At 32.6% G+C, this 115343-nt stretch carries 92 protein-coding genes and 6 tRNA genes (2 of these 98 running past the window's edge); 53 read left to right on the plus strand and 45 right to left on the minus strand.

Annotation, left to right across the window (positions count from 1 at the left end):
• From H277_RS0105865 to H277_RS0105890, 6 genes are all read left to right on the plus strand, one after another.
• Positions 1 to 202, plus strand: the 3' end of a protein-coding gene (locus tag H277_RS0105865) for a glutamine--tRNA ligase/YqeY domain fusion protein (protein ID WP_019974659.1). The gene continues 1481 nt to the left of window position 1, outside the view; the window shows 202 of its 1683 coding nt (coding positions 1482–1683); its start codon lies off the left edge, out of view; it ends in the stop codon at positions 200 to 202.
• Positions 203 to 281: 79 nt separating this feature from the next.
• Positions 282 to 746, plus strand: a complete 465-nt coding sequence (locus H277_RS0105870; RefSeq protein ID WP_019974660.1) for a hypothetical protein — start codon at positions 282 to 284, stop codon at positions 744 to 746.
• Positions 724 to 1425, plus strand: a complete 702-nt coding sequence (radC, locus tag H277_RS0105875) for a RadC family protein (RefSeq protein ID WP_019974661.1) — start codon at positions 724 to 726, stop codon at positions 1423 to 1425. The genes H277_RS0105870 and radC overlap by 23 nt, the downstream gene beginning before the upstream one ends.
• A 141-nt stretch (positions 1426 to 1566) precedes the next feature.
• Positions 1567 to 2697 carry a polysaccharide deacetylase family protein gene (locus tag H277_RS18705; RefSeq protein WP_146810360.1) on the plus strand — a complete coding sequence of 377 codons (1131 nt, stop codon included), beginning with the start codon at positions 1567 to 1569 and terminating at the stop codon, positions 2695 to 2697.
• Entirely contained in the window at positions 2694 to 3569 is an 876-nt protein-coding gene (locus H277_RS0105885) for a hypothetical protein (protein WP_019974663.1), read from the plus strand. The genes H277_RS18705 and H277_RS0105885 overlap by 4 nt, the downstream gene beginning before the upstream one ends.
• 125 nt (positions 3570 to 3694) lie before the next feature.
• On the plus strand, positions 3695 to 4918 hold the full coding sequence (locus tag H277_RS0105890) for a zinc metalloprotease (protein ID WP_019974664.1): 1224 nt from the start codon (positions 3695 to 3697) through the stop codon (positions 4916 to 4918).
• On the opposite strand, the gene H277_RS0105895 is transcribed toward H277_RS0105890, so the two are convergent.
• From H277_RS0105895 to H277_RS0105910, 4 genes are read right to left on the minus strand one after another with little or no spacing between them, the layout of a single operon-like run.
• Positions 4898 to 6151 (minus strand): oligosaccharide flippase family protein, encoded by a 1254-nt coding sequence (locus H277_RS0105895; RefSeq protein WP_146810358.1) that lies wholly within the window; start codon positions 6149 to 6151, stop codon positions 4898 to 4900. The genes H277_RS0105890 and H277_RS0105895 overlap by 21 nt on opposite strands.
• Complete coding sequence (locus H277_RS0105900) at positions 6144 to 7781, minus strand: asparagine synthase-related protein (protein ID WP_019974666.1); 1638 nt, start codon at positions 7779 to 7781, stop codon at positions 6144 to 6146. The genes H277_RS0105895 and H277_RS0105900 overlap by 8 nt, the downstream gene beginning before the upstream one ends.
• The gene (locus H277_RS0105905) at positions 7778 to 8917 is read right to left on the minus strand and encodes a glycosyltransferase family 4 protein (protein ID WP_019974667.1); all 1140 of its coding nucleotides are present in this window, start codon (positions 8915 to 8917) and stop codon (positions 7778 to 7780) included. Before H277_RS0105905 ends, H277_RS0105900 begins: the two co-directional genes overlap by 4 nt.
• A 1-nt stretch (position 8918) precedes the next feature.
• Complete coding sequence (locus H277_RS0105910) at positions 8919 to 10169, minus strand: lipopolysaccharide biosynthesis protein (protein ID WP_019974668.1); 1251 nt, start codon at positions 10167 to 10169, stop codon at positions 8919 to 8921.
• A gap of 51 nt (positions 10170 to 10220) precedes the next feature.
• On the opposite strand from H277_RS0105910, the gene H277_RS0105915 reads away from it, so the two are divergent.
• The 3 genes from H277_RS0105915 to H277_RS0105925 all read left to right on the plus strand — a co-directional run bounded on the left by H277_RS0105915 (position 10221) and on the right by H277_RS0105925 (position 11697).
• A complete protein-coding gene (locus H277_RS0105915) occupies positions 10221 to 10916 on the plus strand; it encodes a YjjG family noncanonical pyrimidine nucleotidase (RefSeq protein WP_019974669.1) in 696 nt (231 codons plus the stop codon).
• Positions 10917 to 10941: 25 nt separating this feature from the next.
• Positions 10942 to 11538: an LURP-one-related family protein gene (locus tag H277_RS0105920; protein ID WP_019974670.1), complete on the plus strand. Its 597-nt coding sequence runs from the start codon at positions 10942 to 10944 to the stop codon at positions 11536 to 11538.
• 85 nt (positions 11539 to 11623) lie between these two features.
• Positions 11624 to 11697 (plus strand) — tRNA-Arg (locus tag H277_RS0105925).
• 41 nt (positions 11698 to 11738) lie between these two features.
• On the opposite strand, the gene H277_RS0105930 is transcribed toward H277_RS0105925, so the two are convergent.
• The 4 genes from H277_RS0105930 to hisS form a co-directional block, all read right to left on the minus strand.
• Complete coding sequence (locus tag H277_RS0105930) at positions 11739 to 12188, minus strand: hypothetical protein (protein ID WP_026357436.1); 450 nt, start codon at positions 12186 to 12188, stop codon at positions 11739 to 11741.
• A 1-nt stretch (position 12189) separates the two neighbouring features.
• Positions 12190 to 12411: a hypothetical protein gene (locus H277_RS0105935; RefSeq protein ID WP_019974672.1), complete on the minus strand. Its 222-nt coding sequence runs from the start codon at positions 12409 to 12411 to the stop codon at positions 12190 to 12192.
• 78 nt (positions 12412 to 12489) lie between these two features.
• A complete protein-coding gene (locus H277_RS0105940; RefSeq protein ID WP_019974673.1) occupies positions 12490 to 13410 on the minus strand; it encodes a PfkB family carbohydrate kinase in 921 nt (306 codons plus the stop codon).
• 58 nt (positions 13411 to 13468) lie between these two features.
• On the minus strand, positions 13469 to 14842 hold the full coding sequence (gene hisS, locus H277_RS0105945; RefSeq protein WP_019974674.1) for a histidine--tRNA ligase: 1374 nt from the start codon (positions 14840 to 14842) through the stop codon (positions 13469 to 13471).
• Positions 14843 to 15053: 211 nt separating this feature from the next.
• Between hisS and recF the strand changes: the two genes are divergently transcribed.
• Genes recF through H277_RS0105960 form a run of 3 tightly spaced genes read left to right on the plus strand, consistent with a single transcriptional unit; the run spans position 15054 to position 17400 of the window.
• Positions 15054 to 16133 (plus strand): DNA replication/repair protein RecF, encoded by a 1080-nt coding sequence (recF, locus tag H277_RS0105950; protein ID WP_019974675.1) that lies wholly within the window; start codon positions 15054 to 15056, stop codon positions 16131 to 16133.
• Positions 16130 to 16432 carry a DciA family protein gene (locus H277_RS0105955; protein WP_019974676.1) on the plus strand — a complete coding sequence of 101 codons (303 nt, stop codon included), beginning with the start codon at positions 16130 to 16132 and terminating at the stop codon, positions 16430 to 16432. Before recF ends, H277_RS0105955 begins: the two co-directional genes overlap by 4 nt.
• 2 nt (positions 16433 to 16434) lie before the next feature.
• Positions 16435 to 17400: a YheT family hydrolase gene (locus H277_RS0105960; RefSeq protein WP_019974677.1), complete on the plus strand. Its 966-nt coding sequence runs from the start codon at positions 16435 to 16437 to the stop codon at positions 17398 to 17400.
• A gap of 33 nt (positions 17401 to 17433) precedes the next feature.
• Here H277_RS0105960 and H277_RS0105965 read toward each other — a convergent pair whose 3' ends face one another.
• The 5 genes from H277_RS0105965 to H277_RS0105985 form a co-directional block, all read right to left on the minus strand.
• Positions 17434 to 18108: a hypothetical protein gene (locus tag H277_RS0105965; RefSeq protein ID WP_019974678.1), complete on the minus strand. Its 675-nt coding sequence runs from the start codon at positions 18106 to 18108 to the stop codon at positions 17434 to 17436.
• A gap of 76 nt (positions 18109 to 18184) precedes the next feature.
• Complete coding sequence (locus H277_RS0105970) at positions 18185 to 19723, minus strand: RagB/SusD family nutrient uptake outer membrane protein (RefSeq protein ID WP_081623197.1); 1539 nt, start codon at positions 19721 to 19723, stop codon at positions 18185 to 18187.
• Positions 19724 to 19735: 12 nt separating this feature from the next.
• A complete protein-coding gene (locus H277_RS0105975) occupies positions 19736 to 22732 on the minus strand; it encodes a SusC/RagA family TonB-linked outer membrane protein (RefSeq protein ID WP_146810356.1) in 2997 nt (998 codons plus the stop codon).
• Positions 22733 to 23402: 670 nt separating this feature from the next.
• On the minus strand, positions 23403 to 24821 hold the full coding sequence (locus H277_RS0105980; RefSeq protein WP_019974681.1) for a DUF5689 domain-containing protein: 1419 nt from the start codon (positions 24819 to 24821) through the stop codon (positions 23403 to 23405).
• A 28-nt stretch (positions 24822 to 24849) separates the two neighbouring features.
• Entirely contained in the window at positions 24850 to 27582 is a 2733-nt protein-coding gene (locus H277_RS0105985; RefSeq protein WP_019974682.1) for a carboxypeptidase regulatory-like domain-containing protein, read from the minus strand.
• A gap of 79 nt (positions 27583 to 27661) precedes the next feature.
• On the opposite strand from H277_RS0105985, the gene H277_RS0105990 reads away from it, so the two are divergent.
• Together H277_RS0105990 and trpA are read left to right on the plus strand one after the other, a co-directional pair.
• Positions 27662 to 28867 carry an endonuclease/exonuclease/phosphatase family protein gene (locus H277_RS0105990; protein ID WP_019974683.1) on the plus strand — a complete coding sequence of 402 codons (1206 nt, stop codon included), beginning with the start codon at positions 27662 to 27664 and terminating at the stop codon, positions 28865 to 28867.
• A gap of 1 nt (position 28868) precedes the next feature.
• Complete coding sequence (gene trpA / locus H277_RS0105995) at positions 28869 to 29636, plus strand: tryptophan synthase subunit alpha (protein WP_019974684.1); 768 nt, start codon at positions 28869 to 28871, stop codon at positions 29634 to 29636.
• Positions 29637 to 29689: 53 nt separating this feature from the next.
• On the opposite strand, the gene tyrS is transcribed toward trpA, so the two are convergent.
• The 5 genes from tyrS to H277_RS0106020 all read right to left on the minus strand — a co-directional run bounded on the left by tyrS (position 29690) and on the right by H277_RS0106020 (position 40892).
• Complete coding sequence (gene tyrS / locus H277_RS0106000) at positions 29690 to 30985, minus strand: tyrosine--tRNA ligase (protein ID WP_019974685.1); 1296 nt, start codon at positions 30983 to 30985, stop codon at positions 29690 to 29692.
• A gap of 167 nt (positions 30986 to 31152) precedes the next feature.
• Positions 31153 to 32646: a RagB/SusD family nutrient uptake outer membrane protein gene (locus H277_RS0106005; RefSeq protein WP_019974686.1), complete on the minus strand. Its 1494-nt coding sequence runs from the start codon at positions 32644 to 32646 to the stop codon at positions 31153 to 31155.
• Positions 32647 to 32649: 3 nt separating this feature from the next.
• Positions 32650 to 35781 (minus strand): SusC/RagA family TonB-linked outer membrane protein, encoded by a 3132-nt coding sequence (locus H277_RS0106010; protein ID WP_019974687.1) that lies wholly within the window; start codon positions 35779 to 35781, stop codon positions 32650 to 32652.
• A gap of 479 nt (positions 35782 to 36260) precedes the next feature.
• Complete coding sequence (locus H277_RS0106015) at positions 36261 to 37748, minus strand: RagB/SusD family nutrient uptake outer membrane protein (protein WP_019974688.1); 1488 nt, start codon at positions 37746 to 37748, stop codon at positions 36261 to 36263.
• A gap of 9 nt (positions 37749 to 37757) precedes the next feature.
• Positions 37758 to 40892 carry a SusC/RagA family TonB-linked outer membrane protein gene (locus H277_RS0106020; RefSeq protein ID WP_019974689.1) on the minus strand — a complete coding sequence of 1045 codons (3135 nt, stop codon included), beginning with the start codon at positions 40890 to 40892 and terminating at the stop codon, positions 37758 to 37760.
• A 315-nt stretch (positions 40893 to 41207) separates the two neighbouring features.
• Here H277_RS0106020 and H277_RS0106025 point away from each other — a divergent pair, with 315 nt between their 5' ends.
• From H277_RS0106025 to H277_RS0106035, 3 genes are read left to right on the plus strand one after another with little or no spacing between them, the layout of a single operon-like run.
• A complete protein-coding gene (locus H277_RS0106025) occupies positions 41208 to 42110 on the plus strand; it encodes a CorA family divalent cation transporter (protein ID WP_019974690.1) in 903 nt (300 codons plus the stop codon).
• A gap of 6 nt (positions 42111 to 42116) precedes the next feature.
• The gene (locus tag H277_RS0106030; RefSeq protein ID WP_019974691.1) at positions 42117 to 43118 is read left to right on the plus strand and encodes an NAD-dependent epimerase/dehydratase family protein; all 1002 of its coding nucleotides are present in this window, start codon (positions 42117 to 42119) and stop codon (positions 43116 to 43118) included.
• A gap of 14 nt (positions 43119 to 43132) precedes the next feature.
• On the plus strand, positions 43133 to 44200 hold the full coding sequence (locus tag H277_RS0106035) for a diphosphomevalonate decarboxylase (protein ID WP_019974692.1): 1068 nt from the start codon (positions 43133 to 43135) through the stop codon (positions 44198 to 44200).
• Between the two features lie 49 nt (positions 44201 to 44249).
• On the opposite strand, the gene H277_RS19465 is transcribed toward H277_RS0106035, so the two are convergent.
• The 9 genes from H277_RS19465 to H277_RS0106080 all read right to left on the minus strand — a co-directional run bounded on the left by H277_RS19465 (position 44250) and on the right by H277_RS0106080 (position 53704).
• Positions 44250 to 44909 (minus strand): DUF4184 family protein, encoded by a 660-nt coding sequence (locus H277_RS19465; RefSeq protein ID WP_019974693.1) that lies wholly within the window; start codon positions 44907 to 44909, stop codon positions 44250 to 44252.
• 110 nt (positions 44910 to 45019) lie between these two features.
• Positions 45020 to 47833: a hypothetical protein gene (locus H277_RS0106045; protein ID WP_019974694.1), complete on the minus strand. Its 2814-nt coding sequence runs from the start codon at positions 47831 to 47833 to the stop codon at positions 45020 to 45022.
• Between the two features lie 6 nt (positions 47834 to 47839).
• The gene (locus tag H277_RS0106050; protein WP_019974695.1) at positions 47840 to 48865 is read right to left on the minus strand and encodes a hypothetical protein; all 1026 of its coding nucleotides are present in this window, start codon (positions 48863 to 48865) and stop codon (positions 47840 to 47842) included.
• Positions 48855 to 49661 (minus strand): fimbrial biogenesis chaperone, encoded by an 807-nt coding sequence (locus H277_RS0106055; RefSeq protein ID WP_019974696.1) that lies wholly within the window; start codon positions 49659 to 49661, stop codon positions 48855 to 48857. The genes H277_RS0106050 and H277_RS0106055 overlap by 11 nt, the downstream gene beginning before the upstream one ends.
• 51 nt (positions 49662 to 49712) lie before the next feature.
• Positions 49713 to 50258: a hypothetical protein gene (locus tag H277_RS0106060; protein WP_019974697.1), complete on the minus strand. Its 546-nt coding sequence runs from the start codon at positions 50256 to 50258 to the stop codon at positions 49713 to 49715.
• 166 nt (positions 50259 to 50424) lie between these two features.
• On the minus strand, positions 50425 to 51288 hold the full coding sequence (locus H277_RS19675; RefSeq protein ID WP_019974698.1) for a helix-turn-helix domain-containing protein: 864 nt from the start codon (positions 51286 to 51288) through the stop codon (positions 50425 to 50427).
• Between the two features lie 213 nt (positions 51289 to 51501).
• Positions 51502 to 52245, minus strand: coding sequence for a deoxyribose-phosphate aldolase (deoC, locus tag H277_RS0106070; protein ID WP_019974699.1), 744 nt, complete (start codon positions 52243 to 52245; stop codon positions 51502 to 51504).
• A 9-nt stretch (positions 52246 to 52254) separates the two neighbouring features.
• A complete protein-coding gene (locus H277_RS0106075; RefSeq protein WP_019974700.1) occupies positions 52255 to 52728 on the minus strand; it encodes an Lrp/AsnC ligand binding domain-containing protein in 474 nt (157 codons plus the stop codon).
• 28 nt (positions 52729 to 52756) lie between these two features.
• The gene (locus H277_RS0106080; protein ID WP_019974701.1) at positions 52757 to 53704 is read right to left on the minus strand and encodes an endonuclease/exonuclease/phosphatase family protein; all 948 of its coding nucleotides are present in this window, start codon (positions 53702 to 53704) and stop codon (positions 52757 to 52759) included.
• Between the two features lie 350 nt (positions 53705 to 54054).
• Here H277_RS0106080 and H277_RS0106085 point away from each other — a divergent pair, with 350 nt between their 5' ends.
• Positions 54055 to 56265, plus strand: coding sequence for an NADP-dependent isocitrate dehydrogenase (locus tag H277_RS0106085; protein ID WP_019974702.1), 2211 nt, complete (start codon positions 54055 to 54057; stop codon positions 56263 to 56265).
• Positions 56266 to 56332: 67 nt separating this feature from the next.
• Here the strand turns inward: H277_RS0106085 and H277_RS0106090 are convergent, their stop codons facing one another.
• The gene (locus H277_RS0106090; RefSeq protein ID WP_019974703.1) at positions 56333 to 56746 is read right to left on the minus strand and encodes a CBS domain-containing protein; all 414 of its coding nucleotides are present in this window, start codon (positions 56744 to 56746) and stop codon (positions 56333 to 56335) included.
• 521 nt (positions 56747 to 57267) lie between these two features.
• Here H277_RS0106090 and H277_RS0106095 point away from each other — a divergent pair.
• The 3 genes from H277_RS0106095 (at position 57268) to H277_RS0106105 (ending at position 64528) form a co-directional block, all read left to right on the plus strand.
• Entirely contained in the window at positions 57268 to 59622 is a 2355-nt protein-coding gene (locus H277_RS0106095; RefSeq protein WP_019974704.1) for a hypothetical protein, read from the plus strand.
• Between the two features lie 129 nt (positions 59623 to 59751).
• Positions 59752 to 62118: a TonB-dependent receptor domain-containing protein gene (locus H277_RS0106100; protein ID WP_019974705.1), complete on the plus strand. Its 2367-nt coding sequence runs from the start codon at positions 59752 to 59754 to the stop codon at positions 62116 to 62118.
• A 55-nt stretch (positions 62119 to 62173) separates the two neighbouring features.
• Positions 62174 to 64528, plus strand: a complete 2355-nt coding sequence (locus H277_RS0106105) for a hypothetical protein (RefSeq protein WP_019974706.1) — start codon at positions 62174 to 62176, stop codon at positions 64526 to 64528.
• Between the two features lie 42 nt (positions 64529 to 64570).
• Here H277_RS0106105 and H277_RS0106110 read toward each other — a convergent pair whose 3' ends face one another.
• The 6 genes from H277_RS0106110 to H277_RS0106135 all read right to left on the minus strand — a co-directional run bounded on the left by H277_RS0106110 (position 64571) and on the right by H277_RS0106135 (position 72338).
• On the minus strand, positions 64571 to 67993 hold the full coding sequence (locus tag H277_RS0106110) for a hypothetical protein (RefSeq protein ID WP_019974707.1): 3423 nt from the start codon (positions 67991 to 67993) through the stop codon (positions 64571 to 64573).
• Between the two features lie 53 nt (positions 67994 to 68046).
• The gene (locus H277_RS0106115; protein ID WP_019974708.1) at positions 68047 to 69093 is read right to left on the minus strand and encodes a glycosyltransferase family 9 protein; all 1047 of its coding nucleotides are present in this window, start codon (positions 69091 to 69093) and stop codon (positions 68047 to 68049) included.
• A gap of 122 nt (positions 69094 to 69215) precedes the next feature.
• Entirely contained in the window at positions 69216 to 69920 is a 705-nt protein-coding gene (locus H277_RS0106120; RefSeq protein ID WP_019974709.1) for an SDR family oxidoreductase, read from the minus strand.
• Between the two features lie 12 nt (positions 69921 to 69932).
• Positions 69933 to 70706, minus strand: coding sequence for an SH3 domain-containing protein (locus tag H277_RS0106125; RefSeq protein WP_026357442.1), 774 nt, complete (start codon positions 70704 to 70706; stop codon positions 69933 to 69935).
• Positions 70707 to 70719: 13 nt separating this feature from the next.
• Positions 70720 to 71496 carry a hypothetical protein gene (locus tag H277_RS0106130; protein WP_019974711.1) on the minus strand — a complete coding sequence of 259 codons (777 nt, stop codon included), beginning with the start codon at positions 71494 to 71496 and terminating at the stop codon, positions 70720 to 70722.
• 65 nt (positions 71497 to 71561) lie between these two features.
• Positions 71562 to 72338: an enoyl-CoA hydratase/isomerase family protein gene (locus H277_RS0106135; RefSeq protein WP_019974712.1), complete on the minus strand. Its 777-nt coding sequence runs from the start codon at positions 72336 to 72338 to the stop codon at positions 71562 to 71564.
• An 88-nt stretch (positions 72339 to 72426) separates the two neighbouring features.
• Here H277_RS0106135 and H277_RS0106140 point away from each other — a divergent pair, with 88 nt between their 5' ends.
• The 22 genes from H277_RS0106140 (at position 72427) to H277_RS0106250 (ending at position 97381) form a co-directional block, all read left to right on the plus strand.
• On the plus strand, positions 72427 to 73698 hold the full coding sequence (locus tag H277_RS0106140) for a leucine-rich repeat domain-containing protein (protein WP_019974713.1): 1272 nt from the start codon (positions 72427 to 72429) through the stop codon (positions 73696 to 73698).
• A gap of 203 nt (positions 73699 to 73901) precedes the next feature.
• A complete protein-coding gene (locus H277_RS0106145) occupies positions 73902 to 75356 on the plus strand; it encodes a site-specific integrase (protein ID WP_019974714.1) in 1455 nt (484 codons plus the stop codon).
• A 160-nt stretch (positions 75357 to 75516) separates the two neighbouring features.
• Positions 75517 to 75735: a helix-turn-helix domain-containing protein gene (locus H277_RS0106150; protein WP_019974715.1), complete on the plus strand. Its 219-nt coding sequence runs from the start codon at positions 75517 to 75519 to the stop codon at positions 75733 to 75735.
• Positions 75722 to 76297 carry a DUF1819 family protein gene (locus tag H277_RS0106155; RefSeq protein WP_019974716.1) on the plus strand — a complete coding sequence of 192 codons (576 nt, stop codon included), beginning with the start codon at positions 75722 to 75724 and terminating at the stop codon, positions 76295 to 76297. Before H277_RS0106150 ends, H277_RS0106155 begins: the two co-directional genes overlap by 14 nt.
• Before the next feature lies 1 nt (position 76298).
• The gene (locus H277_RS0106160) at positions 76299 to 76898 is read left to right on the plus strand and encodes a DUF1788 domain-containing protein (RefSeq protein WP_019974717.1); all 600 of its coding nucleotides are present in this window, start codon (positions 76299 to 76301) and stop codon (positions 76896 to 76898) included.
• Positions 76891 to 80466 carry a BREX system P-loop protein BrxC gene (gene brxC, locus H277_RS18720; RefSeq protein ID WP_019974718.1) on the plus strand — a complete coding sequence of 1192 codons (3576 nt, stop codon included), beginning with the start codon at positions 76891 to 76893 and terminating at the stop codon, positions 80464 to 80466. Before H277_RS0106160 ends, brxC begins: the two co-directional genes overlap by 8 nt.
• A 2-nt stretch (positions 80467 to 80468) precedes the next feature.
• Positions 80469 to 83990 carry a BREX-1 system adenine-specific DNA-methyltransferase PglX gene (gene pglX / locus H277_RS0106170; protein ID WP_019974719.1) on the plus strand — a complete coding sequence of 1174 codons (3522 nt, stop codon included), beginning with the start codon at positions 80469 to 80471 and terminating at the stop codon, positions 83988 to 83990.
• Positions 83987 to 86485 carry a BREX-1 system phosphatase PglZ type A gene (pglZ, locus tag H277_RS0106175; RefSeq protein WP_019974720.1) on the plus strand — a complete coding sequence of 833 codons (2499 nt, stop codon included), beginning with the start codon at positions 83987 to 83989 and terminating at the stop codon, positions 86483 to 86485. The genes pglX and pglZ overlap by 4 nt, the downstream gene beginning before the upstream one ends.
• 2 nt (positions 86486 to 86487) lie before the next feature.
• Positions 86488 to 88533, plus strand: coding sequence for a BREX system Lon protease-like protein BrxL (brxL, locus tag H277_RS0106180; protein ID WP_019974721.1), 2046 nt, complete (start codon positions 86488 to 86490; stop codon positions 88531 to 88533).
• A 399-nt stretch (positions 88534 to 88932) separates the two neighbouring features.
• Positions 88933 to 89526 carry a hypothetical protein gene (locus tag H277_RS0106185; RefSeq protein ID WP_019974722.1) on the plus strand — a complete coding sequence of 198 codons (594 nt, stop codon included), beginning with the start codon at positions 88933 to 88935 and terminating at the stop codon, positions 89524 to 89526.
• Between the two features lie 727 nt (positions 89527 to 90253).
• On the plus strand, positions 90254 to 91045 hold the full coding sequence (locus H277_RS0106195) for a T9SS type A sorting domain-containing protein (protein WP_019974724.1): 792 nt from the start codon (positions 90254 to 90256) through the stop codon (positions 91043 to 91045).
• 183 nt (positions 91046 to 91228) lie between these two features.
• Positions 91229 to 92623: an anthranilate synthase component I gene (locus H277_RS0106200; RefSeq protein ID WP_019974725.1), complete on the plus strand. Its 1395-nt coding sequence runs from the start codon at positions 91229 to 91231 to the stop codon at positions 92621 to 92623.
• A gap of 3 nt (positions 92624 to 92626) precedes the next feature.
• Positions 92627 to 93190 carry an anthranilate synthase component II gene (locus H277_RS0106205; protein WP_019974726.1) on the plus strand — a complete coding sequence of 188 codons (564 nt, stop codon included), beginning with the start codon at positions 92627 to 92629 and terminating at the stop codon, positions 93188 to 93190.
• A 4-nt stretch (positions 93191 to 93194) separates the two neighbouring features.
• Positions 93195 to 94181 (plus strand): anthranilate phosphoribosyltransferase, encoded by a 987-nt coding sequence (trpD, locus tag H277_RS0106210; protein WP_019974727.1) that lies wholly within the window; start codon positions 93195 to 93197, stop codon positions 94179 to 94181.
• A complete protein-coding gene (trpC, locus tag H277_RS0106215; RefSeq protein ID WP_019974728.1) occupies positions 94178 to 94963 on the plus strand; it encodes an indole-3-glycerol phosphate synthase TrpC in 786 nt (261 codons plus the stop codon). The genes trpD and trpC overlap by 4 nt, the downstream gene beginning before the upstream one ends.
• On the plus strand, positions 94960 to 95631 hold the full coding sequence (locus H277_RS0106220) for a phosphoribosylanthranilate isomerase (RefSeq protein WP_019974729.1): 672 nt from the start codon (positions 94960 to 94962) through the stop codon (positions 95629 to 95631). The genes trpC and H277_RS0106220 overlap by 4 nt, the downstream gene beginning before the upstream one ends.
• Before the next feature lie 12 nt (positions 95632 to 95643).
• Complete coding sequence (gene trpB, locus H277_RS0106225; RefSeq protein ID WP_019974730.1) at positions 95644 to 96828, plus strand: tryptophan synthase subunit beta; 1185 nt, start codon at positions 95644 to 95646, stop codon at positions 96826 to 96828.
• 60 nt (positions 96829 to 96888) lie between these two features.
• Positions 96889 to 96963, plus strand: a tRNA-Pro gene (locus tag H277_RS0106230).
• Between the two features lie 48 nt (positions 96964 to 97011).
• Positions 97012 to 97086 (plus strand) — tRNA-Pro (locus tag H277_RS0106235).
• Positions 97087 to 97110: 24 nt separating this feature from the next.
• Positions 97111 to 97184, plus strand: a tRNA-Arg gene (locus H277_RS0106240).
• A gap of 19 nt (positions 97185 to 97203) precedes the next feature.
• A tRNA-Ser gene (locus tag H277_RS0106245) sits at positions 97204 to 97287 on the plus strand.
• Positions 97288 to 97306: 19 nt separating this feature from the next.
• A tRNA-Pro gene (locus H277_RS0106250) sits at positions 97307 to 97381 on the plus strand.
• 182 nt (positions 97382 to 97563) lie between these two features.
• On the opposite strand, the gene H277_RS0106255 is transcribed toward H277_RS0106250, so the two are convergent.
• Positions 97564 to 98403 (minus strand): tyrosine-type recombinase/integrase, encoded by an 840-nt coding sequence (locus H277_RS0106255; protein WP_026357444.1) that lies wholly within the window; start codon positions 98401 to 98403, stop codon positions 97564 to 97566.
• Positions 98404 to 98663: 260 nt separating this feature from the next.
• Here H277_RS0106255 and H277_RS0106260 point away from each other — a divergent pair, with 260 nt between their 5' ends.
• From H277_RS0106260 to H277_RS0106295, 8 genes are all read left to right on the plus strand, one after another.
• Positions 98664 to 99245 carry an MliC family protein gene (locus tag H277_RS0106260; protein WP_019974732.1) on the plus strand — a complete coding sequence of 194 codons (582 nt, stop codon included), beginning with the start codon at positions 98664 to 98666 and terminating at the stop codon, positions 99243 to 99245.
• A 217-nt stretch (positions 99246 to 99462) separates the two neighbouring features.
• Positions 99463 to 100272, plus strand: a complete 810-nt coding sequence (locus H277_RS0106265; protein ID WP_033422609.1) for an MliC family protein — start codon at positions 99463 to 99465, stop codon at positions 100270 to 100272.
• 156 nt (positions 100273 to 100428) lie between these two features.
• Entirely contained in the window at positions 100429 to 101190 is a 762-nt protein-coding gene (locus H277_RS18725; RefSeq protein ID WP_033422610.1) for a helix-turn-helix transcriptional regulator, read from the plus strand.
• Between the two features lie 3 nt (positions 101191 to 101193).
• Complete coding sequence (locus H277_RS0106275) at positions 101194 to 101667, plus strand: GyrI-like domain-containing protein (RefSeq protein WP_019974735.1); 474 nt, start codon at positions 101194 to 101196, stop codon at positions 101665 to 101667.
• The gene (locus tag H277_RS0106280) at positions 101660 to 102088 is read left to right on the plus strand and encodes a DUF1801 domain-containing protein (protein ID WP_019974736.1); all 429 of its coding nucleotides are present in this window, start codon (positions 101660 to 101662) and stop codon (positions 102086 to 102088) included. The genes H277_RS0106275 and H277_RS0106280 overlap by 8 nt, the downstream gene beginning before the upstream one ends.
• A gap of 424 nt (positions 102089 to 102512) precedes the next feature.
• Entirely contained in the window at positions 102513 to 102941 is a 429-nt protein-coding gene (locus H277_RS20490) for a hypothetical protein (RefSeq protein ID WP_244874882.1), read from the plus strand.
• Positions 102942 to 103078: 137 nt separating this feature from the next.
• On the plus strand, positions 103079 to 103393 hold the full coding sequence (locus H277_RS0106290; RefSeq protein WP_019974738.1) for a hypothetical protein: 315 nt from the start codon (positions 103079 to 103081) through the stop codon (positions 103391 to 103393).
• 317 nt (positions 103394 to 103710) lie between these two features.
• Positions 103711 to 104355: an alpha/beta hydrolase gene (locus tag H277_RS0106295; RefSeq protein ID WP_019974739.1), complete on the plus strand. Its 645-nt coding sequence runs from the start codon at positions 103711 to 103713 to the stop codon at positions 104353 to 104355.
• A gap of 134 nt (positions 104356 to 104489) precedes the next feature.
• Here H277_RS0106295 and H277_RS0106300 read toward each other — a convergent pair whose 3' ends face one another.
• From H277_RS0106300 to H277_RS0106335, 8 genes are all read right to left on the minus strand, one after another.
• Positions 104490 to 105122 carry a hypothetical protein gene (locus H277_RS0106300; protein ID WP_244874883.1) on the minus strand — a complete coding sequence of 211 codons (633 nt, stop codon included), beginning with the start codon at positions 105120 to 105122 and terminating at the stop codon, positions 104490 to 104492.
• Positions 105123 to 105168: 46 nt separating this feature from the next.
• Entirely contained in the window at positions 105169 to 106080 is a 912-nt protein-coding gene (locus H277_RS0106305; RefSeq protein ID WP_019974741.1) for a relaxase/mobilization nuclease domain-containing protein, read from the minus strand.
• On the minus strand, positions 106061 to 106423 hold the full coding sequence (locus H277_RS0106310) for a plasmid mobilization protein (RefSeq protein ID WP_019974742.1): 363 nt from the start codon (positions 106421 to 106423) through the stop codon (positions 106061 to 106063). Before H277_RS0106310 ends, H277_RS0106305 begins: the two co-directional genes overlap by 20 nt.
• A gap of 70 nt (positions 106424 to 106493) precedes the next feature.
• Entirely contained in the window at positions 106494 to 107447 is a 954-nt protein-coding gene (locus H277_RS0106315; RefSeq protein WP_026357446.1) for a toprim domain-containing protein, read from the minus strand.
• A 72-nt stretch (positions 107448 to 107519) separates the two neighbouring features.
• Positions 107520 to 108566, minus strand: a complete 1047-nt coding sequence (locus H277_RS0106320) for an AAA family ATPase (RefSeq protein ID WP_019974744.1) — start codon at positions 108564 to 108566, stop codon at positions 107520 to 107522.
• The gene (locus tag H277_RS0106325) at positions 108566 to 108865 is read right to left on the minus strand and encodes a helix-turn-helix domain-containing protein (RefSeq protein WP_019974745.1); all 300 of its coding nucleotides are present in this window, start codon (positions 108863 to 108865) and stop codon (positions 108566 to 108568) included. Before H277_RS0106325 ends, H277_RS0106320 begins: the two co-directional genes overlap by 1 nt.
• Before the next feature lie 145 nt (positions 108866 to 109010).
• On the minus strand, positions 109011 to 109769 hold the full coding sequence (locus H277_RS0106330; protein WP_026357447.1) for a hypothetical protein: 759 nt from the start codon (positions 109767 to 109769) through the stop codon (positions 109011 to 109013).
• Positions 109770 to 109773: 4 nt separating this feature from the next.
• Positions 109774 to 111105: a site-specific integrase gene (locus tag H277_RS0106335; RefSeq protein WP_019974747.1), complete on the minus strand. Its 1332-nt coding sequence runs from the start codon at positions 111103 to 111105 to the stop codon at positions 109774 to 109776.
• A 210-nt stretch (positions 111106 to 111315) separates the two neighbouring features.
• Here H277_RS0106335 and H277_RS0106340 point away from each other — a divergent pair, with 210 nt between their 5' ends.
• A complete protein-coding gene (locus tag H277_RS0106340) occupies positions 111316 to 112230 on the plus strand; it encodes a hypothetical protein (RefSeq protein WP_019974748.1) in 915 nt (304 codons plus the stop codon).
• Between the two features lie 37 nt (positions 112231 to 112267).
• Here the strand turns inward: H277_RS0106340 and H277_RS18730 are convergent, their stop codons facing one another.
• Both H277_RS18730 and H277_RS0106350 read right to left on the minus strand, forming a co-directional pair.
• Positions 112268 to 113170: a ketopantoate reductase family protein gene (locus tag H277_RS18730; RefSeq protein ID WP_019974749.1), complete on the minus strand. Its 903-nt coding sequence runs from the start codon at positions 113168 to 113170 to the stop codon at positions 112268 to 112270.
• 86 nt (positions 113171 to 113256) lie between these two features.
• Positions 113257 to 114411, minus strand: coding sequence for a hypothetical protein (locus H277_RS0106350; protein ID WP_019974750.1), 1155 nt, complete (start codon positions 114409 to 114411; stop codon positions 113257 to 113259).
• Positions 114412 to 114591: 180 nt separating this feature from the next.
• On the opposite strand from H277_RS0106350, the gene H277_RS0106355 reads away from it, so the two are divergent.
• A protein-coding gene (locus tag H277_RS0106355) for an amino acid permease (protein WP_019974751.1) crosses the window boundary here: on the plus strand, positions 114592 to 115343 show its 5' portion. 685 nt of this gene lie beyond the right edge of the window; the window shows 752 of its 1437 coding nt (coding positions 1–752); it begins with the start codon at positions 114592 to 114594; its stop codon lies beyond the right edge, outside the window.

The following is a 115343-nucleotide window of genomic DNA, read 5'->3' on the forward strand; positions in this document are numbered from 1 at the left end:
CTTTTTACAATTCGTGAATCCAAATTCTTTAACTATAAAAGAAGGATTTGCAGAACCTGCATTGAAAGATGCTAAAGTTGAAGATAAATTCCAATTTCAACGCATTGGATATTTTGCTTTAGACCGAGATTCTTCTGCTGAAAAATTAATTTTTAACAGGACGGTTACCTTAAAAGACACTTGGGCAAAAGTGAATAAATAAAAAATCTATTTCTTTAAATACCAGGCTCGAACAAATTTGTTCGGGCTTTTTTTATTATATTTAATTAAAATTCCGAAATATGAAAAGCAACATCACTTGCCTAATATTTACAGCTCTTATTGTTTTATCAAGTTGCACCTCTACAAAAGCCACAACAGATGATCAGGCTAAACCTATGGAAAAAACTCATCAAGAAGCATCCATTATCGGAAGATGGTTATTGGTAAAACTTTCGGGCGGAATTATGGGACGTGAACAAGATCCTCCAATGGGACAAACGATAGTCGTTGAATTTACACCAACCGAAATGATCACCATGATCAATGGAAAAGAGACATCTCGGGTCATTTATACATTAGGCAAAGGAAAAAGTATTCATAGTACAAATCAAATTCCAATGATTTTTACAAGCGGAAATGATTCTATGGGAAAAAGTTATCATTTGGAAAATGATAAACTTGGTATTAGTGAAGAAGTTCACGACGGTTTTTATTACAGCTATATAAAAATTGGCAAAGACGATGACGGAATACCCAGAAAATAAAAACTCGATTAAGAATTGGAACGAGGATGATCGTCCACGTGAAAAACTAGCATTGAAAGGCCGTTCTTCTTTATCTGATGCCGAATTGCTTGCCATTATTATGGGAAGTGGAAATCGAGAAGAGTCTGCTGTAGAATTAGCGAAACGAATTTTGAAAAACGCTAATCATAATTGGAACGAATTGGCGAAATGTTCAATTGAAGATTTATGTAAATTTAAAGGTGTTGGAGAAGCAAAAGCCATTTCAATGATTACAGCTCTTGAAATTGGAAGAAGACGAAATTCACAAGAAGTTCTTGAACGAGACAAAATATCATCGAGTAAAGATGCAGCCATCATCTTTCAACAGCAGATTGGCGATTTGCCCAATGAAGAATTCTGGGTTATGTTTCTTAATCAAGGCAATCGAATCATCAAAACAGAACAAATTTCTCGTGGAGGAATTACCCAAACTGCAGTTGATGTTCGGGTTATATTTAAACGTGCTTTAGAATTAATGGCCACTGCACTCATTCTTTCACACAATCATCCTTCCGGAAATCTTACTCCAAGCCAATCCGACCAAACGATTACACAAAAAATAAAACAAGGCGCTGCATTATTGGATATACAAGTTCTGGATCATATGATTGTTTCTCAAAAAGATTTTTATTCATTTGCAGATGAAGGGTTAATTTAATTTACATTTTACTTATCTTTAAACATTATATGTTTTTTTGTTTTGAATCCTAAAATCATCCTATTTACAGAAAAAATAACAAATCGAATTCAATACATTTTTGATTTTATCCTACATGACTTTTCCGGAATTGATTATAAAATGACAACGGATTTTGAGGAATACATTCAATCTGAATTGCCAAAAATCAATTTTTCAAATCAATTTATAGAGAATGGGTTTAACTTACATGTAGATGAAATTTTATTAGAAAATGATATTCACGAAACTATTGACTATCATTCATTACATGAAATAGGAAAATGCTTCTATTGGTTATCCCGTTATGAAGAATATAAAGCCAGACCTCATCAATTTGATGAGCATAATCGATTTTTAGGCTCGGAATTAGATTACTCTAAACCAATTGTTGATGAGATTTGTTTGGATTTTCAACAACACTTAAAAAAGAAATTTCCCTCCATTTCTTTTAAACAAAGACTGTTTAAGCAGATAAATACCCATGATGTTGACTATGCATGGAAATACCTCCATCATTCCTCAGAAATAAAATACGGTTCATTCATAAAGAAATTGATAAAGGGAGAATTCGTAGAGGCCAGAAAACAAATTAAGGTTTTATGCCATCAAGAAAATGATCCTTATGACACATTTGATTACCTGAAAGTATTGGCTGAAAAACACCAGGTTGACACGATATTCTTTTGGTTATTGGGTGATTATTCCACTTTCGATAAAAATCACAGTTGGAAAAATAAAACCCAGCAAAATCTAATTAATAAATTATCAGGCTGGGCTAAAATAGGTATTCATCCTTCGTATCAATCGAACTTTGAAGATAATCGATTAACAAATGAAATCTACCGTTTAAAAGAAATTGTAACAACTGAAGTTAAATCTTCGCGACAGCATTTCATTAAACTTAACTTTCCTCCTACTTATCAACAATTGTTGAAAAATGATATTTTAGAAGATTATACGATGGGATTTCCGCATAAAACAGGCTTTAGAGCAGGAACATCTACTCCTTACAAATGGTTCGATTTAACAACTAATCAACAAACATTGTTAACAATATATCCTTTTACAGTGATGGATGTTACGTTAAGGAATTATTTAAAACTTTCACCTTACCAGTCCATAGAAGAAATAAAAAGAATCAAACAAGCAATTAAAGCGGTGAATGGGACGTTTATAACTTTGTTCCATCAATCAAACTTAAATGGAGATTGGGTGGAATGGCGAAAAGTTTATGAAAGTATATTTGAATGATAAAACGAATTTCACGAAAAAAATTAGATGTAGATAAGTACACCGAATGTTTAAGTAAATCGGTAAATTACCGTATTTATGCGGAAGTATGGTATTTGGATACTTTGGTTGAAAACAATTGGGATTGTTATGTCTTAAATGATTATGAAGCCATCATGCCCTTACCTTTTGTGAAAAAATTTGGCATTAAATTTATCACTCAACCTATTTATTGTCAGCAATTAGGTGTTTTCCATCAAAAAAATTTAAGCAAAGAAATTTTTAAGAAATTTGAAAAAAAATTGCATCGAAATTTAGTAAGAGCTTATTCTTTTAATGAAGAAAATACTGAAATGTTTGAGCCAAAGGGAAAGCTAAAAGTAAATTATATTTTGGATTTGAATCAATCCTATGAAAAAATTTTTAATAACTATTCTTCTAATCGAAGAAAAGAATTAAGAAGAACTTCAAGAATGGAACTTATAATAAATGAAATTAATAATTTAAAAAATTTTCAAACCTTAAAAAACGCATATGCATATATAAATATTCACAAATTAGAGGACAAATACAGCTTAATTTTTGAATATTTAATTAATAGAGAGCAATTAAAAATATATGATATATATACTAAAGAAAAAGTTTTATTAGGCTCTCAAGCTATATTATTTTCTAAAAACAGAATTATTTGTTTCTCTTTCGCAAGAAATAAAAAAGAGGAAAAACACAATACTTCTGCTTATATTCTTGACCATATTATTAAGAAAAATAATAATACTTCTCTTATTTTTGATTTCGAAGGATCAATGATCCCTTCAATTGGAAAATTCATGGAAGGATACTCCCCAAAAAAGAAGTTTTATTCTCTTTATTCCAATATTAATTTTAAATGAAAAAACAAATGAAGATATTGAATGGATGAAAGAGTCTGCACAACAATTAATTGACATAAAATCTAAAACAATGACAGCAGAAGAAATAAAGAAGTTGTAACTTACACTTACCAAATCATTTATTCATGAGAGCGTTAATTAGTTTTGTAATATTTCTTTCTTTTTATTCTTGTTCGGTTCAAAAAAATGGATTGACTTATCCTAATCAAACAACTTTTATATCAAGTGTTGTTAGCTCTACAAATCGTGCTACAATTGATGATTTTGTTATAACTGATGATTTACATCTCATCACTTTACAAATTAACGTTATTATCTTAAAACGTGATGATGGAACCGGAAATTATAATTTAGAAAATCCTGAAGAAAAAAAAGCTTTAGAAAACTTCATGAATGCAAATAATTATACTTGGAGTACTTTTACACAACCTATTGATTTAACAGGATGTTATACTGGGAAAGATTTTTATTCTGATTCTAAAATTCGTTTTAAATTTAATTATATTGAAATTAAAGACAGCTATGCATGGAACTATAGAAATAGTGGTGCTGATCTAGAAAAGAAAAAATATAGTGGCATGACACCTCATGAAAACTGGTATTTAGCATATTTAGATCAAAAAATTGCAGAGAATCCATCCATTCCCAAAGGGATTAATATCTATTTAACAATGGATGCTGACAATTATGATAGATTATACAATTCTAAAGGAGAAAATTTTGATTTGAATGAAGTGGCAGCAGGACAACTGCCTACTTCTACTAATCTATTTAGATCTTCTAGTACCCATTTGCCTAATAAATATTTAAAATACTTAGCTCATCGTTATTTTCACCCTAAAAAGTTTAATACTACTGTTGAAGAAACGATGAAATGGGATATTAATGACGGTAGAATATTTGCGCACGAATTAGGCCACGTTCTGGGACTTAATCATAGCAATCAATATCATACAACCAATGCTTGTAAATATACGATCATGTCTCAGAAATGGAATGATCCTAAAAATTATCTTCAGCCAACAGAAATTTTAAAAGTTCATAAAAATTTGAGAGAAACTAATTTAATTCAATTTGCAACAGAAGATTCTTTTTTAGGCAACACTTTTCTCATTAACCAAAATACAAAATGGGAAAAAACCCAACGTTTCTATTCAAATTTAAAAATTGAAAATAACATCATCTTAACAATCACAGAACCTACAATTATATCTCCACAAGCTAAAATCATATTTGGTAACAATTCGAAAATTATATTCGAAAAAAATGGAAAGTTTATTTACCCGAACGGAAAAGATTTTACGAACTATGTAGATAAAATGTCAAGTTCAATTGTTAAGATGGATTAAATAACGACGAAAAATAATAGACGAAACAATCCCCATTGTAACAAAAGTTATTGCTAAAGAAATTGCAGCTCCCAATGTATTCAGTTTAGGAATTAATAGTATACTTAAACCAGTCATTAGTATTATTGATGCAATAGATACAATCGAATTTTTACCCGCTAATCCTACCGCAGACAATAAATTTCCATATAAATTTCTAAAGCACATATTACAACAAACTGCAAATAGTATTATAAAGAATATCCATCCATTACCTTGGTATTCTTCCCCAAAAACAAATGGCAAGGCAACATCTTTCAACAAAAACCCTAACACAATTATCACAATTGAGATGGGAATAAATAGTTTATAATAATTTGAAATATAAAATTTTAAATACGATTTATTTTTTGAATTTGAAATAATTTTCGGCAAGTCTGTTTGTATGAAAATCATAGGGATAAACATCAAATTCATAGGTAAAATAATTGCTACTTTGTAATTTGCAACAGCAGTTTCATTCAACAATAATCCGATCATAAAAATATCGATCATAAACAATAGTTCCGAAAAAAAATAAGTAATTGAAGAATTCATGGAATAGTTCCAGAATTCTCTTAAATTAAAATTTTGAAAGGTGCTATTCATAGAACGAAGAATCTCCTTTTTGTAGTAAAACAAACAAAACCAAGGTGTAATTGCTAATCCGAACAAGTATCCATATTTTCCATAGAAAAACGTAAGCAAAATTGATACGACTAATCCTAAACTATTTATGACAATTGATATAAAAGAAAATTTTTCATTCATACCATGAATTCGATAATAAGATTGTATAAAACTATAGAAGTAACTTCCCAGCATTCGTCCTGCGAAAAAACAAATTACCATCCAGATTGTTTGGTATTTGAATTCATAGAAAAGCGCAACAAAACAAAATAAAAATGTTAATAACAGTTGTTTTTGTAATCCTAATCTGAAAATATAACTTGATAAATTATTTTTTTCTTGTGTAGACTCAAGCAAGGATCCATAACGCATAAGTCCTTGTATCGTTCCGAATCCATTTAGCGTAATAAACACTCCGAAAATAGAAGCGATAAGGGTGATAGATCCGTAATCTTCATCAGAAATCATACGAACCACAAAAATCATATTTATTAAGGCAATTATCTTTTCGATCATAATGGACGAAAAAACCATATGACCTTTGTTCTTATAGAAATCTTTTAGAAATACGATTAAATCATTCACTAAAATAATGTTTAACAATTGATAAAACAGTCAATACAGTTGTTTTCTCTACAAAACTTCCTTCATTATATTGCAGATACAAATCTTGTTTTAAAGTAGTTGATTTTACAGCATGAATATAACGTTCAAAATATTCATCCATTTTTTCTCTATGTTTAGGCTCCTGTTTATAATAATATTCGTAAGCCGTCATTTTTCCAATATATTGTTTTTGAAAAACCTTATTCAAAAATCCATTGTACATTCTTTTCACTATCTTATCTCCAAGTATTGTATTTCGTTTAGAAGTTGGTTTCAATAAAGTTCTTTCCCAAATATAATTGGTTGCCTCTTTATGGTACTTGTTGATCCATTCGATGTATAATTCTTGATTATATTTCCATTCTTCCGGTAAACTATGAGCAAATTTCAAGAAGTGAGAATACATAAATGGTGAAGTTTGATACGAAAACTCCTCAGCTAAATAAGATCCCAAAACTGTTCTATTGTACCCTACATTTCTTGTCAAGAAAATTTCTTCGCGATCATAGTTAGAAGCAATTTCATTAAAATCACTTTCCAATCGATGAAACAACCTATCATGGACAATTATTTTTGCTTTAGAAGGAGGTGTTTTATATCTATTTTTATTAAACATCCCTAATACACCATCTCCTAACTGTCCACTATGTACTAATCCAAATTTCTCCTTATCAATAAATTTGTATGCAAAATTTGTATGTAAAGCACTGGAATATGCTCCAAGTCCCTCCGAAATTTGAAAAATCTCATCTATTTCAGTAATATATTCACCTCCATTAAGCGCTACAAAATGAAAGGGAATTCCATACTCATTGGCGATTTGCTTAGCGATTGTTTCATCCCAATATTTTTTTTGAGAAAAACAAAACGTTTCATCAATCTGATAGCCATTTTTTAATGCCACCAACAATGTCATTCTTGAATCTAATCCTCCGCTTAACAGCGCAAAAGTTTCTTTCTTCAATTCTTTGTCTTTCTCAAATTCAAGGCAAACGGCTTCATTAAACAATCTATCAATTTCTTCTAATGCCTCCTGTTTATCTCCGTTAAATCTATCTTTGAAAGTATAATAAGAATCAATTTTCGTCTGCAAATTTGTAACATTTATTTGTAGCAATTCTGCATCTCTTAATTTCTTTACTTCTTTTATTGGCGTATAATCTTCTAATGTATTCCCACAAACCAATAACTGATACATTGCAGATTCATCCAATGAATAAAATTTAGTTGCTTTTTTTAATGCTTTGACTAATGAAATTAAACTGGTTTCTATTATAATTTCATTTCCATAATTATAGTAGAAAAGTTTACGTGTTGCTGTAAAATTTGTAAAAGTATATACCTTATTTTCTAACTTATTGTATACAAAACCTACAAACTCTCCTTCTAATTGTTGAATAAATTCGAGTTGATGGAGAATATACAGCTGATGGAGGTAATTCTCGTTTAAATTATTAGTTTTTATTAATTGGTTTTTATTAAGAAGAACGCCCTCAATAGCAATAACAATATTATTCTGTTCAATAAAATAATTATCAAACCGTTTCTTTTGAAAACGAATTTCATATTCTACAATTCCATCCTTAATATATAATTGAAATCCTTTCATTTCAAAACACTATTATATACATTATCAAACTGTTGTGCAATTTTTTGAGTCGAAAAATGATCTTCTGCAAACTGATGAAGTTCAGCTCTTGATTTTAATTTAATCTTATTTTCAATAAAATTCTTCATCGCTTCATACAATTGATTTTCATTTTGTTTTTCTATCAAAACTCCAAACCCTTCAGGAAAAAATTCAGAAATCCCTCCCACATTAGAAGCTATAACGGGTATACCTGAAGAAAATGCTTCTATTTGTACACAAGGCTGATTTTCATAATTACTAAATAAGACAAAACAAGTCGCGTTTTTCATTTTCTGATTCACCTCATCATACTCTAATCGCCCAAAAGATTGTATAACATTTGACAAATTATTTTCCTTTATAAACTCATCTATCATAGACAAATCTCCATTTCCTCCAATTTGAAATTGAAAATCAAACCCCTCCTCTACTAATCTTTTTGCAACATTTAACATTCCTGTAATATTCTTGTGTTCATCTCCTAAATGTGAAAGGTGAAGAAAAATTTTCTGATTCTTTTCATTTTCCTCATTTATCGAAAAGTTATCAAGGTTTACAACATTTGGAATAATTTTCGATGGCTTTACAGAAAAAACACGGCTAATTTTATCATCTAAATCCTTAGAAACAGCACATAAATAATCAACCTTAGATAGGATATTTTTAATTAATATCTTTTGATAAAGAGAAAGTTCTGTCAACCTTTCTGGAGAAAAAATTGTCCAATGTTCTGTATATACTATTGGTGTACGAAATCTATACTTAAGATAGACTGCTATTAAACCTGCAGGATAAACAACATTTAGATGAATCAAATCAACTTTTTTGACGAAAGAAGTTCCTTTCAGAAAAGCGCGAAATTGATTAATCAAGTTAAATGGTCTAAAAAAAGAAGGTTTAAAATAAACAATTATCTCTCGTACATTTTGATTCATTGAATCTACAACCTCAAAGTCTGATTTCAATTTTTCATCTTTTATCGCATGTACAAGCGTCACATCATTTAACGTTGAGATTGCACGTAAATGACGCTGAATAAAATCTCCATTATCTAAAAAAACTCGACTTGGATACCAAGAAGCTAAAGCTAAAATATGTTTTCTAGAATTTTTCACCTTACTTTTTATAACGTTTCAACTCTTTCATCACAAAATAAAGCTGAACTAAATAGCCCATTCCTGCAAAGAAAGAATATAGTGATAACGTCAAAAGTATATTTTTATTTAATCCTCCTACTATACATGTAATAAAAGTGATCAAAACCAGGTAAATATTAAAATATAAAGCGTAATGATTTTTCTTAATTACCACTACAATCTGTTGAATAGGATTCATTGCTGAACGGCACAAAATCCAAAAAGAAAGAATCCATGTCATCATATGCAAACCTTTCCATTCCGGTCCAAGAATCCATTCGAGAATAAAAATCCCTATAAAGTTCATCAACAAAAGAAAAACAGCAATTGCGGCTACATTATATACCACCACTTTTTTAGACAAATCATACAATTCATGTGCTCTATGATCAATCATTCCCGCCGATTTTTGAAAGAAGACTTTTGACATCGAGTTTGAAAGCAAAGTCAAAGGAACAACCAATACTTTAGACGCATTCCCTACGAAACCAACATCTTCTTTCAAAAAATAGAATGCGATCATAATTGGCATCAAATTATTCGCTACCGCATTCAACGACTCTGATGGTAAAGTATATTTAATGATTTCTCTGTTATTGAAAATTGTTTTTCGGGCTAATCCAAAATCAATCGAAGTAAATCTTCCTTTTGTAATCGAAAAATAGTAGGCACATGATAAAACTGTTCCGAAAATTGTTCCATAAATCAACCCAGTCTCTTTGTATCCCATCCAATAAAAAATAAATTGAAACAAGACCGAAAACAATGCATTGATCACAAATCCTGTGGATATACTTTTGAATAATTTATATTTTGTAAACAGTGAATTCTGTACATTATTCCAAGCTGTAAATAACCCTGCGATACAACTTAAGAAAACAACTAATATAGATGTTTTAAACGTAAATATTTTTTCTAAAAGAGCATATCCTAAAAAGAAAAAAATAGTAACAAGGCTACTTATTAACAATAGTGTTGTAAATAAATTCCGAATAGCTTTTGATGATTTCGAAATCACAAAAATATTCTCTAAACGAAATGTGGTCAAAATCGAAAGAATTGCGACAAAACTCAAAAAAGCATTGTATGTCCCCGATGCTTCCGGTCCATATATTCTCGCCAATATCAATCCTCCCACAAGCATAATCACTTGAGCAATCGTATTTCCTGCCAACAAAGACAAGACACCTTTAGCATTCTTCGTTTTAAATTTTTGTAACTTTGTTTTCAATTGAAATTTTCTTCCTCAGCAAATCTACATAAAATCCTTAGCTTTGCATTTATGAACACAATAAAACACGTTTTTTTCGACCTGGATAATACGCTTTGGGATTTTCGAAAAAATGCAAAATTTGCTTTAAAAGAACTTTATATAAAGTACGATGTCGAAAACCGTTATGGTTTTACATTTGATGAATTTCATCCATTTTATCACGATAGTAACGAAGGTCTTTGGGCATTGATTCGTGATAAAAAAATCACGAAAGAAGAGTTGAGAGCAAGACGTTTCAAAGATGCATTTGATCAATTGGGGATTGATAATGATGCTTTAGCAAAGATATTTGAGGAAGAATATATGGAAACCATTACCAATTACAATGAAGTCGTGGATGGTGCAATGGAATTATTGGATTATCTGAAACCAAATTACACCTTGCATATCATTACAAATGGGTTTATCGAAGTATCGAAACGAAAAATTGAAACATCTGAACTGAAAGGTTATTTTGATACGGTAACCTATGCGGACGAAATCAAAATCCTGAAACCGGATCCTCGTATTTTTTCGTTAGCCATGGAAAAATCTGAAGCAAAAAAAGAAGAATCTATTTACATTGGAGACGATTGGATTGCTGACGCTGTTGGGGCAAAAGCCTACGGAATGTCTGCCATTTTCTTTGATCGATTGGATGAGAATTTTTCAATGGATAATGTTCCTACGATTAAACATTTGGATGAAGTCAGAAATTATTTATAAGATATTTGAGAATTAACTCGGCAAAATGAATTTAAACAATCTCAAATTTCCTCTTGACATTAAGTTTCACATTGCAACTTTTTCGAATGATTTTACTGTAACTGATGCCAGCAATCACTCCTTATTTTATGTTCGGGAGAAAGTATTTTCATGGCGGGATAGTATAAAAGTATACCGTGATTCAACTAAAAAAGAAGAACTTTATCATTTACGTTCCAATAAATTAATTGATTTTCAACAAACATTCACCATTACAGATGCGAATGGAAATGTTGTTGGCAAAGCACGCAGAAAAACGTTTAAATCTTTTTGGACAGCGACTTTTCATATCTATGATGCAAACGATAATCATTTATACACCATAAAAGAACGAAGTGGATTTGTACGAATGATGGACGGAATGGTTGGAGAAATCCCTGTAATCGGTTTTTTCTCCGGTTATATTTTCAATCCTAAATATGTTTTAACAGATTTGAATGGAGCCGAATACATGGAAGTCTCAAAAGAACCTTCATTTTTTGGACGAAAATTTAAGCTAAATCAGTTTAAACCATCGCAAGACGATTCTCTTTTTATTTTAAGTTTTATGATGATGTTAATCAGTGACCGAGATAGAGGATAACTTTTTTTAATATTTATTTGTAAAATAAAAAATAGTCTTTATATTTGCAATCCCAAATAAGAACAATAATTTTTTGTTTGGAAATGGCCGAGTGGCGCAACTGAATAGCGCACTTGATTACGGCTCAAGAGGTTACAGGTTTGAATCCTGTCTCGGTCACAATTAAAAAAGCTCATCAAAATTTGATGAGCTTTTTTAGTTTAATTTATTTCGATTTCTTCTTCTTTCGGAATATCTTCTATTTTCTGCATTTTTTTTGTCATAAAGAATATACAATTTCCAAACCATGTCAACCAAAAAATATAGAAACCAATATGAAATGTCTTTTTCAGTAATCGGTGCGAAGTTTCTGTAAAATCATAATAGGTGTAAATAAACCCTATGATTCCTATAAAAAGGAAAATCAAAGGCAATAACAGTCTTTTAAAACGTTTTACTGTATTCGCATCCCAAATAGACAAAGCAATAAAAATAACAGCCTGAATAGTAAACAATAAGAAAGCGGTTTTCCACCACGATTTCAGAATAGTATATTCATTGTAAATAATGGTGATTCCTATCTTCCCAATCAATGACATTTTTGAAATCATAATTCCTGACAGTAACGAGGAAAAAGCTAATATAAGTAGATGTATAATTTTGTTTTTCATATCAATTAAATAAATATAATAGACCAAATATCAATCCAATAAAAATTGGTATTCCTATAAGAAAATTATAAAAATCATTTGACCCAGATTCTGAATTTAAAAATTCATCAAATTGTAATGATGGTTTGAAAATCTTAAAAATAACGAATCTCACTGTTGCTCCTAAGACCACACCAACAAATTCAAATACAATCCAAGCTAATATTTCTAAAATAACACCCATCAATGATATTTTCTTACTCTAAGATAAATAAAAAAGCCTTGCTTACGCAAGGCTTTAAATATTTTGATTAATAATCTCTTATAAATTAATTGAGAAATCCATTAATTCGTGGAATTTTCTTAGACGATGAATTAATCCTTCTCTGTCTAAATCTTGTAATGATTCTGTTCCGAATTTTTCACATGTTACAGATGCTAATGCAGATCCGTAAACAATTGCACGTTTCATATTCTCAAAAGAGAAGTCATTTGTTTTCGCTAAATATCCAGAGAACCCTCCTGCAAATGTGTCGCCTGCTCCTGTTGGATCAAACACATCTTCTAATGGTAAAGCTGGTGCGAAAAATACTTGCTCTCCTTGAAATAATAATGCTCCGTGTTCACCTTTTTTAATGATTACAGTTTTTGGTCCTAATGTCATAATTTTTTTAGCCGCTTTCACTAAACTATATTCACCAGACATTTGGCGTGCTTCTTCATCGTTAATAGAAATGACATCCACCTCTTTGATAACATCCATTAACTCATTCCAAGCACAATCCATCCAAAAATTCATCGTATCTAAAACAACTAATCCCGGACGTTGATCTAACTGTGTCAACACCCCTTTTTGTACTAATGGATGTAAGTTTCCTAACATTAAAACGTTTGGAGATTTACGATCTTGAGGAACAACAGGATTAAAAGTCTCTAAAACATTCAACTCTGTTGCCAATGTATCGCGTGTATTCAAATCGTTGTGGTACTTTCCTTCCCAAAAGAACGTCTTACCTTCCTTCACGATTTCCATTCCATCTAAATTAATTCCTTTCGAAAGTAATAAGTCGATGTACTCTTGAGGAAAATCTCCACCAACAACTGAAACAATTGCAGTATCAACGCCTAATAAAGAAGACGCCATACCGATATATGTAGCGGCACCACCTAAGATTTTATCTGTTTTCCCGAAAGGAGATTCTAATTTATCAAAGGCAACTGTACCAACTGTTAATAAACTCATTTTATATTCTTAATTAAATAGTTTGCAAATATATTGAATAGATTTGAATTAAGTCATATTAAGACAATGCATTAGCTAAATCAGCAAAAGCAACTTCAGTTTGTTCTCCTGAAATCATATCTTTTACAGTCGCTTTTTGTTCAGTAATTTCTTTTTCTCCCAAAAGAATTACTTTCTTAATTCCTTTTTTATCAGCATATCCCATTTGCTTTTTCATTTTTGCATCATCAGGATAAACCTCTGTATTAATTCCGTTTTGACGTAATTGTTTCACTAATTTCATCGCTTCTGCTGCTTCTCTTGTTCCGAAATTAATGAACAATGCCTGAATATTAGTCAAATCTTCTAAAGCTGGAAATAAATTATTTTCTTCTAAAACTAAATACGTACGATCTAATCCGAAAGAAATCCCCACCCCAGAAATATCTTTCAATCCAAAAATTCCTGTCAAATCATCGTAGCGACCTCCTCCACCAATAGATGAAGAGAATTCTCCGATTTTTGCTTTTACTTCGAAAATTGCACCTGTATAATAATCTAAACCACGTGCTAATGTTAAGTTTAAAACTAATTCAGCCGATTGTAAACCAATATTTGTTGTACTTTCAAAAACAAACTCTAATTCTTCAATTCCTTTTAATCCAGTTTCTGAAGATTTTAAAATTTCTTTTAATTGAGCAAATTGTGTATTGTAATCTCCATTCATTGAGAATAATGGTGATAAAATTTCAATCGCAGAATTAGAAATTCCTTTTCCAAGCATTTCTTCTTTTACAGCTTCTTCCCCAATTTTATCCAACTTATCTAACGCTACTGTAAAATCAATCAATTGAGCCGAAATATCTGCAACTTCTGCCAAACCAGACAAAATTTTACGGTTGTTAATATGAATTTCAACCGGTGTTTTTAATTCTGTAAAAACTGAATCATATAATTGTACAAAATCAACTTCCTGCAACAACGAATTAGAACCTACCACATCTGCATCACATTGAAAAAATTCACGAAAACGTCCTTTTTGAGGACGATCTGCACGCCATACCGGTTGAATTTGATAACGTTTAAACGGAAAGGTAATCTCATTTTGATGTTGTACCACATAACGTGCGAAAGGCACAGTTAAATCGTAACGCAATGCTTTTTCAGAAATGTGTGAAATTACTTTTTGGCTATTTCTAGTTGTTAATAATTCTTCATCTACTTTTGCTAAATAATCTCCTGAATTTAATATTTTAAAAATTAATCGGTCTCCTTCTTCTCCATATTTACCGGTTAAAGTTGATAAATTTTCGAATGAAGGTGTTTCGATTGGAGAAAACCCAAATAATACGAATTGTTTTTTTATCGTGTTGATAATATATTGACGACGATTCACTTCTAAAGGAGAGAAATCTCTTGTTCCTTTTGGAATCGATGGTTTTTGAATTGCCATTTTTCTAAATGTTTCTTTTTAAAGATACAAAAATACATCATTTTGATTTTTAACCCGACATTTTGTTTAGAAATCATTGTTTTAGAACTGAGAGAATGAAAAGAACAAAAAAAATTCTTGACAAGTTCTACATGAAACAAATCGATTGATCCAAAATCATAAATCAACCTTCATCCATCATAAATCGTAAATTAAATTGTAATTTTGCTCTATGTATTTAAAAGAACTTAAAGCACGGCAATTCAAAAATTTTGATGAAAACAATTTCGAGTTTTCTGCAAAAATTAATGCATTTGTGGGACAAAATGGGAAAGGTAAAACCAATGTATTGGATGCTATTCATTATTTGGCTTTAAGTAAATCGTATCTCAATCACTCGGATATGATGAATATACAATTTGATTGTGATTTTTTTACATTAGAAGGAACGTTTGATAAAAACGAAACAGACGATGTTATTTTCTGTTTGGTTCGTTCCGGTCAACCGAAGCAATTGAAGCGAAATTCGAAATCGTATGATCGTATTTCGGATCATATCGGGCAATATCCTTTGGTGATGATTTCACCTTATGACAATGACTTAATTAAAGAAGGAAGTGAAGTCCGCCGAAAGTTTTTAGATAATATCATTTCACAATCAAACAAGCAATATTTAGCCGATTTGATTCGCTACAATAAAGTTTTAATTCAGCGAAATGCTTTATTAAAGTATTTTGCTGCAAACAATACTTTTGATGCTTCTTCTTTAGAAATTTATGATGAAGAGTTGATTCATTTAGGCAAAAAAATACATGAAATCAGAAAAGAGTTTATTCAAACTTTTTTAGACGCTTTCTTGAAATATTACAATGAAATTTCGGAAGGGCGAGAGAACGTAAATATTGAATATATTTCTCAGCTAAATGATGCACCATTCGAAACTGTTTTGAAAGAGGCCTTGTACAAAGACCGCTTGGCACAATATTCAACTGCCGGAATTCACAAGGATGATCTACTATTTACGATTACCAATTACCCCATCAAAAAATTTGGTTCACAAGGCCAGCAAAAATCTTATCTAATTGCCTTAAAATTAGCACAATTAGAAGTAATCAAAAATTCGTTAAACATCACTCCTTTATTGCTTTTGGATGATATCTTTGATAAATTGGATGAACATCGTGTCACTCAGTTAGTCAAATTAGTGAACGAGGAACGCTTTGGACAAATTTTTATCACGGATACACACCCTGAAAGAACAGAGCAAATCATCAAACAAATCAACTCTGAAAGTAAAGTTTTCCGGTTATGAAAAAGTATGAAAAACGAAGTAATCAGCAAACGCTTGGTCAAGCTTTGGAACATTTCATTAAACAAAATGGAAAGGAAGAATTGATTTGGGAAGTGAAAGCTGAAGAAGCATGGCGAACAGTGATGGGAAAATTTTTCGAAAAATACACGGATCGTGTTGAAGTAAGACAACGTATTTTATATGTTAAGATTAATTCTCCTGCAATGCGCCAGGAATTAATGATGGGAAAATCGAAAATTATTGCAAACATCAACGAAGAAATCAAAAAAGAATTTTTGATTGATGTCAAAATCTATTAGAAATGCCTTATATAGAACATTCAAGTTATCCGAAACCTAATTTCCTGAATCGAAATGCGCATTACTCAACAATCTACCCTGCAAAATTTAAGAAATATCCCATTCCGACTTATGCACGAGAAAAAATTACAACTGATGACGGTGATTTTTTAAATTTGGATTGGCGTTTTCAAGAAAATAAAGACAAATTAATCATCCTTTTTCATGGTCTTGAAGGCGATTCGAAACGAACTTACCTCAATTCCTGTTCGGATTTTTTTTACAACAAAGGATTTAATATTTTGGCATGGAACCACAGAAGCTGCGGCGGTGAAATGAACGAAACTTGCCGTTTGTATCACCATGGTTCTATAGACGATGTACATCGCATAGTGGAAAAAGCAATAACAGAAGACTACCATCAAATTTATTTGATTGGATATTCGATGGGAGGTGCTTTAGTTTTAAATTATTTGGGAAGTTATGAGGTGAACAAACGAATAAAATGCGGGATTACCTTCTCTTCTCCAATTTCTTTAAAATCCTGTGCCGATACGTTGAAAGAGTTCCCGAATACTGTTTATTTTAATAATTTTAAACGAACACTTGTTCCTAAATTTAAAGAAAAAGCAAAACAATTTCCCGGTGTGTTGAACGAAAAAATGATAGACAATATCAAAACTTTTGATGAAGTTGATGAATATTTCACGGCTGCTTTACATGGTTATTCTTCTAAGGAAGACTATTATCATAAGGCGTCACCTGCAACTGTTTTAGACAATATCAAAACACCTTGCTTAATTGTAAATGCTGCAAACGATCCTTTTTTAGGCCGTGATTGTTACCCAATTGAACGCTTCAAAGAGCATCAATTTTGTTCGTTCGAAATGCCTGAATATGGCGGACATTGTGGTTTTCCTTTAAAAGACACGCCTCATTCTTGGGCGGAATTTAGAGCATGGGAATTTATGGAGAAAATAAAAGGATAATTCTAAAAAGATCATCCTTTCTTAAAGATATAATTATAATTGGTTTATATACTGAGTCAGTTTTATCAAATCCGTTTCATTGGTTGATGATATTTTTTCTTTTTTTATATAATTTTTCACATGCTCATCTTTAAAAATAGACATTAATTCTTTCCTTTTATTTGGAATAAGAACTATACTATTATCTATAGTAAAATAATAAATAGGTTTATCAGCTTCATATAACTGAATTTTTGTTCCTGAAGTATCTAATAAATCACTTTTTTCCATTCTATCTGCTAAGATTACAATCTCCTTTTTGTACAAGGTCGTATTCTTTCCTTTGTTAAGGATTTGCATATATCCACCAGATTTTCCATTATTTTCCTGATACTGTAGATAAATAAATTTTTTATTACTTCTTTTGAATGTAATAATCATATTTGGAATTTTATTCAAATCATATGACACATTTTCATCTAAATATTCCATTTGATCTGAATAATGATTATACCGCAATAATGGTATATTTTCTACTTTAGCCCCTTCTATATCATATTTAGAAAAACCATCTTCCAAATATGGATTCCCTTTTATTTCGATATCACTTGTATTCGATGCTACTCCATGAAGTGCTTTATTATAGTAAACTTGTTGAGCATCTACTTGTTGCATAGGACCAAAACCCAAAATAGATACAATAAAAAATGTAAAGTAATTTGTTCTCATGTAGATTATTTTTTACAAAATTTATATATATAAAAACCCCTCAAAATGAGGGGTTAATTATTTATTATTAAATCGATTAATACCCGTCTGTTTGACCAATATTTTTATCTAAATTTAATATACTTTGCCTAACAGGTAACTGCCATTTAACTGAACTTGCAGGCAATTGCTGTGTCGCAGAAGGAGATCCTGTACCATCTGCATAGTGACCGTTTCCTGAACGTTGAATACCTTGCGCATACTTAACAGGTATCCCTGGAACCCCTAATAAACGTTTTAAAGTAAAGAAACGATCTCCTACTTCAAAAGCTAATTCTTTACGGCGCTCTGTGATAATAGCCTCAAATAAAGCATCTCCAGTTTCTCCTCCAGTATAAGCTGTATAACGAGCATCTCTTAATTTATTTAATGTCGTTAACGCTCCTGATTGATTCCCTGACATATATTGAGCTTCAGCTAACATTAAAATTACATCTTCTACACGTAAATAACGTCCGTCATTAACTCCTGCGTTATACCCTGTTCTAGAATACATATATTTCTTAACAGCATAAACCGGTCCTGCACCATCATATTGATTTTGGACCATTTCAACTATACTAGCATTATAACGTTCTGGTTCTGTCGCTTGATCAAATGTTCCTACAAAAGCTTTATCTACTGTAAATTCAACTCTTAAGGTATTTGCCGATAAACCTTGGCTATAATTAGTTCCAAGTTGAATATCATTTGTTCTTGCGAAAGGCAATACGAACAATGCTCCTTGATTTGTTTCTGTTTTCCAAAATTTATCTAAATCTGCTTTGTCTGTTGGTTTTATAGCATCTACAACAGGTGTTGCATATTCAATCACTTTAGGATAATCTCCTTTATACAAATACACTTTTGCTAATAATCCTCTTACAGATAATTTATTTAATCGGTAAATCGTATTTCCTGTTGGATTTGCTGCATAACCTCCATTAGGTAAACCTCCTGCCAATGCATCTTCTAAATCTTTGATAATTTTATCATAAACAATTCCAATATTCGCCTCACGTTTAGGTTCATCTTTGAAGTTCAGTTCAGAGATATATGCAATACCTTGAGAGTTAGCCGCTCCACTTCCTTGAGTAGGTATTTTCGCAAATAATTTCGCTACTTCAAAATGAGCCAACGCTCTCAAAGCTAATGCTTCTGCTTTCACCTTAGGTTTAACTGTACTTGACTCAGGTAAATTATTAATTACCGATAAAATTTTATTCGCATCAGAAATTGCTCTATAAGCATTTTCATACAATTCTGTTACATTCGAGTTTCCTTGGTATCTCCATTCAGAAGCTGTAAAACCTCCTCCTCTACCAAAAGGACTAAAGATTAAGTTATCTGACATTAAGTCCCCTAAAATAACAATATCTCTTGCTTGTCCTGTGTTTCCAAATAAACCGTTTGTTCTGAAGTCATTGTAAACACCTCTAATCGCTGTTTCAAAATCCTCTTCTGTTTTATAAAAATTATCTTGTGTAATATCATTCGGAGAATCTATCTGAAGATCATCTTCACTACAGCTTGTTAATGCTCCCGTGAAAGCGAAAGACATTGCAACTAATGATAATAAATATATTTTCTTTTTCATTTTTTCTAGTTTTTAAAATGTTACGTTAACCCCTAAAGAGAATGTTCTTGTCATTGGATATCCAAATCCAGAGAATGAATTTGATACATAACCTGCTTGTTGAACAGTAACTGTTTCCGAAGAACCTGTTCCTTGTACCGGATTTCCATGGTAGTTTGTAAATACACCTAAATTTTGTATTTGTGCATATACACGGAACGATTTCACTGGAGTAGATTTTAATAGTTTATCATCAAATGTATACCCTACTGATAAACTTCTAAATAAGATATAGTCATTTTTCTCTAAGAATAATGTAGACTCCATTGTTCCATCTGGTGTCGGTTTTCCGAATCTTGTATTATCTCCTGGATTTTTCCAATAATCTAAAGCAGAAACATCTTGATTTTGAGTTCTAAATGTCGGATCTACCATCCATTGGTAAACATTATTGTAAGAATATGCTCCTGCAGAATAAGTGAAATCTGCATTAATATCAAAACCGTATGCTTTAGCATTTAATCCAAAACCTCCAAATACTTTAGGAAGTGGTGTTTTACCTGTCGCTACAGCATCTCCTGATGAATATACATTTGTTACATTACCATCTTTGTCATAGTATAAATAATCTCCCGTTTGAGTATCTATACCTGCATAACGTACCATGTAATATTGATATGGTGATTTTCCTACTTGATGAATTAAGTTGTTTGATCCATTAGCAGTTAATAATTCATCTGTTCCATTTAATCTATCAATTTTGTAATTTACGTTTGTAATATTACCATAAACAGATAAATCAAAATTCTTAGACTTCAATACATCATAATTTAAATCAATTTCGATTCCGTCAGTTGTCATATCTCCTGCATTCAGAGTTGTTCTATAACCTCCTGCTGTTGGCGAATAATTTAAATCAAATAAGAAGTCAGTACGCTTATCTTGGAAGTATGCAAATGATCCTGAAAGAGAATTTTTAAGTAAACTAAAATCAAGACCTAAATTCAATTTTTTATTTACCTCCCAGCTTGTTGTTGGTGTAGCATAATTTCTACTAGGTACTCCTGAAAACTGTCCGTTATAAAAACCTAAATTAATTAAGTTGATATTTGAATATAAGAAGTTACCTCCTGCATACTTTTCTAAAGCTGAATCATCTCCAACTTCACCATAAGATGCTTTAAGAACTAAGCTGTTAACAACTTTATTTCCTTTTAAGAATTGTTCTCTGGCAATATCCCAACCAAGAGAAGCTCCCCAGAATGTTCCGAACATATTGTCCCATCCTGCTAAAGAAGTTCCATCACGTCTTACATAAACATCTAACATATATCTACGATCGTAATCATACGAAGCAGCCCCAATGTATCCAAATCGTACAATTTTTGTTCTATTTGTATATGAATTTCCTTCTCCTAAAATTTGTTGTGCTAAACCTTGTGTTATCAAATCATTATTAGGAAAGGTACGACCCGCTAAAAGTATTCTGTAACGATTGTCTTTTTGATACTCAGATGCAACAGTAAGTCTTAAGTTATGTTTATCCCATTTATTTACATAATTCAACTCATTACGCCAGTTGTAATTTAGGTTATCTCTTGAGTTATCTGTTTTAGATGCAGGAGATCCTAATAATTGCGCTAAATATGTATTACTTCTGTTAAAAGTTTCGTTTTGTAAACGAACATACGTTGCTCCAAAAGTAGAACGCGCTGTTAAATTTTTAACAATTTCTAATTCTAAAAATCCAGAACCATATAATTTAAACTGTCTTGTAATGTTATATGCTTTATGCATTTCATCTAACACCGGATAACCAGCTCCATTATCAACATTATAGATAGGGTATCCCCATTCGTCGTACTGAACGTTTCCATTCGCATCCAAATCATACACTGTTCTATATGGTGCTGCTTGTAAAGCAACGTTAAAAGGAGATTGTCCATTGAAACGATCACGAGGAGAATCTAATGTCTGATAAGCTCCATTTACATTTGCTCCATATCTTAATCTATCACTTGCTTTACCATTGAAGCTATAAGAAGATGTAATACGCTCAAATCCTTTGTAGAAGTTTACAGCTCCATTATCTTTATCATAACCGATACTGAAATTTTGACTTAAATCACCTTGATTATTTGAAATAGAGAAATAATTAGAAGTTACTACACCATTACGGTAAATAGCATCTTGCCAATCTGTATTAATTTTAGACAGCTCTGTTATTTGTTCAGCAGTCCATGGTCTACCAATACCAGTACTAATTTTATATAAATCATTTTGATGATTTAATAACTGATTAGAATTCATTAAGTCGATATTAGGCAAATCCATCATTGAAGTAAATCCAACACGACCCGAATAACTAATTGTTACTCCTCCTTTTTTAGCAGACTTTGTTTTAACAATTACAACACCATTTGCTCCTCGCGCACCATAAACGGCCAACTGAGATGCTTCTTTCAATACTTTGATATCATCAATATCTCCTGGGTTTATACTGTTTACATCAGCAGCTGTCAACGGAGATTTAACCCCTCCGTTTAACCCTAAAGCTCCACGAATTGTAACATTCGCTGTACTTCCAGGTGCTCCATTTTGAGCTTGAGAAACTAAACCAGACACTTTACCACCTAACATTTGGTCAACTGACAAACTAGGATTAAAATCTTTAATTTGATCAGCTTTTACAATTGTTTGACCTGCTTTTTGTGGTGCTTCGAAGATACTCGTTACCACTACTTCATCTAGGCTTACGTCTTCACTTGTATATTTTAAAGCTCCTAAGTTATTAGAAGTTACTTTAAATTCTTTTCCATTGATCACTAACGTATCTCCTACCTTAGCATCAATGTTGAAATTTCCATTTTCATCTGTATACGTAACTTTGTCAGTACCTTTTACAGTAACTTCTACGTCAGACTCTGGGAAATTGTTCGCATCGTTAACTACACCTGTTACTTGGGCAAAAGCCATAGTTCCTAACCCTAGGAAAGCTAATAGACCCAAAGATGTTAATCTTCTCCTCATAGTTTAATTTTTATAACATTTAAGACAAAACTCTAACTTTTTTTTAAGACTTCCAAAAAGTTGAGTATTTTTTTTTATTTATCAAGTATTTAAATTTTTACTCTATTAAATACATATATCAACAGTAAAAACGCTCATAAACATCAATACAAGCATAATTAAACATAAAACACATGAAGTATAATGAATCTAAATAAGATCTCAACTTAATGATGAATCATATAAATGTGTTAAAAAAATATAAAATCAAAAAAAAACGGATTGTTATACAACTGTATCTTTTTAATCTTATTTATAAATAGGAAAGTAAATTTGCGAATTATAACGCAGTAAAAGGATGAAAGATACAATTAATTGTATCTTTATTAAATTAAATATTAAAATATTTTTTTTATCATATTTTTTCCATTTAAAGCATAAAACAACTAAATAATTTAATTTTCAACATTCTATTAATCAAATTACAACCTAAACAACATTATTTTTAAATAAAATATAAAATCAATACATGTTTTAATCAAATTTAAATATACGATTTCATTGCATTTTTATACCAATAACCGTTAAAATATTGATTAAAATTTTCATTTCCTTAACAATCTTCCTTTATAAAAATAAAAAAGACGGCTAAAAATTAGCCGTCTTTTTTATTTTTATTTGATTAATTAAATTAATCGATTTTGATATCATCTATTTGAATATCGTATACTCCATCTCTACCAACTTTTATTGATAAAAATCCGTTTACTAAATTTTGAAGATCTAACTTTGGTAAACCTTTAATGTTCAATTTAACATTGATCCATTTACCTTTTGTATCAATCGACCCTCTATAATCATTTCCTTGAACATAATCCAATATTACATCAGTATCTTTTACATCTAATAAATTAAATACATAATACTTTTGTGGTCCGGCTCCAGTCGTTACATCCTCTGTGGCATTTACATTAATTGATAAAGTTTTCCCTGTAGAAGTTCCTTTCAACTTGAAATAAATCGCTTGTGGATCTTTAGGAATTGATGCCCCGGCTTTCGCAGTAACTACATAGTCATTACCAGTTGGCGTTCCTTTAATTTGTAAAGAATTCGTATTATTAAATCCATTACCGATACCCTGAGTAGCATATGGTTTAATCCCATTAGCTGTAATATTATCTAAAAAAGTTTGCCAATTTTCAAAATCAGCTCCTTCAAATAAATAAATTGCATTTGAAGATGGTTCTCCATCGCCTCCTGGATTTTCTCCACCCCCAATTTCAAAACGGTCTTGATCAAATTTTACATCATTCGTATCACGGATATATACCTGATAAGAAGAATTAAAAATACTTACAACAACAGTGATAGAGCCACTTTTTGTAGGCAATGCTTCGTTGTACCATTTTGCAAAACCAGAATTACGTAAATCTACTGTTTTTCCAGACTTATCAATCAATACTCGGTTTACAGTAGCTCCTTGTACACCATAAGTTTTATCAACCTCAGGCTCTTTAAATTGAATATTATTAATCGTAACTAATGTATTTAAGTTCTCTGCTTTTAAAGCTTCCGTTAAATTATTAACCACTTTAGGCTCAATAGTCTGTTTTTCATCACAAGTTTTGAAAATATACTTCTTCATTACTGCTGATGGAATACGACCTACTGCAAAACTTGGGTCTACAGAACCAATTTTCATAATTCCTCTATCTTTGGCCACAACTAATCCTTTTAAGCTCACTTGTATTCTTGCTCCTAATGGATATTCATTATATAAATTAGTCCCGTCAATTTCGATTTGAATTCCTGCTGTCGCCTCTTTCGGTTTATCTTGTAATGAAATTGTTTTATAGAAATTTCCTGTTTCATCGCTAGAGATGACATAAGCATCTATAATTAAATCTTCAGCAATTGCTCCGTTTGAATCTAACTGAATCGTTCCGGAAGTTACTTTTGATGTTAATTCTCCAATTGTAATATTCGCCGTTAATTTATCCGCGCATTCTATTGGTGGTGTTGCGTAATCGTCATCTTTCACACAAGACTGAGTTATAAATAAGCCTAAGCTTAAAACACCTGCTATTGTTAATTTTGATATTGTATTCATATTGAATTTTATTCGTTGTTATTAAAAATTAGAATCTAAAGTAAATGTTTGCAAAATAAGTTGTTCCCATTCCATAGAACATTCTAGGACCAAACAATGTTCTATAATTACTATCCTTAGCATTATTGTAGTTACCGATTCTCAATTGCTCAAAACCTCCGGTTACATAGTTTTTGTTATTTAAAACATTGTTAATTGTCCCTGAAATTCCTGCTGAGTATTTACCAATACGGAATGTTTTTCCCATATTAATATTCAACATAAACTCATTGCTTAATTTTTCCTGTTTTAAAATATCTTTCAAATCTTCCTGATTGACATCAACCAAATCCCCGTTTTCAAGTGTGAAAAAGTTAACTGTTCTACGAAATGCAGCTGGATCTATATAATTATTTGCCAATAAATTCCCTGACACTCCAATCCACCAAAATTTAGGATCACGATATTCTGCCCCAAGTGAAAATCCTGATTGAGGGCCACTTCCTACTTTATAATTATGAAGATAAGTTGTTCCAAAGTTTTTATAAGGCAAAACCTCGTTACTATAATCATCAGAATACAAATTGTAATTAGGATTATCTTTGTACACATATTGACCAATAGACGCCACGGCAGATACTGTAAGAACTGGTAAAACTTGTGCCTCTACAGCCAACTCTGTTCCCAGATATTCTTTCCCAACCCCTGTCATAATTTCTGACACGAATAAACGTTCTTCTGTACTTACTCCATCAATATATCCAAAAGCCTTTTTTATTTCATCTTTTGTACGTGTATAAAACGCAGTCGCGCGGGCTTTGATTCGTGGTGCTCTTAAAATATACGATAAATCACTTGAGAAAACCTTTGCACTCTCTACTCCATCAACAGTCACATTTGTTACACGTGCATTTGGAAAAATTTCATCTGATGTTGGTGCTTCTGTTTGATACATTACATTAGCTTGGATAAAATTACGTCCGTCTAATTTTACCAAGAAATTTGACTTCACCCCAAAATCTAAGAAATCGTACGTCTTACTTTTTCCATAAGAACTTGATTGGTATAACTCATGCATCCATTTACCTTCACGGTAAAATTTAGTCATAGCCGCTTTCATTCCGATTGTAACATCTAAAAACTTCGATTTGATTTTAGTCTGCGCAAATATATCTGCATAATCACGGTTGATTTCATAATTATACCCCTGTCTTTGACCTTTTGTTGGAGTATAATTAGGATCTAAAAGATTGAATGAAACTCCTGTAAAGTTATCTCTGTTCAAGACGTATTCTCCTCCTAATAAATCCTGAACTTCTCTATACAGTTCAGATTTTGTATTTTGATAAGATGCAGCGATTGTTAAATCAATATTTGGAGCCAATTCTGTCTGAAAATTTGTGTAAGCTGTAGCTGTTTTATCTTCGTTCACATCTGCGGTTAACCAATAAACAGATCTTGGTCCATTATTTCTATTAGCTCTGTAAAGACTTGTCCAGTCTAATTGAGAAATCTGACCGCTTTTCCAAAGATTGGCCTGGGCATCAATTACGCTTTGATCAGCTCCTCTATACGCAAAATAAGAAGGTAGATTGCGGTAATAAAGAGGAGAAGGATTGTTCCCTGCAAACCAATCTAAACGAGAACCACTTTCTTTTCCAAATTGGTAAGAAATAGTCGTTGTTAATTTCGATTTATTATTGATGTTCCAATGGTGTGTCAACATGTTGACAGGTTCAAAAGTTTTCTTCACGCGTTCGTTACGTTTTTCACCATCTTGCCACCCCCAATAAGCATTGTAATAAATCCCCATCATATCGACAACTTCCTGTGTATTTGGAGATCCGGTAGAACGACGTGTAGGCGCTCCAAAACTTGTGAAGTTTAACGTATGATTTTCATTAAACTTTTTCTCTACACCTATATAATAAGCATAAGCGTCATAAAACGTACCTTCTATAATTCCTTCATCAGCCCATCGTCTACTTCCAGAAACCATAAAGGCCCAGCCATTGTCCATCAAACCTGTGTTGTATGTTGCCATTACACGATTTCTGTACGAACGATTGGTACTAGAATAAGCCAAACTGATTCCTTTACGCATCGTAGAAGGACGAGTATCAAAGTTTGTTACACCCCCCAAATCTCCAAAAGCATATTTAGAAGGTTCTATTCCGTATGTCAATTCATCCGGACGGCGAGTAATATCGTTTAATCCTCCCCAGTTATTAAAAGTTGCACGTCCATTATCCATTTTGTTCATACGAACTCCATTGAAATGAATGTCATTATATTTATTATCTAAACCTCTTGGTTTAAACCAATACGAACCTAGTTCGTATGCTGAAACGCGAGCAAAAACGTCGCGAGAAGATTGTAAAAGTCCTGAATTTGAAGCTGTTGAACTTTCATCATCAGATAATTCATCATCTGTTAATGTGATAATTCCAACTTCTGCTGTATTTGGATTAAATGTTAATTTAATATCACCTAAGTCTAGCTCTTTTTGCCCTGCTACAGTGATTTCTTTTTCATAAGGATCATATCCTACGCCATAAATTTGTAATTTGTAAGTTCCATCAGGAATATCTACAAACTGAAAATAACCTATACGATCGGTGATCGCAGCATCGTTTGCCACGCCTCCGTTCAAACGTACAGTGAGGTTATACACCTCTTCACCTGTAGCAGCATTTTTTGCCACCCCAGTAATCTTTGTCTGCGCTTGTGCCATAGCAACAGTTGCAGCAAAGACTGAAATACTTAACAATAATTTGTTCATTCAAACGAATTTTTATTTATAAATTAGCTATCTTAAAAAAATAGGACAACAAAATTAATAAATTCATAATTAATAACATATGTTTAAAATTAATAAATCTTTAACTTTATTCATCATTTTTACTTTCGTTTTAACATTAAACGTTAAGGGTCAGGCCAAATACGCAAGTGCTACAGTGGCTTTTTATAATGTCGAAAATATTTTTGACACCATAAAATCAGTAGGATATATTGATGGAACTTTACCATATAATGATAAAAATTATCATATTCAGATTGCAGAATCTGACATTTCTAAGTATCAAACGGAAGAATTTAACCAAAGTTATACTTACGAAAACATAAAAGGAAAGAAAATAATCCGTCCATTAATTCTTCAAGATGAGTTTTTACCAAATGGAAATAAACGATGGAACACTCAAAAATATTTTCAAAAAATCAATAATATTTCAAAAGTTATTAGCGAGTTAGGGGCTGATGTTACAGGTTCTGCTCCTGTTGTTGTTGGAATATGTGAAATTGAAACAAGAGAAATATTAGAAGATTTAGCCAACAGCTCTGCATTAAAGAAATATGGTTATGACGTTGTTCACTTCAATTCATTTGATGCCAGAGGTGTTGATACTGGTTTATTGTATCAAAAATCTCGTTTTAAAGTAATTGAAGCAAAACCTCATCCTATTTTTAATTACGATTCGGAGGGAAAACGCAGATACACACGTGATATTTTACAAGTAACCGGATTATTAGATGGAGAAGAAATTACATTTTTGGTAAACCACTGGCCTTCTCGTAGTGGAGGAGAAAAAGCTTCTATGCCAGCTCGTTTAGAAGCTGCCAAAGTAATGAAAGGTATTTTTGATGATTTAAAATCTAAAAATCCAAATGCTAAAGTAATTGCAATGGGAGATTTTAATGACGATCCTATTTCGCCAAGTATTAAAAATACATTCAATCCGGCCGGAGAAATTTCTAAAGTAACGGAAGACGGTTACTACAACCCAATGTTACCTTTATACAAAAAAGGAGTTGGAACATTGGCTTACCGTGATGCATGGAATTTATTCGACCAGTTTATCTCAACTTCATCATTGGTTACAAAGAATAAAGATTATTCTTCTTATAAAATATTCAAAACAGAAGTGTTTAATAAAGATTACTTAATTGCAACAGAAGGTGCATACAAAGGCTTCCCTAATCGTATGTGGAGTGGAGATACATATCGTGCAAACGGATACTCTGACCACTTCCCTGTTTATACAATCTTATTAAAACAAGTCAAATAACATGAATAAATTAGAGCAATTATTTAGTCAAAAAAATAATCAACTCATTACAATATACACAACTGCCGGATATCCAAATTTATCGGATACTCCTGTTATTTTAAAAGAATTAGATCAAAACAATGTTGACATCATCGAAGTAGGAATTCCTTACTCTGATCCTTTAGCCGACGGACCTACAATACAAGCTACAAGTGAAAAAGCATTAGCAAACGGGATGACATTAGATGTTTTATTTGAACAATTGAATTCAGTAAAAAATGAAATCTCTGCTCCTATTGTTTTGATGGGCTACTACAATCAAGTCATGACTTTTGGATTAGAAAAATTCTTACAGAATTGTCAAGAAAGCGGTGTTTCTGGATTGATTTTACCAGACATGCCTTATGAAATTTATTTAGCCGAACACAAATCATTATTTGAAAAATATGACCAAAAAGTGACATTTTTAATCACTCCTTTAACCACTGAAAAACGTATTAAGGAAATTAATGACGCGACTTCAGGTTTTGTTTATATCGTATCAAATTCTGCTACAACAGGTGCAACAACTTCTAATTATAATGAAGATTTTTTATCTGGTATAAAAAGTTTAGGTTTAACAAAACCTCATCAAATTGGATTTGGGATTTCGACAAAAGAAGACGTAGAGAAGGCATGGAGTTTTGCCAATGGCGCAATTATAGGAAGTGCTTTTCTAAGAGTTTTAGAAAAGTCTGAAGGTAATCTTTCTTCCGCAATAAAAGAATATATTCAGTCTTTAAACTGATCTTTAAAAATAAAAAGCCCTCAAAAATGAGGGCTTTTTTATTCTAATTCTGTTTATTCTACAATTAAGATAAAATAGTTCTTTTTTCCTTTTTGTAACAACACATATTTATCAGCGATTAAATTTTCTGTTGTTAAAACAAAATCTTCTCCAATTTTTTCTTTGTTCACCGAAATAGCATTCGCTTTAAGTTCACGGCGTGCTTCTGAATTAGATTTCAAGAAGCCTGTTTTATCTGCCAATACAGCAACAATATCCAAACCGGCTTCTAGATCTGTTTTTGCAACAGCTGCCTGTGGAACCCCTTCAAAAACAGATAAGAACGTTTCTCCATCTAATTCTTTTAAATCTTCTGAAGTTGATTTTCCAAATAAAACCTGTGAAGCTTTTTCTGCTTTTCTCAATTCTTCTACACCATGCACCAAAATGGTAATTTCAGTCGCTAATTTACGCTGTAATTCACGTAAATGCGGTTCTTGACGGTGACGCTCGATTAAATCGTCAATTGCTTCTTTTTCTAAGAAGGTATAAATTTTAATGTAACGCTCTGCATCAGCATCAGCTTGATTTAACCAGAATTGATAGAATTTGTAAGGCGATGTTCTTTTCTTGTCTAACCAAATATTTTCTCCTCCTTCAGATTTCCCAAATTTAGTTCCGTCTGCTTTCGTTGTTAGCGGGCAAGTGAATGCGAAAGCTTCTCCTTGAACCGTACGACGAATTAATTCTGTTCCTGTTGTAATATTTCCCCATTGATCAGAACCTCCCATTTGCAATTTAGCACCTAACTCTTTGTATAAATGCAAATAATCGTATCCTTGAATCAATTGATAGGTAAACTCTGTAAAAGACATTCCTACATTTGATTCTGAAGAAAGTCTGGATTTAACAGAATCTTTTGCCATCATATAATTAACTGTAATGTGCTTCCCGACATTACGAGCAAAATCGATGAATGAAAAGTTCTTCATCCAATCATAATTATTCACCAATAAAGCTGAATTACCATTATTTGTATCAAAATCCAGGAAACGAGACAATTGAGCTTTAATTCCAGCCACATACTTGTTCAATGTTTCTTCATCCAATAAGCTTCTTTCCGCAGCTTTTCCTGTAGGGTCTCCGATAAAACCTGTTGCTCCGCCAACCAATGCAATTGGGCGATGTCCGTGACGTTGCAAATGAACCAATAAGAATATAGGAACCAAACTTCCTACATGAAGAGAATCTGCTGTAGGATCAAATCCGACATAACCAGAAGTCATTTCTTTATTTAGTTGTTCTTCTGTCCCTGGCATTATATTGTGAACCAGCCCTCTCCAAGTCAATTCTTCAATTAATGGATTCATAGTCTATTTAATGTATTTTTTTATCTAATTTTTACGAGCTACAAAGTTATACTTTTTCAGTAGATATTAATAGTGATTTTTGGAGATAAAAAAATCAAGGTTTTCCATACGGAAAACCTTGATTTGAACACATAATTACTATGAGGAGAAATTATATTAAAATATTATCACGAAGGATTTTGAATTATTTCGGGATTAGCATCTATTTCAGCTTGTGGAATTAACCATTCCCATTTAGAGCTAGAAGCTTCAACAGTATACACATTATTAATTACTGTTGCATTATGATTAGCCCCTGTGCGGTCAAGTTTTTGATTTAAACGTTTTAAGTCAAAAAACCTAAATCCTTCACCCCATAATTCTAATCGTCTATTTAAGAGTATTTGTTCATAATACTCGTTTCCAGCCGTTGTAAAAGAAGAGAATGATAAATCCCTAGCTTTAACCAGAGTTGTTAACACTTCTTTAGATTCAACTTCTTTTCCCTGTTTATATAATGCCTCTGCCTCAATTAGGTACATTTCAGCCACACGCATAAACGGAACGTCTCCTAAAGATTCTGATTGACTCACAGCCAAAAACTTTTGAGAAGTGTAAGGATATTTCGAGTAATTATTTGGAAGGGATAATGCTGTATGCTGCCCAGTAGGATCCACAACCTGCACTCTCGCGTCTGTAGAAGGAAAGGCATTATATAATTTTATATTCATTACTTTAGGAGCTGTTCGAATTTGTGTTGAATTAAAATTTCTTGACATAAATGCATGAAAATTTCCAAAGAAATCTGACTGATCCGCTTGTATTCTAACACCCCACATCCATTCAACATTTGTATAATCATTAAATCCTGCTCTATAAGATGACTGAGACATTAGAGGAATACCCATTTTAGCTTCATTAGCAAATTGTGCCGCTTTCGCATAATCTTGCTGAACTAACGCTACACGAGCTTTAAGCCCTTTTACATTTGCTAATGAAAAATGCGATCTATTCCCAGCAGCTTTACCTGTCAACAACTCTTGTGCTTTATCCAAATCTTTCCAAATTAAAACATATGCTTCCTCTACTGTAGATCGTTTTCTAGGAGCAATATCGGAAGGGTCTTCTCTCAGGACTATACCAAGATTAGAATTATCCCCTCCGGCTATATATCTTTTACCATAAATTTGAACTAATTGAAAATTTGAAAACGCTCTGTAAGCATAAGCTTCTCCAATTGCCTTATCTTTTAAGTCTATATCTCCTGTCGCTAAAGGTCCGTAAGTAATAATATTATTGGCATTCCTAATCATAGCAGACCAATATGTCCATGGATAAGACACCGTCCCTGATGTTACTTGATTTTGAGCAAGCCATCTTAGCTGCGAAACAAACCACCCATTACCAGTTGAAGGAAAAACTACATCTTCGCCCATAACATCTGATATAATTAATTGTCCCGTATACCCATTCTGTCCTTGAGAACTATTTTGTCTTGTATACATATTTCTATGCATTCCGTTAATAGCTGCCATCAAATTATCTGCAGTTGAATATACAGTTGGAGCATCAACAGATGAGGTCGGTTTTGTATCTAGGAAGTCATCATTACAAGATGTCAATAATGATGATGTGATTACCAAAGCTGATATTAATAATTTTATATTTTTCATTTTAGTCATTTTTTAGAATGAGACATTTAATCCTAAGCTAATTGTTCTAGATGGAGTATATCTGGAAGAAGACGTTCCATTAAAAGATTGAACAGGCTCCAATCCTTCCCTTGCTGTCCATGCATATAAATTTTCTCCAGACGCATAAACCCTAAGATTTGTTAACCCTGCTACTTCTATCGTTTTTTTATTAAAATTATAGCCAATTTGCACATTTCTTATTGATAAATAATCAGCTTTTGTTAACCAACGAGAATTTAACGAAACCCCTGTCGCATTTACATTTTGCGTACTCATAATAGGCACATCAGTTATATCTCCCGGATTTTTCCAAGCTTTCAACATATCAGTATGTAACGCCTGTCCTTGTGGGTAGGTTCCCATTAGTGAAGCATAATTACTATCATAAACCTTTCCCCCTAACTGATATGTTAACATGAATGACGCATCAAAATTTCCTAATTTGAAACTATTTATTATACTACCAAACACATCCGGAATTGATGAACCTGAATAATCCATTAGTGCATTATTCTGATTTGTAGTCACTTTTACTCCATTAACAACCCTTGTAGAGGCATCATCTTCTTTATCAGAATCTTGAATAAACAATGCAGCCCCATCTCTTGGATCTACTCCATACCATTGACGTAAATAAAATTCATATAAAGAACGTCCCTCTGCTATTCTTTTTGTACCGTTAATAATAGCATCTTCTTTACCTTTAGGCATTCTAATCATCTCATTTTTAATTGTAGACGCTAAAACGCTAAGATCCCAAGAGAATTTCTCCCCTCTTACAACCCCTAAATTTAATGTCACCTCGATTCCTTGATTTCTCATTTTACCCAAATTCCTATAAATTGAGTTATCAGGTACTCCTGCCGAATTAGGGACTGGCACTGCAAAAATCATATTATCTACATCCTGTAAATAATATTCTACTGACCCTGATATTCTTCTTTTAAATAATGAAAAATCAACACCAATATCAAGTTGATTCTTTGATTCCCATGTTAAATCTGAATTCCCTAATTGACTCAAAAAAACTCCTGACTCTCCTGCATTGTTATAACCTAGAGAATACAAATCAAGATCTACTTGATAACCTGGATTTTCAGAAATACCACCATCATTTCCAACTTGTCCGTAGGATGCTCTTAACTTTAACTCGTTAACAACTGAAGATCCTTTTAAGAAATCTTCTTTATGAAGATTCCAACCAACACCAGCCGACCAAAATATTCCTTTATTATTTTGAGGTGAAAAACGTGATGAAATGTCTTGTCTAATCGACGTTGATAATAAATATTTATTAGAAAAATCATAGTTTAAACGAGCAAAATATCCCTCTTTTCTAATTACATCATTATACCCTGTAGCAGATGTAGGTGTTAGAAAATTTGACAGTTCATATATTCCCGAAACTGTTTCTCCAGTTTTTCTAACGCGCAAATAATCAGTTTTATAATCAAACGATTCATGACCTACGATCACATTAAAATTGTGTTGTCCAAAAGTTTTTTGATAATTTAAGATTTGATTCCAAGTTATACCTTGATATCTATAATTTATTATATCCAATGCTGCTGTTCCGGCAGCATCTCCAATAACCTTATTCCCATAAAATTTAAAATTATAATTTCTAACATCATATCCTAAATTAGTGGTAAATGTTAACCCCGAAAACAGCTTAAATTCTGCATTAAATCTTGAATTTATTGAGTTTGTTGTTTGAAATTGATTATTCAACAACGTCTCTTGTAAAACATTACGCCCACTACTTGCATTTGCTCCACGACCTCTTGAAACATTTCCATCATAAACTGGATTACCTTGCTCATCATAAACCCTTTGTCCATTTGCATCATATAAGAATGGTGAATAAATAGGCCCCATAGCCCTTGTAAAGAAGAACGGATTTACATAAGAAGATCCTCCACTACTATTCGCTTGATTCGACTTCACCAAACTACCTTGTAAATTTGCTCCTAATTTTAACCAATCAACTACCTGAGTATCTACACTTGTTCTTGCTGAATATCTTTCAAAATCAGATTTGATTACATAACCAGTTTCTTTATTATACCCAAAACCAGCAAAATAAGATGTATTATCAGTAGCCCCTGAATAATCTAAATCATACTTCTGAAAGGTTCCTGTACGAGAAATATAATCTTGCCAATCAAAATCATTGTAAAGCATTGGCAAATTGGTCAATCTACCATCAACCACAACCTGATTATCTGCAATATCGTAAATATTATTCTTTAGATTATCTGTAATTAAAGCTGTAGAAGCATAAATATTTGCTTCTTCCAAAGTAGCTCCTGCAACAGAAGACAAATACCCATTCCTCATAGATTCCCAAGTTGCAACATAGTATTCACCTGCTCCAACCCTATTATATTCAGGTATTCCTCTAGTTACAACCCCTGTATTTGATGAAAATCTAAAAGAAGGTTTTCCTTTTTTTCCTTTTTTTGTCGTTATCATCACAACTCCATTCGAAGCTGAAGAACCATATAAAGACGTTGATGCTGCATCTTTCAATACCGTCAACGATTCTATGTCATTAGGATTTAAATCTTGTAAATTCCCTGTAAAGATTACGCCATCAACCACATACAAGGGTGTACTAGAAAGGTTAAAAGAAGATACCCCTCTAATTTGTACATTTAAACCTGATCCAGGCTGTCCAGAACCAGTTGACACTAATACCCCCGCAACAGTACCATCTAATGCTTTTTGAACATTTGTTAAAGGTCTATTTTCAATATCTTTTGCTTTAATAGTACCGACAGAACCAACAACAGTTTCCTTTTTTTGAACACCAAATGCAGTTACAACAGTTTCTTCCAATTCAACCATTTCTGACTTTTTAGGTCTTAGGACACCTAAATCATGACTAACTACAATAAATTCAACTCCGTTAATTTCTAAAACATCTCCTATTTTAGCATCAATATCAAAATTACCGTTTTCATCCGTAAATACTATTTTGTTCGTACCTTTTATCGTAACCCCAACATCAGCTTCCGGAAAACCATTCTCGTCATTTATTATTCCTTTTGTTTGACCAAGTGCAACTGCACCTAAACCAAGATAAGCTAGTAGGCTTAAAGATGTTAATTTTTTTTTCATGTGTTAATTTTTTTCTCACGTGTTATTTTTTTACATAAAACAATGATAACCAAACAGATGAAAATAAATGAAGTTTTTAACTTTTATTTATGTTTTTTATGACATTTTTAACTTTTTATTTAACATTATTATCATTAATACAACGAAATAAGCATTTATTTACACTTATTATAAATTTTAAGGTTTTTTATTAATTTTACGCCAAACAAAATAATCCTTTTACACTTTTTTTAAAAATGTGAAAACATATACAAAAAATCTTAAAAAATACAAACGAAACAACAAGAAACGGATATCATTTGCTTTAAGCCATAAAAGAAGAAAATATAAAAGCGGCATATCTAAAAGACTAAAAACTTTTAGTTTATACTTTTTCAGTAGATAGTAATAGCGATTTATGGATATAAAAAAATCAAGGTTTTCCGTACGGAAAACCTTGATTTGAATATATGATTAAATAAAATTTATATTTAAAAATATTAAGATGGGTTTTGTTCACACAAAGGATTAGCATTGATCTCATCCTGAGGGATTAACCATTGCCATCTAGAATCAGTTGCTTCAATTACCATCACATCGTTTGTTACTGCTGAAACGTGATTAGCACCTCTTCTGTCTAATTTTCTACCTTGACGTTTTAAATCAAAGAAACGGAAACCTTCACCCCATAACTCAGCACGACGTTGAACATAGATATCTTCTAAGTAATCAGCTCCTGATTTTGTAAACTGATCGAACTTGCTATCTCTCATTTTAGCTAACTCAGTTAATACGGCTTTAGACCCTGCTTCATCTCCTAAGAAATATTTTGCTTCTGCTTCGATTAAATACATCTCAGATGCTCTCATAAAAACAATATCTCCACGGCTATCTCCTGTAGAAACTGCCAAGAATTTTTGAGACGTATACGGAACTTTAGCATAATTAGAAGGTAATCCTAAATCTGTATGTTTTCCTGTTGGATCTACCAATTGCTTACGAACGTCTGTATCTGCTAATTTAGCATATAAAGCAGAGTTGAACGCTTTAGGATTTGAACGGATATTAGATGAATTATAGTTACGAGACATATAAGCCATAAAGTTTCCGAAATAATCTGTTTGGTCATCTACAATTGTAATACCCCACATCCACTCATCTGTTTTATAATCGTTAAATCCAGATTTGTAAATTCTTTCATCCATTAATGGGTGACCTTCTTTAGCCAATTGAGCATATTTAGAAGCATTCGCATAATCTTGTTGAACTAATGCTACTCTTGCTTTCAATCCATAAACATTGCTAATAGAAAAATGAGAATTATTGATTACTTTTTTGTTCTTTAATAACTCTTCTGCTTTATCTAAGTTTCTCCATATTTCTTGGTAAACTTCTTCTACAGATACTCGGGCTTTTGGAGCAACATCTTCCGGATCATTTCTTAAAATAATCCCTTTACTTGTATTATCTCCACCTTTCACATATCTTTTTCCGTACAACTGAACTAATTGGAAATAACTAAATGCTTTGTATGCATACGCTTCCCCAAAAGCTCTTTCTTTTGTTGCATTGTCTCCTGTAGCATTTGCTCCTTTAACAATAATTTTGTTCGCATTCTTATTCATTGAATACCAAAAATTCCATGTATAAGAGTTAGAAGAACCATTTGCATTTGCTGTATCCAACCATCTTAACTGAGCAACAAACCAGTTACCTGTAGTAGCAGGAAATACTAAATCATCTCCCATTACTTCAGAAATAATCATCTGAGCAGTATACCCATTCTGTCCTTGAGAACTATTTTGTCTTGAATACATATTTCTATGCATTCCATTAACCGCTGCTAATAATCCGTCAGCAGTTGCAAACACCTGAGATTCCTCTACAGACTCAGACGCTTTTGTATCTAAGAAATCATCGCTACAAGATGTTGTAAACATTGTAGATGCTACAAGTAATGTCGCGGCTAATATTTTTATTTTTTTCATAATTTTTTATTAAAATGATAGATTAACTCCGAAACTAACAATTCTTGATGGTGTATAACGATAAGTCGTTGTTCCGTTGAATGATTGAACCGGTTCTAAACCTTTCTTTGCTGTTACAGCAAATAAGTTCTCTCCACTAATGAAAAGTTTTAAATTTGTTAATCCTAAACTCTCGATTTCTTTTTTATTAAATGTATACCCTAATGTTGCATTTTTCAACATGAAATAATCTGCTTTTTCTAAAAAGCGAGATGATGCAGCTGCAACAGCAGTATAATTTTGTGAACTCAAGACAGGAACATCTGTAATGTCTCCTGGATTTTTCCAAGCATTTAAAATATCTTTATGTAAAGCTTGTCCTTGTGGATAACTTGTCATCAAAGTAGCATAGTTACTATCGTAAACTTTACCACCTATTTGGTAAGTAAATAACGTTGTTAAAGATAAATTTTTGTACTTGAATTCATTGTTGATAGATCCGTATAAATCCGGAAGAGCTGAACCTACATACGCATAATTTGCATTATTTTGATTCGTTGTATATTTTTTTCCATCAATAACACGAGTTGCAGAAGTATCTGCTTTAGTTGGATCTTGAACAAATAACCCAGCTCCATCAGTAGGATCAACACCGTACCATTCTCTTAACCAAAAATCATACAATGAGTGTCCTTTTGCAATACGTTTAGAACCATTGATTAAAGCTTCCTGACCTTCCGGCATTTTAACAACTTCATTTTTAAATGTTGTTGCAGTAACCCCTAAATTCCAAGTAAAATCTTCTGAACGAACAATTCCAAAGTTTAATCCAAACTCCCAACCAGTATTACGCATTGTTCCGATATTTTCAAAAACACTATTACCTGGATCTCCAGCAGAACCTGGTAATGGTTTAGGGAAAATCATGTTCTTTGTTTCTCTACGGAAATACTCAACACTACCAGAAATTCTGTTTTTGAATAAACCAAATTCAATTCCAGCATCTAACTGAGCATTTGTTTCCCATGTTAAATTTTTATTTCCTGTTTGCATCAAGTAAACACCTGGCTCATCTGCATTGAAATAATCTCCTAAGTTATACATTGTTAAATCTGCAAAATAACCTGGATTTGCTCCAATACCACCATCATTTCCTACTTCTCCATAAGACCCTCTTAATCTCAATAAATTAACTACGTTAGAATCTTTTAAAAAGTTTTCTTTGTTAATGTTCCATCCTGCACCAGCTGACCAGAAAACTCCTTTGTTATTACTTGGGTCAAAACGTGATGATTGATCTTGACGGATAGATCCTGACAAGATATATTTACCTGCAAAATCATAGTTTAAACGAGCAAAATATGATTCTTTTGTCAATGGTAAATTATAACTTATATTACTTCTATTCTTTAAGAAATTATTGAATTCGTAAATCCCTTCAATTACTTCTTTAGTTTTGTAACGGTAAGAATAATCAATTTGTCTTTCAAATGATTCATGACCTACTAAAACATCAAAATTATGTTGTCCGAATGATTTCGTATAGTTCAATAATTGATTGAAAGTTATCGATTGTGTTCTTCTAGATTCTTCAGAAAGACCTCCTTCACCTGCAGCATCACCAATGTATTTGTTACGGTAATTTCTGAAAGAAAAGTTTCTTACATCATAACTCAAGTTTGTTGTGAACGTCAATCCTTTCGCTAATTTAAATTCAGCAAAACCACGAGAGTTAATTGTATTCGTATTTTGAACTTGGTTATTCAATAAAATTTCTTCTATAACATTTCGTCCACCAGAAGCCTGAGCTCCACGTCCTCTTGAATCTATCCCATCGTAAACTGCATTACCTAACTCATCGTAAACTCTCTTCCCTTCACTATCATATAAGAAAGGAGAATAGATAGGCCCCATAATACGGCTTGTATAGAAAGGATTTATTAAAGATGCTCCACCTCCGTCATCTGCTTGATTAGATTTTGTTAAGTTCGCATTTAAATTCATTCCTAACTTTAACCAATCTGTTACCTGGCTGTCTCCGGAAACACGAGCAGTGTATCTTTCGAAATCAGATTTAATTACATATCCTTCTTCCTTGTTATAACCAAAAGATGCGTAAAATGTCGAACGATCAGTCGCGTCACTGAAACTTAAGTTATAGTTTTCTGTGCTTCCAACTCTATTTAAATATTTATCCCAGTCAAAATCATTGTATAATTTCTGAGCAAGAGGATTTAATTTCCCATCAATAACAACTTGGTTATTTGGAACATTGTAAATGTTGTTTTGTAAGTTTGCGATAAGGTTGTTCGTTGCATAAGTATTTGCACCTTGTAATCCTCCAGAAGGATTTGAAACTAAACGACCATTACGCATAGACTCCCATGCTGCAACATAATATTGATCAGCATTTACACGATCATATTGAGGAATACTTCTCGTTACAACACCTGTATTTGCAGTAAAATTAAATGTTCCTTTTTTTGATTTAGAACCTTTCTTCGTTGTAATCATTACAACTCCATTCGCTGCAGAAGAACCATATAAAGATGTAGAAGCTGCATCTTTTAAAATGTTAAGAGAAGCAATATCATTTGGATTTAAATCCGAAGGGTCTCCAGTATAAATAGCGCCATCTACAATATATAAAGGACTGTTAGACAGATTATAAGAAGACATCCCTCGAATCTGAACATTAATACCACTACCTGGCTGTCCAGATCCTGTAGAAACTAAAACTCCTGGTGCCGCTCCATCTAAAGCTTTAACAACATTAGATAATGAACGATCTTCAAATGCTTCTGATTTGATCACGGCATTAGAACCTACAACTGTTTCTTTTTTCTGTGATCCGTAGGCTACTGTAATTACTGTTTCTTCTAAAGCAACCTCAGAAGAATTTGTTAATTTTAAGCTACCTAAATCATTACTTGTTACAGTAAATTCTTTTCCATCTATTACTAAAACATCTCCAACTTTTGCGTCAATGTTAAAGTTTCCATTTTCGTCTGTGTACACAACCTTGTCAGTTCCTTTTACAGTAACTTCAACGTCAGACTCAGGAAATCCATTTGCATCATTCACCGTACCTTTTGTTTGAGCCAATACTGCTGTACTTAACCCAAGAAAAGCTAACAATGATAAAGAAGTGATTTTCTTTCTCATGTATTTTTATAATTTTAAAAGTTGCAATATTAACATTTTTTAACATCAAACTAAAAAAAATTATTTTTTTTAACATCAAATAAGAGATAAAATATTTTTAGCCATCATTTTTAGGAACTTATTAAACCTTACAGATGAAATTTTAATTATCTGTAATACAACAACATTACATCATAACACCGGTATCATAAGTCATTCAAAAAATAATTATAAAAAAATAGCTCATCTCTACTTTTTGACATCACATGATTTAATGTTAATTTTAAATTTAATTAACTAGTCCATACTTCTAATATTTAAAATTATCAACTTATAATGCAGATCATTTTCGAAAACGAAAAATTCAAATGGATTAATTTACAAAATCCTTCCAAAACCGAACTAGATGAAGTCGCAACAAAATACTGTTTTCAGAAGTTAACCATCGAAGATAGTTTAGAACCCGGTCATTTACCAAAATACGAATCGGATGATCAACATGTTTCATTTTTATTGATTCGATTCTTTGATAAAGAACATCGCATGTTAAAAAATATTATTCGGGAGTTTAGCCACAAAATCAGTATTTACATTGGTTCTGATTTTATTGTAACAGTACATCAAAAAGAAACGGATATTTTTAATATTATTCAAAAAAAATACCTCTCAAACTTAGAGGTATCAAAGGTGACCGTTAAAGGACTTCTATACCGAATAATTTCCGAATCCATTAAAACGTATGAACAACCTGCCTATAAAATGGATGAAGGAATTGATCAACTCGAGCAGATGATGTTTACAGAAGATTTCCGAAAAATAAAACTTCAAAATCTATATAAAATAAAACGAGAAGCTACTGCGTGTAAAAAAATATTAGACTATACATTAGAAGCTCTTAAAGAGTACCGATTGGACAATAAACGCACAAGCTCTTCCCAAGATCTATTAGAAGAAAACGTAAAAATGCTGCATTTACATAGTCAGATAGTAGATGACGTACAAAGTTTACTCACCATTTATCTTTCGCTAAATAGTCAAAAATCAAATGAAATCATGCAGACGTTGACCGTTTTTTCTGCATTTTTCCTTCCCCTAACATTTATCGTTGGAATTTATGGAATGAATTTCGACTTTATGCCCGAACTAAATTACAAATTAGGCTATCCAATTTGTTTATTTATCATGTTATTAGTGGTAATTTTTATTTACTTTTGGTTCAGAAAAAAGAGATATTTATAATTCAGTATGATTTTCGTAACAGGAGGAACAGGTTTGGTTGGTGCGCATTTGTTGGTAGAATTAACAAAAAAGCAACAACCTATTCGAGCTTTAAAACGAAAAACATCCAATATAAAAACTATCGAAAATTTCTTTGCTCAACAAAACTCTTCTCAACTCTATCACTATATTCAATGGATAGATGGCGATTTGTTAGATGTCACAGCTCTTCCGGATATATTAGAAGGAATTGAAACTATTTATCATGTGGCAGCTTTTGTTTCATTTGATGAACGTCAGGAAGAAGAAATCTTCAACACAAATATTTTAGGAACAGAAACTCTGGTCAACGAAGCGATTGATTCTGGTGTAAAAGAATTTTTCTTTGTCAGCTCTATTGCCTCAATGGATGATTTAAATCCTGTTACAAAAAAGATTGACGAACTTTCTCCTTGGAACAATAGCTTAACACATTCGTCTTATGCCATTTCAAAATTTAGAGCAGAAATGGAAGTTTGGCGTGCTTCTCAAGAAGGAATTAAAGTTTTAATTATTAATCCTGGTGTAATCATTGGAACACTAGACACAAAACGAGCAAGTGAAAGTTTATTTCAACAGAATTCTACAAACACGACTTATGCCCCATCAGGAGGAACAGCCTTTGTTGATGTACGTGATGTAATTAAAACGTTTTTAGAACTGATTGACAAACAACTTTTCAATCAAAAATTCATTGTTATTGCAGAGAATAAAACGTATAAAGAAGTTTTTGACTTAGTATCGATTCACAGTAAACGCTCTGTAAAAAGCGTATCAAATACCACATTAAAAATCATTAAAAGTCTATCTATTTTTAGTCGAATATTTGGAGGAAAATACATGACGAAAGCCAATTATTATTCCCTTACATCGGTTACTGCTTATGACAATACAAAAGTCAAAAACGCGTTAGCTTACGAATTTATTCCGATAAAAGAGGCAATTGATTATCATTATGCCCGTTTTCAAAAACTAAATTCTACAAAATAGTTTACTTTTGTTTTATGGAACAACAATTCATTTCAAAACTTTCGACAGACGAATTTTCTGCAAAAGCAGGAAGCGTAAATGCCAAAAGCCCGTCTAATATTGCATTGATAAAATATTGGGGGAAAAAGAAAAATCAAATTCCAACCAATAGCTCAATTAGTTACACGTTAACAAACAGTTACACTGAAACTGAATTGAAATTTTCTTCTAAAACATCTGACAATTTTGAGGTAGAAGTTTATCTGGAAGGTGAATTAAAAGAAAGCTTTGCTCCAAAAATTATTACCTTTTTTGAGCGAGTATTAACCTATATTCCATTCTTAACCTCTTACAAATTCGAAGTTCATACACACAATTCTTTTCCCCACAGCTCAGGAATAGCTTCTTCAGCTTCGGGAATGTCTGCAATGGCATTGTGTCTCGTTCAGATTGAAAATATACTAGGCGCAAACTTATCTGAAGAAGAGTCATTGAAGAAAGCTTCTTTTTTAGCCCGATTAGGTTCAGGAAGTGCTTGTCGTTCGGTTTACAAAGGTTTGGTAGAATGGGGAGAAAATGATTTTATTGAAGGCAGTTCCGATTTATTTGGAACAAAATATCCTGATACGGAAGTACATGATATTTTCAAAACATTTCACGACACGATTTTATTGATTCACGAAGGCCAAAAATCAGTTTCTTCTACTGTTGGGCACAACCTGATGAATGGTCACCCTTATGCGGAACGACGCTTTGTGGAAGCGAATGACAATCTGAAAGCATTACTGCCAATTCTAAAATCTGGTGACATCAAAGCGTTTGGTGAATTGATAGAACACGAAGCATTGACATTACATGCGATGATGATGATGTCCAATCCTGCATTCATTTTAATGAAACCAGCTACTGTTGCTGCTTTAGAAAAATTATGGGAATTCCGCCGGACAACAGGAAAACATCTTTATTTCACATTAGACGCCGGCGCAAATGTACATTTATTGTATCCTGCACAAGATGCCGAAGCCATTGAGGTTTTTATTGAAAATGAATTGAAACAGTTTTGTCAAAACGGAAATTACATTAAAGATAAAGTGAGTTTTTAAAACGACACCTATAAAAAAAGGTTATCAAACAAAGGTAGCCTTTTTTGATTTATTTTTTTAATAATTTATCTTTCACTCCAAGAACAATTAAACTCAAAAAGATACTCATTCCGACGACTACAATTATGTTTCCTAAAACAACTTTAACAGGGAAAATAACCAATCTTATCAGAGAAATCAAGAATGTATAACCAAAAAGTTGCAACCAAAAAGAAGAATCAAATTCTGTTTTTTGAATGCCCTCTTTTGGCATAAAATGTATCCAGTTCAAAATAAAAACACCACCTATAAAGGTACTAAAATGCTGCAAGAACTTATATCCTTTTACTTCAACCGGATGAGTAAACCAAACCTCTTGCAAAGCAGGAATCTGTTTAGCAAAATATCCCCATTCATGCGTAAAAGCATCCCATAGTAAATGGGAATAACCTCCTATTATAACGGAGGCAATCACAATTAGCCAATTTCTTCTGAAATAACTTATCCAATCAAATTTTAAAAATTGCACAAATCGTTGTTGAAAATAATTTGGTAAATGATGAAGAATACAATTTCGAACAAGCATATGAAAAACAAAACAATAAACAAGAGCAAGTGGTAAGTCAAAATAAAGTACCCCCAAAAACAAGTGGCTATGCGTCGCTTCAATTTTCATTCGAGAAAAATATTCCAAATCCGGTGACATCGAACCGATGATCAGTCCTGTCATGGAGAATCAATTTGGATTTATTTTTTTGAGAGGCAATACAATTGCAGGATGGCAGAAAGTTAATGGCATCTAAATTTTTATTCTGATACAAAGTAAATCAAAATATGTCATCAATTCCCAAAACGTTTAATGTTCACTTTCCTTTCTTTTATTTTTAAAATCAAAGGTTCATATGTTATGTTCTGCTCTTTTTCTACCGTCACTTTATTCAAATATTTTTTGACATAAACATGCTCAGGTAAACTATTTTCTACAATGTGAAAAGTATAGTTTCCCACAGGTAAAAATGCAGTATATTCTCCACGGTCATTTGTTTTGACAGAAAATACTTGTCCGCTTTCATGATTAAATACCAAAGTAAAACCAACTAAATTTGCTGAAACCTGATACTCTAATTTCGATGACAATTCGTATTCTATTTTCCCCCGTACTACACCTGTTTGCTGCATCGGAATAGAGATAGATGTTGTCTTTGTATTCAAGTTTACATGATAATTCTGTGCAAACCATTTCTGTCCGGGAAGTGTAATTAAGTAATTTCCATATGGCACTTTTTTGTACTTAATGTTTCCTTCTAAATCAGTAATAAAGTTGGTCTCATTTATCTTTACATTTCTATTATCAGCCACTTTATCACCTTCATCAAATATTCCGTTTGCATTATAATCATAAAACACAAATAAATTCAGCATTCCATCTTTCACATCTGTTGCAATTCGTTTTGCAGGTAAATTATACTGTACACCAACTTGTAAATAAGTCTGTTTACTGTACAATGTCTTGGAATCGTATTGACTAAAATTTGCTTGTGCATTTACCACAAAATGATCCGTGGGTTGATAATCTACAGATGCACCAAAAGTTAACGTATTTCCAAAGTTTTTGTCAACATTATAATAAGCTGTTACAGCTGTATTTAATCTTTTTTTGAAGAAACTTTGTCGATAACTCACCGAAGAATTAAACCGTTCCAATTGATGATTCAAATCATTGGTAGAATATACTTCCGCAATCATCATACTTCCGCGCTGATAAGTTGTGTTCAACTGAAAGTTTTTCACATTCCATGTTAATTGTCCATAAATAATAGGATCAACCTTTTCCAAGTCATTCAATTCCGAAAAGCCTCCCAATGCATTGAAGACTACTTGATGAACACGTGAATTAGACAACCATGTAAACGCACTGTTTACATAAGCAGACCTAAAACTCATTGGTGTATAAGTAAAGGTTTCATAATTCAATACATTTGATTTTTCGAGATTAAACTTTGGCGAAATCGAGAAGTTGAAATGATTTGCTATTTTGAAAGCAATCCCAGTTTCAAAGCGTAAGGCTTTTGACTCATTCGCCCGCGTATAATTGATAAGATATGGATCGATCGATTTTGGATTATTATTCGTTAACGTAAAGGAAGACCACATCGAAAATTTAGAAAATGTACGTTGTAAACGTTGATTTAAATACAATGCTCCTTTTCTTGTTCCGGGATAATAGCCTGAACTAAAATAATTGGAACTATAAAAATCAAATTTCCCTATTGTTCCGGAAACATTTGCAGATGCTGACAACGAGTTCTCGACATTATTATCTGCCCTGAACTTTGATAGACCATAGCCAAATTTTACAGAGTGGCTCCATTTATTAGGTGTTATCCATCTGTATCCGTTAGTTAAAATAAAATTCGATGTCGAATAATTTTTATCAAATAATACTGTCGTTTCTAATTCATTGTCACCATTTATTAAAAATCGGCTGTTTGCAAAAGTTGTATGACTATTTCTGAAAATCTCTTTGTCCCAATCATCTAATAAATTATAATTCTTCTCAACAGTTCCTACAACAATTCTATTGTTATTTTTGTCGTAATTATTAAACAACATCATTCCTCTCCCATTAATAGGGATATCAAAATCGTTGTTATTAATAGAACCTACTAGAATTCCTTTATTTTTTCGCTGGTATTTTACCCAAGAATCTGCCAATACCATATCCTGATCGCCTTCCCATGATGTTCCGTTGATATTGTAAGCAAACTCATTCAATCCAACAGAAAACTCCTGATGCGCCATCAAATTGTAATTCGCATTGAGCGAATTAATATCCCGAGCTGTTAAGCGCACATAGTTCGACGAGTGATTTGTCCAATTCTGATTTAACATACTCGGATCCACATATACCCGATTGGAACTAGCATTCTGAATTGTAAAGAATACATTTCCAACAAAATCTCCGTCACTTGAATATCCGGAAACATTCACTTGGAATGCTTCAATTTTCATCATTTCTCTGTCAACATACCTTGAAAATCGAATTATTTTTTCCTGAAAAGCTTCTACATGGATTCGCTTATTCTCTGAGGTGAAATTTCCCCTAAAATCCGGAAAAACATTTGTTAACAATACACTTTCCGGCTGGTTCCCCATATTTATTGCTTTCAATTCGTAATGAATTGAATCGCCTTCCTGGCGATAGAAAATGTTGGTTTGAACCGGAAATATTTTTATGTTTCTTTTTTGCTGAACAACAATTGACGTAACTGAATTTCCTATTTCTTTTTTTGTTTTAAAATCAACAATACTAAATTCCAACGATAATTTCCCTGCCATTTGCGATTTATTAACCGTAAATTTCATTGGAATAAATGCTTTTTTACGTGGATTTATTTTTATCTTGAGATCGTCTTGAGAGTACGATCTGACTGAAGAAGGAATTTTCAATCCTAAACGAGCATTAATCGTATCATTGGACGTATTTTCTAACTGCATAATGACTGTAAAATTATTGTCATCTTCCAATACAATTTCTTTTACAGTCGTAAAAATCAATTCTTTATTTAAATTTTGAGCAGGTAAATTTTGTCCACTACCGATAAAAAGCAGAATAAAAAAAATGCTCCGAAAATAATTAATTGAAAACGGCATCTTATTTTACAAAGGAGTAATCGTATACATCAACGATGTTGAATAATTTCCAGGCTTGCTGTTCAATATCTTACTATCTGACGGAGTTGTAGAATAGATAATATTGTATTTTTTTGAAGTAGTTTTTGAGCTATTCGTAATAAGGGATTGATTGTAATTTGACAATTTAATTTCGTTCGAAAGTCTATTGGTTTCAGTATCTTTCAATTGAACTTTTATCGAATTTAATTGCAGATTTTCTGAATCGCCTGATTGTAAATACTGATTCAATGAAGAAACTTGTATATCATAAGCAGTATCCGAAGAAACACTCAATCCATTTTGGTATTCTTTTCGAACACCGTTTCTATAATCTTGAATGGTATTAAAAACCAATTCACCATTTACTGCAGATCCATCAACTGAAATAGAAAATGTAGGTGTTGGCTCATAATCTCCATTCGGACTAATTTGCATATCAATAGAGAACGGACTTGTTCCTACTACATTTCCAAATTCATTTAGCAATGAAAACTCTAATTGAATGGTATAATTATTCCAGGATTTTAACCGGTTTAAATAAGTTCCCGGATCAATAATAATATTATAATTCAACTGAATACTCCCATATTTACCACTTGGAGTTGTAATGGCCAAAGGTGAATTACGAACAAAATAAACAGGCGAATAATTCATCGTAATGTTACTTTGAATGGCTCCTATTTGATTTATTGTGGGATAATTTTCTGAATAATATTGTGAAGTTGAATAATTATTGAATTTTAATTTCAACTTATCTACAGGAAACTCTTTTTTCTGAGAATTAACAATAGGGGAAACGACACGACCAACCAAAGACCAATTTTTATAATTTAATGGTCCATTCATATGTAGCTGCACAACAACAACGTTGTTTACTGTAACTCCACTACTTCCATTTACCTGTACCCAACCTGCATTATGAGCATTTATCACAAATTGAGCGGGAGATGTAACTGAAATGAACAGAATTATTGTTGAAATAATTTGGTATAAGAATTTTTTATTTATCATTTGAGAATGTCAATTCAGCAATTTTCAATTGATCATCTTTTTCAAAACTCAATGTAGAGGTCGCTATATAAGAGCCTTTTGGTAAATCCTTAGGCAATGGAATGTACACAATTCGTTTATCATTTGGTAAACTATAAAAAACTACATCTTGCAATTTTATCTGTTCTCCATTTTCTTGATTAATTAGCTCGTTCCTAATCGTTCCTTCACTCCAGACATTTCCTTCATTCGTAATATTAAGAACTAAACGGTTTTCTACTTTATCGTAAACAAAGTTTGTAAACTCAACATTTGTTTCTCTACCAATATTTAATCTTTGATAAATCTTAACACCTGTACGAATCGAAATTTTAATATTTTCTCCACTTTTACTTTGTCCAGCTACAGGATTTGTCTGCGTAATGTACATCATTGTTGTATGCACACTTTCTGTACTTATCTTTTCCGGAACCTGCATAAGAACTTCTATTTCTTTTGATTCTTTAGGTAAAAGAGTAAATGTATTATTGGGTAAGATTGTAATCCAGTTGGCATTACTGGTTGGTAAAGTACCTGGCTCTGAAACAAGATTGGCTCCATAGTCATCGTACTTCCAATCTTTAAAAGATACTGCTAACTCTAATGTATTGACATCACTTACATTTGTTACCAAAATCTTTTTACGCTCAGATTCACCGGGGTTCAATGTAAAATAAGTCCGGGGAGGACTCACTGAAATACCTGATTGTGCATTGATTTTACTTGAAAAAAATAATGCTAGAAAAGAAACGAGTGTTAATAAACGAAAAGCTTTCATAAGAAAAAATAGAAGTAATGTTGTACAACATTACTTCTTATTTTATTTATATTATTGTGCTTCTATTGTATAAGTAACAGTTGTTGTATACACGTTAGGATTCTCAACATTGTAATATTTATTTACATAATCGTTGTTTCCTTTTCCGTTATACGCAACATTAAATTTTAAATCTGTCCCACCAACGGTACTAGAAATCAAGTTTTTATCAGATTTATCTAACACAACATTGCTAAATGTAGAAGAATTTAATATATTTCCTGTTCCTAAAGTTGCTTGTAAGTTAATTGTATTTGCAGCAATTTTATCAGTTGTCCCATCCTTTGTAAAAACTAAGTTTTCGTTTTCAGATTTTACTTTTACCGCAAAACCTCCTGTACTATAAACAACAAGGTGATCATTCATGTTTGCTGTAACACCTTTCGAATAATCTTCTTTTGTTTTATATTCTAAATTAACTGTGTTTTCACCACCAATTACTATAGTTTGAATTGGGTATAGTTTTACGTTTAATGTTGCTTGGGCAGTTTGAGCGAAAGCTAATCCTGAAACTAATGTGCAAAAAATCGTTAAAATAAATGCTGCTTTTTTCATCATTTTATAAATTGTTAAAAGTTTTGGTAAAATAATTTGTTAAATCGTCAGGTAGTTTCTATATTTAAGATTAATTATTCTCAAATGCGAGTGCAAATGTAGAAGTTGTTTTCCGTCTTAAAAGATTAAAAAACACCAAAAGATGATGAAAAACGACATTTCTAACTATTTAATTCGGAGCACTTTGTCTGAATTTAGTCGGTGAAACACCTGTATTTCTTTTAAAGAATGCTGTAAAATTGGTCTCTTGAAGAAAATTGAGTTCCAATGCGATATCTTTTATTGACATTTTAGAGTTTGCCAATAAAATCTTGGCATTTTTTATCAATTCGTTTGTAATCATTTCTTTTGCTGACTTTCTGAAAACGATTTGCGTTGCTTTATCCAATCTTCTTTTTGTTATAAAAAGTTTATCAATATAAAAAGAAACCTGCTTATATTCATTCACATTTTTCTGCAATAATTTCTTGAATTTGGTTGCAATTTCTACATCATAATCATCTTGAACAAATTTATTCTGAACATCTAGCGTCTCAATTTGTCCGTTGATAATAATGCGCTCCAATAGGTTATGAGCTAATTTGATTTCTAATTCATTCTCAAAAGAATTAAAAAAATACTTGAGGTAATTTGATTCAAAAATAGGAGCAGAACATATATTATTTTCGACAATATTGATTAAATCTCTCGAAAAAAGCGTACTATTCTCTAATTTCAGATTTTCTTCTATTGACTTAGAATAAAATTCTTGCTTAAACACAATGTAATAAGCATCTGAGACTGAAGGTTGTCTTAAAAAAAATTGAGTAATATTAGGTGCGATAAACAGAAAATGATTTTTAGGGATAACAATTTCATTTCCATTTATTGAATGAATGATTTTTTTTGAGCCTGACCAAATAATACCAAAATAATCATTTCTAGAAAATTGTCTCTTCCATGATTCAGATTCGATACAATTTCTCAATTCAAATGCAGCAAAACCTGCTTCCACGCTTACATCATTAAAAACATTATGTTCATTAATTATCATAAAGCTTAAATTTTAAATATAATGTTCGGAACAAAATTAAGAATGTTTTTTTCTAAACACATTGATACAAATCAATTTAGAAAAAAAGGACAACAAACATAAACAGTTTTTTTGTGAAGTACAACTAACAATTGAAACAACTCTTGTTATTTTTAATGAATAAAAAAAAGTCCCAAATAAATTTGGGACTTGCTGATATAAAAAAGATTACTCTTAATAATTACCTGAAGCCTCTTTACCTTGTACAATTGCTAAAGCTGAGGATGTACCGATTCGCTTAACACCTAAATCAATCATTTTTTTTGCTTCTTCTGTTGTTCGAACACCTCCAGAAGCTTTGACAGGCAATGAGCCTGCATTCTCTAACATCAACTTAATGACATGTTCATTCGCACCATTTGGAGCATCATTCTCAGTTTTATAAAAACCTGTTGAAGATTTAATAAATACTTTTGCAGCATTTTCTTCTCCTATTTTTTCTAAAACAATATCACGAATTAACTGCGTAATTTCTATGATTTGTTCATCTGTTAAAGCAGCAGTTTCAATAATCCATTTCACAACCTTACCTTCTCTCAATACGATAGAAGTTGCTGTTTCAATTTCCTCCTTTACTTTATCAATGTCTCCTTTTTTGAATGCTTCATAGTTAACTACAAAATCTAATTCATCTGCTCCGTCAGATATTGCTTTTTGCGCTTCTCTCAACTTTTCATTCAAATCGTATATGCCCTCTGGAAAACCTATTACAGTTCCCAAAACAACATTCGATTTTTTTTCATCCAATAATTCTCGAACTGATCTTACATAATCAGGACGAATCATTACAGCATAAATTCCATTATCGATGGCTTCTTGTGTTAACTTATGCACCATATCCAATGTATCAGAATTCGAAATACCTGCTTGCTCAGGTGTTTTAAGATACGTCGAGTCTAAATATTGATTAATATTCATCTTTGTATATTAAAGTTTTATTTGTCTATCTATTGGCTGCTCCAATGATATTATAGTTTCAGTACGTGTAACTCCATCTATTTGTTGAATTTTTTTATTCAATACATTCATTAGATGTAAATTATCACGGCTCAAAATTTTTAAAAAAATACCATAATTACCTGTTGTAAAATGAGCTTCCACTACTTCAGAAATTTCTTCTAAAGCTTTTATCACTAGTTTATAAGAAGAAGGTTTATCCATAAAAACTCCGACAAATGACATAGTAGAATACCCCAAAACAGCAGGATTAACGATGACTTTCGTTGAGTCAATGACACCGGAATTTTCCAACTTCTTGATACGCTGATGAACTGCAGTATTCGAAATCCCTAATTCTTTCGCTAATTGAGAAACCGGAATATTTGCATTGTCCATAAAAGCATTCAGAATCAATTTATCGATTCCATCAATCTCTATTTGACCATTTTCGTGAATTCTCACCTTTTTCTAAAATTAAACCGCTACAAATTTAATATTTTAAAATGGTATATACAGGAAAATGATCACTATATCCTCCGAAATATTTTCCGCCTACAAATGTCCTGAATGGCAAACCAGTTGATTTCCCGTCCGAATTCTTTAAAAAACTTGCATCAAAAATATCTGTTTTTATATATTCTAAATTTGAATCATCCACTAAAAATCCTTTCGAGAATAATTGTTGATCAAATAACATCCATTGTTTTTTAAAAATTAAAGATCCTCTTTTATATGACTGTAGCCCAACCATCGGATTAAATAACTCTTTTCCCTTTATCTCATCTTGTTTTGGTCTTGTATTTAATTCCAAACGTAAATCTTCATTCGTTGGCGAATCATTAAAATCACCCATAACAATAATTTTTTCCGAAAATTTTTCGGTTAACAAATCGTTAATTCTTTTCCGGATGATTTTAAAAATATGTTGCCGCTTTAATTGGTTAACTTCTTTATCAATTTTTGAAGGAAGATGAACTATAAAAAGGTGTATCATTTCTCCAAACAACTTTCCTTTTACATATAAAATATCACGTGTAAATGATTTATTCTCATTTTGATCTTTAAACACAAATCGGACCGGCTCACTTTCTATAATTTCAAAAAATTGTTGACGATAAAGCAATCCTACATTTATTCTTCGTTCGTCTAAAGATTCATACAACAATACATTATAGTTTCCACTTTTCAAAAAAGGACTATCCGTCAAATCATTTAAAACCTCTTCATTTTCAATCTCTGCCAACCCAACCAAATAAGGCAATTCATTCGTCTCAAATTGGCCAATTTTAGAAATACAAAAAGCAATCTTATCCACTTTTACATCATATCGATGATCTTTCCATTTACTAACATTACCTGGTAAAAAAGAGTCATCAGAGGTTTTAGAATAAAAATTTTCGACATTATAAAATGCGATCGTCGCGAAATTTTGTTTCAAAAGAATTGTTTTTGCTAAAATAAGAAAGAAAGTAGGTTTATAAAAATCAGATGTATGTTTACAAACTCAATTCAGAATATTTTTAAATGTCATTTTGCCATGAAGTTGAAAAAAAAAACACTTAAAAATTATCAACTTGAACAATTTTTATTCAATAAATTATCAACTTGAACACCTATCAAAAATCATATTACTTATTCCTTTAAAATTCATGTAAATGATTGATTTATGGTCAATTTAATCTGTTAAAAATTGTATATTTGCAAAGTTTGCATTATCTGCATTCAAAATTGAAAAAATGTATTTTTAATTGACTATTCTCTAATAGTCTCAAAAAAATTTAAAACATAATGTCAAAAATTCATTACACACTTACGGATGAAGCTCCGATGTTGGCAACACATTCATTTTTGCCAATTGTTCAAGGATTCACGAAAACAGCTGATATTACAATCGAAGTTCCAGATATTTCTTTAGCTGGACGTATTTTAGCTAACTTTCCTGAATTCTTAAAAGAAGAACAAAGAATTCCTGATGCTTTAGCAGAATTAGGAGCTTTGGCGACTACTCCGGAAGCAAATATCATCAAGTTACCTAATATTTCAGCTTCTGTTCCTCAGCTAGACGAAGCGATTGCTGAATTACAAGCCAAAGGTTTTGCCGTACCAAATTATCCTGCAGAACCAAAAAATGAAGATGAAAAAGCAATTAAAACAAGATATGGAAAAGTTTTAGGTTCTGCTGTAAATCCAGTTTTACGTGAAGGAAATTCTGATCGTCGTGCTCCAAAAGCTGTTAAAAACTATGCAAAAGCTAACCCTCACAAAATGGGAACTTGGGCAAAAAACAGTAAAACAGAAGTTGCTTACATGAAATCTGGTGATTTCTATGGTACTGAAAATTCAACTACTTTAGAAAATGCTACTGACTATACAATCAAATTTTACGGAGAAGATGGTTCTGTTCAAGAACTGAAAGCTGCAGCACATTTAAAAGCTGGTGAAGTAATTGATTCTTCTGTCATGAACTTAAATTCTTTGAAATCATTTGTTCAAGAAGCAATCGAAGAAGCAAAAGATAAAAACGTTTTGTTATCAGCTCACTTAAAAGCAACAATGATGAAAATTTCTGATCCAGTTATTTTTGGAGCGATCGTTGAAACTTTCTTTAAGGACGTTTTCGTAAAATATGCAGAGACTTTCAAATCATTAGATATTAATCCAAACAATGGTTTAGCAGATTTATTCGAAAAAATAAAAGGTCATGCACAAGAAGCAGAAATCAAAGCTGCTATTGAAGCTGATTTAGCAAACGGACCTCGTGTAGCAATGGTGAATTCTGATAAAGGGATTACAAACTTCCATGTTCCTTCTGACATTATTGTTGATGCATCTATGGCTGCATTAGTAAGAAACGGCGGTAAAATGTGGAACAAAGATGGTGCTGAAGAAGATACTGTAGCAATCATCCCTGACCGTTCTTACGCTGGTTTCTACGAAGCTGTTGTAGACGATATGAAAGAGAATGGAACATTAGATCCTACAACAATGGGGTCTGTACCAAACGTTGGTTTAATGGCTCAAAAAGCGGAAGAATATGGTTCTCACGACAAAACTTTCCAAGCTCCAGCAAATGGAACTATTAAAGTTGAAGATGCAAACGGAAACACATTATTAGAGCAAAAAGTTGAAACTTCTGATATTTTCAGAATGTCTCAAACAAAAGATGCCCCTATCCAAGACTGGGTTAAATTAGCTGTTAACAGATCTCGTTTATCTGATACTCCAGCAATTTTCTGGTTAGATAAAGGAAGAGCTCACGATCAACAAATCATCAAAAAAGTAGAAAAATACTTAGCTGATCACGATACAACTGGTTTAGATATTCGTATCATGGACGTTAAAGACGCAATGAAAGAAACTTTAAGCCGTGCGAGAGAAGGAAAGGACACGATTTCTGTTTCTGGTAACGTTTTACGTGACTACTTGACAGATTTATTCCCAATTTTGGAATTAGGAACTTCTGCTAAAATGTTATCTATCGTTCCATTAATGAACGGAGGAGGATTATTTGAAACGGGTGCAGGAGGATCTGCTCCAAAACATATCGAGCAATTCATAGAAGAAGGATACTTACGTTGGGATTCTTTAGGTGAATTCTTAGCTTTACAAGCTTCTTTAGAACACTTGTCACAAACACAAGGAAATGCGAAAGCACAAACTTTAGCTGACGCTTTAGATGAAGCAAATGCTAAATTCTTAGCAACTGATAAATCTCCAGGTCGTAAATTAGGAACTATCGATAACCGTGGTTCTCATTTCTATTTAGCCATGTATTGGGCTGAAGCATTAGCAAATCAAACAAAAGATGCTGATTTAGCGGCTAAGTTCGCTCCAATCGCAAAAGCAATGCAAGAAAACGAAGCAAAAATCAACGAAGAGTTAATTGGTGCACAAGGTCAACCACAAGATATTGGTGGTTACTATAAAGCAGATTTTGTAAAAACAACTGCTGCTATGCGTCCATCTGCAACATTAAATGCAATTGTTGACGGAATTTAATTTCGAAAACAACTCAAGATAAAAAAAGCCTCGCATATGCGAGGCTTTTTTTCAACCTTTTTTCTTCTTAGTATTGCTCTAAGAGATACTTCACTAAATCTGTCGTGGTTACAATTCCAACCACTTCGTTGTTATCCACAACAGGCAGAGAATGAAAACTTTGTTCTGATAAAATCTCTGCAACATCTTTAATATTTGTTTCAGAAGAAACAGTTACAGGTTCTTTCACCATCACATCTTTCAATTCATATGTATCATACATCGTATTCAACGCATTCTGATCTATTTCCCCAACTCCATAACCTAATTTAGAAACATCATTTTTACTGATAACACCAACTAATTTTGTTCCTTCTGTCACTGGAATATGTCGAATATTGTATTCCTTAAACAGTTCATTTACTTCGCTTATTTTCTTATTTGCAGGCACAGCTATTAGAACTTTTGCCATAATCTGAGCTACCGGTACTCTTTGTTTCATTTGATTTTATTTTAATTTGATTGATTAACTTTTCTAGTATAAAATTGAGCATTAATTCATTCATTTAAAATGACATGCGATAGCAAAAAAGAAAATAAAATTTCGTAACTTAAATAGTTTCCTTCTTCAGAAAAAGAAACAAACTTCTAAACATATTAATGGAACAATTACAGATTGAGGTCTTCTTACACCAAATACCGGAATGAAAAAGGTCGTATATTTTAAATGAAATGCAATTGCTTTTTATACCAGAAGAGGAAATATGGAAGATAACAATCTTCCAAAATCACTTAATGCTTTATCAATAAAAGGATATAAAAAGAGATGAAACACTTTATTGGAATCCTAATTTAATTAGAAAACCAAATAAAGAGAGTATTATCGAGTATCTCAACAATAACAATCCTAAAGACTTTCAATTAAAAGTTATGATAAACTTTAAGAAAAAGTTTGAATGAAATCGGCTAAATAATGATAATTTTAAGAATTCAAATTGATTCTACTTGATTAATCATTCTCGCATGAAATATATTTATTTACTCGCATTGTACTTTTGCTCGATTACAACTTTTGCTCAATCAAAATTAGAAACGGCTATAAAAAGCCTGGAGACAAATTATGCGCAAGAAAAAGTCTATTTATTATTTGATAAGGAAGATTACATTGCTGGCGACAATATTTGGTTCAAAGCTTATACATTAAATGGGTACAAACCGAGTTTAATCTCTACGAATCTTATTGTAGAATTATACGATAAAGACAAGAAATTAATCGACCGAAAATTGGTTCCTATTGTTAACGGAGAAAGCGACGGAACACTGAACACCAAAAACGAAAACGATGAAGGAATTTACTTTGTAAGAGCTTACACAACCTACATGACTTTCTTCTCGGAAGAGTTTCAGCATATCAATCAAATTAAAATTCATAATCCAAATTCAAAATTAAAACTTGTTGCTAATCCAAATTTAAAATGGAATGCAAAAGCTTTTCCGGAAGGTGGAAATTTTATTCAAAATCAAACGACTAAATTTGTGATAAGATTAAAATCGGACGGAGAATTACCAAAAAAATGGAATGGTTTTGTGTTCGAGAAAAATAATCCTACCAATAAAATGACAACGTTTAATAATTTAGATGAAAACGTCGCGACTTTTGCGTTGCGAGCAGAAGAAGGAAAATCGTATCAAGTACAATTGAATGATGAAAAAGGAAATCATCAAATTATTGATTTACCCAAAGCTAAAAAAGATGGAGTTTTATTGAAAGTTGTTCGAAATAGTAAAGACATTGTGATACAATTAAAAAGTATCAATCAAGAAAACCCTTTGTTGAATCATAAAATTATTGGAACAATTAATAACGAACTTGTAATGAGTTCTCAAATTGTAAAAAGTGTTGAATCGATATCGACTTATGTTCCAAAAGAGGTGTTAGAGAATGAAAAAGGGATTTTGAATATTGCAATTTTTGATGCAAATGATATTCAGGTTGCCAATCGTTTGATTTTTATCAATCCAAAAGAATTGTACAAAAAACCTGAAATTTCTTTCGAAACAACAACTAATCCACGAGAATTAAATACAATTAAGCTAAAATATCCTGAAGAAATTAATTTTTCAACCGTCATTAAAGATCAAAAAAATAATGATGAAGATAATTTAATTTCAGCGATGTTGTTAACACGAGATTTTAGTTCAAAAATTAATCATCCTACACAATATTTTAAAAATAATGAGTATTCAGAAAATCTAGATGCTCTCCTGATAACAGAAAAATGGAGAAGATTTAATTGGGAAGATTTAATAGTTGGAAATATCGTAAAACCGACTATTGACAACGATCGTAGATATCTTTCGTACACAGTAAAAGCATATAATAACGGAAGAGAACTGAGTAATGCTTCTTTAAGTATTATTTACAAAATACAGAATAATGGGAAACAATTTGCAACGCTTGATACAGATTATGAAGGTAATTTCGAAATGAATAATTTATTCTATTATGGTCCTATGGCGATGAATTATTTCTTGAATTCAGAAAATGGAAAACAAGCCAATAACGGAACTTTAACGTTGTCTGTCGTACCAAATTACAAAAGCACAAGTTATAAATCTAAATTACCTGCAACACCTTATTTATTAGAAGAAATAACAAATAAAGAAGAAGTCGAAAAGCAGAATACCTATAAACAGAATATCAAAATCATCAATGACAAAAGCATTCGCTTGAAAGAGGTTGTTGTAAAAGCAGATAAAAAATCCAAAACAGAGAAGCTGAATAATGAATTAAGTAGTGGAATGTTTCAAAGTATGAATGAAACCATTATTGATTTTGTTAACGAATCTCAGCCCATAGAAAGCTATACGAATATTGTTGATTTTTTAGCTGGAAGAGTTTCTGGGTTAACAGTTTCTAATGGAGTTCCAAAAATCAGAAACTCTGAAGTTTCAATTTATTGGAACGAAATGAAAGTTTCTTCAGATCATCTAACCAGCATCAATGTGAGAGATATTGCAATGGTAAAGGTTTTTAAAGGTGCTGGTTTGCTTGGAAATGCAATTGCGATTTACTCGAAGCGGGGAAGTGAGGCACAAATTGACAACACCCCAATGCTTCCAAATAACTTAATTCAAATTGGTGGTTATAATCAGTCCCTACCATATTTTAGTTTAGATGATTACGAATCGCTTTACAACGATGTTCCAAATGATATAAGAAGTACTTTATTTTGGAATCCAAATTTGTATTTGGAGTCAGGAGAAAACACAGAAATAGAATATTTCAACAATGATAAACCAAAAGACTATCAATTAACCATAATTGGATTCGACGGAAAAGGAAATCCTGTTTATCATGAAGGAAAAATAAATTAAACAAAAAAACTCAAGAGATTCTTGAGTTTTTTTTTGGTTAATCAATTCGTCGATAATCTATCGGGGTTCGTCGATAACATATATAAAATACAGCCAACTCTCCGAATATTTGTTTAAAATTAATACAAGATGAAAACATTTATTCAACTCTCTTTCTTATTATGTTCAGTTATTTTATCTGCACAGACTTACGAATTAAAAGGTGAATTTTTCGAAAACAACCAGGCAGTTCCTTATTTAGACATTAGTCTTTCTAATCAAGACACAATCATTAATCTTACAACAAATGAAGTTGGTCAATTCAGTATTGAAACAAAATCAGACACCTATCGATTAGAAGTTATCTATTTTGAGCAAGTTGTTTTTCAGAAAGAAATCATTTTGCAACAACCAATAGATCTAGGAAAAATTGAGATAAAAACTTCAACGAATTTAAAAGAAGTGGTGGTTGATGCACAGAAAAAAGTAATGGAACGTAAAATTGATCGGTTTGTTTTCAATGTTGAAAATTCTACTTCAGCAGCCGGAGGAACTGCGATGGACGTTTTACGAGTAACTCCCGGACTTAATGTAGCAGGTGATGCGATTGCAATTTCAGGAAAAAATTCTGTTATGGTTTTGATTGACGATAAACCAACTTATATGTCACAAACCGATTTGGCAAATTATTTAGAAAGCATGAGTGCAAGTGATATTTCGAAAATAGAAGTGATTACAACTCCACCTGCAAAATATGAAGCCGAAGGAAATAGTGGAATTCTCAATATTGTAACGAAACGAATCAAAAAAGACAGTTGGAATGCAAATATCGGAGGTTCTTATCAACGTTCTTTGCGCAACACAGAAAGATTGAACGCTGCATACAATCTTCAAAAAAAGAAGTGGACCATTCAAAGTTCGATGAATATTGGCGATCGTCGATTTTTGAGAACTTGGGATAACGAATTATTTTTTACTGATAGTCGTCGTCACAGTGTTTCGAATACAGATTATATTTACAAATACATTGGCGGAAATTTGGCTGTTGATTATAAATTAACGGATAAATGGTCTGTTGGAACTAAACTTTCTATCAATAACGGTAAATCTGATTCTGAAAATCCACAACAATTATTCTTCAAAAATAATTTGAATCAAATCATTAAAACAAATCGTGGAAGTTCTTTCTCAAATCAAAAAACGAATCAAATTTTGGTTAATTTATTTTCAGAATATAAAATTGATTCGCTGGGAAAAAAGATTTCTTTTGACGCAGATTATGCAAATTATACTTCTCCAATGAATCGTAATTTTTCTTCAAAAGAATTTGATAATAATGGTCATGAGATAAACAATACTTTCTTCGGAGGGAAAAGTAATTTGGATAACAGGATTGAAAATTTATCTGGTAAAATAGATGTTGAATTTCCTATGAAGACCATTAATTTGAGTTTTGGAGCGAGAATTTCGCAGACAAAATCAAACAATCTGATTGAAGCTTTTGAAGCTAATGAAAACTTAGATTATACATTTGACGCTGATTTATCAAATCTTTTCAAATACAAAGAAAACAACGAAGCGGTTTATGTTTCCGGAAACAAAAAGTTTGGAGAAAAATGGCAGATGCAAGCCGGTTTACGTTTGGAAGCGACACAAACAGAAGGTTTTTCGAGAGAGAAAAATCAAACCAATAAAACTGATTATATAAAATTATTTCCAAGTTTCTATTTGTTACACACATTTAATGACAAAACTTCGCTTGGGTTTAATTATTCGCGTCGAATCAATCGTCCAAATTATGAAAGTTTAAACCCTTTCAGAATGATTGAAAACGAATACACTTACAACGAAGGAAATCCTTTTTTACAACCGGCTTTTACACATAATTTTGAGTTGACTTTTACGTATAAAAAATTGGATACACGAGTGTACCTTTCAAGTTTGAGAAACGGTGTTAATCAAGCTTCTATTATTGATCCTACTACACAAAACAATGCTTTTATTTGGATGAATTTTGTAGATTCCGATGAAATTGGCGTGACGCAAAGTTTAACATTCAATCCTACAAAATGGTGGACAAGTACCTCTACGTTTCAAGTAAGTTATTCAAGTTCTAATGTTGCAATTTCCACACAGCGTTTCAAAGGCTGGTCGAGTTCTTTGTTTACATCAAATGATTTTACGTTGAACGAGAAGAAAACGTTATTTGTCAACTTGCTTTATTTTCAAAATTTTGGTGAAACATTTCAGAATTATTCACTAAAACCTTATGCAAGATTTAATCTTTCATTCAAATACTTGATGTTGGACAAAAAATTAGAATTAAGCTTCAATGCAACAGATATTTTCAAAGCACAAGAATACTTGTCTCAAAATAATAATGGAGTAATACAAAAATTTGCAAATGTATGGGATATGCAAAGTATTCGAATTGGAATTAATTATAAATTCGGAAGCAACAAATTATCTGTTAAAAACCGTGAAACAGGAAACTCTGACGAAGTAAACAGAATGTAAAGATTGTTATTTTACAAAAAACAACCTATCTTAATCAAAATTAATTAAGTTGAAGATGAAATTTAAAATTGTATGGTTGTTTGTTTGTATATGTATACAACTTAATGCTCAGACAAAACTTGATGCAGCGATAAAGAACCTTGAGGAGAATTATAGCCAAGAAAAAATTTACATCTTATTCAATAAGGAAAGTTACATTGCCGGCGAAACAATATGGTTTAAAGCGTTTATTCTTAACGGATATAAACCGAGTTCTATTTCGACTAACCTTTTTGTTGAATTATACGATAAAGACAAAAAGAAAATTGACAAGAAATTGCTTCCTGTTTTTAAAGGACAAAGTGATGGAAGTTTTTCATTAAAAGATGATCTACAAGAAGATATTTATTTTGTGAGAGCTTACACCACGTATATGACATCTTTTTCTGAAGATTTTCAATACATTCAACCAATTGCAATTTATAATCCTACATCAACACTAAAATTAACCAAGAATGATGAAATTAAATGGCGTGCATCTATTCATCCGGAAAGCGGAACATTCATAGAAAATCAAACGACAAAATTTACCGTAAGATTACGAACTATTGGAGAGCTACCTAAAAAATGGTCAGGGGTTATTTTCGAAAAAAATAACCCTGTTAATAAAATCTTGACTTTTAACAGCCTTGATGAGAATGTTGCTTCTTTCTATTTGAAAGCCCAACCAAATAAGTCTTATCAATTACAACTAAACGATGAGACCGGTTATCAACAAATTGTAGATTTACCCTTCGCTAAAAAAGAAGGTGTTTTATTTAAAGTTATTCATCATGGAGAAATTGCATACCAATTAAAATCAATCAATCGTCAGAAAAAATTATTACATTATAAAATCGTCGGAACTGTTAATCATAAAGTAGTTTATAAGGCAACAATTAAAAAAGATATTGAAGTTATTTCTCAAACTATTCCTGCTGAATCTCTTCAGAAAAACAAAGGAATTTTGAACCTTAGTGTATTTGATGAAAATGACCATCTTATTGCCCAACGTTTAGTTAATAATTTTTCAGACCAATCAATAGCAATTCCTACACCCGAACTTATTTTCGATACAAATAAAAATCCCAGGGAAATAAATACAATCGAACTGAAATCGAAAGAATCAATTCCCTATACAGTTCGTATAAATAATTCTAAAAAAAATCTGAGTGATAATTTACTGTCTGCGCTTTATCTAACAAGTGACTTTAATGACAAAATAAGTAATCCTGCTCAATATTTAGAACATTCTAATTCTGAAGCATTAGATGCTTTGCTTATTTCGGAAGAATTCAAAAAAATGAATTGGAACAACGCCTTTAATATAAATCGTCAACAGAAAAAAAATACAAATCATTATTTGTCCTACAAAGGAAAAGCAATTCTAAATAACGAACCATTAACCAACACAACTCTTAATCTATTTACTGAGAGTCCGAATAATGAAAAACAATTATTCCAAGTAGAAACAGATGCAAATGGAAACTTTGAACTAAATAATCTTATCTCTTACAATCCGGTTACTATTTATTATTATCGAAATACCAAACAATCGAAATCTAAAAATGATGATTATTTAAACTTATCATTTGTTCCCATCGATAATTTTAGTCCTTTAAAAAAGGGGCTACCTCCTACCCAATATTATCTCGTAGAACGAAAATCAGAACAAAATCTTGATACAGAGAAACAAGTTGTTGAACAGCAGAAAATCAACAAAATTGTAAATGACAAAAGTATCCGACTAAAAGAAGTAATCGTGAGAGCTGAAAAAGAGTCTAATACAAAGAAATTAAATGATGAATTAAGTAGCGGAATCTTCAAAAATAACTTTCATGAAACTGTTTTAGATTTTATTCATGGTGATTACAATGTTATGTCATATACGAATATCATTGATTTTTTAACTGGAAGAGTAGCGGGGCTAACTGTTCAATATCAAAGAGGTGTACCTACTCCTATCATACGAAATACTATAGCTAATGTTTATTTAGACGAAAGGCTGATAGACGCTTCAACATTAGCTGGTATCAACCCAAATGATATCGCTATGGTAAAAATTTACAAAGGAGGCATCATAGGTTACGCAATTGCCGTTTATTTGAAAAAAGGACATACAAGAGCTGCAAGTACTATTTCTTCTCCCAAAAATAGTATCAATTTAACGGGTTACGATAAACCTGCTCCATTTCTTAGTAACGACGAATACGAAACACTTTATAAAGATATTCCAAATGATAAGAGAGAAACACTCTATTGGAATCCAAATCTACTTAACCAATCAAATATTGAATATTTTAACAATGATAATCCCAAAGGCTACACTTTAACTATTCTTGGTTTTGATGAAGAAGGAAATCCGTTGTATTACGAAGAGAAAATAAACTAATTTAAAACATGAAAGGCGTTTTAATCAAATGCCTTTCATGTTTTAAAATCTTGCCTGTACCTGTACACTTCCGGTATGTATTGGCTTATTTTGTTCTGTTTTTCGTCCGTCATATGAGATATTCAATTGCAAAAAACTTGTAATTTGTCGCTGCAGTTGCAATTGCCAAACAAAATTATTTCCGGCACGCAAACCTTCCATCATCTGATTTCCGACTACAGATTCCTGGTTTCCTGTAAATTTATTATTGATAAAACTAAAGCTTCCCAGCAGACTCATTTTATCCGAACTATTCCACTGGATTTCTGTTCCTAAATCGGATTGATGTAATTGTTCTTCTCCCGAAACATTTTTTTTATTCTGATAATTATAAAACAACGACGTAACAATTGATTTTTCCGTCTGATATGTGATTTTTGGAGACAAACGTATAGTATTCAATTTATATTGACGACTTAAAAACAATTCCGAATCGCTATTGATCACCATATATTCAGTGTCCAAACTCGCAATTAAATCCTGCAAAATTTTATACCGTGTCTGCAACAAATAACTATCTGAATCCCGGTATTCAGAACCTGTATAAACATATGTTTGAGATTGTTGTTGATTGTAAATAAAGTTTGAAGACCATTTATATTGCGTTCCTTGATTAAAAAAAACAGAAGAGCGAATACTTCTTGTTTTACCCAAAATTTGAGATGAATTCGTAAAAGGATTCCATTCCAATGTAGAACCTTCTTTCCGAAGAGAATTACTTGCCGAAATAGTTTGCTGAAACATCCAGCGGTTCCAAAACTCATTTTCAGTATTGAAAACCTGCTTTGGTCGAAAACGCAAGGTAAAATTGAACTGATTCTTATTTGTTTTTAGGTATTCAATCGTATTGGTATAGACACGAATATAATTCGCTTGATCAATAAATTCGGCCACTTCAAATTCATCAATTTGCTCGATCCCATCACCATTATAATCCGTCCATTTATAAATTCCCATTCCATCCGAGACCTTCACATATTGAAATTCCCGTTGCGGTTCCACTCCACTTCCAACCTCATAGTCAACATTTAATTGTAACCCCTGATTAAAAAAAGCTTTATACCATTTCACATTTCCGGTCATAAAGTCTTCATTTGAAGTTTCTAAAAACTGATAATTTACTCTTCTGTAATGGAAATTCAAACTCAATTGATGATTTGGTTTTTGAATTAAAGTAGAATTAAAAATAGCTCCTTTACTTTGTTGAATATTTTGCCAGGCTCCTAAACGAACCGAATCATCTTGTCTCTGATAAACTGTCAGATCAATTTTATGTCCAATAGAATCTGCAAAACCTCCTTTCACCTGAAATTCATTCCACTTAAAACTCAAGTTCGATTTTTGATTCAATGTCAAATCATCCATCTCATTATTTTCACCCCAAACACGAGCACCAACCCAGAATTTAGTTCCGATTTTACGTTTTCCATCTACCATATAACGTGAAAAATTGGTGTTCTGAAGCGTTGCTTTCGTGGATAAAATATTCGCTTGAGCAATAATTTCATCTTTCGATGTTTTATAATTGGCATCAAGTTGATTTCTTACTCCTTTATACAAACCTGCATTTTCAAGATAATCCAACTTATATTGTGCCGTAAATTTTTCTTTCCAAGCCGAATGAATTTTTGCTGTCATAAAATTCTGATTGACTCCGCTTAATTCTTGTTCTAAATTAAAATCACGTGCAAATTCAACAGCACGCAGACGTTCAGCACTTTTATAATTTTTATGAATATAATTCCATTCTGCGTAAGGCGTAATTTTCCAGTCCTTAAAAGAAAACGTTTTTTCTCCATATACCCGTGTCGCTAAGCCGGAATTGTTCGCATCATCAATCGAAGAAAATAAATTCTGATCATAATTACTCAATCCTAAATTAAAACCAATATTTCCATTATTTTTTAATTGATATTGACCATTCAATGTATAAATCTGTAATTTTTTAGGGGAAATCAATTGTTTAATTGGTTCATAATCTCCTTGCAAAACACCTGCAATTGGTTCATTGTATTGAAAAACTTTTCCGTTTTGATTTGCATTTATTTGCCGGTAATTTCCCTGATTTGCTCCAACATATGTAAAAGCAACCTGATACAATTCGTCAGTTGGATCAGTCGAATATTCAAAAATATCGAAGCCGTTTAAACTTAGTTTTCGGTATAAAATTTTGTTTGAATCATACGTTGTTTTTTCAGCAGAAACAGTATACATCTTGTCCGGATCGTTTCCGGCATTTGCCAAGATTTGTTTTTCCTGATCTGTTAAATCATTTCCAAGCGAATTATTTTTAGAATCTCCTTGAGAAAAGAAAAAACCTGATAACTTTAATCGTTCCGATTCATATTCAGCACCTCCGTAAAGCAAAACCTGGGAATAATTGCGAGAATTATATAAGTATTCAACATTAATACGGGTATTGGCTGTAATCAATCGACTTGAAGTGAAGGAAATTTCTCCTGTATTGTAATTTATCACATAATCATTCTGCTCTCCACGTTCCAGTAAAACACCATCTATATATACTTTTTCACTTCCTGAAATAATGATTACATATAGTTCATTATTCTTTCCTGAAAGTCGGTAAGGTCCTTGATTTCCGTCTTGTCCAACAAAATTAACCCGCATAAATTCGCCTCGCGTAATACTTCCTGAAGCAAAAATATTCGTTGAAGACTGCTCTCCTTTTAGTTGTGTAGACAATTGCAGTCCTGTAACCTTTTGATTGAATGGATTAAAAAAATCTCGTTCTTGTGATGTATTAATATCAATATGACCGGCACGAATTTTAGAATTTTTATTGGCTAATTCGATGTATACTTTATCAAATTCCTGTAGATTTTGTGTATAACCATCAGATTCTATCGGTACATTATTATCCGCAATGGCTGCGCTCACTGTAATATCATCGGACAATTTCCCTGATAATTCTAAATCCAACGAAGACTGGACGGAAGCACTTTGATTATTTCCAAAACGAATGCCTCGTACCATCGAACCTTTACTGTTCAGCCCATCAAAAACATCTTTCGTTGATTGTTTTGAATTTGGTTCTATTTGATGAAAAATATCAACAGGTTTTGCATCATGAACAATGATGTTCGGATTTTTTGCATAAAAAACTGATTCAGCTAATTTAGGGTTCACGAAATACTGAATCTTTACCATTTGCTTTGCTAAAGAAGAGTCGAAATAGATTTCATTTCGTTCAACATTAATGGTATAAAAGTCTTTCGGAATTAAATTTCCGGCAGAATCTAAAACCTGAAATTTTTCGGCAAGAATTCCTTTGTTTAGTAGTTGTATGGTATCTGAAATCTGAACAGAATCTTGTCTATAATTTGGATTTTTCCACCCAAAGTTTTGCGCCGAGACAAAACTGTTCGCTAACCATACACTCAGGAAGAATAGAACTCGAAACTGCAAAAGATTTTTATAGAATAACGAAAAAAAATAATTAAAATTTTAAGGAAGCTTTTTTACAATATTATCTCTAGGGCTTCCATTACTCCTTCTTGGTTATCATCTTTTGCTAAGACAACTGCATTTCCTTCTCCATAAGGCTTATACCTTTGCATAAAATCTTCTGATTTGAATAAACCAATTGTCTTAGAAGGCGCTGCACTACTAAGGTGCATCATTCCTGAATCTGCTGCAATTACAACTTCACAATTAAACATAACAGATGCAATTTCACGAACATCTTTACTATAATATTCCGGTAATTTATGTGTTAACATCGAAATATTTTCAACCGGAAGTATTTCAATTAAATTATATTCTTCAGCATATTTAGGGTAAAATAAATTGTAAAACTCTGTCCACCATTCTTCATTGTAACATTTTGCACCAGTTGCAAAAGTGAAAAAAGCGATTGTTTTCTTAGAAGAGTTTTCAGTAATTTCTTCCAACATTTTTTTGCCTTTTTCTATTTCTCTTTCACTTAACTGTATATTTTGTTGAGGAACTGCCTCTTTTCGCTCTTTCCCATCAAATAACTCCAAAAACTTTCTGAATTGATAAACAGGATATTGCGCTTGATGCAACTGATTTTCTTGTGTTGTATCGGCAATAAACTCATCTCCAAAAAGCTTATATTTAGAATTAGCAAAAGAAGTAGAAAGACGTCCGGATGAAGATTGTTTGTCTACGTTAATCACCAAATCATATTTCTTCCTTTTTATCTTCAACCAAACTTTGATGTAGCTTGCTAAGTCCTTAAAAGGTTTTTTGGGTAATTCAATAATTTGATCGATTTGAGGATAATTTTCGAAAACAATAGGAGCTACCTTTCCTTTTACAAACAAATCTATTTTTACCTTTGGATTAAACTGTATAATTTCCTGAACAAGAGGAGTTATCAACAAGGTATTTCCCAAACGTTGATTAGGCCGGTTAATTAGAACTCGTTCGATTTTTATTGACTCACTCTTGTTAATATTTTCAAGCGAACCTTTCCCAATACCACCTGTTAAACCACGCATAATTTTGCGTCTATACACGTTTATTTTTTGTTTAAAACTCATTGTTATTTATTAAAAATAATATCCAAAAACAGACTAATTTTCAGATTACTAATCTATGTATTCTAGCGATGAAAATAAAATCTTTTTTCAACAAAAAAAGACCTCTAAATGAGGTCTTTATATTACTTCGTCTTTGTGGGACGTACTTCTATTTTACTTGGTAAAACGTTTGGGTTCATTTTCAATAAATCAACGACCATCTGCCCTAAATCTTCTGGTTGAATTTTCCAGGCATCTTCTTCATTTGGAACATGACCATTAAAATGAGAAGTCACAGAGCCAGGCATAATCGTAGTACATTTGATATCGTAATTCCGTAAATCAAGCATAGCTGCTTGTGTAAAACCTACTACTCCAAACTTTGACGCATTGTATCCTGCTCCATTCGCAAAGAAATTTGTTCCCGCCAAAGACGCAATCGAAATATAATACCCTTTTGATACTTTTAACGCTTCAACAGATGCTTTCATTGTATGAAAAACGCCTGTCAAATTCGTGTCAATCATAGCATGCCAATCCTCTAAAGATAATTCATCAACAGGTGCAAATTTTCCCAATCCGGCATTTGCTATTACCACATCCAGATGTCCGAACGCAGCAATAATCTGTTCCACTGCATTTTGTTCATCTTCAAAATGTCTTACATCCGACTGAATAGCTAAAACATTTTGATTTCCTAAGTAATGACGCGCTTTTTCTACATCATCAATATTTCGTCCGGAAATAGCAACTTTAATTCCATTTTCTAATAAAGCTTTCGCAATTCCTAACCCGATTCCTTTTGTTCCGCCTGTTATATAAGCGACTTTACTTTCTATATTTTGCATAGTATTTATTCATTATTCTTGTTGTAACCAATTCCATTTATTATTCTTCCAGAAGATAAATCCTCCTCCGCAAGCTTCCGATTCATGGATGTAAAACGCATCATAATTTAATTTGACAATTTCATTTTTCGGAACATCTTTAAATGCTCTGAAATCCTCTTCATAATTTGACCAAAGTGGTGTTCCTTTTGAAACTTTATATAAAATAGGCAAACTATAATCTTCGATTTCAAAAGGATCTTTTGTTCCTCCTAATCCATAAATCTGACTTCCATTTTTTTGATGATTAAGAATCATGATTCTAACATTCCCTTTTGGATCTATCATTCGGAATAAATCATCTTCTATCGTATCTCCAAAAAAATCACCCTTTATCGCAAAAACATCAAAAGAAGTTGCTAAATAGTAATCTTTAAGCGCTGGGTATTTCGCGATTATTCTTTCATTTTGATGAATAAATTCCTCCTTTGAAGTTAAAAAACCGTCAAAAGCATAATATTTATTTGTATCAATCGGAAAAGTTAAATCATCATCTACAAGCACTTGAAAATTATTTCCTGCAATTTTCACCCAATTCCCTTCAATATTTTTTCCATTATCCACAACTGAATAAGGTGCCAATTTATTTTCTACTTTTACAGAAGATCCATATGGAATTTTTCCTATTCGTTTTCCATTTGGTTTATCTCTGACGATTAAACCACTCGGAGCTGTCACATAATAATCTGTTTGTGAGAAGACATAAGAAGAAAAGACGATAAAACACAAGAACAAACTTTTTTTCATAGATTAATTTTGGTTATTTTTGGTTGAGCCAGTTCCATTTACCGTCTTTTCGGTAAATAAAACCACCTTCTTTTGCATTATCCTGATGCACATAAATCGCATCATAGTCTAAAGTTACAATTTCATTTTTAGAAACACCATTTAAATTTCGTTTTACTCCATCTTTATAATTCGAATAAAGAGGTGTTCCTTTTGGGATCATCATCAAGGTTCCGAAATCATAATTTGTAATTTTAAACGGATCTTTCGCTCCTCCCAGACCATAAATCTGACTTCCTTTTTTCTGATTATTTACAATAAACAAACGGACATTTCCCTTTGTATCAATCATTCTGTATAGATAATCAACTACTCCATCACCAAAAAAATCACCTTTTATCGCAAAACATTTGTAAGCTGTCGCCAAATAGAATTCGTTAAAAGCAGGATGTGTAGAAATTTCTTTTTCGAATTGATTGATAAAATTTTGCTGCGTAATCAGATAACCGCTGAACGAGTACAAATCGTTTTGTAAAATAGAATCATTAATCCCTTCGTCAAGAACTAATTTTGATGAATTTACATCTAACTTCATCCAATTTCCATTTTTTGCTTTCCCATTATCTAAAATAGAAAAAGCTTCTCCTTTTTCTTTTATTTTTACAGGGTAGCCATACGGAATTTTTCCTACTCTTTTTCCGTTCGGACTTGTTCTAACGGTTAACCCTTCCGGAGCTATAACTTGATAAATTTCTTGCGAAAACACAACAGAACTCATCATTAAAATGAATCCAAAAAACATTTTTTTCATACTGTAAAATTAAAAAGCTTCAAGATATCCTGAAGCTTTTTATAAACATTTATTTTTAAGACCAATTACTTAAAGTTCGGTTTTCTTTTCTCCACAAAAGCAGTAGTTCCTTCTCTGAAATCTTCTTCATCGAATAAATTTCCAAAACTTTCAATTTCAATCTCAAAGCCATTGTCTCTGTCTGATGCATTAATCGCTTTGATTGCGTGACGAATTGCAACAGATGAATTTTTAGAAATTTTAGAAGCGATTTCTTTTGCCCGGTTAATCAATTCTGATTGCTCTACCACTTCATTTACCAAACCTATTTCATAAGCACGCTCTGCTGTAAACATATCTGCTGTCATAATTGCCTGCATCGCTCGACCTTTGCCTATCAATTTTGGTAAACGCTGCGTTCCTCCATATCCCGGGATCAATCCTAATGTAACTTCCGGCAAACCTAATTTAGCATTCGTAGAAGCAATACGGAAATGAGATGCCATTGCCAACTCTAATCCTCCTCCCAATGCAAAACCATTAATAGCCGCAATAACAGGTTTTTTGAAATCTTCAATTTTATCAAAGACATTTTCTTGGCCTTTAGCAGCCAATTGTTCTCCCTGGCGGCCATCAAAGTCTGCAAATTCCTTGATATCTGCACCTGCAACAAAAGATTTTTCTCCGGCACCTGTTAAGATGACCACTCGAATATTCGAATCAAAATCAGCATCTGTTAAGAAGTTTGAAATGTCATCTAACAAATCTTTATTCAGGGCATTCAACGCTTGAGGACGGTTTAAAGTCACTAAAGCAATTTTATTTTCTACTTCAACAATAAGATTGTTATAATTATATTCCATTTTGTTTGTGTTTTATTACTACCCAAATTTACTAAATACTTTCAATTCTTTAAATTATATTTGTTCTATCAAGAACACAATATTACTTATGAAAAAAATTTTACTCGTTTTTACTCTATTTATTATTTCGAATGGTTTTGCGCAAATAGATTCACAAACAGATAAGGAAGCAATAAAAGAACTTTACAAAAAACTGGGTCGTTATGAGGAAGGCTATTTTAATTCACCTCTTAATCTTATTTATGGTATTACAACAGAAGAATTTGAAGGAGTAAACCGTGTAACAAAAATAAATCTACCTGAAAGTCATTCATTTACAAATAACTTTAATTCATTTCTTTTATCCGGTGATATAGATTTGAGTATAGAATTAAACAAATTAGAAAAATTAAAAGAAGTATCATTGTCTAAAGATAGAAAAGTAAATTTGACTCAAAGATTGAATTACATTATAGATTTTGATAAATTATCTAATTTAGTTGATCTCGAAGTATTAAAATTTACGGATGCTACTAACAATACTAGTAAATACTTGTTATCTTTAATTACGAACAATATAAAGAATGCAGATAATTTGGTTCATTTGAAAGAATTAAGTTTGAGTCAGTTTAATTCGAGGTATGGAGATCAGAAAATTGAGATTCCAAACTTTAAGTCCCTTAAAAAGTTGGAAATTTTCAATGGGTTTGTCTATTCAGATAAATTTATATTTAATTCTAATATAGAGTCATTAAGACTGGATATTGCGGGAGATTATAGTCAAAATTATTTTGATAACTTAAAAAATTTAAAGTCGCTTTATCTTAAAGGTGATTATACTTATTTACCAAATTCTTTAGGAAACCTAACTTCATTAGAAAGTTTAAGTTTAAATAATAATATAATTCCAAAACTTCCGGCTACTATAACAAATCTTCAGAATTTAAAATCAATATTTTATTCGAATTTTGTAAACGTATACCTAAACAATGAATTAGTAGATATAAAATCATTGAGAGAAATTGGGATGGGTAATAGTTATTCTAACACAGCTGGCGCATCTCTCAGTATTTATAACAAAGAAATTATCAATAATCTTACCCAACTTGAAACTATTAAAATATTACTAACTACTGATCATCAGTCCGATCTTTCTAGTTTTGACTTTGCTAAATTAAATAATCTAAAAAACTTAGAATACAATATTGATTGGTATAGTATTTATGATGAAAATGATTATCAAAATTATGTTCTTCCTAAAAATATTGACAAATTAATTAATCTGGAGCACCTATATTTAACAATTGGAAACGAACCTCAAGATATAAGTACGTTAAACAAATTAAGGAATTTACAAGATCCATTTCTATTTATTCCATAAATTATTGATTCACTATTAAATAAGGCGTAACTATCTGAAAATTAATTATCTATAGAGAGTTATTTGTCATCAGTTATTAACATAAGTCATCATTATTTATCATATATCATCACAAGATGGGTTCCCCCTTTGGGTTCCCCTTTTTTTTCTTTCATGATTTTGGAATTAAAAAAATTATCCGGTAGTATTGTTAGAAATGTTATATGATTACGTATTTATTAAAAAATAAGATTGAAGGAAAGGAAAGTAGTGTACAGGTTATTATCGCAAATATCTTTAATGAAGATAAGCGTTTAAAAATTGGGTTGGGTATTTCTATAAGACCAGAAGAGTTTGGAGTTAAAGGCAAACTAGATCCAAAAACGAATAAATTAATAGGCAACTATGTTTATAATAGGGATTTCCTTAATAAATCTCGTAAACCTAATGCCTCTAAACTTAAGACTTGTATAGCAATATTTGAATCATGTGTACAAGAGTCAATTCTGTATTTTCAAAATTTGGGAAAATTACCATCTGCGGAAGACTTCAGAATCAAATTAGATGAATTAAGAGTCGGCAAAGGAATATTATCACCTACAAAATTTAAGAATCAAGAAGTAAAGGAGAAAATCAATAAGAATGTGGTTTCGGAGTTTATAGACTACTATATTAATGATTGTAAGTTTCAGTTTGATAATAATACGCCCATTGTTGGAATCGAGACTATTAAAAGTTATATCAAAACGTATAAGCATTGGTTAAACTATGAACAGTATAAAAAGAGGAAATTTATTTTTTCAGAACTAGATGAGGAGGTAATTGTGGAGTTTCAACACGTTACCAACAAGATCAAAACTGGTAGAATAAATCTTAAATCTAATAATCTTAAAAACAAAAAACCAACATTTAGCGAAGAGGGATACGCTAAACAATCTATTGATAATTTGTCTGATTCTTTTTTATCACTTGTTAATAAAGCTTCAGGTGAAGGTTTAAGAAATAATATCAATTTTAAATCTCCAAAGATTAAAATCAAAAACGCTGGTAAAAAGAAAAAGTTTTATATAAATGAGGATATTTTAGTTAAAATTCTAGAGTACCAGCCAAAATCAAAATTATTGCAGAACGCAAAAGATTATATAATACTTGGAGCAACAACTGGGATGAGATATCAAAGTATAAAGGAATTGAAAAATCATAAAATAACATTTATTAATATAGATGGTAAAGAATTGCCAATTGCTAGAAACATTGCGAGGAAAACTAACGATGATACATTTTCACCAGTTTTTAAGCCAGCCATGGATATCTATTTAAGAAACGGTAATAGTTTTCCACATATCTATTCATTAGCATATATAAACGATGGAATTAGAAAGCTTTTGAAAGCTTTAAAAATTAAGGATAAATTCAACTTGGAGTATAATGTATTTGGTCTCCAAAAAGAAAGTACAGAAGAGTTGATTTCGGATTATATAAGTAGCCACGAAATGCGATCTACGTTTATTACAAACTTAGTAAATTATGGAGTAAACCATGATATAGTCAAAGCATTGACTCATGAACATGATACCGGAGATGCATTTAGTCTTTATGTAAAAACAACATCACTCGATCAAGTCCGAAATTTCTACTATGCAACTAAAAATCTAAATTCAAAAATCTATAAGTATTAATATAGGAATGACTATATATAAACCCACCTTCTGTAATTGGAATGTGGGTTTCTTTATTAAAGTATAATCAGCATATTTGAACTTATTAAATAATATAAATTTTGTTAAAAATTATCTCATATAATTCACTATTTTTACCTCGTTCGATTAAAAATTCTAAATGAATAGGATCAAGGAAATTATAGATAAGAAAGGTATAAAACAGACTTGGCTAGCAGACCAGTTAGGCAAAAGTTATAATATGGTTAATGGTTACGTAAGTAATCGTCACCAACCATCAATTGAAACTTTGTACAAGATTGCCAGTATTCTTTCGGTTGAAGTAGATGAGTTATTAGTAAGTGTTGAAGAATATAAATACAATAATGGGAAAGTATAGTAAAGACTACAAATTCTCGTTAACCGCCGGAGCTTTATTGTTAGATGAAATGATTCTGGTTAATCAGTGGTTATTGGATAATGAAGTGTCTATTGATAAGTTCCAATTAGAGGTATTAGGTAAGGATCGATTAAAAACAAGTAAACGTGAATTTGCTGAGATCAAAATTAGAATAAATAGTTTATCAGAAGTAGAACGACTTTTTCTTTCAGAAACAACAATGGAAAATAAGAAATTAATTTGTTACCTTTCCTGCATTAGATCTTATCGAATATTCCGAGAATTTATTGATGATATTTTGATAGACAAATTATCGATTTTTGATTTCAATGTTACAGATTACGATTACCAAAAATTTTTCAATGATAAAGCGGATCAAAATGCTAAAATTGAACAGTTAGCTCAATCTACTAAAGATAAAGTGAAACAAGTTACGTTTAGAATTTTGACACAAGCGGGATTATTAGATGATCAAAAAAACAGAACGATCATTAAACCATTTTTGGACTTTTCAATACAAGGTCTATTAAGTGCGGATGATTTAAAATACCTATTACAGTAAAATGATAGACGAATTACAAATTAAACAAGATTTTGATACCATATTCAAAATAACTTCTTCTGAAGGGTTTCTTAAGATGGAAGCTCTTAATGGTGAAATACCTTTTTGGATCGCACCATACGAAGTAAAGTTACACAATGAGTACGAGAAGCAGATTGAAAATCTGAGAAAGAAATTAAAGACTAACTCTATTCAAGCATTGGTAATAGATTTATTCCAATTAGCTTCAGAAATTATATTTGAAGATTTTACTGTGGAACAAATTGAGAAACTTGAAAAAAGAAAATCTAAAGAACAGTTTAAAAGAGCTTTACAGGCTACTTTAAACATACACGATATATTCATACCAAAAATAAAAGAATGCCTAGAATCTAACGATTACAACCTTCTAATCTTAAAGAATGTTGGTAGTTTATATCCTTTCATGCGTTCACATACAATATTGAATAATTTGCAAAGTGCCATTAAAACCAAACCTGTTTTAATCTTTTATCCCGGAGCTTATACTGGGCAATCATTAAACTTATTTGGAGAACTAATCGACGACAATTATTATAGAGCAAACAACATACTTAAACATAAAAAATTCATTCATGAGTAACTTTAAACAGCTTTTTAAAGATGATTACAGCAGACCAATAGAAACTGTTGTAAAAGCTGACGACAAAGAACATATATATACAGAGGTAAAAGAATACGTTGTCACGAACGAAATCCAAAAACGTATTACCAACTTCTTCGAATCCTATAATGATCAAGCTACAACAAATGGAGTTTGGATCAGTGGTTTCTTTGGTTCTGGTAAATCCCATTTGCTGAAAATTTTAAGTTATGTTCTGGAAAATAAAATTGAAAATGGTGAAGCACTTGGACAAATTTTCGCAAATAAAATTGTAGATGATCCTAAGTTAAAAGCTGATATTGAAACATCTTTATCTAAATATCAATCGGAGAGTATCCTTTTTAATATTGATCAACACGCACAGATTACATCTAAGAAAGATAATGATGCTATTCTTCAAGTGTTCTATAAAGTGTTTTATGATCACCAAGGCTTTTTTGGTTTTGCACCTCACGTTGCGGAGATGGAATCATTCTTAGTAGATGAGGGTGTCTATGAACAATTTAAGCTGGAGTTTGAAAATGAATTCGGTAAATCATGGATTGATTCTAGAAATAAATATTCGCATCCTTTGGTGGAAGAAGCAATTGCTATTGCATGTGCGAAAGCATTTAACAAACCAGAAGATCAATTTGAAGGGTATTTAGATAAATTAGAAAACCAACTTAAATTTTCTATAGAAGATTTCGCAGATAGAGTACAGAAATACATCAACGAAAAAGGAAAAAACTTTAGATTAAATTTCTTTGTTGATGAGGTAGGGCAGTACATTGCAGATAATGTAAGTTTGATGTTAAATCTTCAAACGATTACAGAATCATTAGATACTAAATGTAATGGAAGATCTTGGGTTATCGTAACTTCTCAACAAGATTTAGAAGCCGTAATTGGAGATGAAACGATTAAACAAAATCAAGATTTCTCGAAGATCCAAGGTCGTTTCGCGATTAAAATTCCTTTAACCTCATCAAATGTTGATGAAGTAATTGAGAAGCGTTTATTAGAAAAAAGTGATACTGGAAAAGTACAACTATCAGATTTCTATTCCAAAGAACATCAAAACTTAAAGACACTTTTGAGTTTTTCAGAACATGGTGTACAGTTCGTTGGATATGACGATTCCGAAGATTTTGTCAATAAATTTCCATTCGTTCCTTATCAATTCGATTTATTTCAACAATGTATCAAATTCTTATCAAAGCACAATGTTTTTCAAGGGCAAAATGCTTCAGTAGGTGAACGTTCTATGCTAGGAGTTTTCCAAGAGGTATTAAAATATATTCTGGAATCTACATCAATTAATCATTTGGTTTCATTTGATCAATTATTTAATGGATTAGAGACAGCTTTAATATCAAATGCGTACAATTCTATTTTATTAGCCAATAATCAATTAAAGCATAATCCGCTTGCAATCCGCATATTGAAAGCTTTATTCTTAGTGAAATACTACGATAGTTTTAAGGTAACACTACGCGATGTAATGGTTTTACTTTTGGATGACGCTACAGTTGATTTGTCTAAATATACAACTGAGGTAGAACAAGCTTTAACGCTATTAGAAGAGCAATCATACATCCAACGCAAGGGTGATTTTTATGAGTATTTAACAGATGAAGAAAAGGATGTTGAGGAAGAAATTAAGTCAACAGAATTAGATCCGTTAGCCATTGCTAAAAGTATTAATGAATATGTTTTTGATGGAATCATAAAAGATTCTAAATTGAAATATCATTTAAATAAACAAGAGTTTGAATATTCTCGTTATGTGGATGGGGCGTTAATGAATAACAGAGAACGCGAAATTAAAATTCATATTATTTCACCAGATTTTACTCAATACGACCAAGATAATTATTTTACGGGGAATACGGTTGCGGAGAATGGTTTACTATTTATCAAACTTCCAGAAGATAAACGATTGTTGAATGAGATTCGAATGATTAATAAAACGGAATCTTATATTCGTAAAGCCAATACGAATGCGTCAAGTGAATCAGTCCGCCGAATTCTGATGGATAAAGGAAATCAATTAACAGAGCGTAAAGCTGGTGTTATTCGTTTATTAGAGCAATTAATCCCAAGATCTACATTTTATTTAAATGGACAAGCTTATTTTGGTTCAACCTCTAACGATCCAAAAACTAAAATACTTGACGCATTCCAAATCTTAGTGGAAGTTGCGTACTCTGATCTTAAATTAATTGGTACAGCTAATTATGATGAGAACCAATTAGCGGTAATCATGAACCGATCGTCAGTAGAATTATTTGGAGATGATGACACATCATTAAACGATGCCGAGAAACGTGTATTATTATATTTGGAACGTAGAAAGCAGGGACAAGAATTAACAACACTTACTAGCTTGCGTGATAAATTTCAGATGAAGCCTTATGGGTGGAAGCCTATGGCAACTTTCTGTATAGTTGCATCATTGTTTAAACGTGGGAAAATTGAAGCGAAGAAAGATTATACCATTTTAGATGATAAGGCATTCTTAAAAAGTTTAGATAACAATACTACTTGGAACTCAACGACTGTAGAAATTCAAGTAGAAATTGATCCACGTAAACTAACGGAGTTAAAAACATTACATAACGATTTATTTAACGAATCTAATGTAGGTATTGATCCACGTACCATTGCACAGAACTTCAAACAGAAATTAAGTGAAGAGTTGATTGCAGTAAAAGGTTATATTAACCAAACTTCAACCTATCCTTTCTTAAGTATTTTAAATTCTTTTAAGGATGATCTGGATAAAGTACATCAATACGATCAAAACAAACTATTTGAAGAGCTTAAAAACTACGAGGATAAACTGTTAGATTTTAAAGAAGATATTTATGATGCGATTCAAGAATTCATGTCTGGAGAGCAAAAGAATATTTTTGATAGTGTTCGACAATATTTAAACGGGAATACATCCAATTTTAAATTTGTTGACCAACAAAAGATTGATCGTTTAAAAGCATTTTATGAAGATCCTAATCCGTATGCACAAAACAAAATGCGTGATGCGAAAACTTTGATGGAGGAAATCCAGAAAGAAGTAATTGAGATCATCGATAAAGAACGTCAATTAACAATTCATGCTTACCAAGAAACGATGACTAATTTGGAGCAGGATTCTTATTTTGCTCAATTGAAAGATAATCAAAAAGATTTGATTCTGATTGATTACCGTGATAAATTGAATGCGTTCTCCAAAGAACGTTATATCGAATCTTTACAATTGGCTCGTAAAACATTGGAAGATCTATTTACACAATCGATGAATAAGATTGTTGATTTTATCGAAAAGAACAATCCACAACCATATCCGGAAGAATCAACTATTTCTGATAATGGAAGTACTTCAACTCCAGTAGTAAATGAACCTGTTATAAAACCAAAAAGTTTTATCAATAAAACCGAAGTTTTAAAATTGGTGAAGTTTACTAAAGTTCGTTTAGAAAATTCGGATGATGTAGAAGCCTACATTGAAGCTTTAAAGAACAAAATGATTGAACAAATTAACCAAGACAAAAACATTACATTATAGCCATGAATACAGGACAACTAAAATCATTTGCTCAACAAGCACGTCTTAAATTGATTGAACAGGTAGGTGCAAAACTACATTTTGTATTAAATGAAGATACTGCCAGTATTCGTGGAAAAGAAAAAGCATTAAATAAATTAAAATCAGAAATATCTGAAATTGGCGAGCAAGCCTTAATAGAGAAAGTTGCTTATATGTGGTTCAATCGTTTGGTGGCTATTCGTTTTATGGATACCAATGCTTTCCAACCGTTTAATGTTTCCATTATTTCTCCTGTAGAAGGTTCTCAATCTTCTTTAGCAGAAGTAGTAGAATTGATCCAAGGTGGTAATATTCCGGAAGAGTTTGATTTAGATCGTGGGTTAATCAACGATTTATTGGATGGAAAAGCCGTTTCTAGTAACCCAAACAACGAAATTATGCGTATGGTGTTGGTAGAAGCGTGCAACTATTACCATAGTTTGTTTCCGTTTTTATTTGAGAAAATCAACGATTATACGGAACTTTTGTTACCAGACGATTTGGTTTCTCCCATCTCTATTTTAGCAGATGTGGTAAAAGGCATGTCGAAAGAAGATTGTACAGAAGTTGAAATCATCGGATGGTTGTACCAGTTTTATATTTCTGAAAAGAAAGACGAAGTTTTTGCTTCTACAGGTAAAGTTAAGAAGGAAGATATTCCAGCGGCGACTCAGTTGTTTACACCACGTTGGATTGTAGAATATATGGTGCAAAATACTGTAGGTAAATTATGGTTATTAAACAAACCCAATTCTTCTTTAAAACAGCACATGCCTTATTATATAGAAACAGAAAATACTTCTGATTTCTTAAGCATCAATTCCGTAGAAGAAATAAAACTATTGGATCAGGCTTGTGGTAGTGGACATATTTTGGTGTATGGGTTTGAATTATTAGCAAAAATTTACGAAGAAGAAGGATACCAATCTTCAGAAATTCCTGCTAAAATCATCGCGAACAATTTACATGGTTTTGAAATTGACGAACGTGCCTCTCAGTTAGCATCGTTTGCTATTGTGATGAAAGCACGACAATATTACCGTCGTTTCTTTAGAAAACCTGTAGCTCCAAATATCTTAACTTACAAAGACGAGAAGTTTACGGAACATGAATTACAAACGATCTTCTCAGCATTACAGGTAACCAAAAAAGATGCACTTACCTATGACATTCGTTTGATAGAACAAGCAACTAATTTTGGTTCTTTGATGCAACCGCATACGGATTTAGATACTTTAGTATCATTACAAAGGAAAACAACCGAGTTATTAGTAACGGCGGATTTGTTCTCCCAAGATTTGTATACACGTTTTAATTCAGCTCTGAAACAGTTACTACCATTAGCACAAAAGTACCATTGTGTGGTAGATAATCCTCCATATATGGGTGGTGGTAATATGAATGTACCATTAGCAGAATTTGTGAAGAAAAATTACCCAAAATCGAAAGCTGATTTAATGGCTTGTTTTATGGAAGCTGGTTTGTCTGCTTTACATGAAAAAGGTCTTTTAGGTATGATTAACCAACATTCTTGGATGTTTTTATCTTCATATGAAGTATTAAGAAAAGTGTTAATAGATAGTGTTCAGTTTGATACCTTATTACATTTAGGTCCAAGAACATTTCCAGAAATTGGAGGTGAAGTAGTACAAAATACATCATTTACATTCATTAAAACTGAACCAAAATATGATGGGGTGTATCTAAGATTAGTAGATTTGGATTCATCAGATTTGAAACGTAAAAAAAGTTTAGAAATTATAAAAACTAATGACCGTGAATATTTTTATAATTCTGTTCAATGTTCATTTAATAAAATTTCAGGTTCACCAATAGCATATTGGATAACTAAAAATTATATAGAAAAATTTAATACAAATGAACTTGTAGATAATAATATCATAGTCAAACAAGGTTTAGCTACAGGAAACAATGATGAATTTTTAAGATTATGGTTTGAAATTGAAAATTCTAATATTGGCTACAATTTTAATAATATTGATCAAGCTTTAAATTCTCGTAAAAAGTGGTTTCCATATAATAAGGGAGGTGGGTTTAAAAAATGGTATGGTAATCAATATTATGTAATTAAATTTGATAAAAATTCATTTGATAAATTAAGTAAACAAGGTAATCATTTACCTTCTAAGCAATTATATTTTAAACAATCGATTACTTGGTCTGATGTTGCAACTGGAAAATTTGCTTGTAGATTTTCACCAGTTGGATTTATATTTGATGTTAAAGGTTCGTCAGGTTTTTCTGAAAACGTATTATATGATATTGGATTATTGAATAGTGTATTTTCAGTTTCGACTTTATTTGTTTTAAATCCTACAATGAGCTATCAAGTAGGAAACATAAAAAGCATTCCTTACATATATTTTGAACCTAATAAAATTGAAATAGAAAGTTTATCTAATTCCTCAATAACTATAACAAAAAATGAATGGGATTCTAAAGAAACAAATTGGGATTTTCAACAAAGTGAATTAGTTCGTTTAAAAGCAGAAAATCTATTAGATTCTCTTAATCAATATAAAAACTATTGGAAAGAGCAATTTTTCCAATTGCACCATAACGAAGAAGAGCTTAACCGTCAATTTATCGAAATCTATGGTTTACAAGATGAATTAACTCCGGATGTACCTTTAGCGGAGATTACCATCTTAAAAGAAGAAACAGAAATAGTCAACGGAGAATTGGTGTTCAAAGAAAAAGAAATTATTGCTCAGTTTATTTCGTATGCTGTGGGTTGTATTTTTGGTCGTTATGCTTTAGACAAAGAAGGTTTAATTTTAGCCAATCAAGGCGAAACGTTCCAAGACTTTTTAGCCAAAGTAGGTAAGGCAGAAGAGCAATTACAATTTACACCTGATGCCGATAATATTGTTCCAATCTTAGAAGACGAATGGTTCTACGATGATATTGTAACGCGTGTAAAAGATTTTGTAAAAGTAGTTTGGGGTGAAACATCATATAACGAAAATATAGCAACCATCGAAAACGCACTAAGCAAAGATTTACGCAAATATTTGGTAAAAGACTTTTACAAAGATCACATCAAGCGTTACAAAAAACGTCCAATTTATTGGCAGTTCAGTTCTCCAAAAGGAGCATTCAATGTGTTAATCTACATGCACCGTTACACCAAAGATACCTTAAGTGAAATCTTAAATGGGTATTTACGTGAATTCATAGGAAAATTAGAAAACCACATCCAACATTTAGAAACCGTAGTGGTGACTGGTTCTGCTGTAGAACAAGCCAAAGCTCGCAAAGAAATCGATAAACTAAAAAATCAAATCGATGAGTGCAAAGCCTACGAAGTAGAATTGTTTAAAATGGCTGGAGAACGCATCGAAATCGATTTGGATGAAGGCGTTTTAGTCAACTACAACAAATTTGGTCATGTGATCGCTCCAGTTGTTGGGTTAAACGATAAGAAAACAAAAGATAAAGTGAAAAAATTCGATTGGATCGATACAACACAAATCCGATGAATAAATTAGAAGAAACATTACTTCAGCTTTTTCAGAAGCATCGTATCATTGTTTGGTACGATGCCGAGAAAGAGTATGAAGACGAAATACAACAAGCCAACTTGCCTTCGATCGAGATCATTCGTGTCGATGGCAATGAGTTTACAGTAAAATACCGTGTGTTACAAGTAGAACCTCAACAGCAGTTTTTATTGTACATACCAACAGTTCGTCCGGAGAACGAAGACAATTGGTTATTGGATATCGAATTATCGCACCAATTATTTCACACCGATCAGGAATCGATGTTGTTGCAAGAACTTGATTTACCTATTCAGTATAAAGAATGGGCAAAAACACGTACGGCTTACTTTAAAAATAAAGAGCGTAAAAAGAAGTTTTTGGAACTTGCAGAAAAGACAGATACTCCGGAAGTTTTAGATCTAAAATTGTTACAAATCATTTTCGGTACGTTGACCACTTCAACAGATGATTTTATTCAAAGCTATGTTAAAGCGTTTGTAGAAGAGAAAGAAGCTCAACTAACGAAAGATTTAGAACGCTATCAATTAAAATCTGTATTCTGGAATTTGGTTGCAGAGCAATACCAATACATCCATGATGAACCTACGATTTACGATTTTGTATTAGAGGTATTTTATGCGAATGCTTCGTTTATTGAGAACCGTAAGAAAATCAGTCGCAATGCAATGGTGTTGTACCAGAAATGGAAAGATATCAGTTCCTTTAAACCTGTTTTAGATATTTTAGCAGATCGTATTGCTTCTGACATTAATGTAGTGGATAAAATTGATGAAACTTCATCTGAAGCGTTATTATTTGATGATGTATTTAGAGAAGTAGATCAACGTGTTATTCGCGATTTACGAGATCTTATCTTGAATCAGTCCATTACTGCTGAAACATTCGAAAAAATAAGTAAAGACAGAGAAGCGAGCAGATGGTACAAAGAATACCAAGATTTTTACGAAACCTTACGTTACGCTTCACGTTTACAAGATTTCTTACAATCGGTAGCAATTCCGTCGTTCTCATCTTATGAAGATGGGTTTGCATTTTATACCAAAGAAGGGTATAAAGCGGATATGTATTACCGTAAATTTATGTTCCATTACCGATTAACCAACAACAATGGATTCCGTATTTTATACGAGGAAGTCCATAAATGGTATTCTAATTCTTGGATGTTCAAATTGTCGGAAAACTGGCAATCGTTAATCAACAAAACCCAAGAATGGTATGTGGGCGATCAATCGATTCAAAATTTCTTTAAACGAAATGTAAAAAGGCGTTACATCGATCGTAACACAAAAGTTGCAGTAATCATATCGGATGCATTCCGCTACGAAATTGGGCAGGAATTAATGGAGCGCATCAACAAAGAAAACCGTTTTGATGCGACATTAGATTTCCAAATCGCAAATCTACCTTCTTATACACAATTGGGGATGGCAAGCCTATTGCCACACCAAGAAATTGAGATCAAAGAAGATGGTAGTGCTTTAATTAATGGTTTATCTACTTTAGGATTAGAACCACGTAAAAAGGTTTTAAATACAATTGGTGGTGTACGAGCTGAAGCAATTTCAGCCGAGGATGTAAGTACATATAAAACCAAAAGTGAACAAGCGATCCGTTTAGTACAAGACCATGATGTCATCTACATTTATCATAATCGTATTGATAAAATTGGAGATGATAAAACATCGGAGGTAAAAGTAATCGAAGCGGTAGAAGACGAAATCAAATTTATCATAGGTTTGGTTCGTTCGCTAACGAACTTCAATTTAAATCATATTTTGGTGACTGCGGATCATGGGTTTATTTACCAAGATCAGGAGCTTAACGAAATGGATTTTGTACAAGATACTTTCGAAGGAGATGCATTCAAAGTCAATCGTCGCTTTATTCTTGGAAAAGGAATCAAAGGAAATTCAGCATTAACTTCGTATCATTCTGATCAATTAAAATTAAAGGGTGATTTTGATGTGTTGATTCCAAACGGTTCCAATAGAATGCGAGTACGTGGTGCTGGTAGTCGTTTTGTACACGGTGGACACACATTACAAGAAGTTGTAATACCAATTGTAGCGATTTCTAAAAAGCGTACAGATACAATAAAAACAGTTTCGATTGATGTATTGAACAAAGGAAATAATCGCATCACTACGAATATACATACCGTAAAATTATACCAAGAAGAACCAGTAACTGCAAACGTAAGAGAGCGAAATGTAAAAGTGTATTTTGTGAATAGAGTTGATGGTTCCGATGAATTAATCAGTGATGTATTTACCTATAATTTCGATTTTACATCAGAACGTGCAGAGGATCGAGAAAAAGTGATTCAATTAACGATCATGTCTAAAATTTACCGATCAAATAATGTATATTTAAAAGTAGATACGGATGTGGAAGGAAGCAATACATGGGTAAACTTATTAGAGCTTCATTACAATTTAAATATTTCAATGGAAAACGATTTTGACTTTTAGCTATGAAACCACTTGATGAGAAAATAAACCAGATATTTGAAGGAAAAGTAGTTCGAAAGGATTTAACTTCAAAAATAAAAGGTAATGCCATTGTACCAACGTATGTGTTAGAATATTTGTTGGGACAATACTGTGCTACAGATAATGAAGATACGATAGTTGATGGAATTGGTAAGGTAAAAACCATTATTGAACAACATTTCGTACACCGTGACGAAGCTGAAGAAATCAAATCAAAGATTAGAGAAAAAGGTAATCACCGAATCATTGATAAGATTTCTGTAAAGTTAAATGATAGTGCGGATCGATACGAAGCTCAGTTTGCTAATTTAGGATTGAAGAAGATTCCTATCAATGATGCATTCATTAAGCAACATCCAAAACTATTATCTGAAGGAGTATGGGCATTAACTACATTGGGTTATGAATTCGTAGAGGAAAAGAAAACTTTACCTTGGGTTATAGAGGCTGTAAAACCGATCCAGATTGTTCGTGTTGATTTAGAAGAATACTTCGAGCTTAGGAATAAGATGGCTACAGACGAATGGATCAATTTGTTGATGCAATCAATCGGTTTAAACTTTGAAGAATTCTCTGAACGTAGCAAATTAATTCAACTATCTCGTTTAATTCCATTTTGTGAGAATAACTTTAATCTGATCGAACTTGGACCAAAGGGTACAGGTAAGTCACATATTTACAGTGAATTATCACCACATGGTATCTTAATTTCTGGTGGTGAAGTTTCCAAAGCAAAACTCTTCGTAAATAATTCAACTGGAGATATTGGTTTAGTAGGTTATTGGGATGTGGTTGCTTATGATGAATTTGCAGGAAAAGGTAAAACCATCGATCGAGGATTAGTGGACATCCTTAAAAACTATATGGCGAATAAATCGTTTTCGCGTGGTACGAATGTTTACCAAGCTGAAGCATCTATGGTTTTCGTAGGTAACACGAATCATTCGGTTCAGTACATGGAAAAACATAGTAACCTTTTCGAGGCATTACCAAAAGAATATTATGATACTGCATTCTTAGACCGTATTCATTTGTATCTACCGGGATGGGAAGTTTCAAAGCTACGTAACGAATTGTTTACACATGATTTCGGATTCATTGTAGATTATTTAGCAGAGGTTCTAAAACATTTACGTAAAAAAGATTATAGTAAAGCCTATCAACAATATTTTAGATTATCTGATACCATTACCACTCGAGATAAAACAGGAATTGAAAAAACATTTTCAGGTTTGGTAAAAATCCTTTTTCCAGATGGTAATTTTACGAAGGAAGAATGTAAACGAATCTTAGATTTCGCAATTGAAGGAAGGAAACGAGTTAAACTTCAACTCCAGAAAATGGATGAAACTTTTAACGATGAGATTGTTAAATTTGAATATCTCGATAACGAAACTGGAACTGTATTTAAAGTTGACACACTTGAAGAATTAGAATTTGGAGATTTTAGATTAGATAGTGATGACGAAAAAAATAATAATCAGAAAATAGAACCTGAGATTGAAATAATTAATACGAATATCAATTCTGTTGAAGAAGCGAAACAAGTTATTCCATTAACTGGTTTTAGTAAATCTATTCGAGACAATCAGACTAATATTACTTATGATCGATTATTTGGATATTATTTAGAAGGTGCAAATGAATTTACAATTCAAGATCCATTCATTCGTATGCCACATCAGTTTCGTAATTTCATGGAATTATGTGCATTAATCTTAAAGAAGAATGAATCTGAAGATATGATCAAAATTCATCTGATCACTTCTAATGTTCCAGAGTACATCGATAATGCGATAGCTTCATTTCGTGAGATGCAGTTATCTTTAGAAGATATCGGAGTCGAATTTACTTTTGAGATGAGTGAAACAGCACACGATCGTAGTATTGTTTGTAACAACGGCTGGAAAATTATCCTTGGTCGAGGTTTAGACATATGGCAGAAGACAAGTCGATATGATTTGGCAGAGATTCTCCAAGAAAAGAGAAAGTGTAAAGAATTTGACGTAGTTGTAATTGACAATTAAATATTAAGGCAGGATTTACTTCCTGCTTTTTTTATACCCCTAGCTATGGAGGGCTACCTCCGTATCCTGCTAAATACCCCCTACCTAGTTGTTCAATATTTGAACAACCAACTATATTATTACTAAATTTCATTTTTTAGATCATAAGAATGTATTAGGACATAATTTAATATTATGTGAATCCTTATAATTTTTAATAATTATTAATTAAAATAAATAAAAAAAATATGCTAATGTAGTTTCTGATTACCAACTTGTTATAAAATGTTTCCAAATTTTTTTTATTAAGACATTTACTTTTTCACTAAGTCCTGCTATTTATATTAAAGACATGAGTCAACATGGGCACCATGTGTTATTGTGTGAACGAAGTTCGCGCCAGTTTAATATAAAAAGAATATGAAAATTTATAAACCAATAAAATATTTTTTAGATAATGGATTATCAAATTTAGGAGAAAGACAATTAAGAAGAAGAGCACACGAAGCATTTACTAATAGAGAAGATTATGTTGAAATTGGAACTACAAGAAATGGTAAACAGATGTGGTTAATAGAAGTATCTTCAATTGAATTATTAGCATATCGTATCCGGAAACCAAAAAAGAAAATTAAAAAAGAAAGCTATTTTAATATTGAAGTTAGTGTTAATTTTGATGATAACACTGATTATGCATACTATTCAGAAATAGTTTCATTATTCCGCCATTACACAGAATATGATCTTGTTTATAAGATTGAGAGCGGTGGAAAATATGATAATCATCTACATATGGGAATTCATGGTAGTTATAGAATAGTTAGAAAATACATTAATTTTATAATAAATCATCATCTCCAGAGAAAATGTAATAAGTTTTACGATTCTTCAACCGGAGAACATAAATCTTCAGTAAGAATAAGAAAAATTATTGATGAGGAAGCGTTTGTAGATTATATTAGTAAGGGATATGATCGTTTAGGAGGTGACTTGCCAGTATTCTTATTTGATTAAAAAAACAGCATAATTCTTAAAAGTATATTAATTTTTGAAATATATAATTAATATTTTCTGTTATAATATTAAATACTAATGGCTTATTTTTTTTTAAAACAAATGATAACTACATTATATGTAGGGATAATTATATCTAAATGCATATTAAGTGTTGTTATGGATAGGCATAACAACATGTTTATCTCACTTAAAGAATTTTTTAAAAAAAACTTCATTTTTTTTGGAGGGAGAAAAATTATCAGGTACTATTGTTATAAGTTACCTCCTGTGAGGTCTTCCTTTATGGAAGTAATCCGTTTATAGGATTAATCACAATAACATTTTACTGAGTGATGTAAGTGTTTTTTAATAATCTTAAAGATGTTAAAGAGAAAATTGTATCCAGACGAAATAAAAAGTTACCTAGGTATTAATAGTGATACGACGCTTCGAAAGCGTGAAAAAGCAGGATTAAAACTGAGAAGAGATGAAGGCTCTACTCATAGATACTGTTTTGAAGAAGACCTTATTAAATTTACGGAGCAAGCATAAATTTCGCTGTTAAAATCTACTTAGACAACTAAGTAGATTTTTTTATTTTAGAAGCTCTAAAATGGATTTAAATTGTCATGTTTTTCTATATTTGTAAAAACATGTTAGTTAAAAGATGGGTTCCCCTTTTGGTTCCCCCTTTTGAAATGAGTGATAAATAAATATTGATAATCAATATATTAAAAAATTTAAGATGGATTTACAAGTTACATACAATTACAAAAAACATCTTCCTAAAGTAGATTTTTCTAAAAATGTAAATTTGGAAAATTTAGTTTTTATGAATTATGATGATCCCGAAAGCACAAATTCTCTAAAATTTAAAGAAAATGATTTTAAAGATTTAAATAAGTTAAGTTATTTAGATTTTAATAATATTCCTATTGATTTTACTTTAACGAATAAGTTAAACAAACCTTCTTTAAAGGTTTTAAGTTTTGGAGATTGGAATTCACGAATTAAAAATAATTTTGAAGGAATTCTTAATCTTTGTAATACAGACTTAGAATATCTTGGATTTATTGGAACAATGCCAGAAGTCATTGATATTAGAAATAACCAACTTACTCCAGATTTTTTATTTTTACAATCCCGTAACAACTTCTCTCCACAATTTATTGTAGATGATATCAATAAATTTAAACAACTGTATGGAAATACATATTACGATTATCTACAAGAAAAAGAGATTCCTTTTAATCTTACAACCTCAACAGAGCCTTGTGAAAGAAGTTTAACAACAGTAAACATCAATAAAACAGGTGTTAAAATTTACCCTAATCCAGTTGTAGATATTTTGAATATAGAAACAGATGTCAACAAAAATTCAATCAAAATAATCGACTTAACCGGGAAGACCATTGAATCTTATACTATAAATGAAAAGAAGATTTCTGTACAGGTTAATCATTTGCCAAAAGGTATTTATATCGTAGAGGTTGAAAATGAGAATGGAAAGACAAATTCAAAATTTATCAAAAAATAATTTGTACAATTCAAAATCCTTTCTAAATTTGTCCTCAATGAAAACATTATTCACAAATAACTGGTGGTGGTTTATCGAACAGCAAAACGTTGGTTCGTAAGACCTCTATGTAGTTATATGTAGAAAAGGCTTGTCGGAACCGACAAGCCTTTTTTTTGTGCTCTAAACCTAAATATTTAACAAATGAATTTAACTTTTAACATACAAAAAGAAACTGTTTTAGCAGATTTAACGACTCCGGTTCAACTGTATTTAAAGCTGAGGGATATTTACCCAAATGCCTTATTATTAGAAAGTTCTGATTATCATTCAAACACAGATGCAAACTCTTTTATTTGCCTTAACCCTATTGCAACATTCAGTGTAACAAACGGAATTGTGGATGAAATATACGCAAATGGTGAAACAAAAGAATACGCTTTAAATGGGCAAGAATTGACAGAAAAGTTCAAAGAATTTACAACACAATTTTTCATCAAAAATGGGGAAGATTTACCTGTAAATGGTTTATTTGGCTACATTGCCTGGGATGCCATTCCACATTTCGAAACCATTAAATTTTCGTCAGAAGGTAACGAAGCTACAATTCCGGAATTCTCCTATTCGTTTTATCAAAATATTGTGGTATTCAATCATTTTCACAATGAGATTCAATTTATCGAATACCAAAATAACGAAACAACGTCTAAATTTTCTGAGATCAAAAGTGTCGTTTATAACAAGTCAATCATCGAATATCCTTTTAATGTTGAAAGTGAAATACAATCCAATTTAACAGACGAAGAATTCAAAGAAATGGTGACAAAATGTAAGCAGTCTTGTTTCAGAGGAGATGTTTTCCAGATTGTTCCTTCAAGACAATTTAAGCAGAAATTTTCTGGAGATGAGTTTAATGTGTACCGCATTTTACGCTCTGTGAATCCTTCTCCTTATTTGTTTTATTTTGATTACGGAAATTATAAAATTTTTGGTTCATCACCGGAAGCTCAAATTATCATCAAGCATAATCATACCGAAATTCATCCAATCGCTGGAACTGTTCGCAGAACAGGTAGCCCTTCCTTGGATAGAGAATTGACTGAAAAATTAATTGCAGATCCTAAAGAAAACGAGGAACATGTCATGTTAGTCGACTTGGCTCGAAATGATTTGAGTAGAAACTCTTCTGACGTAAAAGTTGCCCAATACAAAGAAATTCAATATTTCTCTCATGTTATTCACATGGTTTCAAAAGTTACGGCTCAATTAGATCCTAATGTTAATACAATGAAAGTTTTTGCAGACTCTTTTCCGGCCGGCACTCTTTCTGGCGCACCAAAATTCAAAGCAATGGAATTGTTAGACACTTACGAAAATCAAAACCGTGGAGTGTATGGAGGAGGAATTGGTTATTTAGGATTTAATGGTGACATCAATATGGCAATTGCGATTCGTACATTCGTAAGCAAACAAAACACCTTGTATTTTCAGGCTGGTGCAGGTGTTGTTTCAAAATCTGTCGAGGAAAATGAATTACAAGAAGTCAATCATAAATTAGGAGCACTTCGTCGCTCAATAGAAATCGCTCAAAATCTATAAATTATGAAAATTTTAGTTATCGATAATTACGATTCGTTCACTTATAATTTAGTGCATTCATTAAAAAAATATGCGCATGACATTACTGTTGTTCGAAACGATGGAATTTCGTTGGAAGAAGTTAATCTATATGATAAAATATTACTTTCTCCCGGCCCTGGAGTCCCGGATGAGGCTAACTTGTTAAAACCAATCATCGAAAAATACGCCCCTACAAAATCAATATTCGGAGTATGTTTGGGGCAGCAAGCAATTGGAGAAGTCTTTGGAGGAACTTTATTGAATACACAAGAAGTGTTTCACGGTGTAAAATCTGATATTGAAATCATTAAAGACGAAATATTATTCAAAAATTTACCTCAAAATTTAGAAGTAGGGCGCTATCATTCCTGGGTCGTTTCAAATGAGAATTTTCCTGAAGAATTAGAAATTACAGCTGTGGGTCCAAAAGGAGAAATAATGGCTTTGCGTCATAAAATTTTTGATGTAAGAGGTGTTCAATTTCATCCTGAGTCAATTTTGACACCATTTGGAGACGAAATGATTAAGAACTGGTTAGGCGCTTAAAACGATGAAAAAATTATTAAATTTATTATTCGAAAATTATACGTTGAGCGAAGAAGAAGCCTACCAAATTATGGTAGAAATTTCAGAAGAAAAGTATTCAACTATTGAATTAGCTTCATTTCTAACTATTTTTAATATGCGCAACATAACCTTAGACGAATTAAAAGGTTATCGCCGGGCATTATTAGATTTATGCATTAAAATAGATTTACCCAAACAAGCAATTGATATTGTGGGTACAGGCGGTGATGGAAAAGATACATTCAATATTTCGACGTTAAGTGCTTTCGTATTGGCTGGTGCTGGTGAAAAAATTATCAAACAAGGAAATTATGGTGCTTCATCCATAAGCGGTTCTTCAAATATGCTGGATTATTTTGGCTACAAATTTTCTACTCATCAAGAGCAATTAAAACGTGAATACGAAAAAGTAGGAATTACTTTTTTACATGCACCACTTTTTCATCCTGCATTAGCTAAAGTAGCACCGATTAGAAAAGGCTTAGCAGTCAAAACATTTTTCAATTTGATGGGACCTTTGGTGAATCCTGTGCAACCTCAATTTCAAAATTTAGGAACTTATGATATAAAAACCGCTCGTTTATATCATTATGTCATGCAAAATTCAGGCATTAATTACTCTATTTCAACAGCTTTGGCTGGTTATGATGAGATTTCATTAACGTCACCAACAAAAGTATACAACAATTCAGGAGAATTTATTTTAGAAAGTAAAGATTTCGGATTGAGTACTCTTCAGCCAGATGAAATAGAAGGAGGAAAATCGATTGAAGAGAATGCAAAAATATTTTTAAGTGTTTTAGAGGAAACTTCAACAAAAGCTCAAAAAGAAGTGGTTTTAGCAAATGCAGCTTTAGCCTTAAAAACTATTTATCCAACCAAAGATTTAATCGAGTGCGTAGCAATCGCAAACGAAAGTTTAGAAAGTAAAAAGGCATTAAACTCCTTCCAAAAATTAATGAAACTATGAAAAATAAATTAGATGAAATCGTTGCACAAAAACGCAAAGAAATTTTAGAAAAGCAAAAAACTCATTCAATTGAAGATTTTAGAAATTCAGAAAATTTTATTCTGCCTGTTAAATCTGCCAAAGCTTCTATTCTAGATGGAACAAAATCCGGAATTATCGCTGAGTTTAAACGTAAATCTCCTTCAAAAGGGGTGATTAATGAAGAGGCAAGTGTAAAAAGTGTCGTTTCGGGTTATGAAAAATTTGGAGCTTCTGTTGTTTCCGTTTTGACTGATGAACAATTTTTTGGAGGAAGTTTTGATGATCTGCAACAAGCAAAAGAGGTTTTAAACATTCCTGTTCTTCGAAAGGATTTTATTGTAGATGAATTCCAAGTGTACGAAACCAAAGCAATTGGTGCCGATTTGATGTTGTTAATTGCAGAATGTTTGACGAAAAATGAAGTGTATAATTTAGCCAAAACAGCAAAAGAAATTGGTTTAGAAGTTTTGTTGGAATTGCATTCGGAAGATCAATTGGAAAAAATAAATGAGTTTATCGATTTAATTGGAATTAATAATCGGAATTTAAAAAACTTTGAAGTTGATCTTGAGAAATCAAAACAAATTTTGAAACAATTACCAACAGATTTAATCAAAGTTGCTGAAAGTGGAATTTCTGATCCAAAAACAGTAAAAGAATTACGACAAGCAGGATTTCAAGCCTTTTTGATTGGAGAAAATTTTATGAAAGCTGAACATCCAACCGAAGCTTTTGAACAATTTGTAAAAGAATCGAAATGAAACGTTTTCAAGTAAAAGTTTGCGGAAATAATAACCTAGAAAATTTTAAAGAAATTGCAGCAATCGAACCTGATTATGTTGGCTTTATTTTCTATCCAGAATCAAAGCGTTTTGTTGAAGATGAATCTATTTTTGAAGTTTTTCCAAACGCTGAAAAAGTTGGCGTTTTTGTGAATGAATCGATCGAAAATATTCTCGAAAAAGTTGAACAATATAAATTAGATATTGTGCAATTACACGGTGATGAAACAGCAGATTTTTGTGAAGAATTAATCAATCGAAAACATCAACGATTATTGACAGATGAAAATTTTTTGGATTTTAAAATTTGGAAAGCGATTGGGATTCAAAATGAAAAAGATTTTCAACAATTAACCACTTATCAACAAGTTGTTGATAGTTTTGTATTTGATACAAAATCTGCTAATTACGGCGGAACAGGATATAAATTCGATTGGAAATTGTTAATAAACTATCAGTTATCAACACCTTTTTTATTAAGTGGCGGAATAAAACTTGAAGACGCTTTTCTTCTAAAAAATTTTCAACATCCAAGATGTATCGGATTTGATATTAACAGTGGTTTCGAGTCTGAACCGGGTATAAAAAAAATTGACGAAATAAAACAGTTTATCGATACAATTGATGGACGATTTGAACAAAATTAAAAGACAAACAAAATGAAATACGAAGTTGACGAAAGAGGTTTTTATGGTGAATTTGGAGGTGCTTTTATCCCTGAATTATTGCACCATAATTGTGAAGAATTGTCGCAAGCTTTAAAACAATATGCAGATACAAAAGCCTTTAAAGATGAATTTAATCTATTGTTAAAAGATTATGTAGGTCGTCCAAGCCCATTATATTTCGCTCCAAATCTTTCTAAAAAGTACAAAACAAACATCCTGCTAAAACGTGAAGATTTAAACCATACAGGCGCACATAAAATCAACAATGCAATTGGCCAAGCACTTTTGGCAAAACGCATGGGAAAAACAAAGATTATTGCGGAAACCGGTGCAGGACAACATGGTGTTGCAACCGCTACAGTCTGTGCATTAATGGGATTAGAATGTATTGTCTTTATGGGTGAAATTGACATTGCACGCCAGGCTCCAAATGTAGCCCGCATGAAAATGTTAGGTGCTGAAGTTGTTCCTGCAACATCAGGAAGTAAAACGTTGAAGGATGCAACCAATGAAGCCATTCGTTACTGGATCAATCATCCTGAAACCTTTTATATCATTGGTTCGGTTGTAGGTCCTCATCCTTACCCGGCGATGGTCACAAAATTCCAAGCCATTATTTCAGAAGAAATTAAAACTCAGATGAAAGAAAAATATGGAAAAGAAAATCCTGATTATGTCATTGCTTGTGTAGGTGGCGGAAGTAATGCCGCAGGGGCTTTTTATCATTTTTTAGAGGAGGAAAATGTGAAATTAATTACAGTAGAAGCTGCCGGATTAGGTGTAGAATCAGGCGAAACAGCAGCAACAACCATTAAAGGAACAGAAGGCATCATTCACGGAAGCCGTACATTATTGATGCAAGATAAAGATGGTCAAATTGTTGAGCCCTATTCTATTTCTGCTGGTCTAGATTATCCCGGAGTTGGTCCTTTACATGCTCATTTGTTCAAAACAAGAAGAGCCAAATTCTTAAATGCAACAGATGACGAAGCCTTAAAAGCAGCATTTATGCTAACAAAAGAGGAAGGAATTATTCCAGCATTAGAATCTTCTCATGCTTTAGCCGCTTTAGAAAAAATAGATTTTAAACCGCAAGATATTGTAATTCTGAACCTTTCGGGTCGAGGAGATAAAGATTTAGAAACATATATGAAAGTTTCAGAAAAATATTCTTAAAAATATTTGGATATCTCCCAAATGTAGCCTTAAATTTGCACCCACGATAATGAAATCTATCGGGGTGTAGCGTAGCCCGGTCATCGCGCCTGCTTTGGGAGCAGGAGGTCGCAGGTTCGAATCCTGCCACCCCGACAAAATTTTCATCCGAAAAGATTTTAATTATCAAAAAGAAGACCGAATCGGGGTGTAGCGTAGCCCGGTCATCGCGCCTGCTTTGGGAGCAGGAGGTCGCAGGTTCGAATCCTGCCACCCCGACAAAATTCATTGAATTTTTGGATCGGTCCAGTAGCTCAGCTGGATAGAGCAACTGCCTTCTAAGCAGTAGGTCTCAGGTTCGAATCCTGACTGGATCACAAGTTTTTATTAAAACCAGGAGAGGTGCCAGAGCGGTAATGGAGCAGATTGCTAATCTGTCATCGGGAAACCGATGCCAGGGTTCGAGTCCCTGTCTCTCCGCTTTTTTAAATGACCGAATCGGGGTGTAGCGTAGCCCGGTCATCGCGCCTGCTTTGGGAGCAGGAGGTCGCAGGTTCGAATCCTGCCACCCCGACAAAAGCCACTGATAATCAGTGGCTTTTTCTTTTTTCGGACACATTTCGGACAAATTATATCTGAATATTGATTATTCAATAACCTAAGCAAAGTTAAGTTAAGCTAGAAGAATAACCCTTCTTAAAGAATGATTGGAACATAATGCTTGTTTCTATAGAGCGTGAAAAGTTCATCTTATTCTTATAAAAAATCAAGAGGGCTAGGAGTCTTTTGCTTGTCTATGTCAGTGATATGAGTGTAGATCATAGTCGTTTTTATATTTTCATGACCCAATAACTCTTTTACAATTCGGATATCGATACCTGATTGGATTAAATGTGTGGCATAAGAATGTCGCAATGTATGTACAGAGCCTTCCGACTGAACATTTGCTTTGATCAATGCTTTTTTCAGAATCAACTGTACACTTCGTTCGCTATACTTGCCACCCTTCTCACCTTCGAAGAGGTACTCCTTTGGCTTGAATGCTTGATAATAATGTCTCAAAGTCGCCAGCAATTTGTCTGGTAATGATACAATCCGATCTTTATTACCTTTGCTTTGATGGATTCTGATAATTCCATCGGAAGATTTTATGTCTTTGATTTTGAGATTCAACAGTTCGCTAAGACGTAGTCCACAACTATAGATTGTCATCAGAATAGCCTTGTGTTTTAGATTTTGAGTGTTATCGAGAATATTTCTTACTTCTTCTTTTGAAAAGAATTTAGGTAATTTAGAAAATGAGCGTTTCGGGTATAAGTAATCCAGTTGGATTTTTTTGTCCAATATCAGTTCGTACATCTTCTTGATTGCGCCCACTAATCCTTTTTGATAGGAAACACTAATTTTCCCATTTTGAACTTTTTCGTTTATAAACGCCTCAATATCTGACAGTGGAATTTCTTCAAGGGAGGGATATTTGCTAACATGTTTAAGAAATATACTAGCGTAATCCTTGTACGATCTAATGGTATTGCCAGCATATCTCTGCATCAGCAATCTCTTTTCGAAGGTTTCAAGTATGATTTCGCTATTCATATCAGGGAAATAGTATTTTATAATATTTTGTTTCGCTATTTGTGCGGTTTTATTTTTTAAATACAAATATATCAATATCTTATGTAGAAAGAAAAGTCAAATAACGAAACACGTATATAGGGTTGGTTAAGCGAAATTTTCCGTATATTCGTTTCGTTAAAACAGATGTTAGCGGTAATTTTGCGACCACGACATAGACAAAATAAAAATGGCGGATCCTAAAAGCCAAACGAGTAGTATAACATCATAAATTAAATAAAATGACAAAACAAATTTTCATCCTTGCATCAATTACAGTTGCAACTTTTCTGGCTTCTTGCAATCAGCAACAAAAACAAGAAAATACTGAGGGGGTAAAAACCGAAGTAACTGCTAAGTCTTCTGACGACATCGTTACCCAATCGCTAACAGACAATGCGGGCAATAAACTTGATATGACTTTCGACAACTCCAAAGACATTGTAACAATAACATTTAAAGGGGAAACAGCAGAACTTACAGCCCAAAAAGCAGCATCTGGCATTTGGTATAAAAACGACCACCTCGAGTTGATAGGTAAAGGAAACGACATCACACTTAGTAAAGACGACCAAGTAATTTTTAAACATCAAGACGATAAGGTTGCCATTGAAGCGAAGAGCGACAAAGGTGATGTTTTAAATATGACATTCAACAATACAGAAGGAACGGTTAAAGCATACTTGAACGGAGGCGAACAAATTGACCTTGTTGAACAAAAATCCGCATCAGGCATTTGGTATAAGAACGACCACTACGAACTTACTGGCAAGGGTGACAAATACGAGCTACAAAAAGATGGAAAAACAGTATTCAAGAATTAAAACTACCGCTAACATAGTATTGCCAAAAGCGGGTTAAAGGGCTTCGATTGGAGATTTGTACAAAGTTTATCATTCTTCCTTCGATTGAACTTTAGTGCTAAAAATCCCCGCCTTCGGCAATACTCAAACCGTTGGCGGTAATTTGAATAAAAACAAAAGCAGAAGTAACAGGTTATACAAAAAAAGAAAGACTAAATAATTTAAAATGAATAACAAAATGAAAAACCAGATTCTGACAATTGGAATAGTAGCAATGACATTATTTATGGCCTGCAACCAAAACAAAAAAAATGACAAGGCTGAAAAGGCGAACACCGAAAAAGTGGAAAGTGCAAATGATAACCTTGTAAACCAATCGCTTACCGACAAAAATGGTAATGAGCTCAAGATGAAATTCAACAATGCCAAAAACATTGTTACCATTGAGTATGGGGGAGAAAAAGCGGAACTTGCTGGGAAAAGAGCTGCATCGGGCATTTGGTATGCCAACGACCAATATGAGTTACGTGGGAAAGGAAACAATATTACGCTTAAAAAAGACGGAGAAACCATCTTTGAACATCAAGACAATATCATAGCAATACAATCCAAAAACGGAAAAGGTGATGTGTTGAATATGACCTTTAACAACACCCAGGGAACTGTAAAAGCTTATTTGAACGGAGGTGAAGAAATAAATATGCAACAACAGAAATCGGCTTCGGGATTTTGGTACAAAAACGAAAACTACGAATTGAGAGGAAAAGGCAATGACATCACATTGAAAAATAACGGTAAGGTAATTTTTGAACACCGCGACAAGAAAGTTGCCATCGAGGCAAAAAACGACAGTGGAGATGTGTTGAATATGACGTTCAACAACAGCCAAGGCACAGTTAAAGCCTATTTGAACGGTGGTGAGCAAATCGACTTGAAAGAAAAAAAAGCAGCTTCAGGAATTTGGTACGCCAACGACCACTACGAACTATCGGGCAAAGGAAATCATTACGAACTGAAAAAAGACGGAAAAATAATCTTTAAGAATTAAAAACTACCGCCAACATTGTATAAGCGTAATGCGGGCTAAACGGCTAAATTTGAGCATTTTTGCTCTTAATAAATTTTGCTGTGGGCGAACAATGAATTGCTCCGAAATCCCGCACTACGCTTATACTTGACCGTTAGCCACAAGCTGAAAAAACAAATGGATAAAGAAAAACCAAGACTTGCAAGATTGACAGCTATCCTAACCCAATTACAATCGAAAAGGATTGTAACCGCAAAGGATATTGCCGAAAAACATAATGTAAGTATCAGAACGGTTTATCGGGACATCCGAACTCTTGAGAAGTCGGGAATTCCAATCGTGACGGAAGAAGGAAAAGGTTATTCCATTATGGAAGGTTATAAACTTCCGCCAGTTATGTTTACCCAAGGCGAAGCGAACGCCTTAATAACAGCAGAACAACTAATCAGAAAGAATAAAGACCAATCTTTGACCGAACAATACGAAAGTGCTGTAATAAAAATCAAGTCAGTCTTAAACTACGCCCAAAAAGAAAAAGCGGAATTGCTGACTAACAGAATACAGGTACGCAATAATCGTGAGAATGAAAAAACAAGCAAATATCTGATACAACTTCAATCGACTATATCAAATTATCAAACAATAAAAATTGATTACCTGTCATTGGAAAACAAGCAAAGTCAAAGAAAAATTGAACCGTTTGCACTTTACACTACACAGGACAATTGGATACTTATCGCCTTTTGTAAATTAAGAAATGACTTTAGAGCGTTTCGTCTTGATTGTATCCAAAAAATAGAAATCTTGGGTAGTCATTTTGAACCACATAAAATGACTTTGCAAGAATACCTTGAAAAATGTAGTGAAAAATATAAGGACACCCCTGACACACCTTTGGCACAAGGTCAATCTACTTTTGCATTAAATCATAAAATTTAAAAAATGCAAACAGTAAAAATTGAACCTTTTAACATTATCGGAATCTCGATTAGAACGACAAACGAGAACGGACAGGCAAGTAAAGAAATTGCTGAACTTTGGGGTAAGTTTATGTCCGAGAGTATTTTGGAAAAAATCCCAAATAAAGTTGATAATGAAATTTATTCACTTTATACGGACTACGAAAGTGACCACACAAAACCGTATACGGCAATACTTGGTTGCAAAGTTGAAAATTTGGACAACATTCCCAGCGGAATGGTCGGTCAATCATTTAGTGGAGGAACATACACCAAGACAACTGCAAAAGGAGACTTAATGCAAGGATTGGTCGTTAACCAATGGTCTAAAATATTTGAAATGGAATTGGACAGAGCCTATGATGCCGATTTTGAGATTTTCGGGGAAAAAGCACAAAATCCTTCTGATGCGGAAGTAGATTTCTATGTAGGTATAAAACAAGAAACGAATGGGTAAACTAACCTTAAAGACAGACCCAAGAGTAAATGATGTTTTTGCAAATTATCCCGACTTTGTTCGGGATAAATTGCAACATCTTCGGGAATTGGTAATAGAAACAGCGGAAGAAACCGAAGGTGTAACTGTTTTGGAAGAAACTTTGAAATGGGGAGAGCCCAGTTTTGTTACCAAAAACGGAAGCACTTTGCGAATGGATTGGAAAGAAAAAACACCTGACCAATATGCAATGTATTTCCAATGCACGAGTAGATTAGTTGATACTTTCAGGTTAGTCTTTGACCACAAATTTCAATTCGAGGGAAAACGAGCAATCGTCTTTAAATTAAACGAAAAAATTCCTGAATTGGAATTAAAGGAATGTATAAGAGCATCTTTGATTTATCACAATGTAAAAGAACAGATTACATTAGGAATATGAAACTAAATAAAGAAAGCCAGTGGCTAACAATGTATATAAAAAATAGGCGAAATAGTAGTAAATTCAAGGCTTTTGGCTTGTATCAAAGTTTGTGCTTAACCGAAAGTTTCGTGCTTCGAAATCGCCTACTTTTCATATACTAACCGTTGGCAATAATACAAGAAATGATTTGAAACACGGATTTTACATAAAATCAAATAAGGAACAAAATCAGATTCAATTTTTGATTGGATTTTTTGCATTAATAATAATCCTGACTTCCTTATATATTTCCTGGAAATCAGGAATGTATTTATTTGTGATTTTAACTTTCCCAATAACTCTATCTATAATTGCACCTTTCTTTGATACACCTTCCTTAAAAAAAAGCGGAGGTTTAATTTATTATTCACCACTCTTTCTATCTGAAAAACGCAAAAGGGGAATGATTAAAATACACGGAGGAACCTTATTTGATTATGTTTTTGTAATTGACCAAAAGATGAATGGAAAACAAAGAACAAATTTTATAATTCAGCAATATTTAGAAGGACTTTTAAACCTTATTGAAGAGAATGAAAATAATAAGTCTGAAAATATTAAAATTCGTGGTACTAGTTACATAATCAATGAAAGGACAGCTCAACGAATTGGATTTAAGATTGCCAAAACTGATAATATTCAAAAATTAATATTGTTATACAATTGCTTCAATGTATTAATAACATATTCAATTGCAAAAGGTAAATTATCATTTCCGAATTTGAAAGAAACAAAAACATTCGAAACCAACCTAAAAGAACTTGATAAACGAAAAGATTTTATAAGGAGCTTAAATGATAAACTAAAAAGTACTATTGCCAACAATGTATAAGCGTAATGCGGGCGAAAGTGCTAAATTTAAACGAATTGAATATTAACAAACATATGGTTAAACCGAAAGTGAAGTGCTTCTAAACCCGCACTACGCTTATACTTGACCGTTGGCGGTAATGCAGAAATACACTTATGATGAAACTAAGTAGAAAAAAAATAATAGCAAGAGAATTTTTGATTCTATTGACTTGTGTACTCGCTTCAACGATAGCGTTTCTTGGGACATATCCTTACAATGGAGCAATCGACTTTAGGATTACCAAAATGGAAAAGGAAATAGAACCACTTAAGAGTAAAGCTGATAGTTTAACTGATAAAATCTCAGAAAAGCAAGAAAAACAAGAATGGTTTTTCAATGAAAATGTCGATAGATACGGTCCAGATATCGGATATGCAACCTATACCGACTTGTGGAATCGATTGGAAGAAGTCCAAAAAGGCATCATCTGACCGAAATAACTGGCACAAATCGAACCGTAGTATCCAACTATTTATATTTATACAGAAATCTGAGGAAGATTAAAAAGTAAACATTTAACTAAGGTTGCGTATGGAGTGGAAAATAAGAAATGGATAAAACATAGTGAGCGACAATAGAAAACAACGATCCGCTAACAGCACCTACACGCAAGCAGGGGTTTCGTGCTTGGTAGGACTGGAAAGTGCTAAATTTGAAGTGCAGTTCTTCGTAAGAAGTTCAGTGCTAAAAATCCCTGCATGCGTGTAGCTGCAAACCGTTACCCACAATTTGAAGAAACTCGAAATCAATGAAAATAAGTCTATTAATCGGAATTTTATTTTGCTCAACATTATTTGCGTACGGAAATAAAAACGAAGAACGATTTATTTTTTTCCTACACAACCGATTTATAGAAACACACGATTTAAACGAATTACACCCTGAATTTGGACGGACTGAATATCGTGAAATCATAACTGAATTTGAAAATAACGGATTTACAGTCATAAGCGAAAAAAGAAACGGAAATGTAAATGCGAGAAATTACGCAATTGAAGTAATTGAACAAATTGACAGCCTAATAAAACACGGAACTAAACCCAATAAAATCACGGTAATCGGAACTTCAAAAGGTGGATATATTGCTCAATACGTTTCAACTTTGGCAAATAATCCCAATTTAAATTTTATATTTATTGCCAGTTTTAGAAATTCTGATATTCAAAACATACCAGAAATCAATTATTGCGGGAACATTTTGACAATTTACGAAAAAACAGACCCATTTGGAGTTTCAGCCGTGGAACGAAAAGAAAATTCCACTTGTAAAATTGAGAACTTTAAAGAAATAGAACTCAATACGGGATTGGAACACGGATTTATATTCAAAGCTCTAAAAGAATGGATTGAACCGAGTATAAAATGGGCGAATGGAAATTACAACACGGAATAAAAAACTGTGGGTAACAGCGGCTATGCGCCAGGCGGGAAATCCGTCTTCGGTTGACAGATGACGGATGCGGGAAATGCCGTTTTCAAAAGAACTAATTTAGTAAAAAGCCCCGCCCGGCGCATAGCCGCGGAACGTTATTCAGGACTGTTTAAGTTTTTGATCTCCTGACGTTTTTGGTCTATACTGTTTAATAGTTTATTTTCTTCCTCTCTTTTAATCACCAAATTATGGAATTTCTTAGGGTTAAGAGAATAAGTAGAATCGATATGCGATGTTACATGCGGTAGCTCCAATTCTATCATTCGGTAACGCATTTCATACGATTTTCTATCGTCTAATTGTTTGTTCTTCTCGTATAGAACACCGAGACCTAGCGAAATAATGGTAGATAATGCTATCATAACAATGATCAGAGGTGTTGATTTGAGATCAATGCCGTAATGATGTTTTACAATGACCTGATCAGGAATTTCAGCTATCTTTGAAACAATGTCTTTTTCTTTGATTGTTAATACAGCTAATTCCTGTCTAGTTATTGTGGAGATTTCATTAGCTACATCCTGAAGTGTCCCATAATCGTTAATGATCTTAGATAGTACATCGTTTTCTCTTTTAATAAATTGCTTGATCTGTTGTAGTAGTTCCTGATCCTTTGCTCGCATTTCATGAAATTCCTGCATTTTCTTTTCATTTTCAGAAAGTAGGGAGACAATTGTAGGCATTATTCGTACAATATCCTGCGTGATCAAGTCTGTGTTTTCCTGCAATGCGCTTACCTGTTGCTGTATATTTTCTAATTCTGTGTTCATGGTATTAACGTTTTAGTCCGTAATTCTCTTTCTTTTTTCTTTTCTTGATCAACGGATCATCTTGCTCTGGTGTAATTTCAGGGTTCGAAAATAAAGCTGATGTTATGTGACCAAGTGTTTCTCCGATATTTCTGTCTATAGAATGATCCTTCGAAACATAGCTTCCAGTAATTTGATTTAGTTCAATAGAATTATCTATGCTATTTAAAGCCTTGTCGATCTGTCCGAAGCTCAATGAGCGGTCTATGGCAGAACCCCGAAATGTCTGTTCATCTTTGATGAACGAAATACCTTGAACCTCATCCGACCCCAATCTATATTTAAACTGCATTTCCACACCTCTGTAACGGATATAATTTTGTAGTTCCTTCCAGTTTTTACTGTGTCGTATGCCTGCCTTGACGGTGTCGTAAATTTGGTATTTCGTTAGATCATTACCTTTCAGTCTACCTCTGTTGACATTTCGTTTTCCTTCGGACTGCTTAAAGCCATATAATGCATTTAATTCTTTACAAGCTTTAAAGCTCTTATACCGCTGATTGCTATTGGAGATAGTTTTGCCATGATCGTTTACCCGATTAAAAATAATATGGATATGATCATGTTGGCGGTCGTGGTGGCGCACCATTAAGCATTGGGTATCCCTAATATCTAATTTTGATAAATAACGCTTAGCTGCGGATAGCATGATGTCATTATTCAGCTTGTTTTTATCTTCTGTATTCCACGAAAGAATAATGTGTCCGACTGCCTTGCCCAATCTTGGATTCAGCATCCGCTGAAAATTAAAGTCCTGTGTGATGATCTTTGCCGAATCCGTCCGTAATCCATTTACATGGATAATCTCACTATCTTTTTTCAGGGCGTATCCAACGCATCCGCCGAAAGATCGGCCCTCAATTATCTTCGCTATCATGGTGCAGTAGTTTATTGATACAATGGTTAATGTGATGGATCGTATTTTTGCATTCCTGTGCCACCTCAATCAGTCCAGACTGGTGTGCTTTTTTAGTTAGCTGATTTAGATTGTTCGAAGCCCCAGTAATCGCCCTAAAAGCTTTCAATTGTTCTTCGGTAAACCTAGGTGTAATTTTTCGTAGGATCGCAGATTTGCGTACCCATTCCGATTTGCTCATACCTGCAATTTTTGCATTATGCAAAACTCTGTTATGTTCGCTTTCATCGAAACGGACATTGATCCTGAACTGTTTTTTATTTTCGAGTGCGGGTCTTCCGCCTTTTTTCTTGTTATTTTTCATCTTGTTTCTTTTTAGCTGTGACCATCGGGAGCCAATTGGTTTTGGGGTCACCAAAACACAACCTTGCTTCCTACCTATTCGATAGCTTTCTTCCCGATTGGGTGCTATGAATTTGTTCTTTGTGTGATCTGAATATCAGGTAGTCATTGACATCCTTGATCCTGTTGTCTTGCCTCTGCAGTTCTTCCATTCCATTTTTTACGGTGTGCGTTTTCTTAAAATGGCTTCGCAAGCTGTGGTACGATTTTAAACCACTGCTATCTGTGTCCAGATAGCTTGTTATTCTGTTATGTCGCTCTAAGAATGGATATGCTTTTTGCAGATTGGCGGTCGTATTCAGGATACAGAAGTTCGTATTTAGATACGGCTTACCTGCATTCTTTTTTAACGTCATAAAGGACAGCAGATCTGTGAAGCCCTCAAACAGTACAACATCTTTGCTACCGTTACCGATCGTAGTGATCCCCTTTGTCAATAGGGAGCGTTTGTCATAGCTGTTGCGCAGTTCGTATCCACCTGCATCATTCTTAAAACAGACGGCAAAGTACGTCTGTCCATTTGCCGTCCTGTAATAGATTTCCTGACAGTATGCTCTGGCAATTTCAATATCTATTTTGCGTACGTCGGTCAGATAGTCCGTCAGAGCTTTATTCCCGAGAGGCTTAACGGAAAGGATGGTGTACCCCCGTTCATTTTCATGTTGCATGATCGGTACTTTATCCAATACGGTCTGCTGGTGAAAAGAAAGGATATTTTTTCTTTCATCAGCCCAATCCAAAACAGTTGATAGATTTTCCGTATCCAAAAACTTCATCAGGAAGTCAATGTTGTTACCTCCCAAACCATCCGAATGCGAATACCAGATATTTCTGTGTATATCCACCTTTGTCGAAGCGGTTCTTTCGTTTCCTCCATTGAACGGATTTCTAAGCCATGCTTCACGGCTGTTCATTCTGGCACACGGAATCTGCAGGTAATTTAATATGGATATGAGCGGTATGCGCTTAAGTTCATCACATGTCATAATCGTAATCTTTTAAGTAGGTTTAGTTTAGTCTAATACTATATAGGGGCGGACTAAACTAAACCTGTTTTTTTAGTAATAGAATTCAGGATTAAACCGGTAGGTCTTATCGTTCTTGATGACCATCCGTTTGTTTTCCAGAAACGTCTTTAGCTGTTTGGCTTTATTGATGCCGAAATTGAAGCCTTTTGCTAGATAAGCGTCCTTTAATCTTCGGACAAAGTCATCATAACTGCAGGTTATTTCGCTATCGTTAAACATTTCCTGTAACACTTCCCGATGGTTCTCTTTGGAAAGCTCCTGATAGTCGAACCCTTTTCTCGATGCAGTGCCTGACAGGTCAAAGTTCTCGTCCAGTACGGGCAAACCATCATCTATATAAAAGGTAAATGGCTCAAACTCGATATCCCTGATGAACTTTGGGGCCACGGTGCTGTAGTTTGCATCCAGATCGCTTTTGGTGACCTGTAAGATGGATTCTGCCTTATTGTTCAATTCAGTCCCCAAATGGCCTCTTGTGTTGTCATCTCCCTTGTTTAAGTGTAGCACGGTATGGATATGGATATTTAGTTCCTGTGACCATTTCATCAGCTTGCCGGTAATTTCAGTCGCTTCCGTTGCATTATTGATGTCGTAAACAAGATCCCTGATCCCGTCTATGATCACCAGACCTATCCTGCCCGCATATTTGGACAGGGCATATTCGATGATACTAATGCGCTCTTTGGTGGGGTATTCCCTCAAGGATATGAATTTTAGGTTTTCATGGACTTCCGTTGTCGGGTAATTTATGAGCTTGTAGACCCTTGAAAGCAACCTGTGGCAATGGAACTTGCTCTGCTCTGTATCGCAGTACAGCACCAATGGACGGTTTATGGGAACTTTGACCTTGTATTGTAATATCTGTTTTCCGCTCAATGCAGCAGCCACCAATGAAATCACATTGAATGTTTTCCTGCTCTTCGCCTTTCCCGTGGATGCGCTGAAATTCCCTAATGTACCGATAACGGAATCGGAATTGCTGATTGTTATCATGATAGGAGGTTCTAAAAATTCATCTGTTATTTTTACTATAGCCCTGTCCAGTGCCGTGGCTGTGTCCTGGTTAAACGAGATCATTATTTACCTCCTTTGTTCCGGTTGAAGCCGGCCATTGAAGCCACTACCTCCTGTTTTTTGAAATAGATCCGCTTTCCCATACGCATGTAGGGGATACGTCCCTGCTTCATCCACTCGGTCAGGCTGACGAGTGAAATGTCAAGTTCGTCCGCCATTTCCTTTTTGGTCAATAGTTTCTCGGAAGACCGGGTTTCGGTGTTGCTCGATGTGTGTTGCACATCTGAAATAAAAAGGTGAAGTTCTTCCCTTACAGCATCCTTGATGCAATCTTTAAGGGCTTTTTGGTCAAATTGAATCATACTTTGCTCATGTTTATATGTTTAATGATCCGAAGTCGTGGCCACTTTCTTCGAGTGAATTAACATGAGCAAAGTTGGCTTTATGGCCATTTTATAATGCCTTTCGGGGGGTGAAAGGCAAAAATAAATGCTAAACAACTGTCATTCAGCTATTCTTTGGTTTCCGTTTGGATACTTTAATTTCGAAAATTCGATCTTTTTCCCTTAGTGAAGTGGTACTGTCAAAGTAGTTCAGTGCGGTTCCCAATGGTATTTCTTCATCATTGATTTTGAAATGATTTGAAACTAACTTAGCCCATGTTCTGTACGGAAGCTCGGAAAACATAGTTTCTTGATCGGTAGGTTCTAAAGAAGTGTTCGGAATTGCACCAATAGCTTCAAACAGGCTAAACAGATGGTTTTTATCGGCACACCTTACTTTAATCTTATGTTTAGGAGCTACCACAAAATCTTCCAGTTGTTGTTTTAGGATTTTGATCTCTTGTATCAATCTCTGGTTTCGCTCACTTTCGGTACCGATAATTCCCCAAACGTCACGTGATTTCAGCCTGTCAATAAAGTTTTCAACCTTTTCGATATATCCTTCGTATTTTTTCTTATCGTCCCAGAAATACGATCTGTTTTTTGCCTTTGATCTGAAATGTTCTATCTCATCTTCACATACAGTGATCACTTTTTTGAAGAATTTTTCTTCGTTTTTACTTTTACTCTGTTTGAAAAAGTAATCTAAATGATATTCATAATAGGGCGTGAATCTTTCTGGATGCAGTAATAGCACTTTGTTCACAAAGTGTTTGTCTGACATTGATCTGGGCTGTAAAAAGCTCAATAAGGGGAGACCGATATCGAAATAATGGTTTGAAGAGTTGAAAGCCTGTTTGTATTTAAAAAATCTGTCTGCCATAATTTTAAAATTTATTGAGTGCGTCAATTAACGAATCTGTGCTTGCCGATTCATATTTCATTAAAGTCCGTATGTCGGAATGTGCAGTTAGTTTCTGCACAAGGGTGATCGGTACGTTCCTGCTTAGCAGGTTCGTTACCATTGATCGCCTGCCGACATGGCTCGATAGAAAGTCGTACTTCCTTTTTTCTATCACCAGCTTTTGCTTGCCCGAATACCTCGTTATCTTGATGGTCTCGTCCAGTCCGGCAAGTTTTCCGACTGTCTTTATATATTCATTGAACTTCTGGTTGGAAATCTTGGGTACGTTGTAACCGATACGTTCCAAAATATCCTTTGCAGGGGCTATGTACCCCTCAAAAGGTACGATTACCCTTTTCTTGACCTTTACCGAAATAAAGTCCCAAGCATTGTTTTTTATATCCTTTGGATCGAAGTTGATCAGATCCTCAAATCGTTGCCCTGTGTAGCACAATAGACAGAACAGATCCCGTACTCTTTCCAGACTGGGTCTGTCCGAAAGATCATGGTTCATCAGTTTCTCTATTTCGGCTTCGGACAGGGCAATGATCTCATTGTAGGCTTTCTTCTTGAAATTTGTTTTTTGCGTTTTGAAAACATCGGGATGCACCAGATAATCATTGTCGTTGCACCACTTTAGGAATACCTTTAGCGTGGATATGTATTTGTGTATGGTGTCATTTAGCAAACCTTCCTTTTCTTCATCGTTCGTATTCCTCTTCTTGCTTAGGAATACCTCAAACTGGTCAAGAAATTTGCTGTCCAGTTCCCTAAGGACAAGATTTATACCTTTCTGTTTTTCAAAGTCTTCCAGACCTTTAAATACCGTCCTGTATTCTTTTAATGTGCCTTCTTTGACAAAATTGGATTTATAGGACAGGAACTGTATTTTTAGACGGGAAATGGATATTTCGTTGCTTACCGCATTGTCCCTGTCGATACAGCCCTGTATGATCTGTTTATAATCCTCCTTGGATAGAAACTGGTTTTTGTCTTTTTTGCCCATTGCTTCCCGGATGCAGAGATTGGCAAGGTTGTTCAGCTCGACATTGAATTCCAACGCTCCGCTGGCACTTGGTTTAAGCCTTTCCTTTTCAAAATCCCAACTTTTGGGCAATATCTTATAGTTTGTCCTGTATTTTATCCTACAGGATTTATCCGGTGAAAAGAAGAGGTACAGCGCAGTGGGCGATGGATTCCAGAACTTCTGTGCAAGGTTTTTCTTTTTCCCTCCAATCTTTGCCAGTTCCTGTTTGACCTTTTCAGGCGCAATATCGGGGTTATAGGGCTTGTCTAAATAAAAATTTACTTTCATATTTCTCGGACATATTTCGGACAAAAATGCTTAATATTACCATATTTCACCTTTGCATGGTTAGGTAAAGATAAGTAATAGAATGTGTAAACACCTAATAATCAGATTAAAATAAGAAAAGTAAAAGTAGAGTATGATAACGGTTCGAATCCTGCCACCCCGACAAAACCTTTGTAATATTTACAAAGGTTTTTTTTATACATTTACCTCATGAAATCTATCTTAGGTAATAAAGAATCTGTCATCTCTTATTCAGTTGCTTCTCTTTTTATTTTAATTATGATTGCAACGGCAGTTGTTTATAAAGATAAAGAAATTATTTTACCGGAAGTCGCAGCTTTATCTATCGGAATTTTGACATTTCGTGAAAATAAATGGCTACAAAGACCTTTTCATATTTTCCTCCTTCCATCCATTACAGCTATTTTAGGTTTTGGAATTAATTTTCTACCTATTCTATTTTCTTTCAAATTAGCCCTTGTTTTAATAGCCATGTTAATCGTATTACGATTATTTAAAAGTCAGCTCGCTCCTGCATTAGCAACAGGCTTATTACCTATTGTAACAAATGCTCATTCTTTCCTGTTTTTATTTGCGCTATTTTTATTTGTCTTTCTTCTTTTTTGTTGTATAAAAGGATTCAAAATCAAACCTACCGAAAACTCAGTTCCAATGATTTATATAAGCCACAACAGATGGTTAATTGGCTTGTGTATGATTTGGTTCACCGCATGTTATTTTAGCGGTTTTAAACAATATTCGGCTATTCCTCCTGTTATTGTAATCGCTTTCGAGTCTTTAAATAACCCAACATTAAAACTATCTGTAAGACTAAAACGTATTTTTACCATGTCCTTTCTAGCACTGATTGGTTGTTTAACAATGCATTATCTAGACAACTGGATAATTATCGGACTCGTCAATTTAATCGCTGCTACAATTACATTAAAATTAACTGACCTACGTTTACCGCCAGCTTATGCAATGGTCATTTTACCTATGATTATGCCGGTAGAATCGCTCAAACTTTTACCTTTAGCAACATTGATGATGAGCATCTTTTTTATGTTAGGAATTTACATTATTCAAAAAATTACTTCCCCTGAAGCAATTGATTTTAAATAAAAAAAGTCATTCTATTCAGAATGACTTTAGAAAAACATCAATACGTTTCTTCAATTGATTTTACCATATTATAAATCAATTCATTGTAAGGTGTCGGAATGTTATATTGTTTTCCCAACTGAATAATTTCTCCCGAAAATTCATCCACTTCAGAATAACGTTTTGCTTCGCGATCCTGTAACATAGAAGTTTTTCCTTTTTCATCAATCACTTTCATTGTCGACTTCATACGATTTACCTCTTCCTGTCCTATCGCAACACCATGTGCATTTCCCACTGCCAGAACTTCATTGGAGATTAAATCTATTAATCTTTCAAGGTGCTGATTTGTTCGGAATTCGCCATAAGGAAATTCTAACAGGAAAGTCAACTGGTTTCCTACAACATTCACTAAATACTTTGCCCATTGCGCTTTCTGAATATCATCGGATAATTGATTTGGTATTTCCGCCTCATTCATCAACTGATGTAAATCGATTAATTTATCACGGTTAACCTCTTCCATTTTTCCGAAAATAATTTTCCCTATACTCGAAAAAGTTACTTGATTCTCCTTTTTTACAGCATCCATATAAGCAACAGCATTCACAACACAATTCCAACCAAAATGTGCTGCTAAAATTCGCTCCGACGAAATTCCATTCATTAAACTTATAATCATCGTATTCTCACCAACAAAGAGTTTCATATCCTCTATTGCAGTTGGTAACTGTGAACTTTTTACCACTAAAAAAATATAATCCGGAAAATTACCTTCCTCAACCTTGGTGACATAATTGAAATTATATCCCTTCCCATTGACAAAGATTCCTTCATTTTGATAGCGATTTTTTCGCTCCTCGTTTACAATTACACGGACAATTTCAGGATTATAATCATAAAAACTGGCTGCATATTTTGCACCTAAAGCTCCTAAGCCCAAAAAATAAATTGACTTCATCTTTTATTATTTGAATGAAAGATAAATTTAGAATAAAATCAACAAGATTTAAGAATTTAGGTCTTTAAAATATCAAATGAAATATTTTAAGGAAAGTTTTGATAAATTTTTGACAGGTCTTTTGGATTGAGATATAAATAATAAATTAAATCCCTCAAACTATCAAGACCTTCATTTGAATCGGTGTTGTTATCCTGAACAAAGTCTTTCTTAAAAACATCATACAGTTGATTTGTTTTTCTCCAATCCTCTTTTGAAGCAATTTTCTCAACTGATTTTTTCATATTTAATTTAGCTAATTCTTCAGGCTTTTTATGAAGCGATTCATAAAGAACACTCAAATTATTAATATGATTTACATAGTTATATGTCTCATTTACCATAAAGTAACTCAATAAAACTTTTTCATCTTCCGAAAATTTCAAACTCGAAATTAATTTCATTTCATTCCCCAACCACTCAAAAGCTGATAAACCTATTTGAGAGGCATTTCGTGTGACTACCATCAACGGAACCGGTTCTGCATTCGCTATTTTGTTTAAAACTAAGTCTGCTTTTTGATTAATCCCATACAATACATTACTTTTTGGAGCGAGACATTTCAGATCATAACCACAGTTATACCCTAAAGTGATCACCTCTTCCATTTCAGAAAAAATGCCTGTAGGAGCATCATCATTTAAACTTTCAAAATTTTGCCAACAACTATCTTGATATTTTTCTTTAAAATCATTCATATACTCATAAGTACGCTTATCTATATTCCAAATGAGATCAAAATTAAAAGCAAAAACATTGATAAATTGCATTGTTCTACTTTGTGGATTTTCATCAACAAATTTTTGATACACCTCAACTTTTGGTGATTCTGTATCATAATCATTCATCAATGCAAGTAAAAATCGTTCGTTGATCGGAATTTTAGATCCATATTTTTTTTCTACCGATTTTTTGAATTTCTCTTTGTACTCAACAAAATAAGATTTCTGAGTATCATTCAGGACAAAATAAACTTCCAGTTCGGAAATCAAGCCAACTTTTTTTCCCAACTCGTTTTTATTGTCAAACAAATATTTTTCAAAAGCTACATAATCAATTCCTTTCTCTTTCGTTTGAACTAAAATAGTTTCTTCAGGATAAACTCTTGAATCGAAAGGCAGGGAATACAAAAAAGGACCATCTGCAAAAAGTTGAACAGGCAATAGAATAGCCAATAAAAAAGTGAAAAATAGTTTTTTCATAGCATTGATTTATATAAATCTAAAAATTAATTTTCATCAAATCTCTGGTTTTCTTTCAATTTAACATTAAAACAATCAAAATAAAACATTTCTAAACTATTAATCCAGATAAGACAATTCTTCAAATTGTTCTTTTTAAAAATACTTTTTACATATATTTAACAAATTAATACATCACACGTGAGTCAAATAAAAAATACTGAAGAAAAAGAATTGAAAAGAGGTTTAACGAACCGACATATTCAATTAATTGCTTTAGGCGGAGCCATCGGAACAGGTTTATTTTTAGGAATTGGACCTGCTGCTGTTTTAGCAGGACCATCAGTTATTTTAGGATATGCAATTGCCGGAATTATTGCTTTCTTCATTATGCGTCAATTAGGCGAAATGGTTGTTAACGAACCTGTATCTGGAAGTTTTAGTCATTTTGCTTATAAATATTGGGGATCTTTTGCAGGATTTGCTTCCGGATGGAATTATTGGATTCTGTATATTTTAGTCAGTATGTCCGAATTGACAGCCATTGGAATTTATGTTCAGTTTTGGTGGCCTGAAATTCCGCTTTGGGTTTCCAGTCTTTTTTTCTTTTTGATGATCAACGCATTAAACCTGGCCTCTGTAAAAGTATATGGAGAAGCTGAATTTTGGTTTTCAATCATCAAAGTGGTTGCCATTTTAGCCATGATTGTTTTTGGTATTTATTTACTATTCAGCGGAACAGGAGGAGAACAAGCGACGATTCAGAATTTATGGAACAACGGAGGCTTCTTTCCAAAAGGAATCCTTTCAGGAAATAATCAACAAGGTTTTCAAGGACTATTGGCCGCTATGGCTTTGATTATGTTTTCATTTGGAGGTTTAGAGTTGATCGGGATTACAGCTGCTGAGGCTGAAAATCCGGAGAAGAACATTCCGAAAGCGACCAATCAAGT

Origin of the sequence: Empedobacter brevis NBRC 14943 = ATCC 43319 (genome assembly GCF_000382425.1) — a bacterium.
Taxonomy (GTDB): Bacteria; Bacteroidota; Bacteroidia; order Flavobacteriales; family Weeksellaceae; genus Empedobacter; species Empedobacter brevis.

What these genes read in the sequence shown, in the direction of transcription:
- H277_RS0105870 (WP_019974660.1), top strand. Translation starts at nt 282, where the DNA reads ATGAAAAGCAACATCACTTGCCTAATATTTACAGCTCTTATTGTTTTA.
- radC (WP_019974661.1), top strand. Translation starts at nt 724, where the DNA reads ATGACGGAATACCCAGAAAATAAAAACTCGATTAAGAATTGGAACGAG.
- H277_RS18705 (WP_146810360.1), top strand. Translation starts at nt 1,567, where the DNA reads ATGACAACGGATTTTGAGGAATACATTCAATCTGAATTGCCAAAAATC.
- H277_RS0105885 (WP_019974663.1), top strand. Translation starts at nt 2,694, where the DNA reads ATGATAAAACGAATTTCACGAAAAAAATTAGATGTAGATAAGTACACC.
- H277_RS0105890 (WP_019974664.1), top strand. Translation starts at nt 3,695, where the DNA reads ATGAGAGCGTTAATTAGTTTTGTAATATTTCTTTCTTTTTATTCTTGT.
- H277_RS0105900 (WP_019974666.1), bottom strand. Translation starts at nt 7,781, where the DNA reads ATGAAAGGATTTCAATTATATATTAAGGATGGAATTGTAGAATATGAA.
- H277_RS0105915 (WP_019974669.1), top strand. Translation starts at nt 10,221, where the DNA reads ATGAACACAATAAAACACGTTTTTTTCGACCTGGATAATACGCTTTGG.
- H277_RS0105920 (WP_019974670.1), top strand. Translation starts at nt 10,942, where the DNA reads ATGAATTTAAACAATCTCAAATTTCCTCTTGACATTAAGTTTCACATT.
- H277_RS0105930 (WP_026357436.1), bottom strand. Translation starts at nt 12,188, where the DNA reads ATGAAAAACAAAATTATACATCTACTTATATTAGCTTTTTCCTCGTTA.
- H277_RS0105935 (WP_019974672.1), bottom strand. Translation starts at nt 12,411, where the DNA reads ATGGGTGTTATTTTAGAAATATTAGCTTGGATTGTATTTGAATTTGTT.
- H277_RS0105940 (WP_019974673.1), bottom strand. Translation starts at nt 13,410, where the DNA reads ATGAGTTTATTAACAGTTGGTACAGTTGCCTTTGATAAATTAGAATCT.
- hisS (WP_019974674.1), bottom strand. Translation starts at nt 14,842, where the DNA reads ATGGCAATTCAAAAACCATCGATTCCAAAAGGAACAAGAGATTTCTCT.
- recF (WP_019974675.1), top strand. Translation starts at nt 15,054, where the DNA reads ATGTATTTAAAAGAACTTAAAGCACGGCAATTCAAAAATTTTGATGAA.
- H277_RS0105955 (WP_019974676.1), top strand. Translation starts at nt 16,130, where the DNA reads ATGAAAAAGTATGAAAAACGAAGTAATCAGCAAACGCTTGGTCAAGCT.
- H277_RS0105960 (WP_019974677.1), top strand. Translation starts at nt 16,435, where the DNA reads ATGCCTTATATAGAACATTCAAGTTATCCGAAACCTAATTTCCTGAAT.
- H277_RS0105965 (WP_019974678.1), bottom strand. Translation starts at nt 18,108, where the DNA reads ATGAGAACAAATTACTTTACATTTTTTATTGTATCTATTTTGGGTTTT.
- H277_RS0105970 (WP_081623197.1), bottom strand. Translation starts at nt 19,723, where the DNA reads ATGAAAAAGAAAATATATTTATTATCATTAGTTGCAATGTCTTTCGCT.
- H277_RS0105975 (WP_146810356.1), bottom strand. Translation starts at nt 22,732, where the DNA reads ATGAGGAGAAGATTAACATCTTTGGGTCTATTAGCTTTCCTAGGGTTA.
- H277_RS0105980 (WP_019974681.1), bottom strand. Translation starts at nt 24,821, where the DNA reads ATGAATACAATATCAAAATTAACAATAGCAGGTGTTTTAAGCTTAGGC.
- H277_RS0105985 (WP_019974682.1), bottom strand. Translation starts at nt 27,582, where the DNA reads ATGAACAAATTATTGTTAAGTATTTCAGTCTTTGCTGCAACTGTTGCT.
- H277_RS0105990 (WP_019974683.1), top strand. Translation starts at nt 27,662, where the DNA reads ATGTTTAAAATTAATAAATCTTTAACTTTATTCATCATTTTTACTTTC.
- trpA (WP_019974684.1), top strand. Translation starts at nt 28,869, where the DNA reads ATGAATAAATTAGAGCAATTATTTAGTCAAAAAAATAATCAACTCATT.
- tyrS (WP_019974685.1), bottom strand. Translation starts at nt 30,985, where the DNA reads ATGAATCCATTAATTGAAGAATTGACTTGGAGAGGGCTGGTTCACAAT.
- H277_RS0106005 (WP_019974686.1), bottom strand. Translation starts at nt 32,646, where the DNA reads ATGACTAAAATGAAAAATATAAAATTATTAATATCAGCTTTGGTAATC.
- H277_RS0106010 (WP_019974687.1), bottom strand. Translation starts at nt 35,781, where the DNA reads ATGAAAAAAAAATTAACATCTTTAAGCCTACTAGCTTATCTTGGTTTA.
- H277_RS0106015 (WP_019974688.1), bottom strand. Translation starts at nt 37,748, where the DNA reads ATGAAAAAAATAAAAATATTAGCCGCGACATTACTTGTAGCATCTACA.
- H277_RS0106020 (WP_019974689.1), bottom strand. Translation starts at nt 40,892, where the DNA reads ATGAGAAAGAAAATCACTTCTTTATCATTGTTAGCTTTTCTTGGGTTA.
- H277_RS0106025 (WP_019974690.1), top strand. Translation starts at nt 41,208, where the DNA reads ATGCAGATCATTTTCGAAAACGAAAAATTCAAATGGATTAATTTACAA.
- H277_RS0106030 (WP_019974691.1), top strand. Translation starts at nt 42,117, where the DNA reads ATGATTTTCGTAACAGGAGGAACAGGTTTGGTTGGTGCGCATTTGTTG.
- H277_RS0106035 (WP_019974692.1), top strand. Translation starts at nt 43,133, where the DNA reads ATGGAACAACAATTCATTTCAAAACTTTCGACAGACGAATTTTCTGCA.
- H277_RS19465 (WP_019974693.1), bottom strand. Translation starts at nt 44,909, where the DNA reads ATGACAGGACTGATCATCGGTTCGATGTCACCGGATTTGGAATATTTT.
- H277_RS0106045 (WP_019974694.1), bottom strand. Translation starts at nt 47,833, where the DNA reads ATGCCGTTTTCAATTAATTATTTTCGGAGCATTTTTTTTATTCTGCTT.
- H277_RS0106050 (WP_019974695.1), bottom strand. Translation starts at nt 48,865, where the DNA reads ATGATAAATAAAAAATTCTTATACCAAATTATTTCAACAATAATTCTG.
- H277_RS0106055 (WP_019974696.1), bottom strand. Translation starts at nt 49,661, where the DNA reads ATGAAAGCTTTTCGTTTATTAACACTCGTTTCTTTTCTAGCATTATTT.
- H277_RS0106060 (WP_019974697.1), bottom strand. Translation starts at nt 50,258, where the DNA reads ATGATGAAAAAAGCAGCATTTATTTTAACGATTTTTTGCACATTAGTT.
- H277_RS19675 (WP_019974698.1), bottom strand. Translation starts at nt 51,288, where the DNA reads ATGATAATTAATGAACATAATGTTTTTAATGATGTAAGCGTGGAAGCA.
- deoC (WP_019974699.1), bottom strand. Translation starts at nt 52,245, where the DNA reads ATGAATATTAATCAATATTTAGACTCGACGTATCTTAAAACACCTGAG.
- H277_RS0106085 (WP_019974702.1), top strand. Translation starts at nt 54,055, where the DNA reads ATGTCAAAAATTCATTACACACTTACGGATGAAGCTCCGATGTTGGCA.
- H277_RS0106090 (WP_019974703.1), bottom strand. Translation starts at nt 56,746, where the DNA reads ATGAAACAAAGAGTACCGGTAGCTCAGATTATGGCAAAAGTTCTAATA.
- H277_RS0106095 (WP_019974704.1), top strand. Translation starts at nt 57,268, where the DNA reads ATGAAATATATTTATTTACTCGCATTGTACTTTTGCTCGATTACAACT.
- H277_RS0106100 (WP_019974705.1), top strand. Translation starts at nt 59,752, where the DNA reads ATGAAAACATTTATTCAACTCTCTTTCTTATTATGTTCAGTTATTTTA.
- H277_RS0106105 (WP_019974706.1), top strand. Translation starts at nt 62,174, where the DNA reads ATGAAATTTAAAATTGTATGGTTGTTTGTTTGTATATGTATACAACTT.
- H277_RS0106115 (WP_019974708.1), bottom strand. Translation starts at nt 69,093, where the DNA reads ATGAGTTTTAAACAAAAAATAAACGTGTATAGACGCAAAATTATGCGT.
- H277_RS0106120 (WP_019974709.1), bottom strand. Translation starts at nt 69,920, where the DNA reads ATGCAAAATATAGAAAGTAAAGTCGCTTATATAACAGGCGGAACAAAA.
- H277_RS0106125 (WP_026357442.1), bottom strand. Translation starts at nt 70,706, where the DNA reads ATGAAAAAAAGTTTGTTCTTGTGTTTTATCGTCTTTTCTTCTTATGTC.
- H277_RS0106130 (WP_019974711.1), bottom strand. Translation starts at nt 71,496, where the DNA reads ATGAAAAAAATGTTTTTTGGATTCATTTTAATGATGAGTTCTGTTGTG.
- H277_RS0106135 (WP_019974712.1), bottom strand. Translation starts at nt 72,338, where the DNA reads ATGGAATATAATTATAACAATCTTATTGTTGAAGTAGAAAATAAAATT.
- H277_RS0106140 (WP_019974713.1), top strand. Translation starts at nt 72,427, where the DNA reads ATGAAAAAAATTTTACTCGTTTTTACTCTATTTATTATTTCGAATGGT.
- H277_RS0106145 (WP_019974714.1), top strand. Translation starts at nt 73,902, where the DNA reads ATGATTACGTATTTATTAAAAAATAAGATTGAAGGAAAGGAAAGTAGT.
- H277_RS0106150 (WP_019974715.1), top strand. Translation starts at nt 75,517, where the DNA reads ATGAATAGGATCAAGGAAATTATAGATAAGAAAGGTATAAAACAGACT.
- H277_RS0106155 (WP_019974716.1), top strand. Translation starts at nt 75,722, where the DNA reads ATGGGAAAGTATAGTAAAGACTACAAATTCTCGTTAACCGCCGGAGCT.
- H277_RS0106160 (WP_019974717.1), top strand. Translation starts at nt 76,299, where the DNA reads ATGATAGACGAATTACAAATTAAACAAGATTTTGATACCATATTCAAA.
- brxC (WP_019974718.1), top strand. Translation starts at nt 76,891, where the DNA reads ATGAGTAACTTTAAACAGCTTTTTAAAGATGATTACAGCAGACCAATA.
- pglX (WP_019974719.1), top strand. Translation starts at nt 80,469, where the DNA reads ATGAATACAGGACAACTAAAATCATTTGCTCAACAAGCACGTCTTAAA.
- pglZ (WP_019974720.1), top strand. Translation starts at nt 83,987, where the DNA reads ATGAATAAATTAGAAGAAACATTACTTCAGCTTTTTCAGAAGCATCGT.
- brxL (WP_019974721.1), top strand. Translation starts at nt 86,488, where the DNA reads ATGAAACCACTTGATGAGAAAATAAACCAGATATTTGAAGGAAAAGTA.
- H277_RS0106185 (WP_019974722.1), top strand. Translation starts at nt 88,933, where the DNA reads ATGAAAATTTATAAACCAATAAAATATTTTTTAGATAATGGATTATCA.
- H277_RS0106195 (WP_019974724.1), top strand. Translation starts at nt 90,254, where the DNA reads ATGGATTTACAAGTTACATACAATTACAAAAAACATCTTCCTAAAGTA.
- H277_RS0106200 (WP_019974725.1), top strand. Translation starts at nt 91,229, where the DNA reads ATGAATTTAACTTTTAACATACAAAAAGAAACTGTTTTAGCAGATTTA.
- H277_RS0106205 (WP_019974726.1), top strand. Translation starts at nt 92,627, where the DNA reads ATGAAAATTTTAGTTATCGATAATTACGATTCGTTCACTTATAATTTA.
- trpD (WP_019974727.1), top strand. Translation starts at nt 93,195, where the DNA reads ATGAAAAAATTATTAAATTTATTATTCGAAAATTATACGTTGAGCGAA.
- trpC (WP_019974728.1), top strand. Translation starts at nt 94,178, where the DNA reads ATGAAAAATAAATTAGATGAAATCGTTGCACAAAAACGCAAAGAAATT.
- H277_RS0106220 (WP_019974729.1), top strand. Translation starts at nt 94,960, where the DNA reads ATGAAACGTTTTCAAGTAAAAGTTTGCGGAAATAATAACCTAGAAAAT.
- trpB (WP_019974730.1), top strand. Translation starts at nt 95,644, where the DNA reads ATGAAATACGAAGTTGACGAAAGAGGTTTTTATGGTGAATTTGGAGGT.
- H277_RS0106255 (WP_026357444.1), bottom strand. Translation starts at nt 98,403, where the DNA reads ATGAATAGCGAAATCATACTTGAAACCTTCGAAAAGAGATTGCTGATG.
- H277_RS0106260 (WP_019974732.1), top strand. Translation starts at nt 98,664, where the DNA reads ATGACAAAACAAATTTTCATCCTTGCATCAATTACAGTTGCAACTTTT.
- H277_RS0106265 (WP_033422609.1), top strand. Translation starts at nt 99,463, where the DNA reads ATGAAAAACCAGATTCTGACAATTGGAATAGTAGCAATGACATTATTT.
- H277_RS18725 (WP_033422610.1), top strand. Translation starts at nt 100,429, where the DNA reads ATGGATAAAGAAAAACCAAGACTTGCAAGATTGACAGCTATCCTAACC.
- H277_RS0106275 (WP_019974735.1), top strand. Translation starts at nt 101,194, where the DNA reads ATGCAAACAGTAAAAATTGAACCTTTTAACATTATCGGAATCTCGATT.
- H277_RS0106280 (WP_019974736.1), top strand. Translation starts at nt 101,660, where the DNA reads ATGGGTAAACTAACCTTAAAGACAGACCCAAGAGTAAATGATGTTTTT.
- H277_RS20490 (WP_244874882.1), top strand. Translation starts at nt 102,513, where the DNA reads ATGATTAAAATACACGGAGGAACCTTATTTGATTATGTTTTTGTAATT.
- H277_RS0106290 (WP_019974738.1), top strand. Translation starts at nt 103,079, where the DNA reads ATGAAACTAAGTAGAAAAAAAATAATAGCAAGAGAATTTTTGATTCTA.
- H277_RS0106295 (WP_019974739.1), top strand. Translation starts at nt 103,711, where the DNA reads ATGAAAATAAGTCTATTAATCGGAATTTTATTTTGCTCAACATTATTT.
- H277_RS0106305 (WP_019974741.1), bottom strand. Translation starts at nt 106,080, where the DNA reads ATGATAGCGAAGATAATTGAGGGCCGATCTTTCGGCGGATGCGTTGGA.
- H277_RS0106310 (WP_019974742.1), bottom strand. Translation starts at nt 106,423, where the DNA reads ATGAAAAATAACAAGAAAAAAGGCGGAAGACCCGCACTCGAAAATAAA.
- H277_RS0106315 (WP_026357446.1), bottom strand. Translation starts at nt 107,447, where the DNA reads ATGACATGTGATGAACTTAAGCGCATACCGCTCATATCCATATTAAAT.
- H277_RS0106320 (WP_019974744.1), bottom strand. Translation starts at nt 108,566, where the DNA reads ATGATCTCGTTTAACCAGGACACAGCCACGGCACTGGACAGGGCTATA.
- H277_RS0106325 (WP_019974745.1), bottom strand. Translation starts at nt 108,865, where the DNA reads ATGATTCAATTTGACCAAAAAGCCCTTAAAGATTGCATCAAGGATGCT.
- H277_RS0106330 (WP_026357447.1), bottom strand. Translation starts at nt 109,769, where the DNA reads ATGGCAGACAGATTTTTTAAATACAAACAGGCTTTCAACTCTTCAAAC.
- H277_RS0106335 (WP_019974747.1), bottom strand. Translation starts at nt 111,105, where the DNA reads ATGAAAGTAAATTTTTATTTAGACAAGCCCTATAACCCCGATATTGCG.
- H277_RS0106340 (WP_019974748.1), top strand. Translation starts at nt 111,316, where the DNA reads ATGAAATCTATCTTAGGTAATAAAGAATCTGTCATCTCTTATTCAGTT.
- H277_RS18730 (WP_019974749.1), bottom strand. Translation starts at nt 113,170, where the DNA reads ATGAAGTCAATTTATTTTTTGGGCTTAGGAGCTTTAGGTGCAAAATAT.
- H277_RS0106350 (WP_019974750.1), bottom strand. Translation starts at nt 114,411, where the DNA reads ATGAAAAAACTATTTTTCACTTTTTTATTGGCTATTCTATTGCCTGTT.